Consider the following 113464-nt stretch of genomic DNA (forward strand, 5'->3'; position numbering starts at 1 on the left):
GAGCGCGACACGATCGTGAAGCGCTTCCGGGACGCCCTGGACCGCACGGGGCTCGCGGTGCCGATGGCCACCACGAACCTCTTCGCGCACCCCGTCTTCAAGGACGGCGCCTTCACCGCCAACGACCGGGACGTGCGCCGCTTCGCCCTGCGCAAGACCCTCCGCAACATCGACCTCGCCGTCGAACTCGGCGCGACGGTCTACGTGGCGTGGGGCGGCCGGGAGGGCGCGGAGTCCGGCGCGGCCAAGGACGTGCGGGTCGCGCTCGACCGGATGAAGGAGGCCTTCGACCTGCTCGGCCAGTACGTGACCGAGCAGGGCTACGACCTGCGCTTCGCGATCGAGCCCAAGCCGAACGAGCCGCGCGGCGACATCCTGCTGCCCACGATCGGGCACGCGCTCGCCTTCATCGAGCGCCTGGAGCGCCCGGACCTGGTCGGCGTGAACCCGGAGACCGGGCACGAGCAGATGGCGGGGCTCAACTTCCCGCACGGCATCGCGCAGGCGCTGTGGGCGGGCAAGCTGTTCCACATCGACCTCAACGGCCAGTCGGGCATCAAGTACGACCAGGACTTCCGCTTCGGCGCGGGCGATCTGCGCCAGGCGTTCTGGCTGGTGGACCTCCTGGAGACGGCCGGGTACGAAGGCCCGCGCCACTTCGACTTCAAGCCGGTGCGCACGGACGGCGCCGACGGGGTCTGGGAGTCCGCGAAGAACTGTATGCGCAACTACCTGATCCTGAAGGAGCGCACGGCCGCCTTCCGCGCCGATCCGGACGTCACGGCCGCGCTCGACGCCTCCCGGCTGCCCGAACTCGCCGTGCCCACGGCCGCCGACGGCCTCGCCGGGCTGCTCGCCGACCCCACGGCGTACGAGACGTTCGACGCGGACGCGGCGGCGGCGCGCTCGATGGCCTTCGAGCGCCTGGACCAGCTGGCCCTGGAGCACCTGCTGAACGTGCGCTGAGGACGGACGGGGGACGAACGGACGGGCGCGTCCCCTGCGAGACTACGGACCGTGCCGGTCCCGTACCCGCCCGGGACGCGGCCACCGCCCGAACCGGACCGTCCCCGAGGAACCGTGATGCGCGTCGCCCTCTTCGTCACCTGCGTCAACGACGCCGTCTTCCCCTCGACGGGCGTGGCCACGGTCCGGCTCCTCGAACGGCTCGGCGTGGAGGTCGACTTCCCGGCCGCGCAGACCTGCTGCGGGCAGCCGCAGTTCAACACCGGCTACCGCGCGGAGACCGCGCCCCTCGTACGGCGCACGGTGCGGGCCTTCGCGGGGTACGACCACGTCGTCACCCCGTCCGGCTCGTGCGCGGCCATGGTCCGGCACCACTACGGCGCGTTCGGCGCGGAGGTGCCGGGAGCGGCGGACCTGGCGCCGCGCGTGTACGAGCTGACGGAGTTCCTGGTGGACGTGCTCGGCGTGACGGACGTCGGCGCGTACTTCCCGCACCGGGTCACGTACCACCCCTCCTGCCACGGACTGCGCCTGCTCGGTCTGGGGGACCGGCCGCGCCGGCTGCTCGACGCCGTCGAGGGGCTGGACCTCGTGGAGCTGCCGGGTGCGGAGGAGTGCTGCGGTTTCGGCGGCACCTTCGCGGTGAAGAACCCCGACGTCTCGGCGGCCATGGGCGCCGACAAGATCGCGAACGCCCTGTCCACGGGCGCGGGGGTGTTGTGCGGCGCGGACAACTCCTGTCTGCTGCACCTGGGCGGGATGCTGAGCAGACGGGAGGCGCCGCTGCGCGCGCTGCACCTGGCGGAGATCCTGGCGAGCACGGAAGAGGAGCCCTGGCGATGAGCGGTGACGAGAGGACGTCCGCACCGACGCCGGCCTTCGTGGGGATGCCGGCCTTCCCGGAGGCGGCGCGGAAGGCGGTCGGCGACGCGACCCTGCGGGCCAACCTCCGGCACGCCACCCGCACGATCCGGGACAAGCGGGCGCGGGCGGTGGCCGAACTCGACGACTGGGCCGCCCTGCGCGAGGCCGGGAAGCGGATCAAGGACGAGACGCTCCGTCACCTCGACACGCACCTCCTGCGGTTGGAGGAGGCGGTGACGGCGGCGGGCGGCACCGTGCACTGGGCGGAGGACGCGGCCGAGGCGAACCGGATCGTCACCGACCTCGTACGGGCCACCGGCGAGCGCGAGGTCGTCAAGGTCAAGTCGATGGCCACGCAGGAGATCGGCCTCAACGAGCACCTGGAGGCCGAGGGGATCGCCGCGTACGAGACGGACCTCGCGGAGCTGATCGTGCAGCTCGGTGAGGACCGGCCCTCCCACATCCTGGTCCCGGCCATCCACCGCAACCGGGGCGAGATCCGCGACATCTTCCGCGACCGGATGGCGCGTTGGGGCCGCCCGGCGCCGGAGGGGCTGAGCGACGCCCCGGCCGAGCTCGCGGAGGCGGCCCGGCTGCACCTGCGGGAGAAGTTCCTGCGGGCCAGGGTCGGGATCTCGGGGGCGAACTTCATGGTCGCCGAGACCGGCACCCTGGTCGTGGTGGAGTCCGAGGGCAACGGCCGCATGTGCCTCACCCTGCCCGAGACCCTGATCTCGGTCGTCGGGATCGAGAAGGTGGTGCCGACCTGGCGGGACCTGGAGGTCTTCCTCCAGACCCTGCCCCGCTCCTCGACGGCCGAGCGGATGAACCCGTACACGTCGACGTGGACCGGCACCACCGACGGCGACGGACCGGACGCCTTCCACCTCGTCCTGCTCGACAACGGCCGCACCGCCGCCCTCGCCGACGAGGTGGGACGCCAGGCCCTGCGCTGCATCCGCTGCTCGGCCTGCCTGAACGTCTGCCCGGTGTACGAGCGGGCCGGCGGGCACGCGTACGGCTCGGTCTACCCCGGACCCATCGGCGCGATCCTCACCCCGCAGCTCCGGGGCACGGCGAGCGGGATCGACGCCTCCCTGCCGTACGCCTCCTCGCTCTGCGGCGCCTGCTACGAGGTGTGCCCGGTCGCCATCGACATCCCCGAGGTCCTGGTCCACCTGCGGGGAAAGGTCGCGGACCAAGGCGGCCACCGCCTGGAGAAGGCCGCGGTCAAGGCCTCCGCCTGGGTCCTCGACCACCCGGGTGTGCTGGCCGCCGGGGAGCGCCTCGCCTCCCGCACCCGTGCGCTGCACCCCCGGCGGGCGCCGGGACCGGGGGCCCGTCAGTGGAGCGAGAGCCGGGACCTGCCGGAGATGCCCGCCGAACCGTTCCGCGACTGGTGGAGGAAGAACCGCACATGACCGACTCACGCGCGCGCGTGCTCGCCCGGATCCGCGCCGCCGTCGCGGACGCGCCCGAGCCGCCCGCCGTCGCCCGCGACTACCGGACGAGCCACACCGCCGAGGACCCGGCGGGCCTCCTGGACCTGCTCCACGAGAACCTCGCCGATTACCGGGCCCACGTCCACCGCACCGGACCGGACGGCCTGGCGGAGCTGATCGCCCGGATCCTGGCGGAGCGCGGCGCCGGCAGCGTCGTCGTTCCGCCCGGACTGCCCGCCGGGTGGCTCGCCGCCACGGAGGCCGTCCGGCGGACCGACGAGCCCCGGCTGACCCCGTACGAGCTGGACGGCGTCGACGCCGTGGTGACGGGGTGCGCGGTGGCGGTCGCCGAGACCGGCACGCTCGTCCTCGACGGCGGTCCCGGGCAGGGCCGCCGCGCCCTCACCCTCGTCCCCGACCTGCACCTGTGCGTGGTCCGGGCCCCGGAGCAGGTCGTCGCCTCGGTCCCCCTGGCGCTCCCCCGGCTCGACCCGGCACGGCCGCTGACCTGGATCTCGGGCCCGTCCGCGACGAGCGACATCGAGCTCGACCGGGTCGAGGGCGTGCACGGGCCCCGCACCCTGGAGGTGATCCTGGTGACGGACGCCTGACGGGCCCGCTCGGCCCGCGTTTTCCCCCTCCTCACCAAGTCGCCGTGTCAGCACGGAACTTCGGGGTACCCGGGTGGAGGGCCGGTCCACCTCCGGATCAGCTCTCCAGGTGATCGTCCCGAAGGAGTGGAACATGACGACGCAGTACGACAACCGTCCGACCGGTCAGCAGACCCGCGGGACGACCGGCAACGTGATGAGCATCATCGCGATCGTGCTGGGCGTGATCTCGCTGGTCTTCTTCCCCATCGTGTTCGGCGTGATCGGCGTGATCCTCGCCGTCGTCGCCAAGTTCGTCCGCCACGAGCGGCTCGCCACCGTCGCCCTCGTGGTCAGCACCGCAGGCCTGGTCGGCGGCCTGATCCTCGGTGCCGTCGTCGCGAGCGCGTGACGCTCGTGGCCTCGTGACGCTCGTGGCCTCGTGACCCGACGGTCCGAGGACCCGTGCCGAAACCGTCCCGGCCGGTGGTCGCACCCCACATGTACAAGGGGTACGACCACCGGCCGGGACGGTTTCGCGTCCGTACGGCCCGGTGGCCGGGCGCGCCGGGTCAGCCGAGCAGGTCGGGCGCGCGCAGCACCTCGGGCGGGACGCCCCAGGCGTCGACCAGGTCGACGGCGAGGGGGCGGACCTTGCGGCAGAGGTCGTTCACCTCGCGGGTGAGGGCCTTGGAGCGCTGGACGGTGAGCCGGCCGTGCTCCATGAACCAGGCCCGGTCCGCCTCGATCGTCGAGAGGGCGAACAGGTCGCAGAGCAGGCCGAGCGCGTCCTTGTTGCCTCCCTCCGGCATCGCCCGCACCCTGTCGACGAACGCTTCGAGCACCAGCCGTTCGACGTGTGCGCGGGCGAGCGCGATGACGTGGTCCTGGACGGAAGAGAAGACGGCGCCGGGGTCGCGCTTCTGGTCGATGCCGCGCTTGAGCCGCCGGGCCACCCCGGCGAGCATGTGCTCCTCGCGGTAGCGGACCATGGCGAGCTGGTACTCCGGGTCGAGCAGCCCGGCCTCCCGGTCCCACTCGTCACCGCCGGGCAGCAGGTCCCGCACTCGTTCGAGCAGCTTGTGGGCCGAGGTCCGCTCCATGACCGTCTCGACGGCGAGACCGGTGACGTAGCGGACCATGCCGAGCTGGTCGAGGTCCTCGAACTCGCTCGCGTGGTCGGTGAGCAGGCCCTTGGCCACGAGCTGGAGCAGGACGTGGTTGTCGCCCTCGAAGGTGGTGAAGACGTCGCTGTCGGCCTTGAGGGCGGCGAACCGGTTGACGGCGAGGTAGCCCGCGCCGCCGCACGCCTCGCGGCACTCCTGGACGGTCCGGGTGGCGTGCCAGGTGCCGAGCGCCTTGGTTCCGGCGGCCCGCGACTCCAGGCGCCGCCGGGCCTGCGGGTCGTCCTCGGCGCCGGAGAAGACCTCGTGCAGCTGGGTCCGTACGACGTCCTGCGCGAAGTGCAGCGCGTAGGTGCGCGCGACGAGGGGCAGCAGCCGGCGCTGGTGGAGGCCGTAGTCGAGGAGGAGCTGCTCCTCCTCGCCCGGGGACGCGTCGAACTGCCTGCGGCGTACGGCGTACTTCACGGCGATCGTCAGGGCGACCTTGGCGACGTTGACCCCGGCGCCGCCGACGCTGACCCGGCCCTGCACCAGGGTGCCGAGCATGGTGAAGAAGCGGCGGTTGGGGTTCTCGATCGGGCTCGTGTAAACGCCCTCGGGGCTGACGTCGGCGAACCGGTTGAGCAGCGCCTCGCGCGGCACCCGTACGCCGTCGAACCGGATGCGGCCGTTGTCGACGCCGTTGAGGCCCATCTTGCGCCCGTCGTCCTCGATGTGGACGCCGGGCGCGACCTCGCCGCCGGCCCGGACGGGCACGAGGAACGCGTGCACGCCCTCGGAGGCGCCGCCCACCTCCAGCTGGGCGAAGACGACGGCGAGTTCGGCGTGGCGGGCCGCGTTGCCGATGTAGTCCTTGCGCGCCCCGTCGTCGGGGGTGGTGATGACGAACTCCCGGGTCTCGGCGTCGTACCTGGCGACGGTGGCGAGCGCCTGGACGTTGGAGCCGTGACCGGTCTCGGTCATCGCGAAGGACCCCATCAGGCGGCCGGTGATCAGGTCCGGGAGATGGGCCGCGTGGTGGCGCTCGGTGCCCAGGTGCAGGATCGCGCCGCCGAAGAGCCCGAACTGCACGCCGGTCTTCACGAGGACCGACAGGTCGCCGAAGGCCAGCGTCTCGAACGCGGCGATCGAGGCCCCGACGTCACCGCCCCCGCCGTATTCGCCGGGGAAGCCCATGCCGGTCTGTCCCGTCGCGGCCATGCCGACCACGATCTCGCGCACCCGCTCGCGGAACGCGTCGATGCCGAGTTCCTCGGCCTCTTCGAGGACGGAGGCGTACGTGACCAGGTTGGTCCGGACGAGGTCGCGGATCGCGGCGTACTCGCCGTCGAGCAGCCCGGCCAGTGCCGGGACGTCGATCTCGGGCTGCGCGTAGCCGCTCTCGGAGGGGGATGCGTTGTCGGTGGCCATGCCCCTTCGCTACCCCGGCCCGGGACGATCAAGCGGTGCGACCGGGTGCCCGGCCCGCTCAGGCCTCCTCGGCCGCCGCGTCCCGGGGGGCCTTCGCGGTGCGGCGCCTGCGGTGGAGCACCACGCCGCCGACCACGAGGAGCAGGGCGGCGACCGCGGCGACCCCGAGGGCCGTCCGCTCGGCGAACAGCCTCCCCAGGACTTCGAGCGCCCCGATCCCGACGGTCGCGTAGAGCAGCGCCCAGGCCGCTCCCCCCACGAAGAGGGCGGGGAGGTAGCGCGGCAGGGGCATCCGCATACTGCCGGCGAGGAAGTTGGCGGCGGTCTGGAAGCCGACGGTCAGGAAGGAGACGGCCACCACGGGCGCGCCCCAGCGCTGGATCGCGCGCTCCGCGCGCAGGAACTTGGCCGAGGAGATCCGTCCGCCGAACCTGCTGCGCCGGGCACCGGCACCGGCGAGCCAGCCGACGGCGAACGTCCCTCCGGCCCGGAGGAGGACGATGGCGTACAGGGCGGCGGCCGTGAGCGCGATCTTATCCACGGCGCCCCGTCCCGGACGCCGGGCCGGGGCGCCCGGCCTCCGTCACCCGTTCCGGGAGGCCCGCACCAGCGGGTCCGCGACGGGCGCACGCCCGGTCTCCGTCTCTCACCTGAGATCCGCCTATGCCCGTTCCGTCCTCTGCGTTCCCGCCATGACGGCCCGGGATCCGGGTCTGGCGCGAGCCGGGCTCGCCCGGCACAGCTCAGGTTAACCGAACGCTCGTACGCCGGGTACACGTCCCGGTCCCGGAGGGGGACCCGTGATCGGCGGGCGAGCGGGGCGGGGGGCATGGTTCGCGTCCGGCCGGGCAGCCGCACGGACACACCGGGCCGCCGCCGCGCAGGCGGGGCCCGCGCAGAGGATGACCAGTCGACCACAGGGAGTCGCCGTGACCGTTCGGATCGGGGTCGAGGAAGAGTTTCACGTGATCGACGCCGAAAGCGGAGAGCTCGTGCCACGGGCGGACTCCGTGCTCCGCAGGCTGGCCCGGCACGGTGACGTCTTCACCGGGGAGCTGTCCCAGTCCGTCGTGGAGTCCAACAGCGAGGTGCACTCCTCCCTCGACACCCTCTTCGCGGACCTGTCCGCGTCCCGCCGGCTGCTCGACGGGGCCGCCTCCTCCCAGGGCCTGGCGATCGCCGCGGCGGGCACCGCGCCGCTGGCCCGGCTCGGCACCGTCCCGCCGGGGTCCGATCCGCGCTACCTGCGCATGACCGGGGAGTACCGGCGGCTCGCGGACGAGCAGCTGATCTGCGGGGCGCACGTCCACGTGGACGTCCCCGACCGGGACACCGCCGTGCGCGCGATGTGCGCCGTCGCCCCCTGGCTGCCGCCGCTGCTCGCGCTCTCGGCGAGCTCGCCGTACTGGCTCGGCGCCGACACCGGCTACGCGAGCTGGCGCACCATGGTCTGGCAGCGCTGGCCCACCTCCGGCCCGCCCGGGTGCTTCCCCAGCGCGGCGGAATACGACCGGGCGGTGGACGGGCTGGTCGGCTCGGGGGTCATCAGCGATCCCGGGATGATCTACTACGACGTCCGTCCCTCGGCGCACCTGCGGACGCTGGAGCTGCGCGTCGGCGACGCCTCGCCGCGCGTCGAGACGGTGGTGCTGATCGCGGCGCTCTTCCGCGCCCTCGTGGTGGACGCGTGCGGACGGATCGCCTCCACCGGGGACCCCGGGTGCGACGGCCGGCACGAATGGCTGCGGGCCGCGACCTGGCGGGCGGCCCGGTCGGGCCTGGAGGGCGACCTGGTCGACCCCGTCACCCGGCTCGCCGCACCGGCCGCCGCGGTCGTGCACGGCATGATCCGGCGGCTGCGCCCGACGCTGGAGGAGTACGGGGACTGGGACACCGTGCGGACCCTCGCGGAGGAGGCCCTGGCCCAGGGCAGCGCCGCGCACCGCCTGCGCCGGAGGGTGGCGGAGGAGGACCTCCTCGCGGGGGTGGACCTCGTCCTGGCGGAGACCCGGGGCGAGCACCCGGCGGTGCCGGAGGGCCGCGCCGTACGCCCGGGTCCCCGGACGGGCCGTACGGCGGCGGGCGCCGCGTGAGCCGCCGTCCCGGTGGCGTGCGTCCCCCCGCACGCCACCGGGACGGGCGTCACGTCAGGGCAGGACCCACTTCTGGTTGGTTCCGGTGTGGCAGGTCCACAGGTGGACCGCCGTCCCGTCGTTCCACACGCCTCCCGAGGCGTCCAGGCACTTGCCCGACTGCGGATTGCGCACCGTGCCGTCGGCCTGGGCCGCCCACTTCTGCGCACCCGTGCCGTTGCACGTCCACAGCTGCACCTTCGTGCCGTCGGCCGAGCCGCCGCCCGACACGTCCAGGCACTTGCCGAGCGCCTTCACCGTGCCGTCGCCGGCGACCGTCCACTTCTGCGCGCCGGTGCCGTTGCAGGTCCACAGCTGGATCTTCGTGCCGTCCGCGGTCTGGGAGTTGTCGACGTCCAGGCACTTGCCGTTGACGCCCTTGACCTCGCCGGTGCGCGGTCCGGGCTGGCTTCCGCTCTGCTTGATCCGGATGTTGCGGAAGGAGACGTCGTCCCCGTCGCCGTGGTTCTGGAGGCCGATGTGTCCCTGGCGCAGACTGCGGACCGGGTCGGTGTTGGTGAAGTCGTTGATCTTGCGGCCGTTGAGGAAGATCTCCAGGCGCTCGCCGGTGACGCGGAGTTCGTACGTGTTCCACTCCCCCGGCGGGTTGAGCGCCGCGTCGCGCGCGGCGATGTCGGCGGACCGGTAGCCGTAGACGGCGCCGGTGGTGCGGTCGGCCGCGTCGGTGGCGTCGATCTGGATCTCGTAGCCGTTGTTCACCGCGGTCCACGGGTCGTCGGAGGCCGGGAAGCCGATGAACACGCCGGAGTTGTCGTCGCCCGCGGCCTTCCAGTCGAGCTTCAGGGAGTAGTCGCCGGTGAACTCCTTGCCCGCGTACCACAGCAGGCCCATGCCGCCCTGGGAGGTGAGGGTGCCGTCCGCGAGGGTGAACCCGCCCGGCCCGGCCTGGCGCCAGCCGGTGGTGGACGAGCCGTCGAACAGGGAGGTGTAGCCGGTCTCCGGGCGGCAGTCGGCCTCGGTCATGCCGGCGGCCCAGCGGATTCCGCCCAGGAGGTGCCGGCGGAAGGCGGGTTCGGCGTACGACTCGTCGGTGTGGCCGCCTCCGGTGTAGAAGGCCCGGCCGCCCTCGTAGCCCTTGCACCAGGCGATCGGGTGGTCGCCGGACATGTTCCCGCCCGAGTAGCTGGACTCGTCCAGCGCGGCGAGGACGCGGGCGGTGGCGCGCGGGTTGGTGCGGTAGTTGTACCACTCGTCGGTGCGCTGCCAGGTGCCGCCCAGGTGGGCGGTGGCGTCGTGCGCCCGGTCCTCCACCTTGACGGTGGCGGACTGAATGGCCGGGTGCGAGTGGAAGAGGGCTCCGGCGAGTCCTTCGTAGAAGGGCCAGTCGTACTCGGTGTCGGCGGCTGCGTGGACGCCGACGTATCCGCCGCCGCCGCGGACGTACTGCTCGAAGGCGGTCTGCTGGCCGGCGTTCAGCACGTCGCCGGTGGTCGACAGGAAGACGACGGCCTTGTACTGGCCGAGGTTGCCGGTCGTGAAGGCCTGGGCGTCCTCGGTGGCGTCGACGGTGAAGTTGTTCGCCGTGCCGAGGCCGCGCAGGGCCTCGATGCCGTCGTCGATCGAGGAGTGCCGGAAGCCGGCCGTCTTGGAGAAGACGAGGACCTTGTAGGCCGGGTCCGCCGCGGCGCGCGCCGCGGCGGTGGCGCCGGTCGTGGTGGCCGGGACGGCGGAGTGGCCCGGGGGCGCGGCCTGGGCCGCCGCCTGGGGGGTCAGGCAGAGCGCGGCGCCGGCCAGCAGGCCGAGAACCGCTTTCAGGGGGGTGCGCACGGAACGGTCGCCTCCTTGGTCTGTGGGTCTACGGAACTGCGGGGCTACGGCAGGGTCCACTTCTGGTTGGTTCCGGTGTGGCAGGTCCACAGGTGGACCGCCGTCCCGTCGTTCCACACGCCTCCCGAGGCGTCCAGGCACTTGCCCGACTGCGGATTGCGCACCGTGCCGTCGGCCTGGGCCGCCCACTTCTGCGCACCCGTGCCGTTGCACGTCCACAGCTGCACCTTCGTGCCGTCGGCCGAGCCGCCGCCCGACACGTCCAGGCACTTGCCGAGCGCCCTCAGCGTGCCGTCGCCGGGGAGCGTCCAGTTCTGGGCGGTGCTGCCGTTGCAGGTCCAGAGCTGGATCTTCGTACCGTCGGCGGTGCCGGCGTTGTCGACGTCCAGGCACGTGGTGTTCACGCCCTTCACCGAGCCCGAACGGGCCGCGCCGGAGGTCGTGAAGGAGAACTCGTCCACGTCGAACAGCGATCCGGCGCCGCCCTTGAAGACGAGGTACAGGGTGGTGGACCCGGCCGGACGGCCGGTGAGCGCGGTGCTCACGTCCCGGAAGGTCTCCCAGCCGCCGGTGACGGGCACGGCGACCGTGCCGAGCACGGTGCCGGTCGGGGAGCCCGCGCGCACCTCGATGGTGCCGCCCGTGCCGCCCGAGGAGATCCGGGCCGTGAACCGGTCCGCGTTCGCCAGGGCGTAGGGCCGGAAGGCGATCCAGTCGCCGTTCTCGATGTAGCCGACGGTCTTGCCGCCATGCGCGGGGGCGTGGGTGGTGATCTGGACCCCCGAGGCCTCGCTGTAGTGCTCGGCCTGGCGGTGGCTGGGCTGGGTGACGTGCTGGTCGTGCGCGGTCAGCGCGGGCTGGCCGTTCGCGCCCTTGTCGGTGTACTCGGCGTCGACGACGCCGAAGATGTTGGCGTTGGGGTCGTGCTCCCCGTCGGCCAGGGTCCGCAGGGTGCCCGTGCAGCCGGTGGCCGAGGTCTGCGGGTGTCCGTGGCTGTCGTGCCCGACGATGAAGGTGACCTTCACCCTGGAGCAGTCGATCGTGCCGTCCTCGGGGTCGGTCACCGTGACCTTGAAGGGGATCGCCGCGCCGAAGTCGTAGACGCTCCCGTCGGCGGGCAGGTCGAGGCGGACCGTGGGCGCCGTGTTCCCGACGGTGATCCGCACCGAGGCGGTCGCCGACTTCCCGGTGCTGTCGGTGACCTTGAGGGTGGCGGTGTACTGGCCGTTGGCGGCGTACGTGTGGGAGGGGTCGGCGGCGGTGGAGGTGGCGCCGTCGCCGAAGGCCCAGGCGTACGTGAGGGCGTCGCCGTCGGGGTCGGAGCTGCCCGCCGAGGAGAACGGGACGGCCAGCGGCGCCTTGCCGGAGGTGACGTCCGCCCGGGCCTGGGCGACCGGGGCGCGGCCGCCCGTGACGTGCTCGATCCGGTAGAGGGCGGAGTTCTCGTCGCCGTTGAAGTAGCCGGTGCCGTAGTCGAGGACGTAGAGGGCGCCGTCGGGCCCGAAGGCCGTGTCCATCACCTGGGTGCCGCTCCAGGGGAAGGCGTTGACCGACTGTACGGTGCCGTCTCCGGCGGCCTCGATCCGCTTGATCCACCGGCGGCCGAACTCGCCGGCGAAGAAGTCGCCGTCGTACTCCTGGGGGAACTTCACCTCGGAGGTCGAGGCGGCGTCGTAGCGGTAGACGGGGCCGCCCATGGGCGACTCGGAGCCGCCGCCGAACTCGGGGACGGAGGAGCCGTTGTACGGGATCCAGGCGGGCTGGGCGGGCGGGAGGTCGGTGAGGCCGGTGTTGCGCGGGGAGGTGTTCTTCGGGGTGGCGCAGCTGAACGCGGCGCCCGAGGTGCCGGTGGCGAAGTCGTAGTCGGTGTAGGGGTCGTTCCTGCCGGTGCAGTAGGGCCAGCCGAAGTTGCCCGCCTTGGTGATCCGGTTGAACTCGACCTGGCCCTCCGGTCCCCGGGCGGGGGACGCGGTGCCGGAGTCGGGGCCGTAGTCGCCCAGGTAGACGGTGCCGGTGGCCTTGTCGACGCTCATCCGGAAGGGGTTGCGGAAGCCCATCGCGTAGATCTCGGGGCGGGTCTTCGCGGTGCCGGGCGGGAAGAGGTTGCCGCTGGGGATCGTGTAGGAGCCGTCGGCGTTCACCTTGATCCGCAGGACCTTGCCGCGCAGGTCGTTGGTGTTGCCGGACGAACGCTGGGCGTCATAGGCGGGGTTGCGGTTCGCCCGCTCGTCGATCGGGGTGAAGCCGTCCGAGGCGAAGGGGTTGCTGTCGTCGCCGGTGGACAGGTAGAGGTTTCCGGCCGCGTCGAAGTCGATGTCGCCGCCGACGTGGCAGCACAGGCCGCGGGAGGCGGGCACGTCGAGGATCTTCTTCTCGCTGCCCGGGTCCAGGGTGCCGTCGGTCCTCAGGACGAACCGGGACAGCCGGTTGACCCCGTCGTACGGGGCGAAGTCGGCGGCCGTGCCGTCGGCGGGGGCGTCCCCGCCGGGGGTGGTGAGCCTGGGCGCGTAGTAGAGGTAGACGTGCCGGTTGGAGGAGAAACCGGGGTCCGCCGCGACGCCCTGGAGGCCCTCCTCGTCGTGGCTGTAGACCTCCACCTTGCCCGCCACGGTGGTGGTGCCCGCGGCGTCGGTCAGCCGGAGGGTGCCGTCGCGCGAGGTGTGCAGGACCGAGCGGTCCGGGAGCACGGCCAGGGTCATGGGCTCGCCCGTCTCGGCCACGCCCTTGGCGAGCGTGACCTGCTGGAACTCGGGGGCGGCCGCGGCCTTGGTCCCGGTTCCGGCCGTGCTTACGGTCCCGGCCGTGGTTCCGGTTCCGGCGTCGTGGTTCCGGTGTCCGGGCGCGGAGTTGGCCGCGGACACCGGCAGGAGACAGCCGAGGGCGCAGGCCACGGCGGTCAGCAAGAAGCGGGCGCGTCCGCGCCCGGGCGTTCTCATGCGCACAGAGGTCTCCCGACAGGGGTGTGGGGTGGTGGCAGCCTCAGCGTGCTGCCGAGGGACTACGGGCGTGCGCCGTCACGCCGTAGGGACCGGCCCGCAGCTCATGACCGGTTCATTTCAAGGAAGTTAGCGGGCTTTGTCGAAGTCCGTAACCCGCTGCGCGCGAGTTTCCGGCACTTCTTCCCTGCACGGGACAAAGTCCTCGTCATCAGGGAGCGGGAGTCGGCGGCCGTGACCGTCCGCCCGGCGAGAAGGGCGGTGATCGCTGCGGTCCGATCACTTTATGTGGGTCGAGGACAAAGTATGGACGGTGTCGGGAGAAGTCCCTACTGTGTCCGACGCGACGGTGCGGCCCCGTTCGAATCCGCCCGCAGCGCTTCCGAGTCCGGGGCGACGGCGCGTCCCGGCAGCGATGGATCCCCCACTTGCCCGATCGAGCCCTTCACGTCCCGAAGGGCCGTCAGGAGGTCACGTGCATCCACGGCTGTACTCCCCACGATCGGCCGGCCGCCTGGCCGGAACGCTCCTCGCCTCGTTGTTGACCGCCGCCCTGTCGGTCTCCCCGGCCTCACCGGCCTCCCCGACCGCTCCCCCCTCCCCCACCTCACCGGCCGCGCCGGACACCCGGGCCCCCGCGGACGACCCCTACGGCGCGAACCGGCCCGCCCGCGTGAAGGGCTCGGCCGTCCCGGCCGGTTCCACGCTCAAGGGCCGGTCCGCCGCCGAACTCCCGCCGCAGACGCCCGGGGTGACGCTCCGCGTCTTCGACGTACAGGTCCCGCTGAACAACCTCTGCGTGCTGAAGCCGGGGCAGACCCCCAACATCGACAAGCTGATGCCGGTGGTCGACTGGTCCACGCCGGCCGACTTCGGCCTGGAGACCCACTTCGTCACCCATGTCGTCGGCAACCTCGTCGTCCCGCAGACGGGCACCTACACCCTCCGCCTCGCCAGCGACGACGGCTCCCGCCTGCTGATCGACGACCAGGTGGTGATCAACCACGACGGCCTGCACGGCCCCGATCCCAAAGACGCGACCGTGAACCTGACGGCGGGCTCCCACGCCCTGCGCATCGAGCACTTCGAGCGCGACGGCGGCCAGCAGATCACGCTGTCCTGGAAGCCGCCGGGCGCCGCCGGCTTCGCCGTCGTGCCGAACTCGGCCCTGAGCACGGACGCCGACGTCGTCCGCGTGACCGCGCCGGGCCGCAAGGAGTGCGAGGGCATCGCGGACACGCCCGGCGACGGCCTGCCGCTGACCGGCGTGCACCCGAACTACACCCTCACCGACCTCCGCCCCAAGGGCTTCGAGCCGCAGGTCTCCGCGATGGACTGGCTGCCGGACGGCCGTCTGGCCGTGACCACCTGGGGCGGCAGCGACAAGACCACGGGCGAGGTCTACCTGCTCGGCAACGTCACGGGGAACACCGGCCCCGACAAGGTGACGGTGAAGAAGGTGGCCTCGGGCCTGAAGGAGCCGATGGGCCTCAAACACGTCGACGGCAAGCTCTACGTCTCCCAGAAGCACGAGCTGACCGAGCTGAACGACACCAACGGCGACGAGGTCACCGACCAGTACCGGCGGGTCGCCACCTGGCCCTTCGGCGGCAACTTCCACGAGTTCGCCTTCGGCCTCCTCTACAAGGACGGGTTCTTCTACCTGAACCTGTCGGTCTCCATCAACTACGGCGGGGCGACCACGAACCCGCAGCCGGCGCCGAACCGCGGGACCACCGTCAAGGTGAACCGGCAGACCGGCGAGATCGCGTACGTGGCCGGCGGCCTGCGCACCCCGAACGGCATCGGCTGGGGCCCCGAGGGCGGCATCTTCGTCACCGACAACCAGGGCGGCTGGCTGCCCTCGTCGAAGCTGGTGCACATCAAGCAGGACCGTTTCTTCAACCACTACATGAACCCGGCCGGCCCGTTCGACTCCCGGCCGGTGACCAAACCGGTGCTCTGGCTGCCGCAGAACGAGATCGCCAACTCCCCCAGCACCCCGCTCCAGTTGACCGAGGGACCGTTCGCCGGGCAGATGCTGTTCGGCGACGTGACGTACGGCGGCGTACAGCGCGGCTTCCTGGAGAAGGTCGGCGGCGAGTACCAGGGCGCGGTCTTCCGCCTCACCCAGGGCCTGGAGGCGGGCGTGACCCGGATCAGCGTCGGCCCGGACGGCGCGCTGTACGCGGGCGGGCTCGGCGCGGGCGGCAACTGGGGCCAGGAGGGCAAGCTCGCCTTCGGCCTGCAGAAGCTGTCCCCGAACGGCGCCAACACCTTCGACATCCGCGCGATGCGGGCCGTAGCGGGCGGCTTCGCCCTGGAGTACACCCAGCCGCTGTCGACGCAGACGGCGACCGATCTGGCCAAGCGCTACACGATCAAGCAGTGGCGTTACGCGCCGACCGCCGACTACGGCGGCCCGAAGATCGGCGAGGAGACGCTTACCGCGCAGTCGGCCACCCTCTCCGCCGACCGGAAGACGGTCACCCTGGCCATCCCCGGGCTCAAGGCCGACCGGGTGGTGCACGTCCGCTCGCCGCGCCCCTTCAGCTCGGCCACCGGGGAGACCCTGTGGAGCACCGAGGCCTGGTACACCCTCAACCGGCTGGCCGGCGGGGCGCCCACGGGGGAGATACGGGGGCTCGGCAACAAGTGCCTGGACGTCGACGACTCCCAGACCGCGGACGGCACGAAGATCCAGACGTGGGGCTGCAACGACACCGGGGCCCAGCGCTGGACGGTGTCCGGGGACGGCGCGCTGAAGGTCCTCGGCAAGTGCCTGGACGTCTCCAACGGCGGCTCGGCGGACGGCACGAAGGTCCAGTTGTGGACCTGCAACGGATCGGGCGCCCAGACCTGGCAGGCCCAGGCCGACGGCAGTCTGCGCAATCCGCAGTCCGCCAAGTGCCTGGACGTCGCGGGCGGGGCCACGGCGGACGGGACGAAGGTCCAGCTGTGGACCTGCAACGGGACGAGCGCCCAGAAGTGGGCCCTTCCCTAGCGGGCCCTTCCCTGAGGTGACAAGGGGGTGTGTGCGGGCCGTACGCCATGGCGTACGGCCCGCACACACTCCTTCTTTGTCCTGTGCGTGGGAAAAGTCGAAGCGGAACTGTGCGCAAGTTCTTCCCCTTCCGGTGGAGCACTGCTACGTTCCCCTCGAAAGCGAAGCGAGAACGAGGAGAGGAGGGGGACATGAGGCGCATGACGGCCCGGCCCGCGAACGCGCATCAGGCCCGCCTGCTCCGGCTGCTGCGCGACGGCGGCCCCAACTCGCGTGCCCAGCTCGGCGATCAGGTCGACCTCTCCCGCTCCAAGCTCGCGGTCGAGGTGGACCGGCTCCTGGAGACGGGCCTCGTCGTCGCGGACGGACTCGCCGCCTCCCGGGGCGGACGCCGCTCGCACAACATCCGGCTCGCTCCCGAACTCCGCTTCCTGGGCGTCGACATCGGCGCGACGTCGATCGACGTCGCGGTGACCAACGCCGAACTGGAGGTCCTGGGACACCTCAACCACTCCATGGACGTGCGCGAGGGCCCCGTCGCGGTCTTCGAGCAGGTCCTGTCGATGGTCGGCAAGCTCAAGGCGTCGGGCCTGACGGACGGGCTCGACGGCGCGGGCATCGGCGTGCCGGGCCCCGTCCGCTTCCCCGAGGGCGTCCCGGTGGCCCCGCCGATCATGCCCGGATGGGACGGGTTCCCCGTCCGGGAGGCGCTCAGCCAGGACCTGGGATGCCCCGTGATGGTCGACAACGACGCCAACCTGATGGCCATGGGAGAGCAGCACGCGGGCGTCGCCCGGTCCGTGGGCGACTTCCTGTACGTCAAGATCGGCACCGGCATCGGCTGCGGGATCGTCGTCGGCGGGGAGGTCCACCGCGGTACGACGGGAAGCGCCGGCGACATCGGGCACATCCAGGTCGATCCGGAGGGCCGGGCCTGCGGGTGCGGCAACCGGGGGTGCCTGGAGGCCCACTTCGGCGGCGCCGCGCTCGCCCGTGACGCCGAGGACGCGGCGCGCGAGGGACGTTCGGTCGCCCTCGCCGCCCGGCTCGAGGCCGCGGGCGCGCTGACCGCGGCGGACGTCTCCGCGGCCGCCGCGGCGGGGGACGCCGCGGCCCTGGACCTGATCCGGGCGGGCGGTGACCGGGTCGGCCAGGTCATCGCCGGTCTGGTGAGCTTCTTCAACCCGGGGATGGTCGTGATCGGAGGCGGGGTGACGGGACTCGGGCACACGCTCCTCGCGAGCGTGCGGACCCAGGTGTACCGGCGCTCCCTCCCGCTCGCGACCAGGAACCTGCCCATCGTCCTGGGCGAGCTCGGCTCGACCGCCGGCGTGACCGGCGCGGCCCGGCTCATCAGCGACCACCTGTTCTCGCCGGCCTGATCCGGACCGGCGGGCACCGCGAGGTGCCGAGCACGACGACACCGCGAGGTGTCCGGCACAGCGGCGCCGGGAGGCGCCGAGCACGACGGCACCGGGAGGTGCCGAGCACGTGAGCACCGCCCGGTGCCGCGCGGGCACCCCCGTACGACCCGCCGCACGCGCGCCCCGTACCGCTCCGTACCACCCGTACGCCCCGCACCGTTCGTAGCACCCGTACGCTCCGCACCGCTCGTACGCCCGCACCGTTCGTAGCCCCCGTACGCCCGCACCCGTTCGTACCGCCCGTACGTCCCGCACCACCCGTACGACCCCATCGCCGCGGCCCCGTAGCGCCGTCGGAACATCCGGTCACGCCCCCGCCCTCGCGTCCGCCCTGCCCGCTCACGGCCCGCAACAGCCGAGGAATCGTCATGGCACCAGAACCGCCCCTGCTCACCATGTCCGGCATCACCAAGTCGTTTCCCGGAGTCCGCGCCCTCGACGGCGTCGACCTGGAGGTCCGGGCCGGAGAGGTCCACTGCGTCCTCGGCCAGAACGGCGCCGGCAAGTCCACCCTGATCAAGGTCCTCGCCGGCGCCCACCAGCCGGACGGCGGCACGATCACCTGGTGCGGACGCGACGTGACGCCGGGCTCCCCGATCGCGGCCATGCGCCTCGGCATCGCCACCATCTACCAGGAACTCGACCTGGTCGAGGGGCTGTCCGTCGCCGAGAACGTCTTCCTCGGCCACGAGCCCACCTCCGCGGGCTTCGTCGTCCGCGCACGGACCGCCCGCGCCGCCACCGCACGGCTCCTGCGACGCCTCGGCCACGGCGAGATCGACCCCGCGCGCCGGGCCGGCGAACTCTCCGCCGCCCAGAGGCAGATCGTCTCCATGGCCCGCGCCCTCTCGCACGACGTGCGCCTCATCGTCATGGACGAGCCGTCCGCCGCCCTCGACCCGGAAGAGGTCGACAACCTGTTCCGGACCGTCGGCGACCTGACCGCCGACGGGGTCGCCGTCGTCTACATCTCCCACCGCCTGGAGGAGATCCGCCGGATCGGCGACCGGGTCACCGTCATCAAGGACGGCCGGACCGTCGCGGGCGGGCTGCCCGCGAAGACCACCTCGACCGACGAGGTCGTCACGCTGATGACCGGCCGCAGTGTCGAGTACGTCTTCCCCGAGCGCCCCGCGCCGACGGCCGCCGCCAGGCCCGAACCCGTCCTGTGCGTCGAAGGCCTGTGCCGCGAGGGCGAGTTCACCTCGCTGGACCTGGAGCTGCGCCCCGGCGAGATCATCGGTCTCGCCGGGCTCGTCGGATCGGGGCGCTCCGAGATCCTGGAGACGGTCTACGGCGCGCGCAGGCCGACCGGCGGGCGCGTCCTCGTCGACGGGGTGCCCCTGCGGCCGGGCAGCGTCCGCGCGGCCGTCCGCGCCGGCATCGGCCTCGCCCCCGAGGAGCGCAAGGCGCAGGGCCTGCTGCCGATGGAGTCCGTCACCCGCAACGTCTCCGTCTCCTCCCTCGGCCGCTTCTCGCGCGGCGGCTGGCTCGACCGGCGGCGGGAGCGGGAGGACGCCCGGCGGGCGACCCGCGAGCTGTCCCTGCGGCCCGACGACCCCGACGCCCGGATCCGGACCCTGTCCGGCGGCAACCAGCAGAAGGCGGTGCTCGCCCGCTGGCTGCTGCGCGGCTGCAAGGTGCTGCTCCTCGACGAACCGACCCGCGGGGTCGACGTCGGCGCCCGCGCCGAGCTGTACGCGGTCGTCCGGCGGCTCGCGGACGAGGGCCTCGCCGTCCTCCTCGTGTCCAGCGAGGTGCCCGAGGTGCTGGGCCTCGCCGACCGCGTGCTCGTGCTGCGCGAGGGGACCGTCGTCCACACCGCCGACGCCCGGGAACTCGACGAGCACCGCGTGCTCGACCTCGTGATGGAAGGAAGCCCGACGGCATGACACAGTCGACCACTCCGGCGGGGCAGGACGCGCCGGTCACCCCCTTCTCTCCCCCGCCGGGCGGGAAGACCGCGGCGCGCCGGCCCCTGGGCCTCCGCCCGGACGTCCGCAACCTGTCCCTGCTCGGCGTCCTGGCCGCCCTGCTGGTCGTCGGGGGCGTCACCAGGCCCGACGAGTTCCTGGCCGCGAGCAATCTGCAGCTCGTCCTGACCCAGGCGTCGGTCATCGGCGTCGTCACCGTCGGCATGACCTTCGTCATCACCAGCGGCGGCATCGACCTGTCGGTCGGGGCCATCGTGGCGCTGGCGTCCGTCTGGGCCACCACGGTGGCGACCCAGGAGTACGGTTTCGCCGGCATCCTCTTCACGGCGGTGGTCGTGGGCCTGGGCTGCGGCCTCGTGAACGGCCTCCTCGTCGCGTACGGCGGGATGGTCCCCTTCATCGCGACCCTCGCGATGTTCGCCTCCGCGCGCGGCCTCGCCCTCCAGATCACCGAGGGCAGGACCCAGATCGTCACCGTCGAATCCGTCCTGGACCTGGGCCTCCCCGACGCCTACGTCCTCGGGATCCCGCCGCTCGTCCTCGTCTTCGCCGCCGTCACCGTCGTGGGCTGGCTCCTCTTCAACCGCACCACGTTCGGCCGCCGGACGGTGGCCGTGGGCGGCAACGCGGAGGCCGCCCGGCTCGCCGGCATCGACGTGCGCCGCCAGCGCCTCTACCTGTACCTGCTCTCCGGGCTGTGCTGCGGCATCGCCGCCTTCCTGCTGATCGTGCTCGCCGGCTCCGGCCAGAACACCAACGGCAACCTGTACGAGCTCGACGCCATCGCCGCCGCGATCATCGGCGGCACCCTCCTCAGCGGCGGCCGGGGCACCATCGTCGGCTCGGTCCTCGGCGTCCTCGTCTTCACCACAATCACCAACATCTTCGCCCTGAACAACCTGGAGAGCGCCGTCCAGCAGATCGCCAAGGGCGCGATCATCGTCGCCGCCGTCCTCGTGCAGCACCGCGCCGCCCGCGACGCCTGACACCCCGACCCCTCCCCCGCCTCCCGACTCCTCCCCCGACACCCGCTCGAAGGGATCCACCGCCATGCCGGAAACCAGCCGCAGACACCTCCTCCTCGGCGGCGCCGCCGTCTCCGCCGGGGCCCTCCTCACCGCCTGCACCAGCAACGAGCCCAAGAATGCGGCGCCCGCCGGGAGCGCCGCGCCCGCCGCCGAGGACAAGCCCGGCACCCCCGTCACCATCGGGTTCGCCGGCCCGCAGGCCGACCACGGCTGGCTCAACGCCATCAACGAGAACGCGAAGCGGCGCGCCGCGAAGTACTCCGACGTCACCCTGGAGATCACCGAGGGCTCCAACGACACCGCCGCCCAGATCGGCCAGGTCCAGACCCTCATCAACAAGAAGGTCGACGTCCTGGTCGTCCTGCCGGCCGACGGCAAGGCCCTCACCCAGGTCGGCCTCCAGGCCATGAAGGCGGGCATCCCCGTCGTCAACCTCGACCGGATCTTCGCCTCCCCGCAGGCCTACCGCTGCTGGATCGGCGGCGACAACTACGGCATGGGCCTCAACGCCGGCCGCTTCATCGGCGAGCGGCTCAAGGACAAGCCGAACGCCACCGTCGTCGAACTCGCCGGCATGGACAGCCTGGAGCTCACCAAGCAGCGCACCCAGGGCTTCGACGACGCCCTGAAGAACTATCCGAACATCCGCAAGGTCGCCCGCCAGGCCGCCGACTTCACCGTCGAGTCCGGGCAGGCCAAGATGGCCCAACTCCTGCAGGCCCAGCAGAAGTTCGACGCCCTGTGGAACCACGACGACGACCAGGGCGTGGGCGCGCTGCGCGCCATCGCCCAGGCCGGCCGCAAGGACTTCCTGATGGTCGGCGGCGCCGGGGCCAAGTCCGCCATGGACGCCATCAAGGCCGACTCCGGCGTCCTCAAGGCCACCGTCCTCTACCCGCCGACCATGGCCGCCTCCGCGATCGACCTCGCCCGCGCCCTCGGCCAGAAGAAGGGGATCGGCGGCATGTCCGAGCTGGAGATCCCCGCCTCGATCACCCTCTACTCCGCCGTCGTCACCAAGGACAACGTCGACGACTACCTGCCCACCGGCTTCAACTGACCGGCACGAGCGCCGTCCGGCGGACCACCGGCGGTCCGCCGGTCCTTCGGCCCCGTCCGGGCGGGGCCCGCTTCCGGCGCGCCACGGAACCGACGTCTCCACCGGCCGTGGCCGGTGCCTGCGAGAGGACACCAATGGAACAGAGGGACAGCGAGAGGGTCCCGCCGACGCTCGGCATCGGCCTGATCGGTTACGCGTTCATGGGCGCGGCCCACTCCCAGGGCTGGCGCACGGTCGGCCGCGCCTTCGACCTGCCGCTGCGGCCGGTGCTCGCCGCGGTGGCCGGCCGTGACGCCGGCGCCGTCCGGGCCGCCGCCCGCCGGCACGGCTGGGCCGCCGCCGAGACCGACTGGCGCGCCCTGATCGCCCGCGACGACGTCCACCTCGTCGACGTCTGCACGCCGGGCGACAGCCACGCGGAGATCGCCGTCGCCGCCCTGGAGGCCGGCAAGCACGTGCTGTGCGAGAAGCCGCTCGCGAACTCGGTGGCCGAGGCCGAGGCGATGGCGGCGGCCGCCGCGCGGGCCGGGGAGCGCGGCCAGGTGGCCATGGTCGGCTTCAACTACCGCCGGGTGCCGGCCCTGGCGCACGCCCGCCGGCTGGTCGCGGAGGGCCGGCTCGGCGCGCTGCGGCACATGCGGCTCAGCTATCTCCAGGACTGGCTCGTCGACCCCGACTTCCCGCTGACCTGGCGCCTGGAGCGCGAGCACGCCGGGTCGGGTGCCCTCGGCGACCTGGGGGCGCACATCGTGGACCTCGCCCAGTACCTGGCGGGGGAGCCGCTGGTCGGGGTGTCGGCGCAGCTGGAGACGTTCGTCCGGGAGCGGCCCCTCCTCGCCGGGGTGTCGGCCGGTCTGCACGCCTCCGGCGGTACGGGCCACGGTCCCGTCACGGTCGACGACGCGGCCGTCTTCACCGGGCGGCTCGCCTCCGGGGCGCTCGCGACCTTCGAGGCGAGCCGGATGGCGCCCGGCCGCAAGAACGCGCTGCGCCTGGAGGTCGACGGCGAGCGGGGCTCCCTCGCCTTCGACCTGGAGCGGCTCAACGAACTGTCCTTCCACGACCACACCGAGCCCGCCGTCACGGCCGGCTTCCGCCGCATCCTCGTCACCGAGCCCGGCCACCCCTATCTGGAGGGCTGGTGGCCGCCCGGCCACACGCTCGGCTACGAGCACACCTTCGCCCACCAGGCCCGCGACCTGGTGACGGCGATCGCCGCGGGGACGGCTCCCGCGCCGTCGTTCGCGGACGGCCTCCAGGTCCAGCGGGTGCTGGCCGCCGTGGAGGAGAGCGCGGCGAAGAACGCCGTCTACACCCCCGTGTCCGCCTAGTCCCGTGTCCGCCCAGCCCCCGCATCCCGCCAGCCCCGTATCCCGCCCGCCTCGTATCCCATCAGCCCCCTATCCCCTCAGCCTCGCATCCCGCCAGGAGGACCGGACCGTGCCACGACCCTTCACGCTCTTCACCGGCCAGTGGGCCGACCTGCCCCTGGAGGAGGTCTGCCGGCTCGCCCGCGACTTCGGCTACGACGGACTCGAACTCGCCTGCTGGGGAGACCACTTCGAGGTGGACAGGGCGCTCGCCGACCCGGCGTACGTCAAGGGCAGGCGGGAACTTCTCGACGCGTACGGCCTGAAGTGCTGGGCGGTCTCCAACCACCTGGTGGGACAGGCCGTCTGCGACGACCCGATCGACGAGCGCCACCGGGCGATCGTGCCCGGCCGGATCTGGGGCGACGGCGACGCCGAGGGGGTGCGGCGGCGGGCGGCCCGCGAGCTGGCGGACACCGCGCGGGCCGCGGCGGCGCTCGGCGTCGACACCGTCGTCGGCTTCACCGGCTCCTCCATCTGGCACCTGGTCGCGATGTTCCCGCCGGTCCCCGAGCGCATGGTGGAGCGCGGCTTCGAGGACTTCGCGGAGCGCTGGAACCCGATCCTCGACGTCTTCGACGCCGAGGGCGTGCGCTTCGCCCACGAGGTGCACCCCAGCGAGATCGCCTACGACTACTGGACCACCCAGCGCGCCCTGGAGGCGATCGGCCGGCGCCCCGCCTTCGGCCTGAACTTCGACCCGAGCCACTTCGTGTGGCAGGACCTCGACCCGGTCGGCTTCCTGTGGGACTTCCGCGACCGGATCTACCACGTGGACTGCAAGGAGGCCCGCAAGCGGCTCGACGGCCGCAACGGGCGCCTCGGCTCCCACCTGCCCTGGGGCGATCCCCGGCGCGGCTGGGACTTCGTCTCCGCGGGCCACGGCGACGTGCCCTGGGAGGACGTCTTCCGGATGCTCCGCTCGATCGGCTACACCGGGCCCGTCTCCGTGGAGTGGGAGGACGCGGGCATGGACCGGCTCATCGGCGCCCCCGAGGCCCTCTCCTTCCTCAAGCGGTACGACTTCGACCCCCCGGCCGCCTCCTTCGACGCGGCCTTCTCCGGCCCGTGAACCGCGAGCGCCGCCGGGAGCCGGAGGGCGGGCCCGCACGGAGGGGCCGTCCATGAGCCGGCGGCGGGCGGGGAGGCGTCGTACCCCCCGCCCGCCGTCTTCCCCGCCCACGACGAGACCCGTACGGGGGCCCGGACCGACACCTACACCGACACCTACACCGACACGGCAGGGAGGCGGACAGTGCAGCACGGGAACACGACGGGGAGACCGGTCCACGACCGGCGGACACGCACCGGAGTCTGGTTCGTGGGGGCGCGCGGATCGGTGGCGACCACCGCCGTCACCGGGTGCGCGGCCGTCACCACGGGACTGTACCCACCGACCGGCATGGTCACCGAGACGCCACCGTTCGTGGGGGCGGGGCTGCCCCCGCTGGGCTCGCTCGTCTTCGGCGGTCACGATACCGCCGACTGCCCCCTGCCGAAACGCGCCGAGGACCTCACCGGGGCCGGTGTGCTCCCCGCCGGTCTCGCCCGGGCCGTCCACGCCGAACTGGCCTCGGCCGACGGGGAGATACGGCCGGGCGGACCACTCCCCGGGGACACCCGCACCGACGAGGAGCTGATCACCGGCTTCGCCGGCGACCTGGCCGCCTTCCGTACGCGTCACGCGCTGGCGCGGGTCGTCGTCGTCAACGTCTCCTCCACCGAGCCGCTGCCGGAGCCGGACGCCACGCGTCTGCCGCCCAGCTCCCTGTACGCCGCCGCCGCGCTGCGCGCCGGCTGCCCGTACGTCAACTTCACGCCCTCGACCGGGCTGCGGACCCCCGCGCTCACGGCCGCCGCCGAGGCGAGCGGCCTCCCCCACGCGGGCCGTGACGGCAAGACGGGCCAGACGCTCCTGCGGTCCGTCCTCGCCCCGATGTTCGTCCAGCGGGCCCTGACCGTACGGGCGTGGTCCGGGACCAACCTGCTGGGCGGCGGGGACGGGGCGGCCCTGGCCGATCCGGCGGCCGCCGCCGCCAAGAACGCAGGGAAGGAACGCGTCCTCACCGAGACGCTCGGCGCGGGCGTCGAGGGCGACGTCCACATCGACGACGTCCCCGCGCTCGGCGAGTGGAAGACGGCCTGGGACCACATCGCCTTCGACGGCTTCCTCGGCTCCCGGACGATCCTCCAGACGATCTGGCAGGGGTGCGACTCGGCCCTCGCCGCCCCGCTGGTCCTGGACCTGGCGCGGCTCGTCGCCCGGGCCCACGAGGCGGGCCTCACCGGGCCCCGCCCCGAACTCGGCTTCTACTTCAAGGATCCCGACGGCGGCCCGGCCGGGCTGTCCGAACAGTTCGGCGCGCTCCTCTCCTTCGCCGACCGGCTCCGGGAGGCCGGATGATCCGCTCCCCGTTCCCCCGGCCCGCCGGGGGGAGGCTGAGGGCCTGGAGCGAGCTCCTGCGCGTCTCGGCCCTGCTCAGCGTCCCGGGCGACGCCCTCGCCGGGGCCGCCGCCGTGGGGGTGCGGCCCGGCAGGGGCACCGCCTGGGCCGTCGGCTCCTCGCTGTGCCTCTACGAGGCGGGCATGGCGCTCAACGACTGGGCGGACCGGCACGAGGACGCCGTCGAGCGCCCCCACCGCCCCGTCCCCTCCGGCCGGGTGAGCCCCGGGGCGGCCCTGGGCGCGGCCGGGGTGCTCACCGCCGCCGGACTCGCCCTCGCGGCCCGCGCCGGCCGTCCCCCGCTGGCGGTCGCCACGGCCCTGGCCGCGACGGTCTGGGCGTACGACCTCCGCCTCAAGCACACGCCCGCCGGCCCGGCCGCCATGGCCACGGCCCGGGGCCTGGACCTCATCCTCGGCGCCACGGCGACGGCGTCGGTGCCCCGGAGGGGGGTGCCGGGCGCGCCCGGCGCGGGCGGGGCGGGAGGTGCCTCTCACCGTACGGCTGCCCCTCCCCCGGCCGCCTCGCCGCTCGCCGCCCTCCCCTCCGCCGTGGTGCTCGCGGCGCACACCTACGCCGTCACCGCCGTGTCCCGGCACGAGGTCCAGGGCGGTTCCACGGGCGCGCCCCTGGGCGCGCTCGCCGCCGCCACGGTCCTCGGCGCTTTCACCGCCTCGACCCGCCCGGACCCGTACCACCAGGGTCCGGCCCACCCGGCCCCGTACAGTCCCGGCGCGGGAAGGAGACCAGCGTCCGTGCCTCGCCGTTCCACGGCGCAGCGCGTCACCCCGCTCCTCGCCGCCGTCTACGTCCGCACCGCCGCCCGTCCCCTCCTCCACGCGGCCCTGAACCCGTCCCCGCTCCTCACCGGGCGTGCCGTCGGCGGTGGCATCCGGGCGATGATCCCCCTCCAGGCCGCCCTCATGTCCCGCTCCAGAGCGACCGCCGGGGGACTCGCCCTCCTGGGTCTCGTCCCCCTGACCCGCCGTCTCGCACGAAAGGTCAGCCCCACGTGAACGGACTCCCCACGACCCCCGCCCCGGTCCCCCTGCGTTACGGCTACGGGACCAACGGACTGGCCGACCTCCGGCTGGACGACGCCCTCGGGCTCCTGGCCGACCTCGGCTACGACGGCGTCGGCCTCACCCTCGACCACATGCACCTCGACCCCCTCGCCCCCGGCCTGGCCGCCCGCACCGCGCGCGTGGCGCACCGGCTGGGCGGGCTCGGCCTCTCCGTGACCGTCGAGACCGGCGCCCGCTACGTCCTGGACCCCCGCCGCAAACACGGGCCCTCCCTCCTCGACCCCGACCCGGACGACCGCGCCGCCCGCGTCGGGCTGCTCGTCACCGCCGTGCGGGTCGCCGCGGACCTCGGTGCCCACGCCGTGCACTGCTTCAGCGGCACCGCGCCGCCCGGCACCGACCCGGACACCGCGTGGAAGCGCCTCGCGGAAGCGCTCGGGCCGGTCGTCGAGGCCGCCGGCACCGCGGGCGTCCCGCTCGCGATCGAGCCCGAGCCGGGTCACCTCCTGGCCACGCTGGACGACTTCCACCGGCTGCGGGCCGCCCTGGGAGACCCCGCGCCCCTCGGCCTCACCCTCGACATCGGCCACTGCCAGTGCCTGGAGCCGCTGCCGCCCGCCGACTGCGTCCGCGCCGCCGCTCCCTGGCTGCGCCACGTCCAGATCGAGGACATGCGGCGCGGCGTCCACGAGCACCTGCCGTTCGGCGACGGCGAGATCGACTTCCCGCCGGTGCTCGACGCCCTGGCCTCCACCGGGTACGGGGGGCTCGCCGTGGTCGAACTGCCGCGCCATTCGCACGCGGGTCCCGAACTCGCCCGCGACTCCCTCGCCTTCATCCGCTCACTGACCCCGGAAGGAGGCCCGGCCGCGTGACCGTCGTCCCCTCCCCCGACATCCCCTCCCCCGCCGCCCCTTCCCCCGACGCCCCGGCCGTCTCGCGCGCCGCCCTCGACGCGCGACTCACCGACACCGCCCGCGCGTGGCTGGCCGAAGCGCTGGCGGAAGCCGCCGGTACGGACCCGTCCGGGGCCCCGGACGCCGTCCCCGCCTGGGAGCTGCGCTTCGCCGCCGCCGGACGTCACTGCGGGCACGAGCACGCCGACGCCGTCCGCGTCCTCCTCCTCACCGGGGCCCGCCCGGGCCAGGAGGCCCTCGACCGCCTCTACCACCGGGGCAGCGCCGCCGAACGCCGCGCCGTGCTCCACGCCCTGCCGCACCTCGTGGACGGCCCCGAGGCGCTGCCCCTCGTCGCCGACGCGCTGCGCACCCACGACACCCGGCTCGTCGCCGCGGCCGTCGGCCCCTACGCGGCCGCCCACCTCGACCAGCACTCCTGGCGGCACGCCGTCCTCAAGTGCCTCTTCGTCCACGTCCCCGTCGACACGGTCGCGGGGCTGCGGCGCCGGGCCCGCGGCGACGCCACGCTCGCCCTCATGCTCACCGACCACGCCGCCGAGCGCACCGCCGCCGGCCGCGACGTCCCCCACGACCTGGAGCGCGTGCTCGCCCTGACGGTCCAGGCACGTCCGTAGCCCGAGGAGTCCCGATGCGCATCTTCGACCCCCACGTCCACATGACCTCGCGCACCACCGACGACTACGAGGCCATGTACGCCGCCGGTGTCCGCGCCCTGGTCGAGCCGTCCTTCTGGCTCGGCCAGCCGCGCACCTCCCCGGCCAGTTTCCTCGACTACTTCGACGCCCTCCTGGGCTGGGAGCCCTACCGGGCCGCCCAGTACGGCATCGCCCACCACTGCGCCCTGGCGCTCAACCCCAAGGAGGCCAACGACCCCCGCTGCGCCCCCGTCCTGGACGTCCTGCCCCGCTACCTCGTCAAGGACTCCGTCGTCGCCGTCGGCGAGATCGGCTACGACTCCATGACGCCCGCCGAGGACACCGCCCTGGCCGCGCAGCTTCAGCTCGCCGCCGACCACGGCCTGCCGGCGCTGGTCCACACGCCCCACCGGGACAAGCTCGCCGGGCTGCGCCGCACCGTCGACGTGGTCCGCGAGTCCGCCCTCCCTCCCGAGCGGGTCCTCCTCGACCACCTCAACGAGACGACGGTCCGGGAGGCCGCGGAGAGCGGCTGCTGGCTCGGTTTCTCCGTGTACCCGGACACCAAGATGGACGAGGACCGGACGGTGGCGGTCCTGAAGGACCACGGCACCGAGAGGGTCCTGGTCAACTCGGCGGCGGACTGGGGGAAGAGCGATCCGCTGAAGACCCGCCGGGTCGGCGAGGCGATGCTCGCCGCCGGGTTCGACGAGGACGACGTCGACCGGGTGCTGTGGCGCAACCCGGTCGCCTTCTACGGGCTCAGCGGCCGCCTCCGGCTCGACGTCCCGCCGCCGCGGGGGCTGCACGAGGGCAACTCCGTTCTGCGCGGCGGGGAATGAGGGGGTACGGCGATGCGCTTCCGGCACCCCGACGGGTCCGTCGTCCACCTGTCGTACTGCACCAACGTCCATCCGGCCGAGACCCTCGACGGCGTCCTCGCCCAGCTCCGCGACCACTGCGAGCCCGTCCGCCGGCGGCTGGGGCGCGACCGGCTCGGCATCGGCCTGTGGCTGGCGAGGCCGGTGTCCCGCTCCCTGACGGACGACCCGGCGGCGCTGCGCGCCCTGCGGGCCGAGCTGGACCGCCGGGGCCTGGAGGTCGTCACCCTGAACGGCTTCCCGTACGAGGGCTTCGGCCTGGACGAGGTCAAGTACCGGGTGTACCGGCCGGACTGGACCGAGCCCGAGCGCCTGGCGTACACGACCGATCTGGCCCGTCTCCTCGCCGCCCTCCTGCCCGCCGACGTCACCGAGGGGACGATCTCCACGCTGCCGCTCGCGTGGCGCCGGGGGTTCGGCCCGGCCGGGCGGGCGGCCGCGCGGGACGCCCTGGCCGTCCTCGCCGAACGCCTCGACTTGTTGGAGGAGTTGACGGGCAAGTCGGTCCGGGTGGCCCTCGAACCCGAACCCGGCTGCGCCGTGGAGACCACCGCCGACGCCATCGGCCCCCTCACGGCGGTCGGCGCGCCGCACCGCGTCGGCGTCTGCGTGGACACCTGCCACCTGGCCACCTCCTTCGAGGACCCGGCCGGCGCGCTGTCCGCCCTGGACGCGGCGGGCGTCACCGTCCCCAAGGCCCAGCTGTCCGCCGCCCTGCACGCCGAACACCCGCACCTGCCCGCCGTGCGCGAGGCGCTGGCGGCCTTCGCCGAGCCCCGGTTCCTCCACCAGACCCGTACCGTCGCCGCCGGCGGGCTGCGCGGCACCGACGACCTCGGCGAGGCCCTCGCGGGAGAGTCCCTCCCCCGTACGGGCCCCTGGCGCTCCCACTTCCACGTCCCCCTGCACGCGCGGCCCGCGCCGCCGCTGGCCTCCACGCTCCCGGTGGTCGCGGACGCCCTGGCCCTGCTCGTGGGCGGTCCCGTCCCCCGGACGCGCCACCTGGAGGTCGAGACCTACACCTGGCAGGCGCTCCCGCCCGAGCTGCGGCCCCTCACCCGGGCCCGGCTCGCCGACGGCATCGCCGCCGAACTCTCCCTGGCGCGCGACCTCCTGACCGACCTCGGCCTCAAGGAACTGCCATGACCGACGCCTCCCCAACGCCCGCCTCCCCGCGCCCCACCCCGCTCCTCGTCCTGGACGTCGTCGGTCTCACCCCCCGGCTCCTGGAGCACATGCCGAACCTGAGGGCGCTCGCCGCCGCCGGTTCCCGGGCGCCCCTCGCCACCGTCCTGCCGGCCGTCACCTGCGCCGCCCAGACCACCTTCCTGACCGGCACCCTCCCGTCGGAGCACGGCGTCGTAGGCAACGGCTGGTACTTCCGGGACCTCGGCGACGTGCTGCTGTGGCGCCAGCACAACGGACTGGTCTCCGGCGACCGGCTCTGGGACGCCGCCCGCCGCGCCCACCCCGGCTACACCGTCGCCAACATCTGCTGGTGGTACGCCATGGGCGCCGACACCGACGTCACCGTCACCCCCCGCCCGGTCTACTACGCGGACGGCCGCAAGGAACCCGACTGCTACACCCGCCCGCCGGCCCTCCACGACGAACTCACCGAGAGGTTCGGCACCTTCCCGCTCTTCCACTTCTGGGGCCCGGGGGCCGACATCGTCTCCAGCCGGTGGATCGCCGAGGCCACCCGGCACGTCATGCGCACCCGCGACCCCGACCTCACCCTCTGCTACCTCCCGCACCTCGACTACGACCTCCAGCGCTACGGCCCCGACGACCCGCGCTCCCACCGGGCCGCCGCCGAGCTCGACGCCGTCGTCGGCCCGCTCCTGGCGGACGCCCGGGCCGGGGGCCGCACGGTCGTGGCCCTCTCCGAGTACGGCATCACGCGGGTGGAACGACCCGTCGACATCAACCGCGCGCTGCGCCGGGCAGGCCTCCTGGAGGTGCACGTCCAGGACGGCATGGAGTACCTGGACCCCATGACGTCCCGGGCCTTCGCGGTGGCCGACCACCAGGTGGCCCACGTCTACGTCCGGCGTCCCGCCGACCTCCCGGCGGTCCGGGAGGCGCTCGCGGACCTCCCGGGGCTCGCGCGGCTCCTCGACGACGAGGGCAAGAAGGAGCACGGGCTCGACCACCCGCGCTCGGGGGAGCTGGTCGCCCTCGCCGAACCCGACGCCTGGTTCACGTACTACTACTGGCTGGACGACGCCCGCGCCCCCGACTTCGCCCAGCTGGTCGAGATCCACCGCAAGCCCGGCTACGACCCCGCCGAACTCCTCATGGACCCGGCCGACCCGTACGTGCGGATCAAGGCGGCCAGGGAGATCGCCCGGAAGAAGCTCGGGATGCGCTACCGGCTCGCGGTCGTCCCCCTCGATCCTTCCCCCCTCCGCGGCAGCCACGGTCTCCTGCCCACGAGCGAGGACGAGGGCCCGCTCCTCCTGTGCTCCCGCCCGGGCGCCGTGGACGGCCGGGTCGAGGCCACGGACGTGAAGGCCCTCCTCCTGCGCCTGGCCGGGCTGGAGACGGGCGCGGTCGCCCCGTCCTCGTCCTGAGCCGGGGCGGCGCCCCGCTTTCGTGCGGCCGGCCGGGGCGCGAAGGGCTCAGCGGGGGTGGTGGGTTCCGCGCCGCCAGACGTCGGTGACGGCGCGGGTGGAGGTGATGTCGTCGGTGCCGGCGAGGAGGGGGCCCGGCCGCGTGCAGGGTCGCGGTGACCTCTTCCGCGTGGGGCGGCAGCGTCTTCCGTCCCGCGTCGAGGACCTCGACGTGGGCGAGGGCGGTGACGCACCACCGAGGGCCTCGCCGTCGCCGCCCTGACCGGCCTCGTCGAGACCCTCGCGGACCTCTCCTCCGGCCCGACCCCGGACCAGCTCCGCCGCCTCGACGAGGCCCTGCGCGTCCTGATCGGAAGCACCGACCGGGAGGCCGGGGGCGCCGAGCGCGTGGCGGAGTGAGGGACCGGCCCTCCGGTGGTGTCCGCGTCCTCCGGAGCCCGGAGGAGGGTCCTTCCCGCGACCGGCGGACAATGGACTCTCCAAGAGGATCCGGCAGTCGGGACCGGAGCGGAGCCGTGCCGCGGGCGGACGGCCGGTACGACGACCGTGCCGCGGCCGCCGCCCGGCTCCGCCACGGGCACGGTCCGCCGGGCAGAACCCCGGGAGGGGAAGCGTGACCGAGACCAGTGACACCCGATCCGCCGCCGGTGAAGCCCGAGGAGCTTCACCGGGGCGGCTGCAGCGCCTGATGCGCTACGTCCCCCTGATCGCCCCCGTCCTGCTGTGGGCCGTGCCGTGCTGGGTGCTCCTGCACACCGGTCAGCACTGGCCGTTCCCCGTCGCGCCGGTCGGCACCGCCCTGTTCGTCCTCGGTCTGGTCGTCATGCCGCTCGCGATGACGCGCGGCCACGGCCGGCGCCAGCGGGACCGGGCGGCGATCGTCGGGGACACGCTGCTGGGCGGCGTCTGGGTCCTGTTCACCTGGTCCGTCCTGCTCGGCGTCCTGCTGCGGGCCGCCCTGGCCGTGGCCGGGGTCGGCGACGGGCAGGACCGGGCGCGCACCGTCACCTGGGCCGTCCTCGGCACGACCGCCGTCCTGCTCGCCCGGGGCTACGCCGAGGCCCGGCGCGTGCCGCGCGTGCGGCGGCTCGACGTGCCGCTCCCCCGCCTGGGGGCCGGGCTGGACGGCACCCGGGTCGTCCTGATCACCGACACCCACTACGGCCCGCTCGACCGCGCCCGCTGGTCGACACGGGTCTGCGAGACGGTGAACGCCCTGGAGGCCGACCTGGTCTGCCACACCGGCGACATCGCGGACGGCACGGCCGAGCGCCGCCGCGCCCAGGCCGAGCCGCTCGGCACCGTGCGGGCGACCCGGGCACGGGTCTACGTCACCGGCAACCACGAGTACTACAGCGAGGCGCAGGGCTGGGTCGACCTGATGGACGAGCTGGGCTGGGAGCCCCTGCGCAACCGCCACCTGCTGCTCGAACGCGGCGGCGACACCCTCGTGGTCGCCGGCGTGGACGACGTCACCGCCGAGTCCTCCGGCCTCGCGGGCCACCGCGCCCACCTCGCCGGAGCCCTGGACGGCGCCGACCCCGACCTCCCCGTCCTGCTCCTCGCCCACCAGCCGAAGTTCGTGGAACGCGCGGCGGAACACGGCATCGACCTCCAGCTCTCCGGCCACACCCACGGCGGTCAGATCTGGCCCTTCCACTACTTGGTCCGCCTCGACCAGCCGGCCGTCGCCGGTCTCAGCCGCCACGGCGCGCGCACCCTCCTCTACACCAGCCGCGGCACCGGCTTCTGGGGCCCGCCCTTCCGCGTCTTCGCCCCCAGCGAGATCACCCTGCTCGTCCTGCGCTCCCCGCAGGGGCCTGTCGCCTCCTAGCGCCGGGCGGGGTCGAGCGGCGTCCCCTCAGGCCCGGTCGCCGATCAGAGCCGTGCCGATCAGCGCCGTGCCGATCAGGGCCTCGGCCGCCCCGGGGTCACCGGCGAGCCGTCCGGCCTCGCGGATCTGCTCCTCGGTCAGGGCCCCGGTCCTCACCAGCCGGATCGCCTCGTGGGCGCCGTCCCCGTCGCCGTGGGCGAGCAGGGCGAGGAACCAGCGCACCGCCCGCACCGGGTCCGGCTCGGTGCCGAAGCCGTCGCGGTACCAGCAGGCGGCGGCGTTCATCGCGCCCGTGTGCCCGCGCTCGGCCGCCCGGACGTACCAGCCCAGCGCCTCCTCGTCCCGGTCCAGGGCGGACAGCCGGTCGGCGAGTACGGCACCGGCGGCGGCGACCCCCTCGTGCGCGGCGGCCTCCAGCAGCCGCAGGGACTCGTCGGGGTCGTCGACCAGGTGGGCGAGGTTGAACATGCCGTAGGCGTCCCCGCCCCCGGCGGCCGCCCGGAACAGTTCGACGGCGCGCGCCCGGTCCTCCTCGACGCCCAGGCCCGCCACCAGCATGTGCCCGTAGGTGCGCTGCCCGGCCGGGAGCCCGGCCTCGGCCGCCGCGCGGGCGTAACGCACGGCCATGGGCAGGGCCGACTCGTCGAAGTACTCCAGGTAGATCCCGGCGAGCAGGGCGGCGGCCTCCGCCGACCCGCCGTCCGCCATCGGTACGAGTTCGACGGTCACCCCGGCCGCCAGCTCGGCGCCCTCGGCGCTGCCCTCCATGGCGGCCCGGACGAAGGCGTGTCCCGCGGCCACCCAGTCCCCGGCCCCGGCCGCCCTCCGGCCCTCGTCCAGCTCCCTCTTCATGCGGGGAACCCTATGCCGGAGCCCGGCGGGCCGTGCGCGGGGCCGTGACCGGATCGCCGCGGCACCCGGCACCCGGGCCTTCCTCCATGAGCGGGGCCCGGCGCCGGGACCCGGTGTCCGGCCGGCCGAGCTCTCGGGTCTCCGGTCCGGCGACGAGGAAGCACAGATGGCCGCCTCGTGTCACGCCGTCCCGAGGGCCACGGGGGCGGCGGCCGCGCGGGGCGCGTCGGTCTCGGCCCGGGCCATCCACGCGTCGAGCTGCTCGCGGGTGGTGCGGGGATCGGCGACCAGGGCGCCCAGGTCGTCGCCCTCGACGACGGTGGTCGCCAGGGCCGGGCAGCGGCGGCAGCCGTCCACGCCGACCTGCGCCCACCACTTGCAGTGGGCGCGCAGATGACACCGCGGCACGTTCCGGTTCTCGTCCGTCGGCGTGACCGCCACCCGCTCCACCAAGGTGCAGTCGTTGCCCCTGCGGTGCAGACAGTCGCTGACGCAGTGCGACGCGAAGCGCAGCACCCGGGTCGGCGCGACGTCCTTCGGGACGACCGGCAGGACGTCCCTCGCCGGCACCGGGTCGGCGAGGTACACGACCTCCCCGTCCTGCCCGGAGCGGACGCCCAGCACGACCGCCTCCGGCGCTTCCGGGCTGCCGCTCGGGCACCAGGTCCTGCTCGTCCCGGAACGTTCCGCGGTGCTCATCTCGGTCTCCTCGCCGGTCCGGCCGCTACACGATCTGTCCGGCGCAGGCCGGAAGGCAGGCGGCGGCGAGGCGCTCCTGCGCGACGGCCTCGGTGAGGTGCGCCTGCAGCTGCGCCGAGCCGATCTGCTGGGGCTTGGGCGACGACGGCTGCGCGGACGCGGTGCCCCCGCCGCCGAGGAGAAGCGCGGCCGCGGCGGCGGCCGCCGCGGCACCGCCGACGGCGGAACGACCCGAGTACGTCATGACGAAACCTCCTGGTTTTGCCCTGTGGAAAGAGGGTGTACGGGGACACTAGGGCGCTCCCGCGGCCGCCGGCGGCAGTTCCGGCGGCGGCCCCGGCGGCGGCTTCGGGCGCGTGCGGGGCTCGCCCGGGCCGGGGCGTACGCGAAGGTCCGGTCACCGGCGTGCGCCTTCCGGCGGCATCCGGCGGGGTCTCCGGTCGCGGGATGCGGGAGGAGCGCTTTTGCTGGACGGGCGGCGGGTGCTTCGTCGCGCGCGAGTTCCCCGACGACGCCGGTGCGGTGGACCGGAGCGGCCGTCAGGAGGCCGGGAAGGAGCCGAGGCCCTCATGAATCCGCTGCCGGGACGTGACGGGAGCCGGCCCGCGGGTCCGCGCCGCGCGCGTTCGTTCCTGCCGTTGCTGCGGTCGACGGTCGTGTCGGCGGCGGCCACCGTCGGCTACTACCTGCTCCCCTTCGACAAGGACCTCGACCGGCACACCGTCGTGGTGCTCGTCCTGGGCCTGTCGGCGCTCGGCGTGCTGCTGGCCCTCCAGACGGTCGGCATCGTCCGTTCGCCCCACCCCCGGCTGCGCGCGGTCGAGGCCCTGACCACCGCGATCCCCCTCTTCCTGCTGCTGTTCGCGGCCACCTACTTCCTGTACGCGCGACAACAGGGAGGGCAGCCCTTCTCCGAACCGCTCAGCAGGAACGACGCCCTGTACTTCACGGTGACCGTCTTCGCCACCGTCGGCTTCGGCGACATCGCGCCCGTGTCGGAGGCGGCCCGCGTGCTGACCACGTGCCAGATGGTGGCCGACCTCGTCCTGGTGGGCCTGGTCGCGAAGGTCCTGGTCGGGGCGGTCCGCATGGGGGTGGAGCGGCAGCGGTCCGCCACGGCACCGGAGCGGCCCGAGCCGTGACGCCCGTACAGCTCCTACAGCTCCTACAGCTCCTACAGCCCGTACCGACCGCCTCGCCCGCCCCGCCCGCCCCGCCCGCCCCGGAAGGACGGAATCCATGACCGCGCCGCACACGCCTCCGGCCTCCTCGCCGGAGCCCGAGGAGTGCTCGGAGGCCGACCGGCTGCGGGACCTCCTGCGGACCCCCGCGTACCTCAAGGCCCTCGTCTTCAGCGCTCTGGTCGGCGTCCCCGTCTCGCTGGCCGCCTTCTGGTTCCTCGTCGGGCTCCACCAGCTGGAGCACGTGCTGTGGGCTGACCTGCCGAAGGCGCTCGGCCTCGGGGCCCCTCCGGCCTGGTGGCCGCTGCCGCTGCTCGCCGTCGCCGGGGTCGTCGTGGGCCTCGTGGTGACCCGGCTGCCCGGCGCGGGCGGTCACGTCCCCGCCGGCGGCCTGCACGCGGGAGGTTCCTCGGCGGCCGCCCTGCCGGGGGTGGTCGTCGCCGCGGTCGCGAGCCTGCCGTTCGGTGCCGTCCTCGGCCCCGAGGCGCCCCTGATCGCGCTCGGCGGCGGTCTGGCCCTGCTCTTCCGGCACCTCGTCCGCGCCCCGGCCACCCCGCAGAGCACCGCGCTCCTGGGCGCGGCCGGTGCGGCGGCGGCCATCGCCGCGATCTTCGGCAACCCCCTCGTCGCCGCCGTGCTCCTGATCGAAGTGGCGGGCGTGGGCGGGCCGCGGCTGTTCGTCGTCATGCTTCCCGCGCTGCTGTCCAGCGGCGTCGGGGCCGTGGTGTTCACGGGCTTCGGACGCTGGACCGGTCTCGAGACGGGCGGTCTCACGGCTCGTTTCCCCACCGCTCCCCCGCGGCTGGACGCCGGGGACGTGGTGTGGTCGGTCGTGCTGGCGGCGGGGATCGGCGCGCTGGTGCACCTGGTGCTCATCGGCGGTCGGCTGACCGCCGCTTTCGTGGCGGCCTCCCCCTTCGTACGGACGGTGGTCTGCGCCGTCGGCGCCGGGGGCTGCGCCGCCCTCTACGCGGTCGCGACGGGGCGCAGCCCCGCCGAGGTCGCCTCGTCCGGTCAGGCCACGCTGGTCGGGCTCGCCGCCGACCCGCACGCCTGGAGCGTGGGCGCGCTGCTCGCCGTCCTGCTGTTCAAGGGCGCCGCGTACGCGCTCTGTCTGGGGAGCCTGCGCGGCGGCCTTGTGTTCCCCGTGCTCTTCCTGGGGGCGGCCGTGGGCGTGCTGCTCGCGCCGCTGCCCGGCCTCGGGGTGATCCCCGGCGCGGCCGCGGGCATGGCCGCGGCGACGGCCGCCGCCCTGCGGCTCCCGGTCAGCAGCGTGGTCCTGATCGTCCTGGTCCTCGGCAACTCCGAGACGATCCCGGTGGTGATCCTGGCGGCCGTCACGTCCTTCGTCGTCGCGGAGCTGCTCCCCGCGGGCCCGTCGCCGCAGAAGGCCACCGGCGGTCCCGCGCGGGTGCCGGGGCCGTAGGGGCCGGTTCCCGACCGTCGTCGGCCCGGTCGCCCGGCCGGAGACCCCGGCCCGTACGGGCCGCACTCAGCGCGGCGTGGTCTCGTCGCCCCTGAACGGCCCTCCGTGGCCCGGCACGATCAGGTCGGCGGCGGCCAGCACCCGGAGCCGGGAGGCGCGCAGCAGTGCGCGGTCGGGGGCCACCGGGTCGTCCGCCGGGCCGTTCGCGTGCCACCACAGGTCACCGGCGAAGGCGACCACGCCCGACTCCGTGCCCGCCAGCAGGGTGATGTCCTCGGCGCTGTGGCCCGGGGTGCGGATCAGCCGGAGCGACGGGGTGAGTTCGTACCCCTCCGCGTCCCGGTTCCGCCAGCCGTCGCCGGAGTACTCCACCTTGTGGTCGTGCACCCGGGCCCGCCCGAACAGGCCCGCGTTCATGGTGTTGTCCGGGTGGTGGTGGCTGAGCACCACGTCGGTGATGTCGTCGGGGCCGAGCCCCAGCTCCGCGAGCGGGGCGAGGATCAGGTCGCGGCTCGCCACCATGCCCGGGTCGAAGACCACGTGCCGGCCGGCGTCGGCGACGTAGGAGACGGTGGCGGCGACCCCGGGGCCGGTGGAGCCGACGTATCCGGTGGTCAGGATCGTGTACACGGCGCTGCGGCCGAGCGGTGCGTCTGTCATGCCCTCAATGTTCTTCGCCCGGAGGGGCGTTCACGAGTGGCACGTCTGCCGCCGATCGCAGGATTGGTGCCACACTGCGCGCATGGCTCCCTTCACGACCGTCGCCGCGTACGCCCCGCCCGGCGTCGGGATGCTCGCCGTCGGCATCGTCGCCGAGGTCTTCGGCCCGCACGGCGAGGCGCTGCCCGGCTTCGACTTCGCCCTGTGCGCCGAGCGGCCCGGTCCCGTCCCCACCGACCTCGGGGTGCCGCTCGCCGTCACGCACGGCCTGGACCGGCTCGCCTCGGCCGATCTGGTGATCGCCCTGCCGTGGGCCGGCTTCCGCACGCCGCCCGCTCCCGCCGTGCTCGACGCGCTGTCGGCCGCGCACGGGCGCGGCGCGCTGGTCGTGGCCCACTGCGTCGGGACCTTCGCGCTCGCCGCCGCCGGGCTGCTCGACGGCCGGCGGGCCACCACCCACTGGCGGTTCGCCGACCTGCTCGCCCGCCGCCACCCCGACGTCACCGTCGAACCCGACGCCCTCTACGTCGACGAAGGACGCGTCGTCACCGGCGCGGGGGCCGCCGCCGGCTTCGACCTCTGCCTGCACCTGCTGCGGCGGGAGCACGGGGCCGCGATGGCCAACGCGGTCGCCCGGGACATGGTGCTGCCCTCCCACCGGGACGGCGGGCAGGCGCAGTACCTGGCCGCCCCCGTCCCCGAGGGCTGCCGCGACGAGCGCCTCTCCGAGGTCCTCGCGTGGGCCCGCGAGAACCTCGACCGGCCGCTTCCCGTCGCGGAACTGGCCCGGCGCGCCCTGATGAGCAAACGCTCCTTCGCCCGCCGCTTCGCCGCCGCGACCGGCACCACTCCCCACGCCTGGTTGCGGAGCCTGCGGCTGAGCGGCGCCGAGGAGCTCCTGGAGACCACGGATCTGTCGGTCGAGGAGATCGCCCGCCGCGTCGGCTACGGAAGCGCGACCGTCCTGCGCGAACAGTTCGTGCGCCGCCGGGGAGTGCCGCCCCGCGCCTACCGCCGCGCCTTCACCAACACGCCGTAACGGGGCGGGGTCAAGGGGGCCGGTTCGGAGCCCCGCCCGTGCTTCGTGGCGCGCCCGGCTACCCCGTACACCCTTTGAGCAAAATCCATAGACGGTAAACATCTGCTTGCGAGCGCGCCGGACCGCCGCCCGGGACCCACTTCGGCCATGGCGCGTCCCCCTCTCTTGCGCGGTCTCCGACCACGTACCGGAACGGGTGGCCGAGACTGTCGCCGCGCGACGGAACCTCCTTAGTACACCTGGGGTTTTCCGTCGCACGGGCCGAGTCTCCGCACCACGGCACCCCGCCACGGCCGCACTCGACGAGAACCGTCACGGCTTTCCTGAAGGGAACCTTCTGGTCGTTTTCCGGTCCGAATCGATCAACAAACCTGTCCAGAAAGGAACTTGGTGACACCTCTCACAAGCCGGGACACCCGTGTTTACCGCCGTAGGCGTGAGGTAGGCGACCCTTCGCAGTCACCGACCGGTCATTACGGGATCAGGTCGATCATTTTCCTGAATGGGGAGAACATGCCGAACGGGATACTCCGGGTGGCCGGTCACGTGCCGTCCCGCGTGGTGGACAACAGCAGGATCAGCGACTGGGCGGGGACCGACGAGGACTGGATCGAGGAGCGCACCGGCATCCGCGAACGCCGTTACGCGGACGGGGAGTCGGCGACGTCCGATCTCGCGGCGGCCGCGGCCTCCCGGTTATTGGGTGCGCCGTACGGGCCCCACGACATCGACGCCCTGATCGTCGCGACCACGACCCCCGACCAGCCGCAGCCGGCCACCGCCGTCTTCGTCCTGGAGCGGCTCGGCCTCGGCGCCCTGCCCGCCTTCGACCTGAACGCCGTCTGCTCCGGCTTCCTCTACGCCCTGGACGTGGCGGACTCCCTGCTGTGCGCCCACGCCGACTGGCGCAACGTCCTGGTGATCGGGGCCGACACCTACTCGACGATCATGGACCGGACGGACCGCAGGACCGTCAGCCTCTTCGGCGACGGTGCGGGGGCCGTGCTGGTGGGACGCGTTCCCGACGGCTACGGCATCCACGCCAGCTCCCTGCTCGCGGACGGGACGACCACCGACCACGTACGGGTCGAGGGCGGTGGCTCGCGGCGGCCGGCCGCCACCCTCCGGGACCCCGGCGCCCACCACTTCCGCATGAACGGACGGGCCGTCAAGGACTGGGCCGTCCAGCACGTACCCAAGGCCGTGCACCAGGCGCTGGACGAGTCCGGCGTCGGCCTCGGCGACATCGACCGCGCCGTCTTCCACCAGGGCAACCTGCGGCTGGTGGAGACCCTCGCCGACACGCTGGGCATCGACTCCCGCAAGGTCGCGGTCACCGCCGACCGCTACGGCAACACCGCCGCCGCCTCCATCCCGCTCACCCTCAGCGAGAGCCACCGCGCCGCGCCCCTGCACCGGGGCGAGCGCGTCCTGATGGCCTCCGTCGGCGGCGGCATGACGGCCGCCGCGTCCGTCATGACCTGGTACTGAGCCGCGTCACCACCCGGTGCCGAGCCCCGTCCGGCCGTACCGCCGCACGGCGGCCCCACCGCCCCACCCGTCCATCCCGCACACCACACCCCGCGACACACCACCAGGAGACACCCATGCTTCCCACCGTCAGCCACGGGGCCGGCGTCCACGTCTACGACACCGAGGGCCGGGAGTACCTCGACGGCTGCTCCGGAGCGATCAACACCAACCTCGGCCACGGACTCCCCGAGATCACCTCCCGGATGCACCGGCAGCTCGACGCCATCGCCTTCGCCTACCGGACCCAGTTCACCTCCGAGCCGCTGGAACGGCTCTCCGCGCTGCTGACCGAACTCGCCCCCGGCACCCTCGGCAACCCGGTGTACGGCAACTCGGGCTCCGAGGCCATCGAGGCCGCCCTGCGCCTGACGACCCTGTTCCACTCCGAGGCCCACCGGCCCTTCAAGTGCACGGTGCTGACCGAGGAGCCCAGCTACCACGGGATGACCGCCGGCGCGCTCGGCGCCTCCGGCCACCCGGCCCGCAGGCACGGCCTCACCCCGCTCCTCGCGAACCAGGCCACCGTCGCCAAGGTGCGCCCCCGGCAGGGCGACATGCGCGCGGACGTCGAGCAGTGGGAGCGGGCGATCGAGGAGGTGCAGCCGCAGAACCTGGCCGCGGTGATCGTCGAGCCCGTCGGCGGCGCGTCCTCCGGAGCCGTACCGTGCGACCCGGCCGTCCTCAGGAGGCTGCGGGAACTCGCCGACGAGCACGGCTTCCTGCTGATCGCCGACGAGGTCATGACCGGCCTCGGCAGGACCGGCACGTGGTTCGGCTGCGACCACGCCGGGATCGTCCCCGACGTGCTGGTGCTCGGGAAGGGCGTGACGGCCGGATACGCGCCGCTGTCCGCCGTCCTGGTCCGCGACGAGATCGCCGCCGCCTTCGACCGACCGCTGGGATCGGTGGTGTTCGGGCACACGATGGCCGGCGCGCCGCTCGCCGCCGCCGCGGGCCTGGCGACCGTGGAGTACCTGAAGGAGCACGACGTCCCCGCGCTCGCCGCCCGCTCCGGCCGTCGTCTGCGCACCCTCCTGGAGGGCCTCGTCGACCGCCACCCCGTGGTGCGCGACGTCCGCGGCCGCGGCCTGCAGCTCGCCCTCGGCCTGCACGCCGGGACCGCCCACGACCTGGTCCTGGCCGCGCGCGAACACGGCCTGCTGCTGTACCCCGCCGGGGTGAACGCCCTGACGGAGTCCGTACTGGTGGCGCCGCCGCTGAACAGCACGGAGGCCGAGCTGGAGGAGCTGGCCGTCCGTCTGGACCACAGCCTCACCGCCCTCACCCCGGCCCCCGCCGCCCAGGCCGACGAACTCGTCGCCGCCCGCTGACCCGCCCCCTCGCACCGAAAGGCAGACCATGCTCCAGCACTTCACCGACCCGGCCCTGCGCACGCGCTACGCGGACCTGGCCGCCTCCACCGTCGCCAAGCGCGCCGACGGCTGCAGGGCCGAGGGCGTCCTGGACCGGGAGTCCTGGCAGGAGGTGAGCGACGCCGGCGTGTGGCGGCTGGCCGTGGACCGGGAGTGGGGCGGCGACGGCGGCACCTGGTGGGACTTCACCGCGGCCTTCGAGGGCGTCGCGGCGGGCGGCCGCGACCTCGGCTTCTCCCTGTCCATGGTGGCCCAGGCGGGCCTGATCCGTTCCCTGCTCACGTACGGCAGCGACGACCAGAAGGGCTACTGGCTGCCCCGGCTGCTGTCCGGGGAGGTCGGGGCCACCGCGCTGACGGAGACCACCGGCGGCTCCGACGTCACCCGGATCAGGACGGCCGCCGCCCGCGACGGCGACGTCTACCGGCTGAACGGGCACAAGGACCACATCACCAACGGCCCCGTCGCCGACATGGCCCTGGTCCTGGGCCGCGTGCCCGAGCAGGGCGCCCGGGACATCACCCTCTTCATGGTCGACCTCCACGACGAGGGCGTCAGCCAGGGGCCCGTGGAGCGGATGATCGGCAACCAGACCAGCCCGACCGGGCCCATCGGCTTCGACAACGTGCGGGTCGACGCCCGGAACCTCGTCGGCGAGATCGGCGGGGGCATCGAGGCGATCTACAACACCATCGCCCTCGACCGGCTGCTGTACGGGGTCCTCGCCGCGGCCTACCTCGATCCGCACCTGGACGAGGTGCTCGCGTACGCGCGCCGCCGCCAGGCCTTCAAGCAGCCGATCGCGGACCACCAGTACGTGCAGGGCCGGATCACCGACGCCAAGTTCGCCATCGAGGCGACCCGTTACGTCTCCTACGGCGCCCTGGACGCCCTGCTCAACGGCGACCCGCAGGCCTCCCTGCTGTGCTCCACCGCCAAGTACCACGCCGGCGAGACGCTCCGGATCGGCACCGAGACCGCGCTGCGCGTCTACGGCCACCTCGGCTACATGGACGGCCCCGCCGCACGCGCCCTCCAGGACGCCCTGGGCACCCTCATCGCCGGCGGCACCGCGGAGATGCAGCGCAAGAACGTCTTCAACCAGATGCGGGCCCTCGCACAGGCCTCCTGACCGCTCCGCCGCCCGCCCGAAAGTCCACCACCCGACCGAAACTCCGCCGCCCGACCGAAAGGCAGTCATGTCCGACACCACCACGACACCGCGTCCCGTGCTCGACTCCCTCGTCGGCTCCTCGGCCACCCGCCACCACGTGGTCGGGCCCCGCGACTCCGCGACCGCGTGGGAGAACGACGTGGACGTCCTCGCGACCCCCGTGCTGCTGTGGCTCGGCGAGGTCACCGCGATGGACGTCCTGCGGGAGGAGATCGCCGCGCCCTGGATGACCCTGGGCCTGAACCACGACTCCGCGCACGTGGCGCCGACGCCCGTCGGCGAGGAGATCACCGTCACCGCCACGCTGACCGGGGTCGACGGCAAGATCCTCACCTTCTCCGTGGAGGCGCGGGACAGCCGCGCCGTCATCCTGCGCGGCGTGCACGGACGGGCCGTCGTCAACCGCGACGCGTTCGTGCGGAAGCTCGCCGAACGCGCCTGACCCCGCCGTCCCCGGGGGCCGCGCCCGGCGCGGCCCCCTCCCCCGTGCGCGGGAACGCGCGCGTCGGAACTCGTACGAAAGGACCTTCCGTGCCCCAGCTCGTCCTCGGCAACGTCACGAGCGAGTACATGTTCGCCAGCCCGCTCACCTCGTTCGGGCCCAAGGAGGCCCACAAGCAGCACGCCGTGTCCACCCGTACGGCCTGGCTGCTGGAGGACGGCGACGCGATGCTCGCGCACCGGCGGCCGACGCCCGACTTCCTGGACTACCTCGTCCCGTCGCTCGGCCTCGACCGCTCCGCGCTGACCTTCCTCACCCCCGACGGGCCGGATGAGGGCGTGTTCCTCGACGCGCGCACCGCCCTGGCCGAACCGCTGGTGGAGCGGCTGCGGGAGACCGTACGACCGGACTGGACGCTGACGCCCTACCTGTACGACCGGACCGTGGCCGACCTGGCGGGCCGGCTCGGTCTGCGCGGGACGGGTCCCGCGTTCTTCGCGCAGGGCGGCAGCGACTTCTTCAACAGCAAGTCCTTCTTCCGGGCCTGGGCGACCGGCACGGGCGTCCCGGTCGCCCTGGGGGAGGTCTGCCGCAGCCGGGGGGCCACCGCGCGGGCCGTGCGCGACCTGCTGCACCACACCGGCAGCGTGATCGTCAAACAGGACTTCAGCGCCAGCGGATACGGCAACGTCCTGTTCACCGTCGACGCCGGGGTCCCCGCCATCGGGGCCTCCGCGAAGCACGTCGTCGGCCCGCTCTCCGGCCTCCGCGAGATCGAGGCGGCGCTCGCCGACTCCTTCCCCGTGGTGGCGGAGGTCCGCGACTTCCCCACGGGCCTGCGTCCGAGCGAGGCCGTCGTCGAGGTCTACCACCCGCACAGCCGCACCCTCTACAGCGAGCTGTTCCTCCCCGACCCGCCCGGCGAGCCCGTCCTCCTCGACCACGGCGACATGCGCATGGAGCCGGTCTGGAACGGCTTCGCCATCCCTCCGGTGGCCCTGGATCCCGTGGCGGAACGGCTGATGCTGGAGGCGTCGCTGGCCATGGCGCGGACGATCCGGCAGCTCGGCTACCGCGGCCATCTGAACTGCGACTCCATCGTCACTCCCGAGGGGGAGGTCCTGTTCAGCGAGGTGAACGCGCGCATCGGCGGCTGCACCCACGTGCACGCGGCGGCCCGGCGGCTCCTCGGCGACGACTACCTGGACGCGTACACGGTGCTCACCCGCAACGACCTGCCGGTCCGGGACTTCGCCAAGCTCGCCCTGGCGATCGAGCGCGACCCCCGGCTGGCCCCGGACGGGGAGAGCGGGGCCGTCGTCCTCGTCGACGACAGCCCGTACACCCGTACGGTGGAGTATCTGGTCTACGACCGGGGCCCCGGGGCGGCCGAGGAGACGGAGCGGCTGCTGCGGCAGGTCGCCTCGACCCTCTGACCGGCCTTCCCGGTCCTACGGGGTGGGGGCGCCGGCCGGGCCGGTGTCCTCACCCCGCCTCCACGGCGGCCGTCCGCCGCTTCTGGGTCTCGCGCATCCGCTTGACCTTGGCGATGCTGCCGCAGGCCCGGCCGCTCTCGCCCGCGTACATGCTGCACCAGGTGCGCGTGTTGTTCCGCGACTGGTCGTAGAAGACCCACCGGCAGTCGGGGCAGGCCCTGAGCCGGCGCCAGCGCTCGGTGAGCACCAGTCCGGCCGCCTGGCGCAGGACGACGTCGACGGGGGCGGCGGGTCCTTCGAGCCGCAGTTCGCCCTCGCCGATGCGGACCGTCTGCGGTCGCCGGGCGAGCCATGCGTCGAGGCGCCGCGTGCCGCGCTCGTCCACGTCCTCCCTCAGGTCGTCGCGGAGCCGGAGCAGGTCCGCCAGTTCGTCGGCGCGCGGGCGCGGCAGGTGCGGCAGCGTCCGCGCCCAGTCGTCCGGGGACGCGGCGAGGTCCGGGAGGTTCTCCGTCTCCTGTCGCGTGTCGTTGGGGATCACCCAGGTGTTGAGGAAGGACCTCATGTCCTCCACCTGCGGTCCGGCCACCGTCGTTCCCGTCCGATTTCCCATGCGTAAATCATAGCCGGTAAACAAGGTTTGACACCCGGGCGAACGGTTACCGGTAAAAACTATGAGTGGTAACACAGCGCCGGTCACGCGACCCACCCCGACCTACCGCGACGTGCTGTGCCGCGAGGGCGGCACCGCCTGGTACGTCGCCATGGGGCTGATCCGGGCACCCGTCGCCATGGCCCCCCTGGCCCTGGTCTTCCTGGGCCACAGCACGGGATCGTTCTCCGCGGGCGGCGTCCTCGCCGCCTCGCACGCGCTCGGCGAGGCCGTCGGGGCCCCCTTCATGGGACGCGGCTTCGACCGACGGCCCTTCCTGGGACAGCTCCGCTTCGCCCTGCTCGCCGAGGCGCTCGTCTTCGCCGCCATCGCCGTCCTGGCGGGCCACACGTCCATGGTCCTCCTGGTGGCCCTGGCCTTCGCCGCCGGAGCGGTGGCCGCGGGCGTCCCCGGCGGGATGCGCGCGCAGCTGTCCGGCACCACCCCGGAACACCTCCGGCACACCGCGCTCGGCCTGGAGAGCGCGCTGAACCAGGCCGTCTGGGCCGCCGGCCCCGTGCTGGCCTCGCTGGTGTCCACCCAGGCGTCGCCGCGGACCGCGCTCCTCCTCATGGCCGTCGTCTCGGCGGCCCCCCTGGCCTTCGCCGGACGCATCCGGCACGCCCCTCCGGAGGTGCGGGAGAACGCGCCCGAGCCGGCGGGGACGCTGAGCGTCGTCAGGATGGCCTGGCCCACCGTGCTGCTCGCCGCGGCCATCATGTTCCTGGTCGGCGCCATGGACGTGGCCCTGCCGGCCCGCCTGGAGTCGACTGGCCAGGAGCTGGCGCTGACAGGCGTCATCACGGGGGCGTTCGCCGTGGCGAGCATCGCAGCCGGGCTGGTCTACGGGCGGCGCACCTGGCCGGGCTCCCCCGGGACGCAGACCCTCTTCCTGCTGCCGGCCATGACGGCGGCGCTGACGCTGTGCGCCGTCACCGGCCGGCTCTGGGCGTTCTTCGCCGCGTTCCTGCTCGGCGGCCTCTTCTACAGCCCGCTCATGATCATCCGGAACCTGGCGCTGCAGAACCGCCTCCCGCAGAACGTGTGGGCCACGGGCTTCTCGCTCCTGTACGCGGCGGGCGGCCTCGGCTACGGCGCGGCCGCCCTCCTGACGGCCGGCCTCGTCAAGGCCACCACCCCGGTCGTCACCATCGTCGTCTGCACGGCGCTGACCACGGTGATCGGCCTGATCGCGGGCATCGGGGAACGCCGGGGAACCGCACCGGCCGAGCGGCCCGGGGCGCGGACCCCGGCCGCGCCGACGTCTTCCTGAGCGGCGGACCGGACGCCCCGGCTCCCGACCGGGGCGCGACGGCGGCGACGTACGCTGGGACGTGCGGCCCGCCCGGAGTCACCCGACGTCCGGTCCCGGGGCGGCGGGGCGAGAGCTCCGGCCAGTACGGCCGACACGATCGAGGAGACTGTGAGGCGAGTCGAGGGAGCGACCGGTACGGACCCTGAGACCTGGTCCGCCGGCCTGCACCGCATGTGGCAAGCCGCGCAGGACGCCCAGGACGTCACGGACATGGCCCGGCACGTCTACGCGCTGATGCTGGCGGAGCGGGCCGTGGTCGCCGTCGCGGGAAGCAGGTGGGACGGCCCCGGGCTGCGGTACGTACGGCGGCTGACGGTCGACGGCGGCGACTCGGCGACCACCACCACCCCCCGCCCCGGCACCGTGCGGACCGTGCCCTCCCGGGTGCCCGCCGGGGGCGGAGAGGACGCCGGGAACCGCGCGCCGGTCCACCTGTACGAGCACGACCTCACGGCCGACGACGAGGAGTTCGCGCCCGAGGCCGGCCTGCTGGCCGGGGCGGGGGCGCGCTGGGCCCTGGAGGCCCGCTTCTCGCTCGGCGGCGACGACTGGGCGTCCTTCTCGCTCGGCCTGAGCCGGCGGGAGGACGCCGACCCCTTCCTGCCGACGCGGCTGCTCCAGCTGGGCGAGGTCCTGGTGGCCGGGAACCGGCGGGTCCTGGAGCGCAGGGCCGCGGAGCGCCGCCGGGTGGAGGAGGCGTTCCTGGCCGAGGCGTCCCTGCAGATGGACGCCAGCCTCGACGCGCGGGAGACGCTGGAGCGGGTCGCCCGGCTCGCCGTCCCGGCGGTGGCGGAGGCCTGTGTGGTGCACCTGTGCCGGCCGGGCGACCGGCTGTCCCCGGTGGCCGCCGTGCACGTGGCGGCGGCCGTACAGCCCTGGCTGCGCGGCGTGGCCTCGGACGACCCGTGGCTGGACGGGGCCCTGCGGACCGCTGCGGGCCTGCCGCACGGCACCCTGATCACCGGCGAGGCCCTGGGGACGTCCGCGTTCGGCCCGCACGGCGAGGGGCCGGGCCGTGCGGTGCGGGCGGTGAGCATCAGTCCGCTGCGGGCCCGGGGGAAGCTGCTCGGCACGCTGACGTTCGTCTATCACCGCCCCGAGCGCGAGATCGTCGACCTGCGGGTGCTGGACGACCTGGCCCGCAGGGCCGCCCTCGCCATCGACACCACCACCGCCTACGAGCAGCGCCGCCGCAACACCGAGCAGCTCCAGCGGCACCTGCTGCCGGGCAGGCTGCCCGACTGGCCGGGCGTCGGGCTGACCGCGGCGTACGAGGTGGCCGACGACTCCCTGGAGGTCGGCGGCGACTTCTACGACGCCGTGGTGCGCCGGGACGGGGCGCTGGCCCTCTTCGTCGGGGACGTGTGCGGCCGGGGCGCCGAGGCCGCGGCCCTCGCCGGCCTGGCCCGGCACACCCTGCGCGTCCTGCTGGAGGACAAGGCCCCGCCGGGCGAGGCGCTGAACCGGCTCAACAGCGTGCTGACCGGCCAGCAGGCCGCCCGGTTCGTCACCGCGTTCGTCGGCGTGCTCACCCCGGCCGGCGACGGATACACCGTCGAGGTGGCCTCGGCCGGGCATCCGCGCCCGCTGATCCGCCGCGCGGACGGGCGGGTCGAGGAGGTCCGGGCGTCCGGGCTGCTGCTGGGGGTCGTGCCGGACGCCCTGTACGAGCCGGGGAGGACCGTGCTGGATCCCGGCGACGCGCTGGTGATGTTCACCGACGGCCTCTCGGAGGCGCGCTCGGCGGACGGGACGATGTTCGAGGACGTACTGCCCGAGGCGGTCGGGGAATGCTGCCGCGACGGGAGCGACGCCGCCGGGCTGATCGCCCGCGTGGGCGCCTTCCGCGCCCTGGGCGACGACGACACCGCCGTACTGGTCGCCCGGGTGGCGGAGCAACGCGTGGAGGACGCACCATGAGCCGGATGCCGGAGACGACGGACGCGCGACGCCTGGCCCCCGACCGGATCCTGATCGTGGAGGACAGTCCGGAGGACGCCGAGGCGATCGAGCGCGCGCTGCGCCGCACCCACCCCGACCTGGAGCTGGAGTTCACGGACCGGGGAGAGGGCCTGGTGGACGCACTGCTCGCGCGCGAGGACCTGCCCGGCCTGGTCCTGCTGGACCTCAACATGCCGGGGATCGGCGGGCACGCGGTGCTTGAGCGGATCCGCTCCCGGCCGGAGCTGAGCGCGGTGACGGTGGTGGTCTTCACCTCCTCCACCGCCCCCGCCGAGGTCGACGCCTGCTACGCGGCGGGGGCGGACAGCTACGTCTACAAGCCGGTCAACTTCGCGCTCTTCCAGACCGTGCTGAAGGGCGCCGTCGACTACTGGCGTCAGGCCGGGTCCGGCTCGGGCGACCCGAGCGTGAAGTAGAACGCCGTCCCCCCGCCGGGGACGGCCTCCAGCCAGATGCGGCCCCCGTGCCGTTCGACGATCCGCTTGACCAGGGCGAGGCCCACCCCCGTACCGCCGCCGTGCTCGTTCGGCCCGTGGAGGCGGCGGAACAGGTCGAAGACCTCGTCCCGCCGGTCCGCGGGGATGCCGATGCCGTTGTCCCGGACGACGACGACCGGCTGGGGTCCGGCGGGGGTGCCGGGGTCTTCCCCGGTGGGCGTCCCGGAAGCGTCCCCGTCTGCGCCGCGCGCCTGCGAGCCGTCCCCGGCGAGTGTCCCCGTGTCGCCCCCGGCAAGCGTCCCCGGACCGTTCCCGGCGGGCGGGACGGGGCGGCGCTCCACGGTGACCTCGACCCGGCGCTCCCCGTCCCGCCGGGCGTACTTGGCGGCGTTGACCAGCAGGTTGACCAGGATCTCGTCCAGCCGGTCGGGGTCGGCCCACACCCGGGGCAGCGTTCCCCGGACCACGGCCACCCCCTGCTCGGCCAGCCGGGGCCCGGCCACCTCCAGGGCCGCGTCGAGGGCGGCGGCCAGCTCCACTTCGCGCACCCGCAGTCCGGCGCGGCCGAGCCGGGCGTAGTGCAGCAGCGAGTTGAGCAGCTCGTCCATGCGTCCGGCGAGCCGCTGCATGGTCCGCAGCCGGCGCAGCGTGACCTCGTCGAGTTCCTCCCCGGCGTCCTCCATGGCGAACGTCGCCGCGTTGGAGATGCCGCGCAGCGGCTCCTTGAGGTCGTGGGCGGCGGCGTGGGCGAAGGAGTCGAGGTCGACGTTGCGCATCCGCAGCTCGTCGTTGATCGCGTCCAGGACCTCGGCGTGCCGCAGGACCAGGCCGGTGAGGAGCCGCCACAGCTCCTTGGCCACCGCCCGGTCGCGGACGGTCCAGGGCAGGCTCCGGCCGCGTACGGTGGCCCGGAAGACGGCGCCGGAGCCGCGCGGCGTCAGCCGCTCGCCGTGCGGCCCGACCCGTACCGGCAGCGAGGGGTCGGCGGCCCACTGCCGGGGCATCGGCCGCTCCGGGCGGCGCCAGGCGAGGTACTCCCCCGCTCCGGACAGCGGCACCATCAACACCCCGGCCGGCCCTCCGTCCGGTCCTGTGTCCGCCACCTCCGCGCCGCCTTCCGGTCCGTCCTCCTCGGCCAGCCGGTCGGTGCACCACGGCTCGCCCGGCGTGAGCCCGCGCGCCCGCGTCTCCAGCGCCCGGAGCAGGCCGGGCGCGAACGCCTCGCCCGCGCCCAGGGTGCGCTCGGCCCGCCGGAGCACCACCCCGTCCGCGTCGAGCAGCTCCATGAGCGGGCCGCCGGCACCGCCGAAGCCCTCTTCGAGGCGTTCCCGTTCGAGCGCCTCGGCCACCGCGGCGGACCGTGCGGTGGACTCCACGTGCGCGTCCGCGCGCTCGCGTTCCTCGATCGCGGACAGCTGCAGCGAGAACGCGGCGCCGAACATCTCGCACGCCGAGCGGACTTCGGGGGTGATCCGCGCGGGCTCCGCCCCGTGGCAGGCGATCAGCCCCCACAGCCGGCCCTCGCGCAGCACCGACACCGACATGGAGGAGCGCACGCCGATGTTGCGCAGGTACTCCAGGTGGAATCCGGAGACGGTGCGCAGGGCGGCCTGCGACAGGTCCAGGGGCGCGCCGGTGGCCTCCCGCACGGGCGGGTGCAGTCCGACGGCGACGTCGTCCACGTCCCCGATGACCCGGATCCAGTTCTCCCGGTACAGCCGCCGGGCCTGCGGCGGGATGTCGGTCGCCGGGAACCACAGCCCCAGCCAGGGCTCCCAGTCCTCCCGTACGTCCTCGGCGACCACCTCGCCCGGGCCGTCCTCGCCGTCGAAGCGGTAGGCGACCACCCGGTCGAACCCGGTCAGCGCCCGCACCTCGCGCACCGCCACCCGGCAGCAGTCCTCCACGTCCTCCGCCGACCGCAGCCGGGCCAGCGCCCGGCGCACCCCCTGGTAGAACCCGCGCGCTTCGGCGCCGCCGGCGCCGCGCGGCTCGAACTCCAGGATCAGCAGTCCGTCCCGGCGGTGGGCGGACACGTCGAAGCTCCGGCCCGGGGCCGTCACGTCGTCCGACAGGGCGAGCGCGGCCGGCACCCCTCCCTCGTCACCGGCCGCCTCCACCGCCTCCTCGAAGACGGCGGCGGACACCAGGCGCGTCACCGGCCCGCCGACGAGGTCCTCCGCCTCCACGCCGAGCAGGGATCCCGTGTTGCGCGCGGCGACCTCGACCACGCCGGTCTCCGGATCGACCGCCACCAGCGAACCGCAGGACTGCACGCTCCCGAGCAGATGGATCGGCTCGCGCACGCACCGCGTGAGGTCGAAGCCCCCTCCCGAGGCCCCTTCGGCCTCCCGCGCACGCCGCGACAGCCATGGCTGCTCCACTGGTCCACCACTCTCCCCGGGCCCGGCCGGCACCTCCGGCCCGTTCCCGCCCCCATCCTCTCCCGTCGGCCGGTGGCGGGGGCGGGAGGACACCGGCGAGCACGTCGTGGCGTCCGCCGCCCCGGTCAGGAGGCCCGGGACGGTCACGGCGTCGAGCCCCGGCTCCCGGGCGGCGATGTCGGCGGCCAGGGTCGGGTCGCCGACGGAGAGGACGCCGTGCCGGGCCACCGGAGAACCCGGCCCGGAGCACTTCGGTCGCCGTGGTGACGACACGGCCCGGGACCGCCGCCCTTGCCGCTGCCGCGCGAACCGGTCGGCCACGGCGGAGCGACCCGCGCCGGTCCCGGGCGGGTGATCGAGGAGGGTGCGCAGCGCGGTACCGCGTCCCGCGAAGTACCGGCCGGGCGCGGCGTCGTCGACCACACCGCGGGAGACCGTGCCCCGACCGGGGGCGGCAGGGCGGCTCGGGCGGCATGTACCGGGGGTTGGGAAGCGCCCGGCAGCGGGGGTCACCGTGACCGGCCACGATCCGCGCAGACCGGGGGTTCCCTCAGGGCCGTCCGCACGGGTTCCGTCACCCGCGTCAGGTCCGGTGGGGTCGGTCGGTGGAGGGGACGGCGTCGTCGCGCAGCGCGGCGGTGAGGGCTCCGGAGAAGACTGCTCGACGCGATCACGGCAGGCGGAAACCCACCCTCACCCCTTCCTCGAACAGCTCTGCTCCTTGAGGGGAAGACCCCACCGGGGTCGTAGCGGGCGAGGGCCCGCCCGGTCGCGGCCAGCGGTGTGGGCCGCGTACGCGCGCGTACCGGTACTCGCACCGGTCCGGTGGCTCACATCTCCCGTCGTGCCGTCACCAGGCCCGTCTCGTAGGCGGCGATGACCGCCTGGGCCCGGTCGCGGACCCGCAGCTTGGCGAAGAGGGCGGTGATGTGGTTCTTCACGGTGGAGGCGCTCAGACCGAGCCGGTCGGCTATCTCCGTGTTGTCCGAGCCGTCGGCGATCAGCCGCCATACCTCCCGCTCCCGCGGCGTGAGCCCTTCGGCGCCGGGGGGTGCCGGGGGCACCGCCCGGCGGTCCGGGGCCGTGACGTGCCTGGAGATGAGCCGGGTCAGGAGTCTCGGGGCGAGGATCGCCTCGCCGTCGCGGACCACGCGCAGGGCGGCGACGAGGTCCTCGGGCGAGATGTCCTTGGGCAGGAAGCCGCACGCCCCGGCCCTCAGGGCACCCACGACGTGTTCGTCCATGTCGAAGGTGCTCAGGGCCAGGACCCGGCAGTCCGGCAGCTCGGCGGTGAGCCGCTCGGTGGCGGCGATGCCGTCCAGGACCGGCATGCGGATGTCCATGACGATCACGTCGGGCCGGTGCTCGTGGGCGAGACGGACCGCCTCGGCGCCGTCCGCGGCCTCGGCCACGACCTGGAAACCCGGTTCGGGGGCGAGCATCAGCGCGAGGCCGCGGCGGACGAGCGGCTGGTCGTCGGCGATGAGGACCTTCACGGTCGCACTCACGCGTACACCTCCTGGCGGTCGGTGGGCAGGGGCAGCCGGGCCCGGACGGCGAATCCCGCGCCCTCCGGCCCGGCCCGCAAGGTGCCGCCGTGGAGGGCGACGCGTTCGCGCATCCCCATGAGTCCGTGACCCGAGCCGCGTGCGACGGGGTGGCCGGAACGCGGACCGTCGTCGGTGACGTCGACCCGCACCTCGTGGACGGCGAAGGTGAGCCGCACGTCGACGTGCGCGCCGTCGCCCGCGTGCCTGCGGGCGTTGGTGAGGGCCTCCTGGACGATGCGGAAGACGGTGAGTGCGACACCGGGCGGAAGCGACCGCGGGTCGCCGTCCGTGGTGAGGGTGGTGGGAAGGCCCGCGCGGCGGCTGTCCCCGACGATGCGGTCGAGGTCGCCGATGCCGGGCTGCGGCGCCGTCGCCTCGCCCTCGTCGTTCTCGTCGCCGGCCCGTAGCACGTCGAGGAGGTGGCGCATCTCGCGCAGGGCGGTGCGACCGGAACCCTCCAGGGTGACGAGCGCCTCGCGGGCTGCCTCCGGCGAGCGGTCCAGATTGGCCCGGGCGCCTCCGGCGAGCAACTGCATCGTGGTCAGGTGGTGGGCGACGATGTCGTGCAGTTCCCGGGCGATGCGGCGTCGTTCGGCGGAGACGGCCCGCTCGGCGAGCAGCCGCCGCTGGGCCTCGGCGTTGCGCTGCCAGCGACCGACCACGGCGGCGGCACCGGCCACGAACAGCGCGGACACGACGTTGGGGACGAACTCCATCAGGGAGGGCGCGGGCAGTCCCGGGTGGACGAACTGGAGCACCGCGACGCAGCCGGCGACGGCCGCCGCGCCGACCGCGGCGCGGTGGTGACGCACGGCGGTGTAGAGGGCGACGACGGTGGCCGCCCCGTAGTGCTGGCCCACGGAACTGAACCAGTTGAGCGACAGGTTCGCCGCGAGGACGCACGTGAGGACGCACAGGGGCACGCGTCGGCGCGCCAGCAGGAACAGCGAGGCGGCGACCACGACCAGGCACCCGGTCACCGGCACGTGGCCCCGGTCCGTCTGGCTGGTGAAGGTGAAGCCCACGAGGTCGAGGGCCGCGGCACCGGCGGCGACGAGTCCGTCGTGCCGACTCCACGATCCCGGCCTTCCGCGCCGGCTTCCCGTCCCGGCTCCGCCGGAGACCGTCCCGGTCATGCCGTCCGGAAGCCCGGCGCCGGACGTGCTCACCCGGCCCCGCTCCCGACCGGGGCGCGTTCCGTTCGCGCGCCGCCCCATCCCCGCCTCCCCTGCGCGTCCGTGCTTTCCCGGAGCCGCCGCAGCGGCCCATGACCTGCGGTTCGTCCCCCGAGTCTCCCATGGTGCCGATGCACCGGGGCCGTGGCGTCGGGACCGGGAGGGAGCCGCGGCCGGGAGCAGGCTCCCAGTGGCAGGACGGTGCGGGCCCGTGCTCCCAGGGGGTTTCTCGTCCGTGGCTCGGAGGTGCGGGCCGCACACCGCTGATGTGCTGGACACGTGCCGGAACGACCCGGCACGTGGCGCCGCGCCGGACGTCCACGGTCCCGCGGCGTCCTCGCACCCCGACCCTTCCCGGAGGACTCCCGTGATCCGTGCCCTGACCTGTTTCTCGACCCGCAGACCGTGGCGGGTCATCGCCGTGTGGGCGGTGGTCGGCGTCTTCCTGACGCTCATGGGCCAGGCGCTCGTCTTCCGCGTGACGCACACCGACAGCGCCGGTTTCCTGCCTCGGGAGTACGACGCGGCCGCGGCGCTGCGGATCGCCCGGGAGGAGTTCGGCGCGGAGCCCGACGCCGACGTGGTGACGGTGTTGGTGGCACGACGCGACGGCAGGCCGCTGGAGGACGCGGACAGGAGGCGCGTGGAGGGCGTGGCGCGCGAACTGAGCGCCACGCGCGTGGAGATGCCGTGGACGGACGAACAGATACGGGGGATCTCCGAGGACTACTCCCAGGTCCCCCGCGTGGCGCTGGTGACGACCGCCCCGGACGGGTCGTTCGCGCTGCTCGGCGCACGGCTGCGGGGCAACTCCACCGACCCCGGCATGCAGTCCGTGTACCGGGTACTCCACGACCGGGCCGAACGGGAGTTCGGTGAGGCCGGGCTGCGCACGGGGTTCACCGGAGGACTAGCGGACGTGGTGGACCGCGCGGACGCGGAGAAGACCACGCAGACGGTGGTCGGTCTGGTGATGGTCGGGCTGATCGTGCTGATCAACGTGCTGGTGTTCCGCAGCGTCCTGGCCGCGTTCGTCCCCCTGTTCGCGGTGTCCGTGGTGGGCGGCGCCGCCACCGGCACGGTCGTGGGGGTCGCCCTCCTGACCGGCCTCGAACTGGACCCGGGAACCCCGAGCATGATCGGCACCGTGTTGATCGGCATCGGCGTGGACTACTTCCTCTTCCTGCTGTTCCGCTTCCGTGAGGAGCTGCGACGACGCCCGGAGGAACACCATCGCCTGGTGGCCGCGGACGTGGCCGGACGGGTGGGCACGGCGGTGACCTCGGCGGCACTGACGATCGTGGCGGCCTTCGCGACGCTCGGCGTGGCGACGTTCGGGCAGTTCCGCGTGCTCGGTCCCTCGGTGGCGGTGTCGGTGCTGGTGATGCTGGTGGCGAGCCTGACCCTGATGCCGGCGCTGCTGGCGGTGACCGGCCGGAAGATGTTCTGGCCCTCGCGGATCCTCTCGAAGGCCGAGCGGACCGGCCCGGCCGCCCGTACCGGCGAACTGGTGGCGCGCCGTCCACTGCTGGTGCTCGTGGCATCGGTCGCCCTCCTCGGCGCGCTCGCGGTCGGCATGGCGGGCGTCCGCATGGACTTCGGAACCGGCGGCACCCCGCGCGACACGGCGGCCGCCGCGACGGCGCGGGAGATCGCCGTCGCCCTGCCACCGGGGGTGTCCGATCCGACGACGGTGTACGTCACCGCCGACGACGGTCGGACCCTAGACCCCGCCGGGCTGGACTTCCTGCGCCGGGCCCTGTCCGGGGTGCCAGGAGTGGGCGAGGTGGCCGCTCCCGTACTCGACACCGACCGCAACGCCGCCCGGCTGGACGCCTATCTGACGGCGGACACCCACTCCCAGCAGGCCAGGGATCTCGTGGCGGGGCCCGTGCGCCAGGCCGTACGGGAAGCGACGCCGGCCGGTACCAGCGCACACGTGGGAGGCACCGCGGCCGTGTTCGCCGATGTGGCGACCGCGGTCGACCGGGACCTCCGGACGGTGTTCCCGGTGGCCGCGGCACTGATCGCACTGATCCTGGTGGTGCTGCTGCGCAGCCTGGCGGCCCCGGTGGTGCTGATGCTCTCGGTCGGGCTGTGCTTCGCGGCGACGTTCGGTGCCTCCGCACTGGTCTTCCAGCACATCGGCGGTGAGCCGGGGGTGAACTTCGTCCTGCCGTTGGTGCTGTTCCTGTTCGTCGTGGCGCTGGGCACCGACTACAACATCCTCGTCAGCGACCGCCTGCGTGAGGAGATGGCCCACGGAGGTCCCGCCCGCGCCGCCGTGGCCCGCGCGGTACGGCACACGGCCCCGGCCGTCGCCACGGCCGGTGTGGTCCTGGCGGCCTCCTTCGGCAGCCTCGCGGTGAACGCGGACGCCTCCACCCGCCAGCTGGGCTTCGCCACGGCCCTGGGCATCCTCCTGTCCTCCTTCGTCCTGTCGCTCCTGCTCGTCCCGGCGGCCGCGGCACTGCTGGGCCGGGGGATGTGGTGGCCGGTGCACGGGGCGCGAAGCCAGGATGACGGGACCCGCCCCGCGGACGGATGGGACGCCGAGCCCCTCACTCCGCACGACGGGGAAGAACGCTTGCGGTCGCGACCGCTTGCGGACTATCCGAGGAAGCTCAACCGCACCTGACGGTGGGGATTGTCGACGTTCGTGTCCACCAGACACACCGACTGCCACGTCCCGAGGGCCAGTTCGCCGTCGATCACGGGAAGGGTCGCGTGGGGCGGAACGAGGGCCGGGAGGACGTGGTCGCGGCCGTGGCCGGGGCTTCCGTGGCGGTGTTGCCAGCGTTCGTCGGCGGGGAGGAGGTGGTGGAGGGCCGAGAGGAGGTCGTCGTCGCTGCCCGCGCCCGTTTCGATCAGGGCGATGCCCGTGGTGGCGTGGGGGGCGAAGACGTTGAGGAGGCCGTCCCGGCCCCGGGCCACTTCCGCGAGGAAAGCGGCGCACTCCCGGGTCAGGTCGTGGACCGTCTCCGAGGATCCGGTGGTGACGGCCAGGGTGCGGGTTTCGAATCCGTGGTTCATGGCTCCATGGTGGCCGACCCGGCGGTTCCCCCACGTTCCCCACGCGGGCCGCCCGGGATCGGTCTCCCCGTCACCCGAAGCCGCCCCGGAGCGTGGTCCGGCCGCCGTCCGGGGCCGTCAGGGTGACGCCGTACGTGTCGGACGAGGCGTCCCGTACCCCTTCGGGGTGGTTGTACTGGGCCGCGAAGACGTGCGGGCCCGGCGGCAGGGCGCGGCCCTCCTTCAGGGTCCAGCGGTAGACCAGGGCGCCGGGTTCCTCGGTCACCGTCACCGTGAAGTCCCCGGCGGGGCGGGTGCGCCAGTGGCCGGTGCTCACGACGCCGGCGGTACGGGCGATCCGCAGTTCGACGACGAGGCCCGTGACGGGCGACCCGGTCGTCACGCCGAGGTCGCTCTGCGCCCACCAGCGGTTGCCGCCGGAGTTGATCGTGGCGGTCGCCCGGGCCGCCGGGCCGGGGGCGGGCAGGGTGGCGGTGGCCGGGGTCGCCGGGCGGTCGGGCGGGGCCGTCGCCGTCATGGTTCCGGCCAGGCCCACCACCCCCGCGACCGCCACGGTCACCGCCGCCACCGCCACCCGGCGACGGCCGGACCAGCGGGCCCGGGGGCGCGACCGGGCCTCCGGGGCGGGCGCGGCGAGGCCGCGTTCCACCCGGGCCAGGATCCGGGCGCGGTCGGGCCGGTGGGCGAGGGCCGCCTCGCGCAGCTCGTGGCGGAGCCGGGTGTCGTCCATCAGCGCCTTCCCGCGGTGAGTTCGGTCGCGGCCCGGTCGCCGAGCAGCCGCTGGAGTTGCGCCATGCCCTTGGCGGTCTGGCTCTTGACCGTACCGACCGAGACGCCGAGCGCCAGGGCCGTGTCGCGCTCGGAGAGGTCGAAGGCGTGCCGGAGGACGACGCAGGCACGCTTGCGGAACGGCAGGGCGCGCAGCGCGGTCCGGACGTCGAGGACGGCCGGCACGTCCGGGCCCTCGGTGTGTTCGGGGCGCCGGTCCCGGAAGGCGGTGATCCTGCGCCGCTCACGCACGGCGCTCCGGATCCGGGTGCGGACGAGGTTGGCGACGACGCCCCGGGCGTAGGCCGCGGGGTGGTCGGCGGCGCGGACCCGGTCCCAGCGGTGCCACAGGGCGAGCATCGCGTCGGCCGCCAGGTCGTCGGCGGCGTCGGTCTCGCCGGTCAACAGGTGCGCCAGGCGGGCGAGTTCGGCGTAGTGGCGCTCGAAGAAGGCCCGGAACTCGGCCTCGGCGGCGCCGCCCCCGCCGTCCGTCACGGCCACGGGCGTTCCCGGGGGGCGTGGAGGGGGGTGACCACGTACGCGCTCCTGGACGGTTCCCGGTGTCACGGGCGTCCGCCCGACGGTTCGGGCCCCGACCCTGGGCGGCGGCGCGACGGGCTGTCCAGGCGGGTCGGAGGCGCGCTCGTTCTCTCGGTTCGCGGTGGGGAGTTCGGCACGGTGTCGGTTCTCCTCGCGGCTTGGAGGGGGAGGGCCGGGGCGGAGGGCGGGACGTGCTTCGGTACGGGACCTGAACCAGTGGGAGCGCTCCCACTGTGCAGTCGGGACGCGACCGCGTCAAGACGCGCGAAGAGTCGGAGGCGGTCGGCGAGGAATTTTCCCGACCCCTCTTCTCCTCGGCCGCCGTTGGCGCTACGGTCTGCCCGACCCAGTGGGAGCGATTCCATCCAGTCGGCACACCGTCAGGCGTGTGCCCTTGCTGCGAGGACTCGCTCATGCGACAGCCCGTACGTCTCGCACGTCTCTTACGTGCTCCACGTGCTCTACGTGTTCCACGCGTCCTGCGTTCGCCGCGTCCGTCCGCTCTGCTCGCCGGAGCGGCGCTCACGACGGCGAGCACCGCTCTCACCCTCATGGGTACGGCCTCCGGAGCCGCGGCCGCACCCGTCTGCACGGTGGAGTACACCGTTGTCGGCCAGTGGGCCGGCGGCTACCAGGGCGCCGTCACCGTCACCAACGGCGGCGCCGCACTGAACGGTTGGCGCCTCGACTTCTCCTTCCCGGCCGGTCAGGTCGTCGGCCAGGGCTGGGGCGGTACGTGGTCCCAGTCCGGCGCCGGCGTGACCGTGGCGAACGAGAGCTGGAACGGCTCGCTCCCCACGGGAGCGAAGGTGACGGCCGGCTTCATCGCCTCCTGGTCGGGGACGAACACGGCCCCCACCGCGTTCACCCTCGACGGCGTCCCCTGCGACACGGGCGCGCCGCCGACCCCGCCACCGACCCCGACACCCACCCCCGGCGCGCCCGAACTCCACGTCGTGGGCAACAAGTTCGTCGACCAGAACGGCGCGGTCCGCCGGCTCCTCGGCGTCAACCGCTCCGGCGGCGAGTTCATGTGCGTCCAGGGCCACGGCTTCTTCGACGGTCCCGTCGACGACGCCTCCCTCCGGGCCATCGCCGACTGGGAGGCCAACACCGTCCGCATCCCCCTCAACGAGGAGTGCTGGCTCGGCCTCGACAACATCAAGCCCGAGTACCGGGGCGCGCCCTACGTCACCGCCGTCAAGGAGCTGGTGGCCCGGGTCCTCGCCCACGGCATGACCCCGGTCGTCGAACTGCACTGGACCCACGGCCGGTACACGGGCAACTCGGCGGGCTGCTCCGACGTGCACGCCTCCTGCCAGAAGCCGATGCCCGGCGCCCGGTACACCCCGGCCTTCTGGACCTCGGTCGCGGACGCCTTCAAGCACGACCGGCGGATCGTCTTCGACCTGTTCAACGAGCCCTATCCGGACCGGGCGACCCCCACCGCGGCGCAGGCCTGGGCCTGCTGGCGCGACGGCGGGACCTGCCCCGGCATCGACTACGAGGTCGCCGGAATGCAGGACCTGGTGGACGCCGTCCGCGCCACGGGGGCGAGGAACCTCGTCCTCGTGCCGGGCATCGCGTACTCCAACGACCTGAGCCAGTGGCTCGCGCACGCCCCCACGGACCCGGCGGGCAATCTGGCCGCCGCCTGGCACGTCTACAACTTCAACAGCTGCTCCACCGAGACGTGCTGGAACGACACCCTCGCCCCCGTGGCCTCCCGAGTGCCCCTGCTCGCGGGCGAGATCGGTGAGAACACCTGTGGACACGCGTTCGTCGACCGCGTCATGAAGTGGTTCGACGACCGCGACCTGTCGTACCTGGGCTGGACCTGGAACACCTGGGACTGCGGTTCCGGACCCGCCCTGATCAGTTCGTACGACGGCACCCCCACCGCGTTCGGCATCGGGTTGCGCGACCGTCTGCGCGCCCTCGCCTCCTGATCACCCCTTCCCGGTGATCGTCGCCTCTCCTCCGAAAGGAAACCCCACCCGCATGAGCCGCACCCGTCGCACCGCCCTCCTGGCGGCGCTCGGCCTCGTCACGGCCACCGGCGCCACCGCCACCGTCCTCGGCGCCGCCACCGCCGGCGCCGCCGCGCCCGGCTGCAAGGTCGACTACCGGATCACCAACCAGTGGAACACCGGCTTCGGCGCCGACGTGACCGTCACCAACACCGGCGACCCGGTGGCCTCCTGGACCGTCGAGTGGTCCTACGCCGGGAACCAGCAGGTCACCCAGGGCTGGAACGCCACGATCACCCAGTCCGGCACCGCCGTCACCGCCAGGAGCCTCTCCTACAACGGCTCCCTGGCCACGGGAGGTTCGGCCTCCTTCGGCTTCAACGGCTCCTACGGCGGTACGAACGCGGTGCCCGCGACCTTCAAGCTCAACGGGGTCACCTGCAACACGACCACCACCCCTCCCACGGACCCGCCCACCACTCCCCCGACGACGCCGCCCACCACCCCGCCCGCCGGTTCCAAGGCCGACAACCCCTACGCCGGCGCCAAGGTGTACGTGAACCCCGAGTGGTCCGCGAAGGCCGCCGCCGAGCCGGGCGGCGCCAAGGTGGCGAACCAGCCCACCGGCGTCTGGCTCGACCGGATCGCCGCCGTCAACGGCTCCGCGACCTCCATGGGCCTGCGCGCCCACCTGGACGAGGCGCTGAAGCAGAAGGGCTCCGGCGAGCTCGTCGTCCAGCTGGTGGTCTACAACCTGCCCGGCCGCGACTGCGCGGCGCTCGCCTCCAACGGCGAGCTGGGCCCGACCGAGATCGGCCGCTACAAGACCCAGTACATCGACCCGATCGCCGCGATCCTCGCCGACCCGAAGTACGCGGGCCTGCGGATCGTCACCACCGTCGAGATCGACTCCCTGCCCAACCTGGTCACCAATGTCAGCGGGCGCCCGACCGCCACGCCCAACTGCGACGTCATGAAGGCCAACGGCAACTACGTCACCGGCGTCGGCTACGCCCTGAACAAGCTGGGCGCGATCGCCAACGTCTACAACTACGTGGACGCCGGCCACCACGGCTGGCTGGGCTGGGACGACAACTTCGGCGCCTCCGCCGAGCTGTTCAAGCAGGCCGCCACCGCCGAGGGCTCCACGGTCGCCAACGTGCACGGCTTCATCGTCAACACCGCCAACTACAGCGCCCTGAAGGAGGACCACTTCCGGATCGACGACAGCGTGAACGGCGTCTCCGTGCGCCAGTCGAAGTGGGTCGACTGGAACCGGTACACGGACGAACTGTCGTACGCCCAGGCCATGCGCGCCAAGCTGGTCTCGCTCGGCTTCGACCCCGGCCTCGGCATGTTGATCGACACCTCCCGCAACGGCTGGGGCGGCACCGCCCGGCCCACCGCGCCGGGCGCGACGACGAGCGTCGACACGTATGTGAACGGCGGGCGCTACGACCGGCGCATCCACCTCGGCAACTGGTGCAACCAGTCCGGCGCGGGTCTCGGCGAGCGGCCGCAGGCGGCGCCCGCCGCGGGCATCGACGCGTACGTCTGGATGAAGCCCCCGGGCGAGTCCGACGGCGCCAGCAAGGAGATCCCGAACGACGAGGGCAAGGGCTTCGACCGGATGTGCGACCCGACGTACACGGGCAACGCCCGCAACGGGAACAGCATGTCGGGCGCGCTGCCGGACGCCCCGGTGTCGGGCCACTGGTTCTCGGCCCAGTTCCAGGAGCTCCTGAAGAACGCCCACCCGGCGCTGTAGCGCGCCACGCACGAGGCCCGTGGTCCGGAACGCCCGGGCCACGGGCCCCCGGCCCCTCAGGAGGACGCGCGTACCACCAGCTCCGTCGGCAGTACGTGCCGGCGGGGCCCGGCCGGTTCCTCCGACTCCTCAGCAATCCCCCGGATCAGCATCCGCGCCATCGTGCGGCCCATCTCCTCGATCGGCTGGCGCACGCTGGTCAGCGGCGGGTCCATCAGCCGTGCCACCGGCGAGTCGTCGACCCCGACGAGGGCCACGTCCTCGGGCACCCGGCGACCCGCCTCCCGCAGGACCCCGCGCGCCCCGGCCGCCATCACGTCGGAGGCGGCGAAGACCGCGTCCAGGTCCGGCCTGCGGTCGAGCAGCAGCCGCATCGCCCGCCGGCCGCCCTCCTCGGTGAAGTCGCCCGCCGAGACCAGTTCCTCGTCGGGCTCGAGACCGGCCTCCGTGAGCCCGGCCCGGTAGCCGCCCAGCCGGGCACGCGCCACGTACATGTCGAGCGGCCCGGTGACGGTCGCGATCCGGCTCCGGCCGCGCCCCACCAGGTGGGCGACGGCCGCCCGCCCCGCCCCGATGTTGTCGGAGTCCACGTACGGCACGGGTTCGGCCTCGGTGCGGCGCCCGTTCATGACGACCGGCAGGCCCAGCTCCCCGATCCGGTCGGGCAGGGGGTCGTCGCCGTGGACGGAGGCGAGCAGCACCCCGTCGACGCGCTGGGCCGCGAGGTACTGCTCGAAGCGCTGCCGCTCCTGCTCGGTGCGGACCAGGGTGAGCAGCAACTGCTTGTCACAGTGGGCCAGTTCGGCACTGACGCCCCGGATGAGGTCGAGGAAGTAGGGCTCCGCGAAGAGCCGGGCCTCGGCCTCGGGGATGACGAGCGCGATGGCGTCGGTGCGGCTGCCGGCCAGGGCGCGGGCGGCCTGGTTGGGCACGTAGCCGAGCTCCGCGACGGCCCTGGCGACGGCCGTCCTGGTCCGTTCACTGACCCGAGGCGAGCCGTTGATGACCCGGGAGACCGTGCCCCGGCCGACCCCGGCCCTGGCCGCGACCTGCTCCAGGGTGGGTCTGCCGCTCTGGCGTCCGTTCACGACCCCACCGACTCCCCTCGTAGGCAGAAGTGCTGTTCACACGACCCCCGCACGAATGGGAGCGCTCCCACATTAGATCATCCACACCCCTCCGCGCCACGAGGCGCACCCCGGAGATCGTTCGGGAAGTGACGGCACCGGGACGCCGGGAGGGCGCGAAATCCCCGGAAAACCTTCCGGTAACGAATCCGCCTTCATCTCTTGACACTTGAGCCCGGCAGGCAGCAACCTTCCGACAACGACGTGGGAGCGCTCCCATATAAGAGGCGTACACCCCGCGACGGGTCCCGGCCGACCGCCGCCGAGCCGCGTTCAGCCGGCCGGACCCTTGGCGCACAACGAGCACCACCTTTGGACGAGGAGAGTGGAATGCGCACTTCCAGCAGCAGACGCGGGCGCCGCACGGCGATCGCGGCGGTCGCCGTCGCCGTGACCGGCACGACCCTGCTCACCGGCTGCGGCAGCGACGATGACGACGCCAAGAGCGGCGGCACGATCACGCTGCGGGTCGGGACCTTCGGTTCCTTCGGCTACGACGACAAGACCGGCGCCAAGCTCTACGCCGAGTACGAGAAGACCCACCCCGGCATCAAGATCGAGGAGTCGAACGTCGCCGACGGGCAGAAGTACTGGGACACGCTGAAGCTGCGTCTCTCCCGCAACAGCGGTCTCGCGGACGTCCAGGCGATCGAGGTCGGCTACATCGCCGAGGCGACCGGCTCCACCATGGCGGACAAGTGGGTGGACCTGGGCAAGGAGGGCGGCGCGAAGCTCGACGCCTTCCTCGACTGGAAGGTGAAGCAGGCGACCACCGCCGACGGCAGCGTGATCGGCCTCGGCACCGACATCGGCCCCATGGCCGTCTGCTACAACAAGGACCTCTTCGCCAAGGCCGGGCTGCCCACCGACCGCGACGCCGTCGGCAAGCTGTGGGCGGGCGACTGGTCCAAGTTCCTGGAGGCCGGGAAGACCTACCAGAAGAAGGCGCCCGCCGGGACCGCCTTCCACGACTCGGCGAGCGGCCTCTTCAACGCGGTCGTCTCCAGCGACCCGGTGCAGTACGCCGACGCGAGCGGCAAGCTCGACTGGGAGAACAGCCCCGGCGTGAAGAAGGCCTGGGACACCGCCGTCGCGGCGGCGCGGGGCGGACTCACCGCCAAGCTGCGCCAGTTCGACGAGAAGGGCACCTGGAACGCGGCCTTCAAGAACTCGAAGTTCGCCACCGTCGCCTGCCCGAGCTGGATGACCGGCATCATCAAGGACCAGGCCGGACCGGCCAACCAGGGCAAGTGGGACATCGCCGCGCCGCCGGTGGCCGGCAACTGGGGCGGCGCCTTCCTCGCCGTGCCGAAGTCCGGGAAGCACGTCAAGGAGGCGGCCGAGCTCGCCGCCTGGCTGACCGCCCCGGAGCAGCACGCCAAGGTCTTCGCGGTGAACGGCAACATCCCCTCGTCCAAGGACACGCTCACCTCGGTCGCCGTCCAGGAGGCGAAGCTGCCGTACTTCGGCGACGCCCCGGTCGGCAAGATCTTCTCCGGTGCCGCCGTCAAGATCACGCCCGCCGGCATCAGCCGCTGGGACGGCCAGGTGAAGACCTTCCTCACCGACAACGGCATCCTCGACATCGAGCAGCGCGGCACCGACCCGGCCAAGGCCTGGGAGAACGTCAAGAAGCTGGTCGACGACAAGATCGACCAGTAGCGGGGGCCGCGTGCCGGTCCGCCGCCGCCTGCCGGGCGGCGGACCGGCACCGTCCGCACCGGCGCACGCATCGACCTGGAAGGACGCCCCCGTGGCCACCTCCGTCCGGACGCGGTCCGACGGCTCCCCGCCGCCCGCCGCCCCGACCTCCTCCCCCGGCCCGCGCGGCCGCCGCCCCGCCCCCGGCGGTTGGCGCAGCACCCTCTACCGCTGGGACCTGAAGGCGGTCCCGTACGTCTTCGTCGCCCCCTTCTTCCTCACCTTCGCCGCCTTCGGCCTCTTCCCGCTGATCTACACGGGCTGGCTCTCCCTCCACCGGGTGGAGCTCGGCGGCGGCGCCGAGTGGAAGGGCCTGGAGAACTACAACGACCTGGCGACCAGCGAGTTCTTCTGGAACGCGCTCTTCAACACCTTCACCATAGGGGTCATCTCGACCGTCCCGCAGCTGCTCATGGCCCTGGGTCTGGCGCACCTGCTGAACTACAGGCTGCGGGGCCGCGGCTTCTTCCGGGTCGCGATCCTCGCCCCGTACGCGACCTCGATCGCGGCGGCGACCCTGGTCTTCGCCCAGCTCTTCAACACCGACTACGGGATGATCAACAGCCTCCTGGAGTGGACCGGCGTCGGCCCGGTCGACTGGGAGGCGTCCAAGTGGCCCGCGCAGATCGCCATCTCGACGATCGTGACCTGGCGCTGGACCGGCTACAACGCGCTGATCTACCTGGCCGCCATGCAGGCCGTGCCGCAGGACCTGTACGAGGCGGCGTCCCTGGACGGGGCCTCGCGCTGGCGCCAGTTCCTCAGCGTCACCATCCCCTCCATCCGGCCCACCATCCTCTTCACGATCATCGTCTCCACCATCGGCGCCACCCAGCTCTTCGGCGAGCCGATGCTCTACGGCGGCAGCGTCGGCATCAGCGGCGGCAGCGGCAACCAGTTCCAGACGCTGAGCCTGCTGATGTACGAGAAGGGGTGGGTCACCGGCGCCCTCGGGCAGGCCTCGGCCATCGCCTGGGTGATGCTGCTGCTCCTGCTGATCGTCGGCGGCGTCCAGGCGCTCGTCGCCCGCCACAACCGCAAGAAGCTGGGGGGCTGACCCATGGCGCGCACACTCGACACGCCCCGCCCGAAGGACCCGGCCTCCGGAAGGCCCGCGCCCGGCCGGCGCTTCCGGCAGACGGCCGGGAAGCAGCACCACGCCGGACCGCTGACGTACGTCCTGCTCGCCCTCGCCGCGGTGGTCTCCCTCTTCCCGCTGTACTGGAACGTGGTCGCCGCCTCGCACACCGGCGAGCGGGTCGTGGAGGCCCCGGCGCCGCTGCTGCCCGGCCCCCGCCTCTTCGACAACCTCACCTTCGCCTGGAACCAGGTCGACATGGGCGAGGCCCTGGTCAACACGACGATCGTGGCGAGCCTGGTGGCCGTGTCCACCGTCCTCTTCTCCACGCTCGCCGGCTTCGCCTTCGCCAAACTCCCCTTCCGGGGACGGACGATGCTGCTCTCGCTGGTGGTCGCCACGATGACGATCCCGCCGCAGCTCAGCGTCATCCCGCTCTACCAGATCGTCACGGACCTCGGCTGGGTCGACCAGCTCCAGTCGGTCGTCCTGCCCTCTCTCGTCGCCGCCTTCGGCGTCTTCTTCATGCGCCAGTTCCTCGTCGAGGCGCTGCCCGTGGAGCTGGTGGAGGCGGCCCGGATGGACGGCGCGCACAGCCTCCGGGTGATCTGGCACGTGGTCTTCCCGGTGGCCCGGCCCGCGATGGCGGTGCTCGGCATGCTGGTCTTCGTCCAGTCGTGGAACGACTTCTTCTGGCCGTTCATCGCGCTCACCCCGGACGGCAACCCCACCCTCCAGGTGGCGCTCGCCGGGCTCGGCGCGGGCAACCACAGCGTGGACCACGCCATCGTGCTGACCGGCGCCCTGATCTCCACGGTGCCGCTGCTGCTCGTCTTCGCCTTCCTCGGCAAGCACATCGTGGGCGGCATCACGGCCGGCGCCGTCAAGAGCTGACCGGCCCCTCCCCCACTACCACGTACCGATCCCGCACCAGCGTTGGGAGCCCCCTCCTATGACCGCGTCCGACACCCGGCCGCTCGCCGCCGTCCGCTCGTTCCCGCCCGGCTTCCTCTGGGGCGCGGCCACCGCCGCGTACCAGATCGAGGGAGCGGCGGCGGAGGACGGCCGCACCCCGTCCATCTGGGACACCTTCTCGCACACTCCGGGCAGGGTCTTCGAGGGCCACACCGGCGACGTGGCCGTGGACCACTACCACCGGTTCCGCGAGGACGTCGCCCTGATGTCCGAACTCGGCCTGAACGCCTACCGGTTCTCCGTCTCCTGGTCCCGGGTGCAGCCCACCGGGCGCGGTCCCGCCGTGCAGAAGGGCCTGGACTTCTACCGGGCGCTCGTGGACGAGCTGCTGGCCGCCGGGATCGAGCCGGCCCTGACGCTCTACCACTGGGACCTGCCGCAGGAGCTGGAGGACGCGGGCGGCTGGCCGGAGCGGTCGACCGCCGAGCGGTTCGCCGAGTACGCGGGGATCGTCGCGGACGCCGTCGGCGACAGGGTCTCCCGCTGGACCACGCTCAACGAGCCCTGGTGCAGCGCCTTCCTGGGGTACGGCTCCGGGGTGCACGCGCCGGGCCGCACCGAGCCGGTGGCCGCCCTGCGCGCGGCCCACCACCTCAACCTGGGGCACGGGCTCGCGGTCCAGGCGCTGCGGGCCGCACTCCCGGCGGGCCGCCCGCACCAGCTGTCCGTCTCGCTCAACCTGCACGAGGTGCGGCCGCTGACCGGTTCCGCCGGGGACCTGGACGCGGTCCGCCGCATCGACGCCGTCGGCAACCGGACCTGGCTGGGTCCGATGCTGGAGGGCGCCTACCCCGCGGACCTGCTCGCCGACACCGCGCACCTCACCGACTGGTCCTTCGTACGGGACGGGGACGCGGCGACGGCGAAGCAGCCGCTGGACCTGCTCGCGATCAACTACTACGCGCCGACGCTGGTGTCGGAGGTCGCGGAGGGCGCCGAGAAGCCGCAGGACGACGGGCACGGCGACAGCCCGCACTCCCCGTGGCCGGGGGCGGACCGGGTCGCCTTCCACCGGGCGCCGGGCGAGCGGACGGCGATGGGCTGGCCGGTCGACGCGGGCGCGCTGTACGACCTGCTGAAGCGGGTGTCCGCCGCGTACCCCGGCCTGCCGCTGGTGATCAGCGAGAACGGGGCGGCGTACGAGGACGTGGTCGGCCCGGACGGCTCGGTGCACGACCCGGAGCGGGCCGCCTACGTGCACGCGCACCTGGAGGCGGTGCACCGGGCGCTCGCGGACGGCGTGGACGTGCGCGGCTACTTCCTCTGGTCACTGCTCGACAACTTCGAGTGGGCGTACGGCTACGCGAAGCGGTTCGGGGCGGTCCGGGTCGACTACGACACCCTGGAGCGGACGCCGAAGTCGAGCGCCCGCTGGTACGCGCGGGTGGCGCGGTCGGGCGAGCTGTCGGCCCCGGACGCGGGCTGAGACGGGGACGGGGGCGGAGGGTCGTGCCGGGGTTCCGGCACGACCCTCCGGGCGTTCCGGCCGGGTGTCAGATGTCGATCACCCGGTAGCCGATGACGTACACGCCGCCGGAGCCCTCGACCGTGCGCCACTGGGTCTCGGCGCCGACCTCGGTGCCGGTGACCAGGGTGGCGCCGAGCTTGTCGTCCCCGCCGAAGGAGTCGTAGTCCCACAGGGTCAGGGTGCGGGCCTGCTGCTTGCCCAGGATGAGGGCCGCGCTGCCGTTGCCGTCGGCCATGGAGCGGACGTAACCGGTGCCCATGGTCTGGTACTTGAGGCCGCCGCCGGGCCAGACCTTGACGGCGTTGCCGTTGGCGTCGGTGACCTTGAGGTAGGCCTCGTCGTGGTCGCCCTCGCTGTTCTTCTGGCAGTGCAGCTCGACGAGCTCGATCTTCACGTAGTCGATCGGCTCGGCGTGCGCGGTGCCGGCGAAGGCCCCGAGGGTGCCGAGTCCGAGCAGGGCGGTGGCGGCCAGTCGGGCGGCTCGGTTCTTGCGCATGTGGTTGTCCCCCCACACATCGGGTCACGGGTGTGACGTGGTGTCCGGTCCGCCGTTCCCGGCGGTCCCGGTGTGCCGTTTCCCCCCGGCACGACATCCACTGTGCCCGGCGCCCCCGGCCCGGTTCTACGCGCGTTCCACTGGACGGAACGGGGCCGCCCTACGGCCTTCTCACGGTACGAGGGCGGCCGGCGGGAGCGGTCTTCGCCGGCCGCCACCGGCACCGCCCCCGGCGAGCGCGCGGGTGATCGCGGCGCCGGCCCCGGCGACGGCGTGGGCGAGCCCGTCGAGCCGGCGGCCCGCCGGGACCAGGGCGGCGAGGGCCGCGACCGTACGCCCGTCCGGGGCGCGGACCGGCAGCGAGACGCAGCACACCCCTTCCATCACGTCCTCCCGGTCGAGGACGGCGCCGCTCCTCCGGGGTCCGCGCAGGGCCTTTCCGGCGGCCGTGTCGAGCCGGAACGCGAGCCCGTTCCGTACGGGCAGGAGGGGCTCCAGGTCCCCCGGCACCGAGCCGACCGTGAGCGCCGCCTCCTCGCGCAGGACGACGAGGACCACGCTCGCGCCGGTGGCGGCCCGGAGCCGCTGGAGCGGCAGCCGGGCGGCGGGCCGGAGGCCGGGGTGCGGCTCCCAGGCCTGGCCGAGGCGGTAGAGCTGCGGGCCGACCCGGTAGCGGTTGCCGGTCCGCTCGACGGCGCCGACGCCGACCAGTTGGTCGAGCAGCCGGTGGACGCTGCCCTTGGGCACCCCGCAGGCGAGGGCCAGCTCGGTCACCCCGGCCTCGTCGCCGTTCCGGCGGAGGGCGTCGAGCAGGGCGAAGGCCCCTTCGAGCACGCCGCGGCCGCGCGGGGTTTCCTTTCGGCCGTCTGGCGTCACGGCCCCAGCGCCTTCCGTCCTTCGTCCCGTACTCGTGTCCATGAGTCCCCCTCACTTCGCACGCCCGGCCGTGGCCCCCCGGCCGCACGGCTCCCGGCACGCCTCCCACCATGCCGCAGACCGGACGTTCCGGCGAAGGGGATCGGACCGCGCGTCGTGGCTCGAACAGGCTGTTGTCCGACACATCCCCTCTAGGGTGTGCGCTCATGAAAGACGCTCTTCCGCCCGTTTTCCGATCGGGCCGCCGTCGGGCCGCCGGCTTCACCGCCGGGGCCGTCGCCGTGGCGGCGCTCGCGACCGCGTTCGTCACCGCTCCGTCCCCGCCGCTCCCGCCGCCCGGGGCGTCCGGCCCCCGCCCCGTGGAGCGGGACGCGAAGGCCCCGGGGAACTCCTGGGTCCGCCCCGCCGGGGCGCCGTTGACCGTGATCGCCCACCGGGGGGCTTCCTCCGCCGCGCCCGAGAACACGCTGGTCTCCGACGAGGTCGCCCGGCGCGGCGGGGCGAAGTGGATCGAGAACGACGTCCAGCCGAGCAAGGACGGCGTGCCGTACGTCCTGCACGACGCGACCGTCGACCGGACGACGGACGGGACGGGCCCGGTCCGGTCGCTGACCTCCGACCAGTTGGACGCCCTGGACGCGGGTTCCTGGTTCGCCCCTGCCTACGCGGGCGCCCGCGTCCCGACCCTGGCCGCCCAGTTGGCGGACCTGCGGGAGCGCGGCGGGAACCTGCTCCTGGAGATCAAGGGCCGGCACAGCCGCGCCGAGGTGGCGCGGATCGTGGCGGAGATCCGGGAGCAGGCCATAACGCGCCGGGTCTTCGTCCAGAGCTTCGACGTCCCCTCCCTGCGGTACGCACACGAGTTGGCGCCCGAGCTCCCGATCGGCCTCCTGCGCGACGCCGTGGACGCCGATCCGGTCGCGCTCGCGAAGGAGCTGCACATCGCCGCGTACAACGTCTCGCACGTCGCCCTGGAACGGCGGCCCGAGGTGGTCGGGGCGCTGCACGCGGCGGGCGTGGCGGTGAACGTCTGGACGGTCGACACCCCCGCCCGCTGGAAGGCCATGGACGACCTCGGCGTGGACGGGATCATCACCAACAGGCCTGCGGAGCTGGGCGGCTGGGCCGCGGGCCGGAGCGCGGGTTAGGACCCTGCCGGGCAGCGCCGCACGTCTCGACGTGGACGTACCGGCCCGCGCGGCGGCCGCCCGGTAGCGGTGGTTGCCCCGGCAGTGGTCGCGGGCCACGTCGGTGGCGACGCCGAGCAGCCGGGGCGGAGCGATCCGCCGCCGGGGTCGACCTCGTCGCGGAGTCGCCACGCCTCCGGGAAGGTCGCCGCCACGTCGTCCTCGGCGACCGACCGGTCGCCGGTCAGCAGGAAGGCGTGCCGGTGTCCGGGGAGGGGCCGTCGAGTTCGGTCAGGAGGTCCGGGTTGACGACGCGCAGGATCGTGGCGATCCGGTCGGGGTCCGCGGCGGGCCAGAGGACGGCGCGGGCCGCGCGGTACTTGGCGGCGAGCCGTTCCCGCTGGTCGGGCGGGAGCGCGGCGGACCGGTCGGTGCGGCTGTTGTGCGCGTTGTCGGCGATCTTGACGAGGGTGGCGTCGGGGTCGGCCGTGATCCGCCGGATCTTCTCCTCGTAGGTGAGGTCCGGCCGGTTGGTGACGGCTTCGACGAGGTCGACGACCCGGTCGGGGATTCCGGCGGCGCGGAGCCCTTCCGCCGTCCATTCGGTGTCCTCGACGACGTCGTGCAGCAGTCCGGCCATGGCCAGGTGGGTGCCGAGGGGCGCCAGGCCGGCCGCGACGGCGCGGACGTGTGCGACGTAGGGGACGCCGGTCTTGTCGACCTGTCCGGCGTGCGCGCGGTCGGCCAGTGCGTCCACCTCGGCGAGAGTCTTCATGCCCCCATCATGGCGGGGCCCGGTGGCCGGTGCCGCGACGGGTCCCGGGCTCCTGACACATGTTTGTCACACGGGAACGGGAATGCCGGTCGGGGAAGGGCCTGTTGGCGGGTGCATGACTCTCGGCGTAACGCTCAGCTCGACCTCCCGTCAGCTTCCGATCGACGACACGGTGCGGCTCGCGCGGGAGGCGCGCGACGCCGGCCTGCACTCCGCGTGGTTCGGCCAGTCCTTCGCGTACGACTCGCCCTCGCTCGCCGCGATCGTCGGGCGGGAGGTGCCGGGCCTCCAGGTGGGGACGGCCGCGATCCCGGTCTTCGGCCGGCATCCGCTGGTGGTCTCGGCGCAGGCGCAGACGGCGCAGGCCGCCACCGGCGGCCGCTACCACCTCGGGCTCGCCCTCGGCACCCGCCATCTGACCGAGACCGGTTTCGGCATCCCGTACGAGCGGCCCATCAAGCTGCTCAGGGAGTTCCTGACCGCCCTGCGTCCGCTCCTGGAGACGGGCGGCGCCGACTTCCACGGGGAGCTCCTGACGGCCACGACCCCGTACTCGGCGGCGGTGCCGGGCGCCGAGCCGCCGGTGCCGGTCCTGGTCGCCGCGATGGGGCCGCAGGCGCTGCGGGTGAGCGGTGAACTCGCGGACGGCGTCCTGCCGTTCCTGGCGGGCCCCCGGGCGCTCGCCGAGCACGTCGTGCCCGCGGTGAACGCCGCGGCCGAGGCGGCGGGCCGTCCCGCGCCCCGGGTCGTGGCCCTGGTGCCGGGCGTGGTCACCTCCGACGCGGACGCCGTGCGGGAGGCCTCGGCCGAGGCCCTCGCGCTCTACGAGCGGATCCCCTCCTACCAGCGGGTGATCGAGCTCTCGGGGGCGGAACGGGCCGCCGACCTGGCCCTGATCGGCGACGAGGAGACCGTGGCCGCGGGGATACGGCGCTACCGCGAGGCGGGGGCGACGGAGGTGGTGTTCACCGCGACGGACGTGAACGGCGAGGACGACCGGCGCCGCACCTGGAAGCTGCTCGGGGAGCTGTCCGGCTCCTAGGGGGTGCTCTTCGGGGTCGCCCGTTCCGGTTCGCCCTCGCCCTCGGTGTCCAGGTGGGGCAGGATCCGGTCGAGCCGGTCGGGGATCCACCAGGCGTGTCTGCCCAGGAGGGTCATCACGGCGGGGACGAGGAGCAGCCGGACCACGGTCGCGTCGATGAGGACGCTGGCGGCGAGGCCGAGGCCGAGCATCTTGACGACGATGTTGTCGGAGACGACGAAGGCCGCGAAGACGCTGACCATGATGAGCGCGGCGCAGGTGATGACCCGGGCGGTGATCTCCAGGGCGTGGGCGACCGCCGCCTTGGGGTCGCCGGTGCGCAGCCAGGCCTCGCGGACGCGGGACAGCAGGAAGATCTCGTAGTCCATGCTGAGGCCGAAGACGATGGCGAACATCATCATCGGGACGTAGCTCTCGATGGGCACCTTGCCGGAGACGCCGAGGGCGGGCCCGCCCCAGCCCCATTGGAAGACGGCGACGACCACGCCGTACGAGGCGGCGATGGAGAGGACGTTGAGGACGGCGGCCTTGAGTGCGACGAGGAGGCCTCTGAAGACGATCAGGATGACGAGGAAGGCGAGGCCGACGACGACGGCGATGATCAGCGGGAGCCGGCTGGAGACGATGTCGAGGAAGTCGACCTGGGCGGCCGTGGTGCCGGTGACGTAGGTCTTCGCGTCCGTTCCGGCGACCGCCTGCGGCAGGACGTCGTCGACGAGGTGGTCGGTGAGTTCGGTGGTCCGCTCGTCCTGCGGGGAGGCCACCGAGTAGGCGGTTCCGACGAGGACCTGGCCGTCGGAGGTGGGCTGGAGGGGGGTGATGGAGGCGGCGTTCGGGACGTCGGTGAGGGACTGCTGGAGTTTGCCGGCGAGGGCCGAGCGGTCGTCGGCGGGGACGGCCGACTGGTCGACGACGAGGGTCAGGGGGCCGTTGGCGCCGGGGCCGAAGGCCGTGGCGACGAGGTCGTAGGCGCGCCGGTCCGTGAAGGACTCGGGGTCGGCTCCGTCGCCGATGTGGCCGAGCTGGATGAAGAGCAGGGGGAAGGCCAGGACGAGGAGGGCCAGGACGCCGCCGGTCAGGAACCACCAGGGGCGCCTCTCCACCCGCTGGGCGTAGCGGTGCCAGGTTCCGTGGGCGGGTGCTCCGGGTTCGGCGTCGGTCTCCGCGACGGGCTTGCGGACGTGGTACCGGTCGATGCGGTGGCCGACGAGTCCGAGGAGGGCGGGGACGAGGGTGAGCGCGGAGAGCACGGCGGTGACGACGGTGAAGGCGGCGGCGAGGCCGAGTTTTCCGATGAAGGTGACGCCGGAGACCCACAGTCCGGACAGCGCGATGATGACGGTGCAGCCGGAGACCAGGACGGCGCGGCCGCTGGTGGTGGTCGCGAGGCCCGCCGCGTCGGCGGGATCATGGCCGTTCATGAGGTTCTGGCGGTGCCGGGTGATGAGGAAGAGCGCGTAGTCGATGCCGACGCCGAGGCCGATCATCGTGGCGAGGGTGGGCGAGACGGTGCCGAAGGTGAAGGCGGCGGCCATGAGGCCGAGGAGGGCGAGGCCGCAGACGGCCCCGAGGAGCGCCGTGACGAGGGGCAGGACGGCGGCGATCAGGCTGCCGAAGCCGATGACGAGGACCACGATCGCGACGGCGAAGCCGATGGCCTCGCTGGTGCGGTCGTCGGGCTCGGGGCGGGCCAGTTCGCCGAGGGTGCCGCCGTACTCGACGGTGACGCCGGCGTCCCGGAGCGGCTGGACGGCCGCGTCGACGCCGTTCAGGTAGTCGGTGCCGAGGGTGGAGGGCTGCACGCCGAAGCGGACGGTGATGTAGGCGGTCCTGCCGTCGGCGGAGAGCGGTCCCGTGTCGGGGGTTCCGGCGGGGGCGGCGGGCGGGGTGGTGCCCGGCGGCGGCAGCGGGTTCTGTGCGCTGAGGACGTCGGGCAGCTTCTCCAGGGCGGCGACGGTCGAGTCGACGGCGGACGCCTCGTCGGTGAGGGGGCCCGAGGACCGGTACAGGACGATCTGGGCGCCGTAGCCGCCGGCCGCGGGGTCGTGCGCCTTGAGGACGTCGAGGCCTTGTGACGACTGGACTCCGGGGAGGTCGAAGTCGTCGGAGTACTGGCCGCCGACGGCCCGGTCGAGGAGCTGGAGGCCCACCACGGCGGCCAGCCACAGCGCGATGACGACGACGAAGTGGCGGGCGCACCAGTGACCGGTCCGGTACAGGGCGCCCTTCGGCGGTGACGGTCGGCCCTTGGCCGGGGTTCCTGCGTTCATGGCGTGGCCGTGTCCCTGTAGGGGTCCCCGAGCGGTTCCGGCGCCGACGACGTACGGGCCGACTCGTCCATTCTTCGTCCGCGGCCGCGCTTCGGCATCTCGGCGGGGTGCGGGGCCCGGGCCGGGGCCGTTCAGGTCAGCAGGCGGTTGGGGTGGGAGGAGCGGCGGGCGGCGGCGAGCAGGGCGTGGATGCGGGGGCCGGCCTCGTCGATGTCGGTGACGGGGGTGGGGAAGGGCAGCCGGGCGTCCTGGTGGCCGGTGGGGTGTTCGAGGCGCAGGGTGATGCCGTAGCGGTCCAGGGCGACGGGGAGGGCGCGGATCATGTCCCGCTCGGGGCGCGGCCGGACGAGGCGGAGCAGCAGGGGGACGAGCTCGGCGTGGTCGTCGACCAGGTGGGTGAGCATGGCCGCCTCGCAGGTGGCCATCGGGTCGGGCTCGGTCGCCTGGAGTTCGTCGAGCGCGACGAAGGTGCGGCCGTCGGCGTCCTCCAGGAGGGCCTGGCCGAACTCCATGCAGGTGCTCCGGGTCGCCTCGGACTCGTAGGGGGCGTCGAGGAGGCCGGTGAGGGTGACGCGGGCGCGGAGGCGGTCGCGGACCGGGGTGGGGGCGATGTCGGTGAGTTCGAGGCGCACGGGGAGGCGTGCGGTCCGTCCGGTGGGGCAGTCCTCGGAGGGGTCGTGCAGGTGGATGTGGCCCATCGGGCCCGTGCCGTCCAGCCGGTGCACCTCCTGCTCGCCCCCGTCGGTGACGACGGTCATGGAGTGGGCCGCGGTCAGGATCGAGCGCACGCGTTCGGCGGGGGTGGGACGGGTGGCGTGGGTGCTGAAGGGGCGCATGGTGGTTCTCCCGGGGCAGGGGGACGGAAAGGCCGGAACTCACTACTTAGGCAAGCCTAACCTAACCCATCGTGGCGAAGAGAAGAAGGTCACAGTCGTGCGCTCTCCTGATCCTTTAGACATCTCCCCTAGCATCCGAACATGACGGTCCTGCCTGACGACGGGCTCTCCCTGGCGTCCGAATTCCCAGACGCGCCACATGAGCAGTGGCGCAACCTCGTGGCGGGCGTCCTGCGCAAATCGGGCAAGGAGGTCTCCGGCCCCGAAGCCGAGGACGCCCTGTCCACCCTGCTGGAGGACGGCCTCGACACGCGCCCGCTGTACACCGCGCGCGACGCCGCACCCGACCCCGGCCTGCCCGGTTTCGCGCCCTTCGTGCGCGGCGGCCGGGCCGAGGGCAACACCGCCGGCGGCTGGGACGTGCGCCAGCGCCACCTGGCCGCCGACAACGGCGCGGTCCTCTCCGACCTGGAGAACGGCGTCACCTCCCTCTGGCTGGGCGTCGGCGGCACGGGCATCCCGGTCGACGCCCTCGACCGGACCCTCGACGGCGTCTACCTCGACCTCGCGCCCGTCGTCCTCGACGCGGGCGACGAGACGGCGGCCGCCGCCGAGCACCTCTTCCGGCTGTACGAGGAGCGGGGCGTCGCCCCGGACGCGGCCCGGGGCAACCTGGGCGCGGACCCGCTGGGCCACGAGGCCCGCACCGGCCGGCAGGCGTACGACCTGGCGTCCGTCGCCGGACTCGCGCGCCGCTGCGCCGACGGGTACCCGGGCCTGCGGGCCCTGACCGTGGACGCCCTGCCGTACCACGAGGCCGGCGGCTCGGCCGCGCAGGAGCTGGGCTGCTCCCTCGCGACGGGCGTGGCCTACCTGCGCGGACTCACCGGGGCCGGGCTGAGCGTCACGGAGGCGCTCGGGCAGCTCGAATTCCGCTACGCGGCCACCGCCGACCAGTTCCTGACGATCGCCAAGCTCCGCGCGGCGCGCCGGCTCTGGGCCCGGGTGGCCGAGGTCTCCGGCGCCCCGGAGGCGGGCGCGCAGCGCCAGCACGCGGTGACCTCGCCGGTGATGATGACCCGCCGCGACCCGTGGGTGAACATGCTGCGGACCACGATCGCCACCCTCGCCGCCGGGGTCGGCGGCGCGGAGAGCGTCACCGTGCTCTCCTTCGACGACGCGCTCGGCCTGCCGGACGCGTTCGCCCGCCGCATCGCCCGCAACACCTCCACCGTCCTCATCGAGGAGTCCCACCTCGCCCGGGTCATCGACCCGGCCGGCGGCTCCTGGTACGTGGAGCGGCTCACCGACGAACTGGCCCACGCCGCCTGGGAGTTCTTCCGCACGATCGAGCGGGAGGGCGGCCAGGAGGCGGCCCTGCGCTCCGGCTTCACCGGCGAGCGCCTGGCCGAGACCTGGGCCGCCCGGAGCAAGAAGCTCGCCACCCGCCGCGAACCGATCACCGGCGTCAGCGAGTTCCCGCACCTCGCCGAGAAGCCCGTCGAGCGCGCCCCCGCGCCCGAGCCGCCCTCCGGCGGACTGCCCCGCGTCCGGCGCGACGAGGCGTACGAGGCGCTGCGCGCCCGCTCCGACGCCCACCTCGCGGCGACCGGCGCCCGGCCGAAGGTCTACCTGGCCGCGCTCGGCCCGGCGGCCGCGCACTCGGCCCGGCTGACGTTCGCCGCCAACCTCTTCCAGGCGGGCGGCATCGAGCCGGTCACCGAGGGCACGTTCGAGGAGAGCGGCGCCCGCGAGGCCTGCCTCTGCTCCAGCGACGCGCTGTACGAGGAGCGGGCGGAGGCCACCGCGGCCGAGCTGCGTGCGGCGGGGGCCGCGCACGTGTTCCTCGCCGGCCGCCCGAAGCAGTACTCCGGCGTCGACTCGTACCTCTTCGCGGGCTGTGACGCCGTCGCCCTGCTCTCCACCGCCCTCGACCGCATGGGAGTGTCCCGATGACCATCCCCGACTTCTCCGGGATCGAACTCGGGGACCCCACCGCCGGCGGCGGCCCCGACGAGTGGCGCACCAACGTCAAGAAGGCGGCGGGCGGCGACGACCTGCTCTGGGAGACCCCGGAGGGCATCGGCGTCAAGCCGCTGTACACCGGGCAGGACCTGGAGGGCCTCGACTTCCTCGACACCCGCCCGGGCATGGCGCCGTACCTGCGCGGCCCGTACCCGACGATGTACGTCAACCAGCCCTGGACGATCCGCCAGTACGCGGGCTTCTCCACCGCCGAGGAGTCCAACGCCTTCTACCGGCGCAACCTGGCGGCCGGGCAGAAGGGCCTGTCGGTCGCCTTCGACCTGCCGACCCACCGCGGCTACGACAGCGACCACCCGCGCGTCACCGGCGACGTCGGCATGGCGGGCGTCGCCATCGACTCGATCTACGACATGCGGCAGCTGTTCGACGGCATCCCGCTGGACAAGATGACCGTGTCGATGACGATGAACGGCGCGGTCCTTCCGGTCCTCGCGCTCTACATCGTGGCCGCCGAGGAGCAGGGCGTACCGCCCGAGAAGCTGGCCGGGACCATCCAGAACGACATCCTCAAGGAGTTCATGGTCCGCAACACGTACATCTACCCGCCCGGCCCTTCGATGCGGATCATCTCCGACATCTTCGCGTACACCTCGCAGCGGATGCCGCGCTACAACTCGATCTCCATCTCGGGCTACCACATCCAGGAGGCCGGAGCGACGGCCGACCTGGAGCTGGCGTACACGCTCGCGGACGGCGTCGAGTACATCCGCGCGGGCCGCGAGGCCGGGCTCGACGTGGACGCGTTCGCACCGCGCCTGTCGTTCTTCTGGGCGATCGGCATGAACTTCTTCATGGAGGTCGCCAAGCTGCGCGCGGCCCGCCTGCTGTGGGCCAAGCTGGTCAAGCAGTTCGACCCCAAGAACACCAAGTCCCTCTCGCTGCGCACCCATTCGCAGACCTCGGGCTGGTCGCTGACCGCGCAGGACGTGTTCAACAACGTCACCCGCACCTGTGTGGAGGCGATGGCCGCGACCCAGGGCCACACCCAGTCGCTGCACACCAACGCGCTCGACGAGGCCCTCGCCCTGCCGACCGACTTCTCGGCGCGCATCGCCCGCAACACCCAGCTCCTCCTCCAGCAGGAGTCGGGCACCTGCCGGGTCATCGACCCGTGGGGCGGCAGCGCGTACGTCGAGCGGCTGACCTACGACCTCGCGCGCCGCGCCTGGCAGCACATCCAGGAGGTCGAGGGCGCCGGCGGCATGGCGAAGGCCATCGACGCGGGCATCCCCAAGCTGCGCGTGGAGGAGGCCGCGGCCCGCACCCAGGCCCGGATCGACTCCGGCCGGCAGCCGGTGATCGGCGTCAACAAGTACCGGGTGGAGACCGACGAGCAGATCGACGTGCTCAAGGTCGACAACTCCTCCGTGCGCGCCCAGCAGATCGCCAAGCTGCGCCGGCTGCGCGAGGAGCGCGACGAGACCGCCTGCCGGGACGCGCTCGACGCGCTCACCCGCGCGGCGGGCGGCGAGGGCAACCTCCTCGAACTGGCCGTGAACGCGGCCCGCGCGAAGGCCACCGTCGGCGAGATCTCGGACGCCCTGGAGAAGGTGTACGGGCGCCACGCGGGCCAGATCCGTACCATCTCCGGTGTGTACCGCAACGAAGCAGGGGAGTCCCCCTCCGTGGAGCGCACCCGGACCCTGGTCGACGCCTTCGGCGAGGCCGAGGGACGGCGGCCGCGCATCCTGGTCGCCAAGATGGGCCAGGACGGCCACGACCGCGGCCAGAAGGTGATCGCCACGGCCTTCGCCGACCTGGGCTTCGACGTGGACGTCGGCCCGCTGTTCCAGACCCCGGCCGAGGTCGCCCGCCAGGCCGTCGAGGCGGACGTGCACATCGTCGGGGTCTCCTCGCTCGCCGCCGGTCACCTCACCCTCGTGCCGGCGCTCCGGGAGGAGCTGGCGGCGGAGGGCCGCGAGGACATCATGATCGTGGTCGGCGGGGTGATTCCCCCGCAGGACGTGGCGACGCTCCTGGAGATGGGCGCGGCGGCGGTCTTCCCGCCCGGCACCGTCATCCCGGACGCGGCCCACGACCTGGTGACGCGCCTGGCGGCCGGACTCGGGCACGACCTGTGATCGGACTCGACACGTACGTGAAGGGGGTGCTCGACGGGAAGCGCGCGCTGATCGCCCGGGCGATCACCCTCGTCGAGTCCACCCGGCCCCAGCACCGGGCCCTCGCCCAGGAACTGCTCACCGAGCTGCTGCCGCACAGCGGCCGGGCGGTGCGGATCGGGATCAGCGGGGTGCCCGGGGTCGGCAAGTCGACCTTCATCGACGCGTTCGGGACGATGCTGACCGGGCTCGGCCACCGGGTGGCGGTCCTCGCCGTCGACCCGTCGTCGAGCCGCACGGGCGGCTCCATCCTCGGCGACAAGACGCGGATGGAGCGGCTCGCCGTCGACCCGGCGGCGTTCGTCCGCCCCTCCCCCACCGCCGGCACGCTCGGCGGGGTCGCGAAGGCGACCCGGGAGTCGATCGTCGTCATGGAGGCGGCCGGGTACGACGTGGTCCTGGTGGAGACGGTGGGCGTCGGGCAGTCGGAGACGGCCGTCGCCAACATGGTCGACTCCTTCCTGCTGCTCACCCTGGCCCGCACCGGCGACCAGCTCCAGGGCATCAAGAAGGGCGTCCTGGAACTGGCCGACGTGGTCGCCGTCAACAAGGCGGACGGCCCGCACGAGCGCGACGCGCGGGCCGCCGCGCGCGAACTGGCGGGCGCGCTGCGGCTGATGCACGGCGCCGACGCGTTCTGGACGCCGCCGGTGCTCAGTTGCAGCGCCCGGGAGTCCTCGGGCCTCGACGAGGTGTGGGGCCGTCTGGAGCGGCACCGCGCCCTGCTCGACTCGACCGGCCGCCTCACGGCCAAGCGGCAGGACCAGCAGGTCGACTGGACCTGGACCATGGTCCGCGACGAACTCCTCGACCGGCTGCGCACGAACCCGGCGGTCCAGGAGCTCGCGCCCCTGCTCGAACGGCAGGTCAGGGAGGGCGAGCTGACGGCGACGCTGGCCGCCGAGCGCGTCCTGAAGGCGTTCGGGGAGGAACCCCGGGCCTGACGCCCCGGACCAGGCCCGTGCCCGCCGGGCGGGCACGGGCCTGGTCCGGGGCGGGTGCCGCGCCCATACTCCTGGCATGGATCTGGAGGCGCGGCACCTTCGGTGCCTGGAGGCGGTGGCGGCGGCCGGCAGCCTCAACAGGGCGGCGCACCTCATGGGGCTGTCCCAGCCGGCGCTCAGCGCGCAACTGCGCCGCATCGAGGCCGTGGTGGGCGGCGCCGTCTTCGAACGGGGCCCTTCCGGCACGCGCGCCACGCCCCTGGGCGAACTCCTGCTGCCGTACGCGCGGGAGGTGCTGCGCGGCCTGGACGAGCTGGCCCGCGCGGTCGAGGGACACCGGGCCTCGGCCCGCGGGCGCCCGCTGCGGCTGGGGGTGCGGACGACGCCGCTCGCCCTCCTGATGTACGAGGTGGCGTCCCGCCTCTTCCCCGGCGACGTCGCCGAGCTGGCGGTCCTCGACCGCTCGGCCGAGGCGGTCGCCGCGCTGGTCCGGGGAGATGTGGACGTGGTGCTGCACACGGACTTCCCCGGCCGTCCGATCGTCCCGCCCGCCGGGGTGCGGATGACCGTGCTGGGGACCGAACCCCTCTTCGTCGGGCTGCCCGAGGGCCATCCGCTCGTCGGGCGCGCCGAGATCGACCTGGCGGAACTGGCCGGGACCACCTGGCTGGTCGCGGTCAACGGCGACGACGAGTTCGACCGGCACCTGATGGAGCAGTGCCGCCTCGCCGGCCACCCGACCATGGTGACCCGTACCGTCGAGCCCCTGCTCCTGGTGCAGCTCATGCGGCGCGGGGGGCCGGTGGTCACGGCCATGAACGCGCTGGGCAGCGGACTCGCGGTCCCCGGGGTGGTCAGGGAGCTGCGGGGCAGCCCGGTCCGCACCCGGCACGTGCTGCTGTGGCGCCGGGACGAAGGACCGGTCGACGAGGAGTTCGCCGGCCGGCTGCGCACGGGGCTGCTGGACGCCTACCGCGAGGCCCTGCCGCACGCCGGGCGGGTACCGGGGTGGTGGGAGCGCAACCCGGGCTGGCTCGGTTCGGCCGCGCCCGACGGCTGAGCTTTGGGTCGGCGTACGTACCTCGGCGGCGTACGTACCCCGTCCGTACCAGGGCGGTGTCCCTACCCCGGCAGCGTCCGTCCCTCGGCGGCGCCCGTACCTGGGGTGAGTGCCGCCCCTCACCCGCACGGCCGGTGGAAGGCCGCCGGACCGGGGGGCGTGGTGCGCCAGTGCGGACGGTCGGCCAGCCAGGCGCGGTACGCGGGCGCCGCCTCGATGATGTCCCGCTGGGCCCGCGCCAGGTGCTCCCACAGGCTCCGTATCCACTCCTCGGACAGCGGCCCGCCCGAGCGCCAGTAGAGCACCGTCGCCATGGTGAGGGGTTCGCCGCGCAGCGGCAGCAGCACGAGGCCGGGGCCGGTCCGGCTGCCCGGCATCATCGGGAGGACCGCACGGCCCTCCCGTACGAGCGCCAGGGCCGTCGCGTACGCGGTGGCGCGCACCGCCGCCGGGTGACCGGCCCGCCGGCAGGCCTCCGCGAGGCGGGCGCCCAGGCCGTCGTCGGCCCCGGGCGGCAGGCACCACCGCTCGCCGGCCAGCTCGGCGAGGTCGACCTCCGGGCGCGCGGCGAGACGGTGCCGGGCGGAGACGCCCACGAACAGCGGCTCCACGGCGACGACCGCCCCGCGCAGCGCCCCCTCCCCGTGGGCCTCCGCCACCGGCCGCTCCGCCGTCCCGGGCGCGGGGAAGTGGGTGACCAGGGCGGCCTCGGTGCGCCCGGCGGCCAGCGCCGCGACGTGCCCGGCGGCACCGGTGGCGGTGGTGATCTGCACGTCGCTGCCGGCCACCAGGGGCACGGCCACCGACAGATGGGCCACCAGCAGTCCCGGCGCGCAGCCGATCCGCACCGCCGCCGGCCAGTGGTCCTCCCGGTGCCGGGCCGCCGCCGCGGTCATCCGCTCCACGGCGTCCAGCACGGTGCGCGCGTGCCCGACGACCACCTCGCCCAGCGGGGTGGCCACCGCCCCTCCCGCACCGCGCAGGAACAGCGCTCCTCCCACGGCCCGTTCGGCCCGGGCCAGGGCCTGGGAGACCGACGGCTGGGCCATGCCCAGCCGTCGCGCCGCGGCCGTCAGACCGCCCTCGTCGGCGATGGCCTTGACCACCCGCAGCTGCCGCAACTCCAGGCCCATAGGCGGACCTTAGAACGGGATGGGATTACCGGGGAAGCCACCGGATTTCCATAGTGGGTTCATCCGACGGGGCTGGCACCGAGCATCGGGGCCGGCCCCTCCCCCACTCCCCCCGGAGGAACCCCGTGTCTCCTCGCGCCCTCATACGCGGTCTGCTCACGACTCTGCTGCTCGGCAGCGCCGGTCTGACCGCCCCCGCCACCCTCGCGCACGCCGCGCCCGCTCCCGAACCCGCCGCCGTGTCCGCTCCCACCGGCGTACCCGCCTCGACCGGTGTCCGGCCGATCGTCGGCGGCGGCCAGGCGAGCGAGACCTACTCGTTCATGGTCTCCCTCCAGCAGCAGGGCCGGCACGGCTGCGGCGGCTCCCTGATCGCCCCGCAGTGGGTCGTCACCGCCGCCCACTGCGTCACCGCCCGGCAGGGCGGCCAGACCCCGGCCCAGCAGATCCAGCTGCGCATCGGCTCGACCGACCACACCCAGGGCACCTCCGCGGCGGTCCAGCGGGTCATCCGCCACCCCCGCTACACCGGTGACGTCTCCGGCGGCAACGACATCGCCCTGCTGCAGCTGCGCACCCCGGTGCAGAACCAGCCGGTCTCCCTCGCCTCCGCCTCCCCGTCCGAGGGCACCTCGACGCGCCTGCTCGGCTGGGGCCAGACCTGTCCCCAGCAGGGATGCCCGCAGCAGCCGCCCCGCTACCTGAAGCAGCTGGACACCCGGATCAACCCCGACCGGATGTGCGCGGCGGGCTTCAACGGCGCCAACGAACTGTGCGTGTACGGCACCCCGCAGGCCACCGCCTGCTACGGGGACTCCGGCGGCCCCGCCCTGATCGGCGGCTCCGGCCGCTGGCAACTGGTCGGCGCCACCAGCCGCGCCGGTCAGAACGGCAGCACCTGCGGCACCGGCAACGCCACCATCTACACCGACGTGACCGCCCACCGGCAGTGGATCGGCCAGAACACCGGCGGAGCCCTGAACCGGTCCTGAACCGGTCCTGAACCGGTCCTGAACCGGTACCGAGACCCGCCGGGCACGACCTGCCCGGCCGACGTCCGTGGGACCGGTGCGGGGCCACGAGCCCCGTGCCGGTCCCACGGGCCGTTCGACGGGCCGCCGGGGGCGACGGGACCGTAGGAGGTCGGTCCCGTCGCCCCCGGCGGGTTCTTGCGCGCCGGTCCGGTTCAGACCCGGTCGGCCGCGATCAGGACGTACTGGAAGGAGCCGTCCTTGTACGACTCGATGAACGCCTCCTCGATGCCGGTGACCAGGGACGACGTGGCCCGCAGCTCCCAGTAGGGCAGGGTCGCCGGGGTCAGGTCGACGACGGCCTGCGGGACGAGCCGGTTGTCGGCCATCGCGCGCAGGTACTCGCGGCGGGAGTGGATGTTGCACTCGAAGTGCGCGTTGATCTGCGAGACCCACTTCGACGGCTGGCCGTACTTCGGGTTCCAGCAGCCGGTGACGGTGACGTACCGGCCGCCGACCTTCAGGAACCGGGAGTGCTCGGCGAAGAGGTCGTCCAGGTCGACGTACATGCTCGACTCGTTGTTCCACGAGGCGGTGACGGAGCCCTTCTCGAAGGGGGTGTCGAGCATGTTGCAGACGCGGGCGCGGACGTGGTCCTCGATGCCCAGTTCCCTGGCGCGCCGGTTGCCGAACTCGGCCTGCGCGGAGGAGAGGGTGACGCCCTCGACCTTGCAGCCGAAGCGCTGGTGGGCCATGACGCTCGAACCGCCCCGGCCGCAGCCGGCGTCGACGAGCGTGTCCCCGGGCCCGACGTCCCCGAGGTGGTCGAGGAGGACGTCGGTCTGCGCCGACTCCAGGCGGTGCAGCTCGGCGATGAGCCTCTTCTCGTACGCGGCGTCCTGCGGGTCCCCGAGGGCGGCGTGGTCGACGTCGCCGACGCCGTAGTGGTGGTGGTAGAGCCCGTCGACGTCGCCGAGGCGCAGGTTCACGGGCCGGGCCTCGGCGTTCCAGTAGCGCGCGATGTCGCCCTGGTAGGGGGTCGCGGGGCCGGGGACGAACGCGGCGGTGGTGGTCGTGTCGGTGCTGGTCACTGAGGTTTCCGTTTCTTACCAGAAGTCGGGCAGGCTGTAGCGGTAGGTGTTGGTCCGGTGCCAGTGGTGGTTGCCGTCGACCCACACGGCCACGCCGCGCAGGAAGCGCAGCACGCTCGGGACGGGACAGGCGGCGGCCAGGGCGGCCGCCTCGGCCTCGAAGTCGCGCATGAGGTCGTTGTGGACCTCGATCGCCTTCAGGTAGGCGTCCTTCTCGGAGAGGGACTCGCGCTCGGCGAGCACCACGGGCAGGTTCAGGTGGCGGCCGGGACTCGCGAGTTCCTTGGTGTACGAGTACAGGTCGTTGACGATGGTGCTGGCGTTGCCGGCGAGCGCCAGGACCCGTTGCATGTCCGGCCGGGCGTGCAGGTCGGCGGGAAGTTCGTAGCCGCCGACGGTGTCGGTGATGGTGGGGCAGGGGCGGAAGTTGTTGAACTGCCGCATCGCGAGGTACTCCCACACCTCCGGCAGGTGGTCCGTCTCGGTCCAGGCGGCCTCGGCGAGGTAGCCGAGGTGGAGCCGGGCCATGTCGTGCCGGTAGCGGTCGGCCTGGGAGGGGGTGGCCTGCCGGACGAAGTACTCCATGGCGGAGCGGTACGCGCGCCGGGGGGCGTCCGCGTGGAGCGACTCCGCCCACTGCGGCTGGTAGGCCGCCGTCGTGTGCAGCGGGTCGAGGGCGGTGTGGGCGAGCAGGAGACGGCCGCCGAGGCCGACGGGGGAACCGCCGTGGTCCTCGCAGTAGCAGTCGTCGACCGCGTTCTCGGCGACCATCAGCCGGGTGGCGACCATCAGGTGGTCGACGGTCGGGGCGTCGGGGTGGCAGGCGACCATGTAGCGGCCGACGAGGAAGCCGTCGAACTGCCCTTCCCAGTCGTCGGGGAACAGGTCGACCTCGTCCACCGCCCACTCCTTGATCCGGCGGCTGACCTCCGCCACGCGCGCGGGGTCGGGCTCCGGCACCGGGTGGAAGTAGAGGCCGGGGATCGGACGGCCCTCCGGCTGCTCCTCCGCCCGCTCCTCCGGCGGTCCTTCGGCGGCGGGGGGTGCGGGGGGCTCCGCGCGCGGGACCAGGGAGAGGCCCGCCGTGCCCAGGCCGCTGGGTCCGCGCAGGATCCGTTCGAGGTCGGGCCGGGGCGGGGCGGCCGGAGCGGCCTCGGGAGCGGCGGGGACGGTGGGGGCGGTCGGCAGGGTGAGGGCGTGGGAGGCGGCGGTGGGCAGGCCCGACCGCAGGGGTGAAGGCCCGGGTTCGGGCATCCGTGACTCCTTGGAGGGGTGGGCGGGCCGCCCGTTTCCGGGCGCGCCCGCCCGGCCCGGGGACTCCGGGCCGTGCTGAACGGGATGTGCTGAGGGGGCTGCTGAGCGGGAGAGGCGTCCGGGCGCTAGCGCCTGCGGGCGATCTGTACGTTCTCCAGGACGCCGAGCGCGTTGGGCACCAGGACGGCGGCGGAGTAGTAGGTGGTGACCAGGTAGGAGGCGATCGCCTTCTCGTCGAGGCCCGTGAAGCGGACCGAGAGGCCCGGTTCGTACTCCTCCGGCAGGCCGGTCTGGCGCAGGCCGACGACGCCCTGGTTGTCCTCGCCGAGGCGCATGGCGAGGATCGAGCTGGTGTTCTCCGCGCTGACGGGGATCTTGTCGCAGGGCAGGATCGGGACCCCGCGCCAGGCCTGGACCCGCTCTCCTTCGAGGTCGACGTGGTCCGGGTAGATGCCCCGGGCGTTGAGTTCGCGTCCGATCGCCGCGATCGTCCGGGGGTGGGCGAGGAAGAGCTTGGTGCCCCGGCGGCGGCAGAGCAGTTCGTCGAGGTCGTCCGGGGTGGGCGGGCCGGAGTGCGGCTGGATCCGCTGCTTGAAGTCGGCGTTGTGGAGCAGGCCGAACTCGCGGTGGTTGATCAGCTCGTGCTCCTGGCGCTCGCGCAGCGCCTCGACGGTGAGCCTGAGCTGTTCCTCGGTCTGGTGCATCGGGCCGTTGTAGAGGTCGGCGACGCGGGTGTGGACCTTGAGGACGGTCTGGGCGACGGAGAGTTCGTACTCGCGCGGCGCGGGTTCGTAGTCGACGAAGGCGCCCGGCAGCGCGACCTCGCCCGTGTGCCCGGACGACATCGGGATCGCGGCCTCGCCGTACTTGTTCCGCGGCCGGTCCGCCCGGGAGTCGAACTCCCGTACGTGCTCCTGGAGTCCGGGCGCCGAGGCGAGGACGGCGGCGAAGTCGGCGCGGGCGAGGGTGAGCAGGGTGCCGGAGGTCTCGGCTGTGGCGGTGCGGTCCCAGCCGGCGTCGGCGTCGAGGAGGGCGCTCTCGCCGAAGTGGTCGCCGTCGGCGAGGACGGCGACGGGGTCCTCGCCGCCGTACTTGCCGGCGGAGGTCTGGGTGATCCGGCCGTGGGCGATCAGGTGGATCCCCTCGGCGGGCTCGCCGCGCCGGACCAGCACCTCTCCGGCGCGGAAGTCGCGTTGGACGCAGCGGGCGGCGAGCGCGGTCAGGACCTGCTCGTCGTCGAAGCCGCGCAGCAGGGCCAGTTCGCCGAGCTCGCGCGGGATGACCCGGACGCGGGCGCCGTCCTGGACGAATTCGACGCGACCGTCGCCGACGGTGTGGCTGAGGCGGCGGTTCACCCGGTAGGCGCCGCCCTTGACGTCCACCCAGGGGAGCATCCGCAGCAGCCAGCGGGAGGTGATCTCCTGCATCTGCGGGGCGGACTTGGCCGTGTGGGCGAGCCTGCGGGCGGCCGAGGTGCTCAGACTGGACTGCCTGGGCGGCTCGGGCCGCACGTCCGGGCGGTCGTCAACGGTCATCGGGCGAGCTCTCTTCCACGAAGGCGGTGACCGGCGCCGGGGCGCGGCACACCACCGAAAGGAGAAACGGGGTGCGAAGACCCGGCTGTTCGCCCGGATCCGGGGGAACAGTAACGGCCGTCGCACCCGCCTCGCCCCATGAGAACGGGGCCTTTACCTCCATGCAGTGATCTTGATCCGAACGGGGTTTACCGACCCGAACACAGGTTTTCGCGCCATCTGTTCGCGTGTCGGCCAACGGTCGGGGTCAGCGTCCCAGCCGGGCGTCCAGCCACTGGAGGACCTCGGGGGTGACCGGGTCGGCGAGGTCGGCGAACTCTTCGTGCTTCTTCAGGAACTTCGCCACGTACGGGCAGACGGGAACGAAGCGCAGGCCGGAGGCGCGCACGTCGTCGAGGGCCCGTTCGACGAGGATCCCGGCCAGGCCCTGCCCGGCGTAGGCGTCGTCGACCTCGGTGTGGAAGAAGACCCGCCGGTCGTCGTGGTCGCGGTAGGCGGTCAGGCCGGCGCGCTCGCCGTCGACGAGGATCTCGTAGCGGTGCCGGGCGTCCACCCGGCGCACGTCGGGGGAGGATGCCTGCTGGGTCATGGGGATGCCTTTCGGGTGACGGGGGAGCGCGGGGCGGCGGCCGGGTTCGGACGTCCGCGCCTCGCGGGGCCGACGATATCCGCGCGGCGCCGGGTCGGTGCCGGCCGGGGTGAGGCGGACGGCGTTCTCGCGGCGGCCGTGCGGGGAAGGGCCGCCGCGCGGGGAGGAGCCGCCGCCCGCAAGGGCGCGCTCACCCGCAGCGGTACGTGAAGGTCCCCTCGGCCGTGCGGGCGGCGGGCGACGTGATCACCAGGCGCGCGACCGCCCGGTGGGTGCCGGGCCCGTGGAAGGTCCAGAGGAGGTGGAGCCGGGCCTCCTCCTGTCCCCGGGCCAGGGTCTCGTGCAGGGGTGCCGACCGGGTCCCGTCGCTGCGCTCCCAGTGGTACGTCAGGGTGCCGGGCCGGCCGTCGGTGCGCACGACGCCCACGACGTCCGCCGTGCCGTCGCAGCCGAGCGGCCCGGGGGCGGTGACCGCGACGTCCCGCACCGCCGCCCGGGGGCCGTACTCCCGCCACGCGAGGAAGGCCAGGACGGCGACGAGGACCAGCGCGGCGAGCGCGTAGCGGCGTGGCCGCCGGGGGCGGGCCGGGCGCGGCGGCGGGGTGCCGGGGAGGGTGCCGTGCCAGATCTCGACCGCCGTGGGGGTGTTCCCGGCGCGGCGGGCGGCGGCCGCGGTCACCCCCGGCCCGAAGCGCAGGACTTCGCCCTCCCGCCGGTCGGGCTCCGGGTCGGGGCCCTGGAACCAGTGGCTGCCGAGTTCGGTGGCGCTGTAGTCGTCGTCGTTCACGTGATCACGCACCTCCGGACGAAGACCTGCTGGAGGGAACCGCCGTTCCCGGCGGCCGGGTCGGTGGTGACGCGCGCTCCCCAGTAGCACCCGGAGCCCTGGAAGGCGTGCGGGAGCGTGAGGACGTAGCGGGTGTCTCCCTCGCGCCGGAAGGTCTCGGAGCCGTCCGGCGCGCCGGGCGACCCCTTCTCGTCGCCGGTGGACCACTCGACGAGGAGCGTCACCGGTCCCGTGCCGTCGGTCGTGATCTCGACGGTGGCCTCGGCGGTCACGGGCCCGGTCTGCCGCAGGCTCGTGACGGAGACGGCCGTCACGGAGACGGGCGGCGTCGTCGGGGGCGTGGTCGGCGGGGTGGTGGGAGGCGTGGACGGCGGCGTCGACGGAGGTTCCGTGGCCGGAGGGGTCGGGTCGGTCGGGTCGGTGGGCGTGGCCGGAACCGTGGAGGTGGCCGTCGCGGTCGGTGTGCCGTCCGTCGGCGAGGGCGTGTCCGGCGTGCCGGAGGGTTCGGGGTCCGTCGGCGTGGGTGCGGAGGAGAGGGAGGGAGAGGGGGACGCACCCGGATCCGGCGGGGGCGCGCTCGACGCGGTGTCCGTCGTCGCGAAGGCCTGCGCGGCCCGGTCCCCGCCCGGCTCCCCTCCCCCGGCCCGCGCGGCGAGGGCGAGCAGCAGGGCCAGGACGAGCGCGGCCGCCCCGGCGGGCAGCCCCCGGGGGAAGCGGCGGCGGGGCCGCGGCGCGGGCGGCCGGGGCAGGGTGGTCGTGGCGAGCGCGGTCGCGCCCTGGGCCGTACCGCCGGAGGAGGGGAAGAACAGCGGCAGGAGTGCGGCGAGGGCCGCGAGGCGGCCCCGGCCCCGCTCCTCCCAGTCCGGGCCGTACGCGGCCGTGGCGGCCGACTCCAGTTCGCCCACGAACGCGTCCGCGTTCTCCGGCCGTTCGTGCGGGGCCTTGGCGAGGCCCCGGCGGATGAGCGGGCGCAGCGGCTCCGGCGCCTCCGCGTCGGGGACGGGTGCCTCCAGGTGCTGGAGGGCGAGTTCGGCGAAGTTGTCGCCGGTGAAGGGCTTGCGCCCGGTCAGGCACTCGAAGAAGGTCGCGGTCGCCGCGTAGACGTCGGCCGCCGGGGAGGCGGGGGCGCCGTTCCACTGCTCGGGCGCCATGTAGGCGGGCGTCCCGGCGACACCGGGGCTGCCGTCGCGGCCGGTCGCGATGCCGAAGTCGACCAGCTTGGACGAGCCGTCGGCGGCGACCAGGACGTTCTCGGGCTTGTAGTCGCGGTGCACGACGCCCGCCCGGTGGGCGGCGGCCAGGCCCAGGAGGGAGCCCTTGAGCACCACGAGGGCGGCCTCGGGGCCGGTCGAGCCCTCCCGGGCGAGGAGGGCGCGCAGCGCGACGCCGTCCACCAGCTCCATCACGATGGCCGCGCCCTCCGGCGCCTCGACGTACTCGTAGAACCCCACGACGTACGGGGTGTCCAGGGCGCCGAGCAGCCGGGCCTCGGACCGGAAGGCGCGGACGAACGCCCGGTCCGAGCGCAGCCGCTCCCCCAGGTACTTCACGGCCACCGGCGTTCCGGTCGCGTCGTGCGCGGCCAGCACCACGCGACCGCCGGCACCCGCCCCCAGTTCCCGGGTCTCCGTGTACCCCGGGACCACCCATGCGCTCATCCCCGTCCCCTCCCCCGCGCCGCGGCGCCCCTCCTCCACAGGGACAGTTTCTCGCCACGGCCGGTTCCGGGGACGGGGAAACGAGGAAAGGAGCGGTGGTTCCGGAGGGGGTCAGCCCGTCAGGGCGAACCTCTGGGCGGCCGAACCGTCGCAGTTCCGCTGGGACAGCCGGGCCCCGTCGGCGGTCGAGGCGTCGTCGACGGCGAGGCACTTGGCGCTGTGGCGGGCGATGAAGCGGTACTGGCCGGCGGTGCCGGTGGCCTCGGGGCGCCACTGCTGGTTGGTGCCGCCCACGTAGCTCCACAGGTGGACCCTGACGCCGGCGGCGGTGGCGCCGGGGCCGCCGTCGACGTCCCAGGAGCGGGAGTTGAACTGGTTGACGACCTGGTAGTAGCCGTCGCTCGTGGGGCGGAACTGCCACTTCTGGTTGGCGCCCGTGCCGCAGCTCCACTGCTGGAGGGCGGTGCCGTCGGCGGTGCCCCAGTCGGCGGCGTCCAGGCAGGCGCCGCTGTGGGCGTTCGCGACGCGGTACCAGGCGGCCGGGTCGACCGGGCCGCCGGGGGTGCTGCCGCCGCCGGTCCAGACGACGGTCGCCACGGCCCCGGCCGGGAGGGTGTACGCGAGGGTCTTGCCGCCCTCGGTCAGGGAGAAGCGCTGTGCGCTCCCGGAGGTGTTGACGACGTAGGCGGCGAAGGAGCCGTCGGGGTTCTGGAAGGCGACGTTCCGCACGCCTCCGGCGCCCTGACTGGTGGAGCCGATCCGGGTGGCGCCGGGCTTGACGAACTTGCTGACGTGGCCGAGGACGTAGTACTCGGCGTTGCGGGTGACGGTGCCGTTCGCGATCTCGACGACGCCGTTGCAGCGGGTGGTGCAGTGGCCCTGGTGGGGGCCGCCGTTGCGGTCGAGGGCGAGGTTCCAGTTGACGACGGTCTCGCCGCCGTTGCGCATGTTCTGCACGACGAGGTTCTCGGCGTGCCAGCGCAGGGTGTCGCCGAAGGTGGCGGCCGGGTCGGCGCTGTCGGTGCCGGAGCACTCGGTGAAGAAGACGCGCTTCCCGGCGTCGACGACCTGCTGCTGGGCGGCGGGGGCTCCGCCGTAGCAGTGGAAGGCCGCTCCGATGACGCGCTGGATCCCCTGCGTGGCGCCGAAGACCTCCAGCGGGTAGTTCGGGTGGTCCCAGTTGTGGTCGTAGGCGAGGACGTTGGTCGGCAGCCCGTCGGCGGTGAGGGTCCGGTCGAGGACCTTGAGGAACGCGGCCTGTTCGGCCGAGGTCATCGCCATGGAGGGGTAACTGGTCGCGAACTCGGGCTCGTTCTGGACCGTGAGGTCGGTGAGCACGATGCCCTGCTGCCCGTACGCCTTGATCGCCTTGACCAGGTAGTCGGCGTACGCCTGGTACTGGTCGGCCCTCAGGCTGCCGCCGTTGAGCGAGTTGCCGGTCTTCATCCAGGCGGGCGGCGACCAGGGCGAACCCATGAAGCGGATCGAGGGGTTGAGGGCGGTCGCCTGCTTGACGACCGGGATGATCTTCTCCTGGTCGCGGGCGATCGAGAAGGAGCCCTTGGTGTCCTCGTACGTGTAGAAGCCGCCGGAGTTGAAGTCGGTGCTGCCCAGCGGCTGGCGGAGGTAGTTCAGCCCGATGCCCTCGCCCGGGGAGAAGAGCGACTTCATCAGGTCGGCCCGCTTGTCGGCGGGCAGGCTCTGGACGAGGTGGGCGGAGGCCTCGGTGACGGAGGCGCCGGCGCCGGTGAACCTCTGTCCCCTGCTGCCGGGGTCGACGCGGATGTCGGCGGGCTGGACCGTGCCGGTGAAGGGGACGGTCTCGGCGGCGAGCTTCCTGGCTCCGTCCGGGGTGGTGACCCAGACCTGGGCGGTGGGGTCGGCGGCCTGGGCGCTGCCGGTGCCGGCGGCGCCGAGACAGGCGACGGCGAGGACGAGTGCGGCGCCCGCTGCGCGGGCCCGTGCGGTCGTTCGGTGGGACACGGTGCGGCTCTCCTTCGGTGGGGGTGACCTGACACGAGGGGGTGGTGCGTCCGTGCGGAACGTGGCCCGCCGCGACCGGCGAACGGCGGGGCGGGGAGCGTCAGCCGAGGTCGAGGGCGGGGGCGAGATCGGAGTCGGCGTCGAGGGCGGGGTCGAGGTCGAGCGTCAGCCGCAGGTCGCGGCTGGAGCGGCCGACGCGCAGGCGGCGGCGTCCGGCGGGCGTGCGCCAGGTGCGGTGCCGCTCGTCCCAGGTCTGGAAGACCCGCCGGGGCAGGGTCAGGACGACCGTCGCGGTGCCGCCCGCCGGGACCTCGGCGACGGCGAACCCCGCCAGGACGCGGACGGGTTCGCCGGGCGCGCCGTCGGGGGCCTCCAGGTACGCCTGGACGACCTCCCGTCCGGTCCGGGGACCGGTGTTCGTGAGGGTCACCGCGATCCGGGGCCCGTCCCCGCCCGCGAGGACGGGGGAACCGGCGGGGGCGGAGGGTCCGAGGGCCTCGGCGCGGTCGTAGGACCAGGTGGTCCAGCCGAGCCCGTGGCCGAAGGGGAAGGCGGGCTCGGTGCCGGCGCGGTCGTAGCCGCGGTGGCCGATGTGGAGCCCTTCGCGGTAGTCGAGGACGCCGTCGGCGGGGACGGCGTCGGGGACCGGGACGTCCCCGGCGCGGGCGGGCAGGGTCCACGGCAGGCGGCCGGAGGGTTCGGCCCGGCCGAACAGGACGTCGGCCAGGGCGTGTCCCGCCTCCTGGCCGGGCAGCCACGCCCAGAGCAGGGCGGGGACCTCGTCGGCCCAGGGCAGCAGGACCGGCGCTCCGGCGTTGACGACCACCACGGTACGGGGGTTGGCCGCGGCGACCGCGCGCACGAGCCGGTGCTGCTGCGGGGTCAGCTCCAGGTCGGGGCGGTCCCAGCCCTCGGACTCGACCTCCTCGTTCGTACCGACGACCACCACGGCGACGTCGGCCGCGCGGGCCGCCGCGACGGCCTCGGCGATCTCGTCCTCGACGCCCGGGCCGGGCGGCCGGTGGCGCACGTGGGCGGTGACGAAGCGGCCGTAGCCGTCGGCGTCGACGACCCGGAGGTCGATCCTCAGGTCCAGGCGGACCGGGTCGGCATCCACGCGGACGGTGTGGCGGTGGGTCGCCGGGTGGTGGTGGCTCGACTCCAGGATCAGTTCGACGCCCCGGTCGTCCTCGCCGGTGTGGACCGGCGTGCCGTCGAGGGCGACCGTGAAGCGTCCGGCGCAGCCGAACTCCAGGAGGTGGTCGCCCGGTTCGGCGAGGGTGACGCGGCCGGTGAGGACCACGTCGGCGGTTCCGTCCGGTACGCCGAAGGCCCCCCAGTCGCCGGTGCGGCGGACCTCCTCGCCCAGCGGCGTGCCGTTCCCGTCCAGGTACACGGCGCGCATCCCGGTGAGGAGGGCGGGGTCGACGAAGGGGGCGTGCCGCCGGGACGAGCCGCCTCGGTGCACGGTCAGGCCGACCCCGTCCGGCAGGGCGGCCCGCAGCCCCTCGGCGTATCCGACCGTGCGGACGGCGGGGACGTAGGCGCTGCCGCCGCCCTGGAGGTACGGCTCGACGGCGTTCGGCCCGATCAGCGCCACGCTGCCCAGCCGGTGCGCGTCCAGGGGCAGCAGGGCCCGCTCGTCGCGCAGCAGGACGGTGCCCCGGGTGAGGACCTCGCGCAGTACGGCGAAGTCCGCCTCGCCGACCGGTGCGGGCGCGGGCGCGGCCGGGAGCGGCGGGGGCTGCCCGCCGGGCGTCCAGGGCTCGGTGAGCTTGCCGACGCGGGCGGCGAGCCGCATCAGCCGCAGGACCTTGTCGTCCACGAGCGCCTCGTCCACCTCGCCCCGGCGGACGGCCTCGACGAGGGCGTCGCCCCAGGGGCCGTCGGGTCCGGGCATCACCAGGTCGAGGCCGGCGAGGGCGGTGGCGGCGGTCGTCCGGGTGGCGGCCCAGTCGCTGATCACGGCCCCGTCGTAGCCCCACTCGTCCTTCAGCACGCCCCGCAGGATCCGCCGGTGTTCGAGGACCGGCGCGGACTCGGTGCCGTCGTCCAGGCCCGAGTACGCGCCCATCACGCTCCACGGTCCGGTCTCGGCGAGGATCCGCTCGAACGGGGCGAGGTAGACCTCGCGGAGGGTACGGGGGTCGATCCTGGCGCGGTAGCGGGTCCGGTCCGTCTCGGAGTCGTTCGCGACGAAGTGCTTCAGGCAGGCGGCGACGCCCTCGTCCTGGAGGCCCCGCACGAGCGCGGCGCCGAGCGCGCCGGACAGGAGGGGGTCCTCCGCGAGGCATTCGAAGTGGCGGCCGGCGACCGGGGTGCGCTGGAGGTTGACCAGCGGGGCCAGGACGACGTCCACGTTCTTCCGGCGGGCCTCGGCGGCGAAGACGCGTCCGAGGCGCTCGGCGAGCTCCGTGTCCCAGGTGGCGCCGGTGGCGCTCGGGGCGGGGGCGAGGAGGCCCGTCTCGCCGGGCACGCCGCCGGTCCCCCGGACGCCCTGCGGTCCGTCGGACGTGGTCACGGGGTGGAGTCCGAGGCGCGGCTCCCCGTGCAGCGTCCACAGGGACGCCCCGGTCAGCAGCCGCACCTTGGCTGTCAGGTCGAGGTCCCCGATCAGCGCGGCCCAGCGGCTCTCGTCCGCCGCCTCCGGCCGGGCCGGGGAGGCGGGACGTACGGGCGACGGGGCAGACATGGGATTCCCTCCGGCCGTGACGACGGCAGGTCGTCGTGACGACGGCGTGTGGCGGCGACGGCGTGTGGCGGCGTGCGGTGGCGACGACGGCGCGTCGTCGTGATGACGGCCACATGAAAGCACACCCGCTAAGTACTTAGTAAGTGATGTGGCCCACACACCTCCGGGGACACCTATGCTGGCGCGCGTGAGCAACCACCCGGTAGGCAAGACGAAGCGTCCGCCCCGCACGCCCCGCAGCCCGGAGGCCAAGCAGCGCCGGCAGGACATCCTGCACATCGCGATGGACACGTTCGCCGCCCGCGGCTACCACAACGCGCCGCTCCAGGCGATCGCCGACCGCGCCGGACTCACCCAGGCCGGGGTCCTGCACTACTTCCGGACCAAGGCCCAGCTGCTCACCAGCGTCCTGGAACTCCGCGACCAGTCCGACATCGAGCAGCTCGGGCCCGACCGGCCGCGCGGGACGGAGTTCCTGCGCCACCTCGTCGACACCGCCGCCCGCAACGCCGAGCGCGAGGGCATCGTGCGCCTGTACGCGGTGCTCTCGGCCGAGTCGGTCACCGACGACCATCCCGCGCAGTCCTACTTCCGCGACCGCTACACCGGGCTGCGCGCCTTCGTGGCCGACGCGCTGCGCGAGGCGGGCGGCCTCGCCGACGACGACGCCCGCGTCGAGCCGGCCGCGAGCGCGATCATCGCCGTCATGGACGGCCTCCAGGTCCAGTGGCTGCTCGACCCCGACTCGGTCGACATGGCCGTGTCGACCGAACTCGCCCTGGACTCCCTGCTCACCACGCTCGCGCCGGACCGCTTCCCCGCCGGGGGGTGAGCGGGTCCGGCCGCGACGGGCGTCAGCGGCTCGCGTACGGCAGGAGGGCCATCTCGCGGGCGTTCTTGATCGCGGCGGCGAGGGCCCGCTGCTGCTGGGCGGTCACGCGGGTGACGCGCCGGCTGCGGATCTTGCCCCGGTCGGAGAGGAACCTGCGGAGCAGGTCGGTGTCCTTGTAGTCGATGTACGTGATCCCGGCCGCGTCCAGCGGGTTGGGGCGGGACTTGGCGGGCTTGCGGGGCTCGGAGCGTCGGGCCACGGGGGTTTCTCCTTCGGTGGACGTGTCGTGCGACGGGGTCAGGCGGCGTCGAGAAGAGGGGCGAAGGCCGCGGGCAGGCGCTTCCAGGCCTCCGGCCCCGACGCGTACTCCGCGTCGGTGAGCAGGCAGGAGTCGAGGAGCCGTTCGAGACCGTCCCGGTCCAGGCCGGGCGAGGTGAAGACGAGGTGCTGGCAGCAGTCGCCGTGCTCGGCGTGCCAGTCGAGCGCGGCGGCCGCCCGGCGCACGGGCGGGACCATCTCCCAGGCCGCGTCCGGCAGCGAGGCGAGCCAGGGCCCGGCGCTCTCCACGCACAGCGCCCCGCCGGCCGCGTCCCAGGCGAGCAGCGTGTCCGGGCGGTCGGCGAGCCAGAACCGGCCCCGGCTGCGGGCCGCCGCGCAGCACAGGTCCTCCAGGGCCTCGTAGAGCCGTCCGGGGTGGAACGGCCGCCGCCGGTGCCAGACGAAGGTGGTCACGCCGGCCTCGTCGGCCTCCTGGGGCAGGAGCGCGCACGCGGGGTGCTGGGCGGCGGCCGCGGCCTCGACGTCGAAGCCCGCGAACGCGGCCCGGGCGAGGTCGGCCGAGGCGGCCGGTACGCGGCGGGCGGTGGGGTGCAGCTGGGCGAGGAGGGCGTGGTCCTCGTCGTCCGCCTCCGCGCTGTCGACCACGGCGAGGACGGGGGCGTACTCCAGCTGGCGGGCCCAGGTGTCGCCGACGGTCCGCTGATCGGTGGGGGCGGCGGCGAGCCCCGCCTCCGCGAGGTCGTCGCCGTTGGCGAGGTAGGGCAGGACGAGCGCCGGGTCCACGGCGGTGATCACGCCCGTCACGGCCAGGCGGTCCCCGCCGTGTGCGGCGATGACCTCGGCCATGGCCTTGGGCTCGACCGAGTCCCACAGCTCGACCACCGCGAGACGGGTGAGGCCGTCGTCCGCCAGGCGTTCCAGCTCGGGGACGAGGTCCTCGCGCAGCGCGCAGCACGCGCAGTCGTTGACCAGCGGCGTCTCGCCGTGCGAGACGGGTCCCGAGGCGTCCCGGACGAGCCGGAGCACGGTGCCGTCGGGGGCCGAGGCGAGGTCGTGGTGGAGCGCCACGCTCCCCGGGACGGCCCGCAGGAGGCGGTCGACGACCTCCTTGCGGGCCTCCGCGTGGAGCCCGGCGACGATCACGACGGGGAGTTCGCACACGTGCTCCATCAGCGGGCTCCGTAGCGGCGCTCGAAGCGCTCGACGCGGCCGGCGGTGTCGAGGACGCGGGCGGTGCCGGTGTAGAAGGGGTGGCTCGCCGAGGAGATCTCGACGTCGACGAGCGGATAGGTGTGGCCGTCCTCCCAGTCGATCGTCTTGTCGCTGGTCATGGTGGACCGGGTGAGGAAAGCGGTGCCGGAGGCGGAGTCGCGGAAGACGACGGGGCCGTAGGCGGGGTGGATGCCGGGCTTCATGGCGGGGCCTTTCAGTGCTGGGGGGACGGGGCGGGCTCAGCGCTCTTCGCGGAAGTCGACGTGCCGGCGGGCGACGGGGTCGTACTTGCGCAGCACCATGCGGTCGGGGTCGTTGCGGCGGTTCTTGCGGGTCACATAGGTGAACCCGGTGCCCGCGGTGGAGCGGAGCTTGATGACGGGGCGGATCTCGTTGCGTGCCATGGGGCTAGTATATGACAACGGTTTTCATTATCGAAAACCGTCCAGCCACACCCCCACCCCCCGAGAGGTGACCCACCGATGCCCGCCCACTGCCAACTGACCGGCGCCAAGCCGGGATTCGGCAACGCCGTCTCCCACTCGCACCGGCGCACCTCGCGCCGCTTCGACCCGAACATCCAGCGCAAGCGCTACTGGCTGCCCAGCGAGGGGCGCCACGTCCGCCTCACCCTGAGCGCCAGGGCGATCAAGACGGTGGACGCGATCGGCGTCGAGGCCGCCGTGGCCCGGATCCGGGCGCAGGGAGGGAAGGTCTGATGGCGAAGAAGAGCAAGATCGCGCGGAACGAGCGGCGCAAGGAGGTCGTCGAGCGGTACGCCGCCCGGCGGGCCGAGCTGAAGGAGATCATCCGCCGCCCGTCCACCACCCCGGCGGAACGGGAGGCCGCCCAGGCCGAGTTGCGCCGCCAGCCGCGCGACGCCAGCGCCACCCGGGTGCGGAACCGCGACAGCGTGGACGGACGCCCCCGGGGTTATCTGCGCACGTTCGGACTCTCCCGCGTACGGACCCGGCAGCAGGCGCACGCGGGCTTCCTGCCCGGGGTGACCAAGTCGTCCTGGTAACCGTCGACGCCGGCCCGGCCGCGCCGTTCCGCGCGGCCGGGCCGGCCAGGGGGCATCGTTTTGAAAATGGCACCCATTTCTATATAGCCTCTCCCCACCACCTTCCCGCCTCATTCCAGGAGCCGACCATGGCCGTTCCCAAGCGCAAGACCTCCCGCAGCAACACCCGGCACCGCCGGGCCCAGTGGAAGGCGACCACCTCGCAGCTCGTGCCGGTCACGATCGACGGGGTCGTCCACCGGGTCCCGCAGCGGCTGGTGAAGGCGTACGAGCGCGGTCTCCTCCGCCCCGAGGGCTGAGCGCGGGGTCGCTCGCGGGGGCTCTTGTGGGCGGCTTCCCGCCGGTGGAACGATGCCACGGCACCGGATCGTCCGACTGGAGGGACCCCCGTGACCGACGAGCAGCAACGCCCGCCCGCCGCAGTCGTGTTCGACGCGCTGGGAGCGTCGTACGAGAAGGCGTTCGCCGGTTCCGAGGCGCACCGGCGCTCGCTGGAGTGGCTGCTCGGGCGGCTCGCGCCGGGCAGCCGCGTGCTGGACGTGGGCAGCGGCACGGGCCGGCCCACCGCCGAGGCGCTCGCGGGCGCCGGGCACGAGGTGCTGGGCGTCGACGTCTCCCCCGTCATGGTCGAGCTGGCGGCCCGGCAGGTGCCGGCCGCCTCCTTCCGGTGCGCCGACGTCCGCGAACTGCCGCTCGACGACGCCTCGTTCGACGCGGTCTGCGTGTACTTCTCCCTGCTCCAGCTGGACCGGCGCGAGCAGGCGGACACGGTGCGGCGGCTGGTCCGGGCGCTGAGGCCGGGCGGTCATCTGGTCCTGGCCACCGTGCCGCTGGACGTGGAGGGCGTGGACGCCGTCTTCATGGGCCAGCCCGTGCGCGTGACCAGCTTCACCGCGGCGGACCTCGCCGCCGTGGCCGAGGAGGCCGGTCTCGACGTGCTGGAGCGCGAGGAGACGCTGTTCACCCCGGCCCACCCGGACGCCGGACCGGAACCCCACGTCTTCCTGCACTGCCGCCGGGCCGCCGCCTAGGGACCCGTGGAGCCGTACGCGGTCAGGCGTCCCGGCCCGCGTCGGGGCCGTCGTGGGTGGCGGCGCCGGAGTCGTCGAGCACGTCCCGCTTGTGGTCCTTGCCCTGGTCCAGGCCCGCCATGACCGGGTGGTTGAGGTCGAAGGCCGGGGACTCGGAGCGGATGCGCGGGAGGGTGACGAAGTTGTGCCGGGGCGGCGGGCAGGAGGTGACCCACTCCAGGGAGCGGCCGAAGCCCCACGGGTCGTCGACGGTGACCCGTGGGGCGGTCTTGGCGGTCACCCAGACGTTGTAGAAGAACGGCAGGGTCGATGCCCCCAGCAGGAACGCGCTGATGGAGGAGACCGTGTTCAGGGCGGTGAACCCGTCGGCCGACAGGTAGTCGGCGTAACGCCTCGGCATTCCTTCGGCGCCGAGCCAGTGCTGGACGAGGAAAGTGCCGTGGAAACCGACGAACAGGGTCCAGAAATGGACCTTGCCCAGGCGCTCGTCGAGCATCTTTCCGGTCATCTTGGGCCACCAGAAGTAGAAGCCGGCGAACATCGCGAAGACGACCGTGCCGAAGACCACGTAATGGAAGTGGGCGACGACGAAATAGCTGTCCGTGACGTGGAAGTCCATCGGCGGCGAGGCGAGGATGATGCCGGTCAGACCGCCGAACAGGAAGGTGACCAGGAAGCCGATCGACCACAGCATGGGCGTCTCGAAGGAGAGCGACCCGTTCCACATCGTGCCGATCCAGTTGAAGAACTTCACTCCGGTCGGGACCGCGATGAGGAAGGTCATGAAGGAGAAGAACGGCAGCAGCACCGCTCCGGTGGCGAACATGTGGTGTGCCCACACCATCACCGAGAGGCCGGCGATCGCGATGGTGGCGCCGACGAGCCCCACGTAACCGAAGATCGGTTTCCGGGAGAAGACGGGGAAGATCTCGGTGACGATGCCGAAGAACGGCAGCGCGATGATGTAGACCTCGGGGTGCCCGAAGAACCAGAAGAGGTGCTGCCACAGGAGTGCCCCGCCGTTGGCCGGGTCGAAGACGTGGGACCCGAACCGGCGGTCCGCCTCCAGGGCGAACAGGGCGGCGGCCAGGACGGGGAAGGCGAAGAGGACGAGCACCGAGGTCAGCAGGACGTTCCAGGTGAAGATCGGCATCCGGAACATCGTCATGCCGGGTGCGCGCATCCCGATGATCGTGGTGATGAAGTTGACCGCGCCGAGGATCGTGCCGAAGCCGGCGAGCGCGAGCCCCATGATCCACAGGTCGCCACCCACGTAGGGCGTGTGCTCCGCGCCGCTGAGGGGCGTGTAGGCGGTCCAGCCGAAGTCCGCCGTGCCTTGCGGGGTGAGGATTCCCGCGAAGACGATGACGCCGCCGAAGAGGAAGAGCCAGTACGAGAACATGTTGAGGCGGGGGAAGGCCACGTCGGGCGAGCCGATCTGCAGGGGCATGATCGCGTTGGCGAAACCGGCGAAGGTGGGGGTGGCGAACAGCAGCAGCATCACCGTCCCGTGCAGGGTGAAGATCTGGTTGTACTGCTCGGGCGAGACGATCTGCAGCCCCGGCCGCGCCAGCTCGGCCCGGAGCACGAGGGCCAGCAGGCCTCCCAGCAGGAAGAAGACGAACGACGTGATCAGGTAGAGGTGCCCGATCTTCTTGTGGTCGGTCGTCGTCAGCCAGTCCACGACGGCCTTCCCCCGGCTCTTCCCCTTCACGGGGGCGAGGGCGGGCGGCTCCGTGGAGACGGTCATGGGAACTCCTGCGGGGGCTCGGGCGAAGGCACGCGGCAGGGCGACCGTAGACCAGCTTTTTCCGCAAACCGATCACATGCGGACGTGTGGGCGAAATCGTTTCATCGCACGAGCCATGACCTGCGGCGTTCGTCCCCCCGGGAGAAAAAGCACCCGCACGGCGGGCACGGAACCGTCGTGCGTGCCGAACGGTTTCCGACGCGCGGTTCGGGGCACACGCGCGGAACGGAACGTGTGTTCCCCGTACGGAACTTCAGAACCACAGAACTTCAGAACTTCAGGACATCAGGGCTTCAGGGCTTCGGAACGAGGAGACGGTCGATGCGGATGGCGCACCCCCTGGTGCTGGAGGGCCTCGTCGAGCAGTACGGGATGCTGCGGGGCCTGTACGCCGAGAGCCGCTCGGCCGAGGCCCGCCGGCAGATCGAGGACCTCACCCACACCCTGTGCGCGTCCACCGGCGCCCGCGACATCGACGCCGCCCTCGCCGCCGCGCGTCGCCAACTGGCCCGCGCCCGCTCCGAGAGCGACTTCGCGCTCGTCGGCTGAGCGCGCGGCCGGATCCGGGGCACCCGGCCGGACGGTTCCCGTTCAGGTCTTGCGGGCCAGCAGGTGGATCCCCTGGAACTGCCGCCGGTCGGTCGGCTCCGGCTCGCGGACCGTCCGGGCCGTCTCGGCGAGTCCGTGCGCGCGCAGCAGCGCGGAGAGGTGGTCGGGCCACCACCGGTAGGCCGGGGCGACCGCGTGGTCGAAGACCTGCGTCGGGTGCTCCGGACCCTCGCTCCCCGAGAAGGCGATCAGGAGGTGGCCGCCGGGTGCCAGTACCCGGTGGAACTCCGCCAGGACGGGCGGGAGTCGGTCCGGCGGGAGGTGGATGACGGACCACCGGGAGAGCACGCCGTCCAGCGTGCCGTCGGCGATGTCGAGGGCGTCCATCGAGCCCACGTCGAACCGCAGGTGCGGATGGGCCCGCCGGGCCAGTCCGATCATCGCGGGAGAGGCGTCGACGCCGTACGCCGACAGTCCCAGGCCGTCCAGGTGGGCGGTGATGTGCCCGGGCCCGCAGCCCAGGTCCGCGACCCGGCCGCCCCCGTCCGCGCGTACGACCTCGGCGAAGACGTCCAGGGCCGCGCGGTCCAGGGGGCGGTCCCGCAGGGTGTCGCGGAACATCTCCTCGTACGTGGAGGCGACGGCGTCGTAGGCCTCGCGGGTGGCGCCGGAAGCATCGTGTTCGACCATGCCCGCGACAGTAGCCCGGGAGGCGGGACGGTGGCGCGCGAGGGCCTCCCGGCTCCGGCGCGGGCGTCCTGCGCCGCGCCGGGCCGGGAGGCCCTCCCTCGTCCGCCGTCGCGCCTCAGAGGGCGCCGACGATGTCCTCGACCCGGGCCTTCGCGTCGCCGAAGAGCATCGAGGTGTTCTCCTTGAAGAAGAGCGGGTTCTGCACGCCCGCGTACCCGGAGGCCATCGAGCGCTTGAACACGATGACCTTGCCGGCCTCCCAGACGGTGAGGACCGGCATTCCCGCGAGCGGGCTGCCCGGGTCCTCGGCCCCGGCCGGGTTGACCGTGTCGTTGGCGCCGATCACGAGGACGACGTCGGTCGCGGCGAAGTCGTCGTTGATCTCGTCCATTTCGAGGACGATGTCGTACGGCACCTTGGCCTCGGCGAGGAGCACGTTCATGTGGCCGGGCAGGCGGCCGGCGACCGGATGGATGCCGAACCGCACGTCGACGCCCTTGGCGCGCAGCTTCGAGGTGAGCTCCGCGACCGGGTACTGGGCCTGGGCGACGGCCATGCCGTAGCCGGGCGTGATGACCACGGACCGGGCCGAGCCGAGCAGTTCGGCGGCGCTCTCGGCGGTGATCTCGGTGTGCTCGCCGTAGTCGACGTCCGAGCCCGACGGCGCCTCGATGCCGAAGCCTCCGGCGATGACCGAGAAGAAGGAGCGGTTCATCGCCTTGCACATGATGTAGCTGAGGTAGGCGCCGGACGAGCCGACGAGGGCGCCGGTGATGATCAGCAGGTCGTTGCCGAGCAGGAAGCCGGAGGCGGCCGCGGCCCAGCCGGAGTAGCTGTTGAGCATCGAGACCACGACCGGCATGTCGCCGCCGCCGATCGAGGCCACCAGGTGCCAGCCGAGGGCGAGCGCCAGAGCCGTCACGACGACGAGCAGCCACAGCTCCGGGGTGATCACGAACCACACCGTCAGGGCGACGAACAGGGCGAGGGAGCCGAGGTTCAGGGCGTTCTTGCCCGGCAGCACCAGCGGCTTGGAGTCGATCTTCGCGGAGAGCTTCAGGTACGCCACGATCGAGCCGGTGAAGGTCACCGCGCCGATGAACAGGCCGATGAACACCTCGGCGTGGTGGATGCCGAGGGTGCCGAGCGCGTCCAGGGCCTTGGCCTCGTGGCCGTCCGGGTCGTGCTCGACGTTCAGGAAGCCGTTCCAGCTGACCAGGACGGCGGCCAGACCGACGAAGGAGTGCAGCAGCGCGATCAGCTCGGGCATCCCGGTCATCTCGACGCCCCGGGCCCGCTGGAGGCCGATCAGGGCGCCGATCAGCATCGCGACGCCCATCAGGCCGAGGCCCGCGGTGCTGACGTCGCCGTCCACGGCGAGCACGACCGTCGCGACGAGCGCGACGCCCATGCCGAGCATCCCGAACGCGTTGCCGAGCCGTGCCGTCTCGTGCTTGGAGAGTCCTGCAAGCGCCAGGATGAACAGCAGCGCGGCAACGAGGTACGCCGCCTGTGCGGCAATGGTCGCAGACATGTCAGCTCCGGTTGAACATGGCGAGCATACGACGCGTCACCGCGAAGCCGCCGAAGACGTTGATACTGGCCAGGAGGATCGCCACGGACGACAGCACCGTGACCGCCGTGCTGGTGTGGCCGATCTGCAGGAGCGCGCCGACGACGATGATCCCGGAGATCGCGTTCGTCACCGACATCAGCGGGGTGTGCAGGGCGTGGTGCACGTGGCCGATCACGTAATAGCCGATCACGATCGCGAGCACGAAGACCGTCACGTGGGGCAGGAGCGCCGCCGGCGCGAACGCGGCGGCGAGGAAGAGGGCGAGGGCGCCGAGGGCGACGCCGCCGAACTTCTGCCCCGCCGTCATCGGCGGCTTCTTCGGCGCGGGTTCCACCGGGGCGGCGGGCGCGGGGGCCGGGGCGGCCGAGACCTGGACCGGCGGGGGCGGCCAGGCCGACTCGCCCTCGCGCACGACGGTGATCGAGCGCTGTACCGGGTCGTCCCAGTCGAGGACGAGGCGGGCGTCCTTGTCCGGGGTCATCAGCTTCAGCAGGTTCACCAGGTTGGTGCCGTACAACTGCGAGGCCTGCGCGGGCAGTCGGCCCGCGAGGTCGGTGTAGCCGATGATCGTCACGCCGTTCTCCGTGACGGTCCTCTCGCCCTTCACGGTGCCCTCGACGTTGCCGCCGTTGGCGGCCGCCATGTCGACGATCACCGAACCCGGCTTCATGGCCGCCACCATCTCGGCGGTGATCAGCGTCGGCGCGGGGCGGCCGGGGATCAGCGCGGTGGTGATGACGATGTCGACCTCGCGGCACTGGGCGGCGTAGAGCTCGGCCTCGCGCGCCTTGTAGTCGTCGCCCATCTCCTTGGCGTAGCCGGTCTTCGAGACCTCGGTCTCGGGGGACTCGATCGACAGGTACTCGCCGCCGAGGGAGCGGACCTGGTCGGCCACCTCCGGCCGGGGGTCGGTGGCGCGGACGATCGCGCCGAGCGAGCCCGAGGCGCCGATCGCCGCCAGTCCCGCGACGCCGGCGCCCGCGATCAGCACCTTCGCCGGAGGCACCTTGCCGGCCGCGGTCACCTGGCCGGTGAAGAACCGGCCGAACTCGTGCGCCGCCTCGATGACGGCCCGGTAGCCGGCGATGTTCGCCATCGAGGACAGCACGTCCATGGACTGCGCGCGGCTGATGCGCGGCACGGCGTCCATCGACAGGGCGGTGAAGGGGCGGCGGCCCAGGTCCTCGACCATCGCCGGGTCGAAGGCGGGGGCGAACAGGGCGATCACCGTGGCCTCGGGCCGGACCCGGTCGAGCTGGTCCGGGGCCGGGGCGTTGACCCCCAGCACCACGTCCGCCGCCACCGCGTCGCCGACGGTCGCACCGGCGGCCTCGTAGGCGCCGTCGGTGAAACCGGCCGCGACGCCCGCGCCGGGGTCGACGACCACGCCGTACCCCAGTTTGCGGATCTGTTCGACCGTGGCCGGCGTGGCCGAAACGCGACTTTCACCTGCCCGCGCTTCCTTGAGGACTCCGACAATCACGAGTGTTCTCCGTTCGCTGCTCTGGCCGTCAACGGCGTGTTCCGACTCGATCAGAAGTGCGCCCTCGATGCTCCGGAGCACGCCGCTCAGCTTGGCCGCCCGGAGCTCTCCTTGAACAGCGTCCACGGGTGAGGCACACGCAACACTTGACGGACCGGCTCCCGTGCCCCACGGGACGGCGTGCGTACGGGAACGGCGACCGCCGGGTGCCGCGCGGCGGTCGCCTTCGGCGCCTCAGCCGATGCGGGCTCCCTCGCCGCCGACCCGGACGCGCGGGTCGCCCGCGCGCAGCGTCACCGTGAGCTCGCCGGGGCGGCCCATGTCCTCGCCCTGGCGCAGGGTGAGGACGGCGTCCTGGGGGACCAGGCCGAGGTCACGGGCGTAGGCGCCGAACGCGGCGGCCGCGGCGCCGGTCGCGGGGTCCTCGACGACGCCGCCGACGGGGAACGGGTCGCGGACGTGGAAGACGGTGGCCGACTCCCGCCACACCAGCTGGACCGTGGTCAGGTCCAGGCGCCGCATCAGGGCTTCGAGGCGCGCGAAGTCGTAGGCGAGGTCCGCGAGGCGGGCGCGTGTGGCGGCCCCGAGGACGAGGTGGCGGGCGCCGGCGAAGGCGATGCGGGGCGGGAAGGCCGGGTCGAGGTCGGCGGCCGGCCAGCCGAGCGCGGCGAGCGCCTCCGCGAGGTCGGCGCCGGCGATCTCCTCGACGTGCGGCTCGACGCTGGTGAGCGTGGCCCGGAGCGTCCCGCCCTCCCGGACGACCTCCACGGGCACGGTGCCGGCGGGCGTCGCGAAGACCAGCTTCCCGGGGCCCGTGCGCTCGGCGAGCGCGACGGCGGTCGCGACGGTGGCGTGCCCGCAGAACGGCACCTCGGCCCTGGGGCTGAAGTAACGGATGGCGTACGCCCGTTCCTCCCGGCCGCCGAGGCCCTCCGGGGGCGCGGTCAGGAAGGCGGTCTCCGAGTATCCGAGGTCGGCGGCGACGGCCAGCATGGCGTCGTCGTCCAGTCCGGTGGCGTCCAGGACGACACCGGCGGGGTTCCCGCCGTCGGGGGCGCTGGAGAAGGCGGTGTAGCGCAGCACCTCGGGCCGCGGCGTATCGGTCGTCATGGCCGTGGCAACCGCGGTGGGAACCGGGGCTATTCCTGGAGGCGGTCGGTGCCGTAGTCGCCGGCCGGGTTGCGGTAGGCCACCACGGCTCCGGGGCCGGTCGCGGACGGCACCCGGAACACCGGCCACCGGCACGACCCCTTCTTGCCCTCCAGTCACCACTGGTGTCACCATTGGTTCAAAATGCTGGAGCGAGAGTGGAGGACGGCATGGTGTTCAACGCGCGAGGGCTCGGCGGCGCGGCGGTCGCCGGGGTGGGCCTGGCGGCAGGGGCCGGTCTGGTCGCGGGGGCGGTGTGGCTGTGGCGCAACCAGGGGGCGGTGGCCACCGGGCGGCCGGTCAACGAGTGGACGTTCACGCACATGTCGGCCCTGATGCCCACGGACACCGTGCCCCGTTCCCCGCGGCCGAGGCCGTTCGTCCGGCGCCTACGGACCCTGGAGTGCTCCTACGAGTTCGGCGGGCGGCGGCACACCCTGGAGGACCTCCACCGCCGCACCCACACGACCGGGTTCGCCGTGGTCCACCGGGGCGTCCTGGTCCACGAGAGCCATCCCGGCCGCTTCGCCTCGCCCGGAACGCGGTTCCAGCTGTTCTCCCTGACGAAGTCGGTGACGTCGATGCTGGTGGGCATCGCCCTGGAGGAGGGCGCCCTCTCCCTGGACGACCAGGCGGTCTCCCACCTGCCCGAGCTGGCCGGCTCCGCCTACGACGGGGTGACGGTCGGGCACCTGCTCGACATGTGCAGCGGCGTCGGCGGCGTCGAGGACTACACAGACCCCGACGCGCCGATCGGCCGCTTCGAACGGGCGGTGACCGGGGGCGGATCGGTCCTGGACGTCCTGCGCTCGCTGCCGCGCGCCGCCGAGCCCGGGACCGCGTTCAACTACTCCACGCTGGACACCCAGGTGCTGGGCCGGGTCCTGGAGGCGGCGACGGGCACGCCGCTGGCCCGCTACGCGGCCCGGCGCCTGTGGGATCCGGTCGGGGCGGAGAGCGACGCGTACTACTTCCTGACCCGGGGGCGGCCGCGCACCGCGCTCGGCGGCGGTTCGTTCAACGCGACGGTCCGGGACCTGGCACGGCTCGGGGTGCTGATGGCGCACGGCGGGCTCTGGGACGGACGGCGGGTCGTACCGGCGGCGTGGGCCGAGCGCAGCCGGGGGGCGGGGCTGCCGCACCTGGAGGTCGGCGCCCTCGGCGGCGGCCTGCCCGCCCACTACGGGTACGCGAACCAGTGGTGGACGCTGGGCGGGGAGCACCGGGCCTTCACCGGCTTGGGCATCCACGGCCAGTTCCTCTGGGTCGATCCCGTCGCGGACGTGGTGGTGGTGAAGACCAGCGCCTGGCCGACGGCGGACGATCCGGAGCGGGACGCCGAGACGGTGGCCGCGCTCACCGCGCTCACCGCCCGGCTGGCCCGGGACGACGGTTGAGCGGACCGGAGAAGCCCTGGTGGCGGCCGGTAGGATGGCGGCCATGACGGAATCCGCAGGGCGGGACGCGCCCCCGGGGAGAGCCCGCCGTGGCCGTCCGCCCACCACCGCCCTGAACCAGGAGCGGATCCTGGACACCGCCCTCGCCCTGGTGGAGCGCGAGGGCCCCGACGCGTTGACGCTCCGCCGTCTCGGCGCCGAGCTGGGCGCGAACCACACCGCGGTGCTCCGGCACTTCTCGGGCAAGGACGAGATCCTGCTCGGCCTCGCGGACCGGCTGGTCGAAGAGGCCCTCGACGGCTTCGCGCCGGCGGACGACTGGCGGCGGACGCTGGAGACGCTGGCGCGGCGGATGCGCGCGGCCTGTCTGGCCCACCCCCAGGTCGCCCTCCTCTCCACCACCCGGGTATCCCGGCGCGCAGCGGAGTTCCGCGGCGCGGACGTGGTCGTCGGCGCGCTCCGCGCGGCGGGCTTCGGCGAGCGGGACGCGGCCCGCTACTACCGTTCCCTGGTCGACACGGCCCTCGCGCTCTCCTCGTACGAGGCGGCCGCCGCCGCGCTCGACGGCCGTTCCCGGGAGGGCGACAGGATGGCCTGGCGCCGGGAGTACCTCGCCGTGCCGCCCGCGCTCCACCCCCATCTGGCCGCCGTCGCCCCCTACTTGGCCGAGGCCGACGACGACGACCAGTTCGAGACGACCCTCGGGCTGCTCCTCGACGCGATCGCCGCGCGCGCGGACGCGGCCTGACCGGACCGCCGGGAGCGCCGGGATCACTCCTGCGGCGTGACCGGCGGCGTCTCGTCGACGGCGTCCCCCTCCAGCAGGTCGTACAGCTTGTCGGCCGACGGCAGAGGGGCGGTGCGGCTGGCCAGTTCCGGAGGCGCGGTCATGGCCGTGCCCGCGGCGAAGGCGCCGGTGAACAGTGCGGTTGCGATGAGCTTCTTCACGGTTTCTGTATCTGTAGCGACGGTGGCGGAACGCCACGCCGAGGTGCGGAACCCGCCCGGTGAGCCACCCCGAAGCGGAGTCGCAGATACGTTCCTGCGAAGAGGTTCGCGGTGGCTCGGGCGGGCATCGGTCGGTTGTGATCGGTTGCGGAATTCCAGACTCCCCAACGACCTCGCCCGCGAAAGGGAACGCCCCGTTCGGGTGATCTCACCGGATCCGCCACCGCGACGCGGTTGGACGACGGGCCGGGGGTACGGCTCCCCCCGGGACCTCAGGTCGTCTGCGGGCCCATCAGCCGTACCAGCAGGTCGTCGAGGCTGACCAGCCCGGTGAGGGTCCCCTCCTCGTCGCGCACGACGGCGAGGGAGGAGCGGCGGCGGCGCAGTCGCTCGACGGCCTCGGAGACCGTGGTGGCGGTGGTCAGTTCGGGTACGGGGCGGGCGAGGTCGCGGGCGGTGAGGTCCCGGCCGCGGGTGCGGGCGACCAGGGCGTCGCGGGCGTGGACCGAGCCGAGGAACCGGTCGCCGTCGCGGACCAGGAGGCGCGAGCGGCCCGCTTCGGAGGCCCGGGCCAGAAGGGCGTCGAGGTCGGCGCCGGCCGGGACCGTGACGATGTCGGCGGTCGGGGTCTGCAGGCTCGCCACCGGCGTCTGGGGCTCGGTCAGCGAGCGGGTGATGAGCTGGGAGTCGGTCTTGTTGATCAGTCCCAGCCGTTCGGACTCCACGACGAGGTGGGTGAGCTGTTCGCGGTTGTGGACGGCGGTCAGTTCGTCGCGGGGCTGGACGTGGCACAGGCGCACGAGCGCGTTGCTGACCTTGTTCAGGAGCCAGATCAGCGGGCGCACGGTCTTGACCAGGGCCCTGAAGAGCGGGGTGAGGAGCATGGCCGAGCGCTCCGGGCGGGCGATGGCCCAGGACTTGGGGGCCATCTCGCCGACGACCATGTGGAGGAAGACCACGACGACCATGGCCACGGCGAAGGAGATCCCGTAGCTGAGGCCCGCGGGCAGGCCCAGCCCGACCAGCAGCGGGTCGAGCTCGTGGGAGACGGCCGGCTTGGAGATCGCGCCGAGGCCGAGGGTGCACAGGGTGATGCCGAGCTGGGCTCCGGCGAGCATCAGGGACAGTTCGCGCATACCGGCGAGCGCCGCCTTGGCGCCGCGCCGCCCCTCGGCGACGGCCTTCTCGATGCGGTGGCGCTTGGCCGCGACGAGGGCGAACTCGGCGGCGACGAAGAATCCGCTGCCGATCAGCAGCAGGACGGTGACGAAGAGTGCCATGGGGAAGCTCATGCCCGGGCCTCCTCGGCCTGCTCGGCGCGGACCTTCTCGATGCGGACGCGCTCGGGGACGTGGCGGTCGAGGCCGAGGACCTCGATCCGCACGCCGTCCACGGTGAGCCGGTCCCCGATGGTCGGGAAGCGGCCGAGACGGTCGATGATCAGGCCGGCCACGGTGTCGTAGTCGTCCTCCTCGGGCAGGGCGATGCCGGTGGCCTGCTCGACCTCGTCGAGGCGCCGGCCCGCGTCCACCCGCCACCCCTCGCCGTCCCGGGCGGCGACGGCGACGATCCTGTCGTTCTCGTCGGCGATGTCCCCGACGAGTTCTTCGGCGATGTCCTCGTAGGTCACGACGCCGGCGACGCCGCCGTGTTCGTCGAGGACGACGGCGAACTCGTCGTCGCGCTCGCGCATCTGCGCCACCGCCCTCGGCAGCGGCAGGGTGTCGGGCAGCAGGAGCGGGCGGCGGGCGGCCTCGCCCGCGGTGGTGGTGCCGAAGGCGGTCCCGGGCAGGCGCATCAGCTCGTTCACACCCAGGACGCCGGTGACGTCGTCGGGGTGGTCGCCGAGGACCGGGTAGTTGGAGTGGCCGTGCCGGGCGATCAGCTCCACGGCTTCGGCGAGGGTGGCGTCCTTGCGCACGAAGACGGCGTCGGCGCGCGGCACCATGACCTCGGCCATGGTGCGCTCGGAGAACTCCAGGGCGTGGTCGAGCAGCTCGGCGGTGGCCGGTGGCAGCTCGCCCTGTTCGTGGGACTCGCCGATCAGATGGCTCAGCTCCTCCAGCGTCGCGCCGTGGTGCAGTTCCTCGACCGGCTCGATGCCGACCTTGCGCAGCAGCTTGTTGGCGGCGCCGTCGAAGACGCGGACGACCGGGCCGACGACCTTCAGGTAGAGGAGGGTGGAGGGGGCCAGCGACTTGGCCAGCCGCTCGGGCACCGCCAGTGCCAGGTTCTTGGGCGCGAGTTCGCCCAGGACCATCTGCAGGACGGTGGCCAGGGCGAAGGCGAGGACGACGGAGATCGCGGAGACCGCGCCGGCGGACAGGCCCGTGCCCTCCAGAAGGGGCCGGAGGAGGGCGGAGACGGACGGTTCGGCGAGAAAGCCGACGACCAGGCCGGTGACGGTGATGCCGAGCTGCGCGCCCGACAGCATGAACGAGAGGCGTGCGAGGACCTTCAGCGCGCGGGCCGCCCGCTTGTCCCCCGCTTCGGCCTCCCGGGCGAGCGCGAGGCGGTCGGCGGCGACGTAGGCGAACTCCTGAGCGACGAAGTAGCCGGTACCGGCCGTCAGCACGAGGACGGCCAGCAGGCCGAGAGCGGCGTTCATCGGCCACCGCCCCCGGGAACGTGGGGGCGGGTCGTTCTGGCGGACAAGAAGGCGCTCCTTCTGGGGACGGTGATCGGAACCCGAGTATCTGCGGGTACGTGACGAGGGCGCGGGATCACACGGCGACGGGGCCGACGAGTTCCCCCGGGACGCCCTCCGTCGTCACGCGGGCCGGGACGACGCCGCCCGGCGCGACTCGTCCGGGCGGGCGGGGGCACTGCGCGTACCAGGAGGCTCACCCATCGCGGGTCGCTCGCTCCTTCTCGCTCCGGGGAAAACGATCGTGGAAGCACACAGGCCTCTACTCAACTGTAGAGGAAAGGCGAACGGGCATCGAGGGCCGGGGGGCCGGAAGCGGCACGCCCTTCGTCACCGCGTGATCATTTTCGGACTTTCTGGCCGGAGGCCCACGAGGAGCACCCCCGTCGAGGCATCCACCCCCTAAGCTTCTACAACACTGTAGAGAGTGCGGGGCGAGGCGTCCGCGAGTCGGCGGGCGGGTCCTTCGCCGTGCTCGTTCGTTCCCCTCGGGAGGGTGTCATGGCTTCGA

The 113464-nt window shown here is 73.6% G+C and carries 97 protein-coding genes (2 of these 97 cut by a window edge); 55 read left to right on the plus strand and 42 right to left on the minus strand.

What is annotated here, in order from left to right; genetic code table 11:
* From xylA to ACIQD7_RS00930, 5 genes are all read left to right on the plus strand, one after another.
* Positions 1–966, plus strand: partial view of a xylose isomerase gene (gene xylA, locus ACIQD7_RS00910; RefSeq protein WP_402438185.1) — the 3' portion only. It extends 204 nt beyond the left edge of the window; only the last 966 of its 1170 coding nucleotides appear in the window; the start codon falls outside the window, past its left edge; its stop codon occupies positions 964–966.
* 117 nt (positions 967–1083) lie between these two features.
* A complete protein-coding gene (locus tag ACIQD7_RS00915; RefSeq protein ID WP_402438188.1) occupies positions 1084–1809 on the plus strand; it encodes a (Fe-S)-binding protein in 726 nt (241 codons plus the stop codon).
* Positions 1806–3251: a lactate utilization protein B gene (locus ACIQD7_RS00920; protein WP_402438190.1), complete on the plus strand. Its 1446-nt coding sequence runs from the start codon at positions 1806–1808 to the stop codon at positions 3249–3251. The genes ACIQD7_RS00915 and ACIQD7_RS00920 overlap by 4 nt, the downstream gene beginning before the upstream one ends.
* The gene (locus ACIQD7_RS00925; RefSeq protein ID WP_399760363.1) at positions 3248–3883 is read left to right on the plus strand and encodes a lactate utilization protein C; all 636 of its coding nucleotides are present in this window, start codon (positions 3248–3250) and stop codon (positions 3881–3883) included. The genes ACIQD7_RS00920 and ACIQD7_RS00925 overlap by 4 nt, the downstream gene beginning before the upstream one ends.
* 133 nt (positions 3884–4016) lie before the next feature.
* Positions 4017–4274: a hypothetical protein gene (locus tag ACIQD7_RS00930; RefSeq protein ID WP_121827913.1), complete on the plus strand. Its 258-nt coding sequence runs from the start codon at positions 4017–4019 to the stop codon at positions 4272–4274.
* Positions 4275–4434: 160 nt separating this feature from the next.
* Here the strand turns inward: ACIQD7_RS00930 and ACIQD7_RS00935 are convergent, their stop codons facing one another.
* Entirely contained in the window at positions 4435–6396 is a 1962-nt protein-coding gene (locus tag ACIQD7_RS00935; protein ID WP_402438194.1) for an acyl-CoA dehydrogenase, read from the minus strand.
* Positions 6397–6454: 58 nt separating this feature from the next.
* A complete protein-coding gene (locus ACIQD7_RS00940) occupies positions 6455–6937 on the minus strand; it encodes a DedA family protein (protein WP_402438197.1) in 483 nt (160 codons plus the stop codon).
* Positions 6938–7361: 424 nt separating this feature from the next.
* Between ACIQD7_RS00940 and ACIQD7_RS00945 the strand changes: the two genes are divergently transcribed.
* Positions 7362–8489, plus strand: coding sequence for a glutamate--cysteine ligase (locus ACIQD7_RS00945; protein WP_402438200.1), 1128 nt, complete (start codon positions 7362–7364; stop codon positions 8487–8489).
* Between the two features lie 54 nt (positions 8490–8543).
* Here the strand turns inward: ACIQD7_RS00945 and ACIQD7_RS00950 are convergent, their stop codons facing one another.
* Together ACIQD7_RS00950 and ACIQD7_RS00955 are read right to left on the minus strand one after the other, a co-directional pair.
* The gene (locus tag ACIQD7_RS00950) at positions 8544–10316 is read right to left on the minus strand and encodes a ThuA domain-containing protein (RefSeq protein WP_402438203.1); all 1773 of its coding nucleotides are present in this window, start codon (positions 10314–10316) and stop codon (positions 8544–8546) included.
* Between the two features lie 44 nt (positions 10317–10360).
* A complete protein-coding gene (locus tag ACIQD7_RS00955) occupies positions 10361–13252 on the minus strand; it encodes a carbohydrate-binding protein (protein ID WP_402438206.1) in 2892 nt (963 codons plus the stop codon).
* Positions 13253–13925: 673 nt separating this feature from the next.
* On the opposite strand from ACIQD7_RS00955, the gene ACIQD7_RS00960 reads away from it, so the two are divergent.
* From ACIQD7_RS00960 to ACIQD7_RS01030, 15 genes are all read left to right on the plus strand, one after another.
* Entirely contained in the window at positions 13926–16256 is a 2331-nt protein-coding gene (locus tag ACIQD7_RS00960; RefSeq protein WP_402439660.1) for a ricin-type beta-trefoil lectin domain protein, read from the plus strand.
* A gap of 200 nt (positions 16257–16456) precedes the next feature.
* Complete coding sequence (locus tag ACIQD7_RS00965) at positions 16457–17638, plus strand: ROK family transcriptional regulator (RefSeq protein WP_053647808.1); 1182 nt, start codon at positions 16457–16459, stop codon at positions 17636–17638.
* Positions 17639–18048: 410 nt separating this feature from the next.
* Positions 18049–19572 (plus strand): sugar ABC transporter ATP-binding protein, encoded by a 1524-nt coding sequence (locus ACIQD7_RS00970; RefSeq protein WP_402438209.1) that lies wholly within the window; start codon positions 18049–18051, stop codon positions 19570–19572.
* Positions 19569–20600 carry an ABC transporter permease gene (locus ACIQD7_RS00975; protein WP_161374406.1) on the plus strand — a complete coding sequence of 344 codons (1032 nt, stop codon included), beginning with the start codon at positions 19569–19571 and terminating at the stop codon, positions 20598–20600. The genes ACIQD7_RS00970 and ACIQD7_RS00975 overlap by 4 nt, the downstream gene beginning before the upstream one ends.
* Positions 20601–20664: 64 nt before the next feature.
* Positions 20665–21702, plus strand: a complete 1038-nt coding sequence (locus tag ACIQD7_RS00980; RefSeq protein WP_402438212.1) for a substrate-binding domain-containing protein — start codon at positions 20665–20667, stop codon at positions 21700–21702.
* A 134-nt stretch (positions 21703–21836) separates the two neighbouring features.
* Entirely contained in the window at positions 21837–23033 is a 1197-nt protein-coding gene (locus tag ACIQD7_RS00985) for a Gfo/Idh/MocA family protein (protein WP_402438215.1), read from the plus strand.
* Positions 23034–23142: 109 nt separating this feature from the next.
* Complete coding sequence (locus tag ACIQD7_RS00990) at positions 23143–24144, plus strand: sugar phosphate isomerase/epimerase family protein (protein WP_402438218.1); 1002 nt, start codon at positions 23143–23145, stop codon at positions 24142–24144.
* A gap of 183 nt (positions 24145–24327) precedes the next feature.
* Complete coding sequence (locus tag ACIQD7_RS00995) at positions 24328–25476, plus strand: inositol-3-phosphate synthase (RefSeq protein WP_402438221.1); 1149 nt, start codon at positions 24328–24330, stop codon at positions 25474–25476.
* Positions 25473–26531, plus strand: coding sequence for an SCO3242 family prenyltransferase (locus ACIQD7_RS01000; protein WP_402438224.1), 1059 nt, complete (start codon positions 25473–25475; stop codon positions 26529–26531). Before ACIQD7_RS00995 ends, ACIQD7_RS01000 begins: the two co-directional genes overlap by 4 nt.
* Positions 26528–27415 carry a sugar phosphate isomerase/epimerase family protein gene (locus tag ACIQD7_RS01005; protein WP_402438227.1) on the plus strand — a complete coding sequence of 296 codons (888 nt, stop codon included), beginning with the start codon at positions 26528–26530 and terminating at the stop codon, positions 27413–27415. Before ACIQD7_RS01000 ends, ACIQD7_RS01005 begins: the two co-directional genes overlap by 4 nt.
* Positions 27412–28074 (plus strand): EboA domain-containing protein, encoded by a 663-nt coding sequence (locus tag ACIQD7_RS01010; protein WP_402438230.1) that lies wholly within the window; start codon positions 27412–27414, stop codon positions 28072–28074. Before ACIQD7_RS01005 ends, ACIQD7_RS01010 begins: the two co-directional genes overlap by 4 nt.
* A 14-nt stretch (positions 28075–28088) precedes the next feature.
* Positions 28089–28937, plus strand: a complete 849-nt coding sequence (locus ACIQD7_RS01015) for a TatD family hydrolase (protein WP_121829934.1) — start codon at positions 28089–28091, stop codon at positions 28935–28937.
* Positions 28938–28949: 12 nt separating this feature from the next.
* Positions 28950–30122, plus strand: a complete 1173-nt coding sequence (gene eboE, locus ACIQD7_RS01020; protein ID WP_402438235.1) for a metabolite traffic protein EboE — start codon at positions 28950–28952, stop codon at positions 30120–30122.
* The gene (locus ACIQD7_RS01025; RefSeq protein ID WP_402438238.1) at positions 30119–31552 is read left to right on the plus strand and encodes an alkaline phosphatase family protein; all 1434 of its coding nucleotides are present in this window, start codon (positions 30119–30121) and stop codon (positions 31550–31552) included. Before eboE ends, ACIQD7_RS01025 begins: the two co-directional genes overlap by 4 nt.
* A 613-nt stretch (positions 31553–32165) precedes the next feature.
* Positions 32166–33386: a metallophosphoesterase gene (locus ACIQD7_RS01030; RefSeq protein WP_402438241.1), complete on the plus strand. Its 1221-nt coding sequence runs from the start codon at positions 32166–32168 to the stop codon at positions 33384–33386.
* A gap of 27 nt (positions 33387–33413) precedes the next feature.
* Here ACIQD7_RS01030 and ACIQD7_RS01035 read toward each other — a convergent pair whose 3' ends face one another.
* The 3 genes from ACIQD7_RS01035 to ACIQD7_RS01045 form a co-directional block, all read right to left on the minus strand.
* Positions 33414–34238, minus strand: a complete 825-nt coding sequence (locus ACIQD7_RS01035) for a tetratricopeptide repeat protein (protein ID WP_402438244.1) — start codon at positions 34236–34238, stop codon at positions 33414–33416.
* A gap of 180 nt (positions 34239–34418) precedes the next feature.
* Complete coding sequence (locus ACIQD7_RS01040) at positions 34419–34937, minus strand: hypothetical protein (protein WP_402438247.1); 519 nt, start codon at positions 34935–34937, stop codon at positions 34419–34421.
* 25 nt (positions 34938–34962) lie between these two features.
* The gene (locus tag ACIQD7_RS01045) at positions 34963–35181 is read right to left on the minus strand and encodes a hypothetical protein (RefSeq protein WP_402438250.1); all 219 of its coding nucleotides are present in this window, start codon (positions 35179–35181) and stop codon (positions 34963–34965) included.
* 325 nt (positions 35182–35506) lie between these two features.
* On the opposite strand from ACIQD7_RS01045, the gene ACIQD7_RS01050 reads away from it, so the two are divergent.
* Entirely contained in the window at positions 35507–36079 is a 573-nt protein-coding gene (locus tag ACIQD7_RS01050; protein ID WP_402438254.1) for a potassium channel family protein, read from the plus strand.
* Between the two features lie 97 nt (positions 36080–36176).
* Complete coding sequence (locus ACIQD7_RS01055; RefSeq protein WP_402438257.1) at positions 36177–37544, plus strand: chloride channel protein; 1368 nt, start codon at positions 36177–36179, stop codon at positions 37542–37544.
* A 66-nt stretch (positions 37545–37610) separates the two neighbouring features.
* On the opposite strand, the gene ACIQD7_RS01060 is transcribed toward ACIQD7_RS01055, so the two are convergent.
* Positions 37611–38204, minus strand: coding sequence for an MBL fold metallo-hydrolase (locus ACIQD7_RS01060; RefSeq protein ID WP_121829912.1), 594 nt, complete (start codon positions 38202–38204; stop codon positions 37611–37613).
* 82 nt (positions 38205–38286) lie between these two features.
* On the opposite strand from ACIQD7_RS01060, the gene ACIQD7_RS01065 reads away from it, so the two are divergent.
* The 6 genes from ACIQD7_RS01065 to ACIQD7_RS01090 all read left to right on the plus strand — a co-directional run bounded on the left by ACIQD7_RS01065 (position 38287) and on the right by ACIQD7_RS01090 (position 45201).
* Entirely contained in the window at positions 38287–39243 is a 957-nt protein-coding gene (locus ACIQD7_RS01065) for a GlxA family transcriptional regulator (protein ID WP_402438260.1), read from the plus strand.
* Positions 39244–39756: 513 nt separating this feature from the next.
* Positions 39757–40734 (plus strand): 3-oxoacyl-ACP synthase III family protein, encoded by a 978-nt coding sequence (locus ACIQD7_RS01070; RefSeq protein ID WP_402438263.1) that lies wholly within the window; start codon positions 39757–39759, stop codon positions 40732–40734.
* The gene (locus ACIQD7_RS01075) at positions 40731–42107 is read left to right on the plus strand and encodes an aminotransferase class III-fold pyridoxal phosphate-dependent enzyme (RefSeq protein WP_402439663.1); all 1377 of its coding nucleotides are present in this window, start codon (positions 40731–40733) and stop codon (positions 42105–42107) included. Before ACIQD7_RS01070 ends, ACIQD7_RS01075 begins: the two co-directional genes overlap by 4 nt.
* A gap of 28 nt (positions 42108–42135) precedes the next feature.
* A complete protein-coding gene (locus tag ACIQD7_RS01080; RefSeq protein WP_402438266.1) occupies positions 42136–43281 on the plus strand; it encodes an acyl-CoA dehydrogenase family protein in 1146 nt (381 codons plus the stop codon).
* 67 nt (positions 43282–43348) lie between these two features.
* On the plus strand, positions 43349–43765 hold the full coding sequence (locus ACIQD7_RS01085) for a thioesterase family protein (RefSeq protein WP_402438269.1): 417 nt from the start codon (positions 43349–43351) through the stop codon (positions 43763–43765).
* 89 nt (positions 43766–43854) lie between these two features.
* Complete coding sequence (locus ACIQD7_RS01090; protein WP_402438272.1) at positions 43855–45201, plus strand: hypothetical protein; 1347 nt, start codon at positions 43855–43857, stop codon at positions 45199–45201.
* Between the two features lie 49 nt (positions 45202–45250).
* Here ACIQD7_RS01090 and ACIQD7_RS01095 read toward each other — a convergent pair whose 3' ends face one another.
* Positions 45251–45811 (minus strand): CGNR zinc finger domain-containing protein, encoded by a 561-nt coding sequence (locus ACIQD7_RS01095; protein WP_402438275.1) that lies wholly within the window; start codon positions 45809–45811, stop codon positions 45251–45253.
* Positions 45812–45872: 61 nt separating this feature from the next.
* Here ACIQD7_RS01095 and ACIQD7_RS01100 point away from each other — a divergent pair, with 61 nt between their 5' ends.
* The 3 genes from ACIQD7_RS01100 to ACIQD7_RS01110 all read left to right on the plus strand — a co-directional run bounded on the left by ACIQD7_RS01100 (position 45873) and on the right by ACIQD7_RS01110 (position 49543).
* Complete coding sequence (locus ACIQD7_RS01100; protein ID WP_402438278.1) at positions 45873–47123, plus strand: MFS transporter; 1251 nt, start codon at positions 45873–45875, stop codon at positions 47121–47123.
* A 150-nt stretch (positions 47124–47273) separates the two neighbouring features.
* Positions 47274–49085 carry a PP2C family protein-serine/threonine phosphatase gene (locus ACIQD7_RS01105; RefSeq protein WP_402438282.1) on the plus strand — a complete coding sequence of 604 codons (1812 nt, stop codon included), beginning with the start codon at positions 47274–47276 and terminating at the stop codon, positions 49083–49085.
* A 5-nt stretch (positions 49086–49090) separates the two neighbouring features.
* On the plus strand, positions 49091–49543 hold the full coding sequence (locus tag ACIQD7_RS01110) for a response regulator (protein WP_402439665.1): 453 nt from the start codon (positions 49091–49093) through the stop codon (positions 49541–49543).
* Here the strand turns inward: ACIQD7_RS01110 and ACIQD7_RS01115 are convergent.
* The 3 genes from ACIQD7_RS01115 to ACIQD7_RS01125 all read right to left on the minus strand — a co-directional run bounded on the left by ACIQD7_RS01115 (position 49504) and on the right by ACIQD7_RS01125 (position 54667).
* Positions 49504–51981 carry an ATP-binding protein gene (locus ACIQD7_RS01115; RefSeq protein ID WP_402439667.1) on the minus strand — a complete coding sequence of 826 codons (2478 nt, stop codon included), beginning with the start codon at positions 51979–51981 and terminating at the stop codon, positions 49504–49506. The genes ACIQD7_RS01110 and ACIQD7_RS01115 overlap by 40 nt on opposite strands.
* Positions 51982–52778: 797 nt before the next feature.
* The gene (locus ACIQD7_RS01120; protein ID WP_402438285.1) at positions 52779–53456 is read right to left on the minus strand and encodes a response regulator; all 678 of its coding nucleotides are present in this window, start codon (positions 53454–53456) and stop codon (positions 52779–52781) included.
* Positions 53453–54667 (minus strand): sensor histidine kinase, encoded by a 1215-nt coding sequence (locus ACIQD7_RS01125; RefSeq protein ID WP_402438288.1) that lies wholly within the window; start codon positions 54665–54667, stop codon positions 53453–53455. Before ACIQD7_RS01125 ends, ACIQD7_RS01120 begins: the two co-directional genes overlap by 4 nt.
* A 373-nt stretch (positions 54668–55040) precedes the next feature.
* Here ACIQD7_RS01125 and ACIQD7_RS01130 point away from each other — a divergent pair, with 373 nt between their 5' ends.
* Positions 55041–57311: an MMPL family transporter gene (locus ACIQD7_RS01130; protein WP_402438292.1), complete on the plus strand. Its 2271-nt coding sequence runs from the start codon at positions 55041–55043 to the stop codon at positions 57309–57311.
* On the opposite strand, the gene ACIQD7_RS01135 is transcribed toward ACIQD7_RS01130, so the two are convergent.
* The 3 genes from ACIQD7_RS01135 to ACIQD7_RS01145 all read right to left on the minus strand — a co-directional run bounded on the left by ACIQD7_RS01135 (position 57284) and on the right by ACIQD7_RS01145 (position 58969).
* Complete coding sequence (locus ACIQD7_RS01135; RefSeq protein ID WP_402438295.1) at positions 57284–57706, minus strand: secondary thiamine-phosphate synthase enzyme YjbQ; 423 nt, start codon at positions 57704–57706, stop codon at positions 57284–57286. The genes ACIQD7_RS01130 and ACIQD7_RS01135 overlap by 28 nt on opposite strands.
* Positions 57707–57776: 70 nt before the next feature.
* Positions 57777–58436, minus strand: coding sequence for a hypothetical protein (locus ACIQD7_RS01140; RefSeq protein ID WP_402438298.1), 660 nt, complete (start codon positions 58434–58436; stop codon positions 57777–57779).
* Complete coding sequence (locus tag ACIQD7_RS01145) at positions 58436–58969, minus strand: SigE family RNA polymerase sigma factor (protein WP_402439669.1); 534 nt, start codon at positions 58967–58969, stop codon at positions 58436–58438. The genes ACIQD7_RS01140 and ACIQD7_RS01145 overlap by 1 nt, the downstream gene beginning before the upstream one ends.
* Positions 58970–59565: 596 nt before the next feature.
* On the opposite strand from ACIQD7_RS01145, the gene ACIQD7_RS01150 reads away from it, so the two are divergent.
* The gene (locus ACIQD7_RS01150; protein WP_402438301.1) at positions 59566–60963 is read left to right on the plus strand and encodes a cellulase family glycosylhydrolase; all 1398 of its coding nucleotides are present in this window, start codon (positions 59566–59568) and stop codon (positions 60961–60963) included.
* 52 nt (positions 60964–61015) lie between these two features.
* A complete protein-coding gene (locus ACIQD7_RS01155; RefSeq protein ID WP_402438304.1) occupies positions 61016–62752 on the plus strand; it encodes a glycoside hydrolase family 6 protein in 1737 nt (578 codons plus the stop codon).
* A gap of 56 nt (positions 62753–62808) precedes the next feature.
* On the opposite strand, the gene ACIQD7_RS01160 is transcribed toward ACIQD7_RS01155, so the two are convergent.
* The gene (locus ACIQD7_RS01160) at positions 62809–63840 is read right to left on the minus strand and encodes a LacI family DNA-binding transcriptional regulator (protein ID WP_402438307.1); all 1032 of its coding nucleotides are present in this window, start codon (positions 63838–63840) and stop codon (positions 62809–62811) included.
* A gap of 369 nt (positions 63841–64209) precedes the next feature.
* On the opposite strand from ACIQD7_RS01160, the gene ACIQD7_RS01165 reads away from it, so the two are divergent.
* The 4 genes from ACIQD7_RS01165 (at position 64210) to ACIQD7_RS01180 (ending at position 69059) form a co-directional block, all read left to right on the plus strand.
* Positions 64210–65541, plus strand: a complete 1332-nt coding sequence (locus ACIQD7_RS01165; protein WP_402438311.1) for an ABC transporter substrate-binding protein — start codon at positions 64210–64212, stop codon at positions 65539–65541.
* A 91-nt stretch (positions 65542–65632) separates the two neighbouring features.
* Positions 65633–66637: a carbohydrate ABC transporter permease gene (locus tag ACIQD7_RS01170; protein WP_402438314.1), complete on the plus strand. Its 1005-nt coding sequence runs from the start codon at positions 65633–65635 to the stop codon at positions 66635–66637.
* 3 nt (positions 66638–66640) lie between these two features.
* On the plus strand, positions 66641–67552 hold the full coding sequence (locus tag ACIQD7_RS01175) for a carbohydrate ABC transporter permease (protein ID WP_402438317.1): 912 nt from the start codon (positions 66641–66643) through the stop codon (positions 67550–67552).
* Between the two features lie 58 nt (positions 67553–67610).
* A complete protein-coding gene (locus ACIQD7_RS01180) occupies positions 67611–69059 on the plus strand; it encodes a GH1 family beta-glucosidase (RefSeq protein ID WP_402438320.1) in 1449 nt (482 codons plus the stop codon).
* A gap of 67 nt (positions 69060–69126) precedes the next feature.
* On the opposite strand, the gene ACIQD7_RS01185 is transcribed toward ACIQD7_RS01180, so the two are convergent.
* Both ACIQD7_RS01185 and ACIQD7_RS01190 read right to left on the minus strand, forming a co-directional pair.
* On the minus strand, positions 69127–69597 hold the full coding sequence (locus ACIQD7_RS01185; protein WP_402438323.1) for a hypothetical protein: 471 nt from the start codon (positions 69595–69597) through the stop codon (positions 69127–69129).
* A gap of 171 nt (positions 69598–69768) precedes the next feature.
* Positions 69769–70473 (minus strand): IclR family transcriptional regulator, encoded by a 705-nt coding sequence (locus ACIQD7_RS01190; RefSeq protein ID WP_402438326.1) that lies wholly within the window; start codon positions 70471–70473, stop codon positions 69769–69771.
* A gap of 206 nt (positions 70474–70679) precedes the next feature.
* On the opposite strand from ACIQD7_RS01190, the gene ACIQD7_RS01195 reads away from it, so the two are divergent.
* Positions 70680–71621, plus strand: a complete 942-nt coding sequence (locus ACIQD7_RS01195; protein ID WP_402438330.1) for a glycerophosphodiester phosphodiesterase — start codon at positions 70680–70682, stop codon at positions 71619–71621.
* Positions 71622–71844: 223 nt separating this feature from the next.
* Here ACIQD7_RS01195 and ACIQD7_RS01200 read toward each other — a convergent pair whose 3' ends face one another.
* Positions 71845–72375: an HD domain-containing protein gene (locus tag ACIQD7_RS01200; protein ID WP_402438333.1), complete on the minus strand. Its 531-nt coding sequence runs from the start codon at positions 72373–72375 to the stop codon at positions 71845–71847.
* 115 nt (positions 72376–72490) lie between these two features.
* Here ACIQD7_RS01200 and ACIQD7_RS01205 point away from each other — a divergent pair, with 115 nt between their 5' ends.
* The gene (locus ACIQD7_RS01205) at positions 72491–73417 is read left to right on the plus strand and encodes a TIGR03564 family F420-dependent LLM class oxidoreductase (RefSeq protein WP_402438336.1); all 927 of its coding nucleotides are present in this window, start codon (positions 72491–72493) and stop codon (positions 73415–73417) included.
* On the opposite strand, the gene ACIQD7_RS01210 is transcribed toward ACIQD7_RS01205, so the two are convergent.
* Together ACIQD7_RS01210 and ACIQD7_RS01215 are read right to left on the minus strand one after the other, a co-directional pair.
* On the minus strand, positions 73414–75687 hold the full coding sequence (locus ACIQD7_RS01210; RefSeq protein ID WP_402438339.1) for an MMPL family transporter: 2274 nt from the start codon (positions 75685–75687) through the stop codon (positions 73414–73416). The genes ACIQD7_RS01205 and ACIQD7_RS01210 overlap by 4 nt on opposite strands.
* 131 nt (positions 75688–75818) lie before the next feature.
* Entirely contained in the window at positions 75819–76523 is a 705-nt protein-coding gene (locus ACIQD7_RS01215) for a DUF2470 domain-containing protein (RefSeq protein WP_402438342.1), read from the minus strand.
* Positions 76524–76664: 141 nt separating this feature from the next.
* On the opposite strand from ACIQD7_RS01215, the gene ACIQD7_RS01220 reads away from it, so the two are divergent.
* The 4 genes from ACIQD7_RS01220 to ACIQD7_RS01235 all read left to right on the plus strand — a co-directional run bounded on the left by ACIQD7_RS01220 (position 76665) and on the right by ACIQD7_RS01235 (position 82693).
* The gene (locus ACIQD7_RS01220; RefSeq protein ID WP_402438345.1) at positions 76665–78479 is read left to right on the plus strand and encodes a methylmalonyl-CoA mutase family protein; all 1815 of its coding nucleotides are present in this window, start codon (positions 76665–76667) and stop codon (positions 78477–78479) included.
* Positions 78476–80650: a methylmalonyl-CoA mutase gene (scpA, locus tag ACIQD7_RS01225; protein ID WP_402438347.1), complete on the plus strand. Its 2175-nt coding sequence runs from the start codon at positions 78476–78478 to the stop codon at positions 80648–80650. The genes ACIQD7_RS01220 and scpA overlap by 4 nt, the downstream gene beginning before the upstream one ends.
* Positions 80647–81633 (plus strand): methylmalonyl Co-A mutase-associated GTPase MeaB, encoded by a 987-nt coding sequence (gene meaB / locus ACIQD7_RS01230; protein WP_121832423.1) that lies wholly within the window; start codon positions 80647–80649, stop codon positions 81631–81633. Before scpA ends, meaB begins: the two co-directional genes overlap by 4 nt.
* A gap of 76 nt (positions 81634–81709) precedes the next feature.
* Positions 81710–82693: a LysR family transcriptional regulator gene (locus ACIQD7_RS01235; protein WP_402438351.1), complete on the plus strand. Its 984-nt coding sequence runs from the start codon at positions 81710–81712 to the stop codon at positions 82691–82693.
* Between the two features lie 119 nt (positions 82694–82812).
* On the opposite strand, the gene ACIQD7_RS01240 is transcribed toward ACIQD7_RS01235, so the two are convergent.
* Positions 82813–83826 (minus strand): LysR family transcriptional regulator, encoded by a 1014-nt coding sequence (locus ACIQD7_RS01240; protein ID WP_402438354.1) that lies wholly within the window; start codon positions 83824–83826, stop codon positions 82813–82815.
* 125 nt (positions 83827–83951) lie between these two features.
* Between ACIQD7_RS01240 and ACIQD7_RS01245 the strand changes: the two genes are divergently transcribed.
* Positions 83952–84818 (plus strand): S1 family peptidase, encoded by an 867-nt coding sequence (locus ACIQD7_RS01245; RefSeq protein ID WP_402438357.1) that lies wholly within the window; start codon positions 83952–83954, stop codon positions 84816–84818.
* A 194-nt stretch (positions 84819–85012) separates the two neighbouring features.
* On the opposite strand, the gene ACIQD7_RS01250 is transcribed toward ACIQD7_RS01245, so the two are convergent.
* The 8 genes from ACIQD7_RS01250 to ACIQD7_RS01285 form a co-directional block, all read right to left on the minus strand.
* Positions 85013–85888, minus strand: coding sequence for a geranyl diphosphate 2-C-methyltransferase (locus ACIQD7_RS01250; RefSeq protein WP_402438360.1), 876 nt, complete (start codon positions 85886–85888; stop codon positions 85013–85015).
* A gap of 15 nt (positions 85889–85903) precedes the next feature.
* Positions 85904–87142, minus strand: coding sequence for a family 2 encapsulin nanocompartment cargo protein terpene cyclase (locus tag ACIQD7_RS01255; protein ID WP_402438363.1), 1239 nt, complete (start codon positions 87140–87142; stop codon positions 85904–85906).
* A gap of 125 nt (positions 87143–87267) precedes the next feature.
* A complete protein-coding gene (locus tag ACIQD7_RS01260) occupies positions 87268–88677 on the minus strand; it encodes a family 2B encapsulin nanocompartment shell protein (protein ID WP_402438366.1) in 1410 nt (469 codons plus the stop codon).
* A gap of 247 nt (positions 88678–88924) precedes the next feature.
* Entirely contained in the window at positions 88925–89266 is a 342-nt protein-coding gene (locus tag ACIQD7_RS01265; protein WP_402438369.1) for a GNAT family N-acetyltransferase, read from the minus strand.
* A gap of 190 nt (positions 89267–89456) precedes the next feature.
* The gene (locus ACIQD7_RS01270) at positions 89457–90053 is read right to left on the minus strand and encodes a hypothetical protein (RefSeq protein WP_402438372.1); all 597 of its coding nucleotides are present in this window, start codon (positions 90051–90053) and stop codon (positions 89457–89459) included.
* Entirely contained in the window at positions 90050–91711 is a 1662-nt protein-coding gene (locus ACIQD7_RS01275; protein ID WP_402438375.1) for a serine/threonine-protein kinase, read from the minus strand. The genes ACIQD7_RS01270 and ACIQD7_RS01275 overlap by 4 nt, the downstream gene beginning before the upstream one ends.
* Before the next feature lie 111 nt (positions 91712–91822).
* Positions 91823–93694: an RICIN domain-containing protein gene (locus ACIQD7_RS01280; RefSeq protein ID WP_402438378.1), complete on the minus strand. Its 1872-nt coding sequence runs from the start codon at positions 93692–93694 to the stop codon at positions 91823–91825.
* A gap of 100 nt (positions 93695–93794) precedes the next feature.
* Positions 93795–96386 (minus strand): beta-glucosidase, encoded by a 2592-nt coding sequence (locus ACIQD7_RS01285; protein WP_402438381.1) that lies wholly within the window; start codon positions 96384–96386, stop codon positions 93795–93797.
* Between the two features lie 268 nt (positions 96387–96654).
* Here ACIQD7_RS01285 and ACIQD7_RS01290 point away from each other — a divergent pair, with 268 nt between their 5' ends.
* On the plus strand, positions 96655–97218 hold the full coding sequence (locus ACIQD7_RS01290) for a TetR/AcrR family transcriptional regulator (protein ID WP_343308442.1): 564 nt from the start codon (positions 96655–96657) through the stop codon (positions 97216–97218).
* A 22-nt stretch (positions 97219–97240) separates the two neighbouring features.
* On the opposite strand, the gene rpsR is transcribed toward ACIQD7_RS01290, so the two are convergent.
* The 4 genes from rpsR to rpmG are packed head-to-tail and all read right to left on the minus strand — an operon-like array spanning position 97241 to position 99113.
* Complete coding sequence (gene rpsR / locus ACIQD7_RS01295; RefSeq protein WP_161374151.1) at positions 97241–97477, minus strand: 30S ribosomal protein S18; 237 nt, start codon at positions 97475–97477, stop codon at positions 97241–97243.
* Positions 97478–97515: 38 nt separating this feature from the next.
* On the minus strand, positions 97516–98667 hold the full coding sequence (locus tag ACIQD7_RS01300) for a CobW family GTP-binding protein (protein ID WP_402438384.1): 1152 nt from the start codon (positions 98665–98667) through the stop codon (positions 97516–97518).
* Entirely contained in the window at positions 98667–98912 is a 246-nt protein-coding gene (locus ACIQD7_RS01305; RefSeq protein WP_121830053.1) for a type B 50S ribosomal protein L31, read from the minus strand. The genes ACIQD7_RS01300 and ACIQD7_RS01305 overlap by 1 nt, the downstream gene beginning before the upstream one ends.
* Before the next feature lie 36 nt (positions 98913–98948).
* Complete coding sequence (rpmG, locus tag ACIQD7_RS01310) at positions 98949–99113, minus strand: 50S ribosomal protein L33 (protein ID WP_030493469.1); 165 nt, start codon at positions 99111–99113, stop codon at positions 98949–98951.
* A gap of 78 nt (positions 99114–99191) precedes the next feature.
* On the opposite strand from rpmG, the gene rpmB reads away from it, so the two are divergent.
* The 4 genes from rpmB to ACIQD7_RS01330 all read left to right on the plus strand — a co-directional run bounded on the left by rpmB (position 99192) and on the right by ACIQD7_RS01330 (position 100764).
* Positions 99192–99428: a 50S ribosomal protein L28 gene (gene rpmB, locus ACIQD7_RS01315; RefSeq protein WP_402438389.1), complete on the plus strand. Its 237-nt coding sequence runs from the start codon at positions 99192–99194 to the stop codon at positions 99426–99428.
* Positions 99428–99733, plus strand: coding sequence for a 30S ribosomal protein S14 (gene rpsN / locus ACIQD7_RS01320; protein WP_402438391.1), 306 nt, complete (start codon positions 99428–99430; stop codon positions 99731–99733). The genes rpmB and rpsN overlap by 1 nt, the downstream gene beginning before the upstream one ends.
* Positions 99734–99861: 128 nt before the next feature.
* Complete coding sequence (rpmF, locus tag ACIQD7_RS01325; RefSeq protein ID WP_402438394.1) at positions 99862–100032, plus strand: 50S ribosomal protein L32; 171 nt, start codon at positions 99862–99864, stop codon at positions 100030–100032.
* A gap of 90 nt (positions 100033–100122) precedes the next feature.
* Positions 100123–100764: a class I SAM-dependent methyltransferase gene (locus ACIQD7_RS01330; RefSeq protein ID WP_402438396.1), complete on the plus strand. Its 642-nt coding sequence runs from the start codon at positions 100123–100125 to the stop codon at positions 100762–100764.
* A gap of 22 nt (positions 100765–100786) precedes the next feature.
* On the opposite strand, the gene ctaD is transcribed toward ACIQD7_RS01330, so the two are convergent.
* Positions 100787–102514, minus strand: a complete 1728-nt coding sequence (gene ctaD / locus ACIQD7_RS01335; RefSeq protein ID WP_121830058.1) for a cytochrome c oxidase subunit I — start codon at positions 102512–102514, stop codon at positions 100787–100789.
* A 321-nt stretch (positions 102515–102835) separates the two neighbouring features.
* On the opposite strand from ctaD, the gene ACIQD7_RS01340 reads away from it, so the two are divergent.
* Positions 102836–103063 carry a DUF5133 domain-containing protein gene (locus ACIQD7_RS01340; RefSeq protein ID WP_402438399.1) on the plus strand — a complete coding sequence of 76 codons (228 nt, stop codon included), beginning with the start codon at positions 102836–102838 and terminating at the stop codon, positions 103061–103063.
* Positions 103064–103105: 42 nt separating this feature from the next.
* On the opposite strand, the gene ACIQD7_RS01345 is transcribed toward ACIQD7_RS01340, so the two are convergent.
* The 4 genes from ACIQD7_RS01345 to ACIQD7_RS01360 form a co-directional block, all read right to left on the minus strand.
* Positions 103106–103753, minus strand: coding sequence for a class I SAM-dependent methyltransferase (locus ACIQD7_RS01345; RefSeq protein ID WP_402438402.1), 648 nt, complete (start codon positions 103751–103753; stop codon positions 103106–103108).
* A 115-nt stretch (positions 103754–103868) separates the two neighbouring features.
* Entirely contained in the window at positions 103869–105287 is a 1419-nt protein-coding gene (pntB, locus tag ACIQD7_RS01350; protein ID WP_402438405.1) for a Re/Si-specific NAD(P)(+) transhydrogenase subunit beta, read from the minus strand.
* A 1-nt stretch (position 105288) separates the two neighbouring features.
* Complete coding sequence (locus ACIQD7_RS01355; protein ID WP_121830088.1) at positions 105289–106812, minus strand: Re/Si-specific NAD(P)(+) transhydrogenase subunit alpha; 1524 nt, start codon at positions 106810–106812, stop codon at positions 105289–105291.
* 234 nt (positions 106813–107046) lie between these two features.
* The gene (locus tag ACIQD7_RS01360) at positions 107047–107922 is read right to left on the minus strand and encodes a PhzF family phenazine biosynthesis protein (protein WP_402438410.1); all 876 of its coding nucleotides are present in this window, start codon (positions 107920–107922) and stop codon (positions 107047–107049) included.
* A 209-nt stretch (positions 107923–108131) separates the two neighbouring features.
* Here ACIQD7_RS01360 and ACIQD7_RS01365 point away from each other — a divergent pair, with 209 nt between their 5' ends.
* On the plus strand, positions 108132–109358 hold the full coding sequence (locus tag ACIQD7_RS01365; protein WP_402438413.1) for a serine hydrolase domain-containing protein: 1227 nt from the start codon (positions 108132–108134) through the stop codon (positions 109356–109358).
* Between the two features lie 43 nt (positions 109359–109401).
* Positions 109402–110106, plus strand: a complete 705-nt coding sequence (locus ACIQD7_RS01370; protein ID WP_402438416.1) for a TetR/AcrR family transcriptional regulator — start codon at positions 109402–109404, stop codon at positions 110104–110106.
* Between the two features lie 23 nt (positions 110107–110129).
* Here the strand turns inward: ACIQD7_RS01370 and ACIQD7_RS01375 are convergent, their stop codons facing one another.
* From ACIQD7_RS01375 to ACIQD7_RS01385, 3 genes are all read right to left on the minus strand, one after another.
* Positions 110130–110306: a hypothetical protein gene (locus ACIQD7_RS01375; RefSeq protein ID WP_161374144.1), complete on the minus strand. Its 177-nt coding sequence runs from the start codon at positions 110304–110306 to the stop codon at positions 110130–110132.
* A 272-nt stretch (positions 110307–110578) separates the two neighbouring features.
* Entirely contained in the window at positions 110579–111598 is a 1020-nt protein-coding gene (locus ACIQD7_RS01380; RefSeq protein WP_402438420.1) for a hemolysin family protein, read from the minus strand.
* Positions 111595–112914: a hemolysin family protein gene (locus tag ACIQD7_RS01385; protein WP_402438423.1), complete on the minus strand. Its 1320-nt coding sequence runs from the start codon at positions 112912–112914 to the stop codon at positions 111595–111597. The genes ACIQD7_RS01380 and ACIQD7_RS01385 overlap by 4 nt, the downstream gene beginning before the upstream one ends.
* Before the next feature lie 540 nt (positions 112915–113454).
* On the opposite strand from ACIQD7_RS01385, the gene ACIQD7_RS01390 reads away from it, so the two are divergent.
* A protein-coding gene (locus ACIQD7_RS01390; protein WP_121830067.1) for a hypothetical protein crosses the window boundary here: on the plus strand, positions 113455–113464 show its beginning. The gene runs 209 nt beyond the window's last position; only the first 10 of its 219 coding nucleotides appear in the window; its start codon is at positions 113455–113457; its stop codon lies beyond the right edge, outside the window.

Source organism: Streptomyces sp. NPDC093071, assembly GCF_044754545.1.
In the GTDB taxonomy this organism is placed as follows: domain Bacteria; phylum Actinomycetota; class Actinomycetes; order Streptomycetales; family Streptomycetaceae; genus Streptomyces.

Bases quoted from the DNA above. Each gene is read 5' to 3' on its own strand.
- ACIQD7_RS00915 (WP_402438188.1), top strand. From the start codon at position 1,084: ATGCGCGTCGCCCTCTTCGTCACCTGCGTCAACGACGCCGTCTTCCCC.
- ACIQD7_RS00920 (WP_402438190.1), top strand. From the start codon at position 1,806: ATGAGCGGTGACGAGAGGACGTCCGCACCGACGCCGGCCTTCGTGGGG.
- ACIQD7_RS00925 (WP_399760363.1), top strand. From the start codon at position 3,248: ATGACCGACTCACGCGCGCGCGTGCTCGCCCGGATCCGCGCCGCCGTC.
- ACIQD7_RS00930 (WP_121827913.1), top strand. From the start codon at position 4,017: ATGACGACGCAGTACGACAACCGTCCGACCGGTCAGCAGACCCGCGGG.
- ACIQD7_RS00935 (WP_402438194.1), bottom strand. From the start codon at position 6,396: ATGGCCACCGACAACGCATCCCCCTCCGAGAGCGGCTACGCGCAGCCC.
- ACIQD7_RS00955 (WP_402438206.1), bottom strand. From the start codon at position 13,252: ATGAGAACGCCCGGGCGCGGACGCGCCCGCTTCTTGCTGACCGCCGTG.
- ACIQD7_RS00965 (WP_053647808.1), top strand. From the start codon at position 16,457: ATGACGGCCCGGCCCGCGAACGCGCATCAGGCCCGCCTGCTCCGGCTG.
- ACIQD7_RS00970 (WP_402438209.1), top strand. From the start codon at position 18,049: ATGGCACCAGAACCGCCCCTGCTCACCATGTCCGGCATCACCAAGTCG.
- ACIQD7_RS00975 (WP_161374406.1), top strand. From the start codon at position 19,569: ATGACACAGTCGACCACTCCGGCGGGGCAGGACGCGCCGGTCACCCCC.
- ACIQD7_RS00980 (WP_402438212.1), top strand. From the start codon at position 20,665: ATGCCGGAAACCAGCCGCAGACACCTCCTCCTCGGCGGCGCCGCCGTC.
- ACIQD7_RS00985 (WP_402438215.1), top strand. From the start codon at position 21,837: ATGGAACAGAGGGACAGCGAGAGGGTCCCGCCGACGCTCGGCATCGGC.
- ACIQD7_RS01000 (WP_402438224.1), top strand. From the start codon at position 25,473: ATGATCCGCTCCCCGTTCCCCCGGCCCGCCGGGGGGAGGCTGAGGGCC.
- ACIQD7_RS01015 (WP_121829934.1), top strand. From the start codon at position 28,089: ATGCGCATCTTCGACCCCCACGTCCACATGACCTCGCGCACCACCGAC.
- eboE (WP_402438235.1), top strand. From the start codon at position 28,950: ATGCGCTTCCGGCACCCCGACGGGTCCGTCGTCCACCTGTCGTACTGC.
- ACIQD7_RS01025 (WP_402438238.1), top strand. From the start codon at position 30,119: ATGACCGACGCCTCCCCAACGCCCGCCTCCCCGCGCCCCACCCCGCTC.
- ACIQD7_RS01035 (WP_402438244.1), bottom strand. From the start codon at position 34,238: ATGAAGAGGGAGCTGGACGAGGGCCGGAGGGCGGCCGGGGCCGGGGAC.
- ACIQD7_RS01040 (WP_402438247.1), bottom strand. From the start codon at position 34,937: ATGAGCACCGCGGAACGTTCCGGGACGAGCAGGACCTGGTGCCCGAGC.
- ACIQD7_RS01045 (WP_402438250.1), bottom strand. From the start codon at position 35,181: ATGACGTACTCGGGTCGTTCCGCCGTCGGCGGTGCCGCGGCGGCCGCC.
- ACIQD7_RS01050 (WP_402438254.1), top strand. From the start codon at position 35,507: ATGAATCCGCTGCCGGGACGTGACGGGAGCCGGCCCGCGGGTCCGCGC.
- ACIQD7_RS01055 (WP_402438257.1), top strand. From the start codon at position 36,177: ATGACCGCGCCGCACACGCCTCCGGCCTCCTCGCCGGAGCCCGAGGAG.
- ACIQD7_RS01060 (WP_121829912.1), bottom strand. From the start codon at position 38,204: ATGACAGACGCACCGCTCGGCCGCAGCGCCGTGTACACGATCCTGACC.
- ACIQD7_RS01065 (WP_402438260.1), top strand. From the start codon at position 38,287: ATGGCTCCCTTCACGACCGTCGCCGCGTACGCCCCGCCCGGCGTCGGG.
- ACIQD7_RS01070 (WP_402438263.1), top strand. From the start codon at position 39,757: ATGCCGAACGGGATACTCCGGGTGGCCGGTCACGTGCCGTCCCGCGTG.
- ACIQD7_RS01080 (WP_402438266.1), top strand. From the start codon at position 42,136: ATGCTCCAGCACTTCACCGACCCGGCCCTGCGCACGCGCTACGCGGAC.
- ACIQD7_RS01085 (WP_402438269.1), top strand. From the start codon at position 43,349: ATGTCCGACACCACCACGACACCGCGTCCCGTGCTCGACTCCCTCGTC.
- ACIQD7_RS01095 (WP_402438275.1), bottom strand. From the start codon at position 45,811: ATGGGAAATCGGACGGGAACGACGGTGGCCGGACCGCAGGTGGAGGAC.
- ACIQD7_RS01100 (WP_402438278.1), top strand. From the start codon at position 45,873: ATGAGTGGTAACACAGCGCCGGTCACGCGACCCACCCCGACCTACCGC.
- ACIQD7_RS01110 (WP_402439665.1), top strand. From the start codon at position 49,091: ATGCCGGAGACGACGGACGCGCGACGCCTGGCCCCCGACCGGATCCTG.
- ACIQD7_RS01135 (WP_402438295.1), bottom strand. From the start codon at position 57,706: ATGAACCACGGATTCGAAACCCGCACCCTGGCCGTCACCACCGGATCC.
- ACIQD7_RS01140 (WP_402438298.1), bottom strand. From the start codon at position 58,436: ATGGACGACACCCGGCTCCGCCACGAGCTGCGCGAGGCGGCCCTCGCC.
- ACIQD7_RS01150 (WP_402438301.1), top strand. From the start codon at position 59,566: ATGGGTACGGCCTCCGGAGCCGCGGCCGCACCCGTCTGCACGGTGGAG.
- ACIQD7_RS01155 (WP_402438304.1), top strand. From the start codon at position 61,016: ATGAGCCGCACCCGTCGCACCGCCCTCCTGGCGGCGCTCGGCCTCGTC.
- ACIQD7_RS01165 (WP_402438311.1), top strand. From the start codon at position 64,210: ATGCGCACTTCCAGCAGCAGACGCGGGCGCCGCACGGCGATCGCGGCG.
- ACIQD7_RS01175 (WP_402438317.1), top strand. From the start codon at position 66,641: ATGGCGCGCACACTCGACACGCCCCGCCCGAAGGACCCGGCCTCCGGA.
- ACIQD7_RS01180 (WP_402438320.1), top strand. From the start codon at position 67,611: ATGACCGCGTCCGACACCCGGCCGCTCGCCGCCGTCCGCTCGTTCCCG.
- ACIQD7_RS01185 (WP_402438323.1), bottom strand. From the start codon at position 69,597: ATGCGCAAGAACCGAGCCGCCCGACTGGCCGCCACCGCCCTGCTCGGA.
- ACIQD7_RS01195 (WP_402438330.1), top strand. From the start codon at position 70,680: ATGAAAGACGCTCTTCCGCCCGTTTTCCGATCGGGCCGCCGTCGGGCC.
- ACIQD7_RS01200 (WP_402438333.1), bottom strand. From the start codon at position 72,375: ATGAAGACTCTCGCCGAGGTGGACGCACTGGCCGACCGCGCGCACGCC.
- ACIQD7_RS01205 (WP_402438336.1), top strand. From the start codon at position 72,491: ATGACTCTCGGCGTAACGCTCAGCTCGACCTCCCGTCAGCTTCCGATC.
- ACIQD7_RS01210 (WP_402438339.1), bottom strand. From the start codon at position 75,687: ATGAACGCAGGAACCCCGGCCAAGGGCCGACCGTCACCGCCGAAGGGC.
- ACIQD7_RS01215 (WP_402438342.1), bottom strand. From the start codon at position 76,523: ATGCGCCCCTTCAGCACCCACGCCACCCGTCCCACCCCCGCCGAACGC.
- ACIQD7_RS01220 (WP_402438345.1), top strand. From the start codon at position 76,665: ATGACGGTCCTGCCTGACGACGGGCTCTCCCTGGCGTCCGAATTCCCA.
- scpA (WP_402438347.1), top strand. From the start codon at position 78,476: ATGACCATCCCCGACTTCTCCGGGATCGAACTCGGGGACCCCACCGCC.
- ACIQD7_RS01235 (WP_402438351.1), top strand. From the start codon at position 81,710: ATGGATCTGGAGGCGCGGCACCTTCGGTGCCTGGAGGCGGTGGCGGCG.
- ACIQD7_RS01240 (WP_402438354.1), bottom strand. From the start codon at position 83,826: ATGGGCCTGGAGTTGCGGCAGCTGCGGGTGGTCAAGGCCATCGCCGAC.
- ACIQD7_RS01255 (WP_402438363.1), bottom strand. From the start codon at position 87,142: ATGCCCGAACCCGGGCCTTCACCCCTGCGGTCGGGCCTGCCCACCGCC.
- ACIQD7_RS01260 (WP_402438366.1), bottom strand. From the start codon at position 88,677: ATGACCGTTGACGACCGCCCGGACGTGCGGCCCGAGCCGCCCAGGCAG.
- ACIQD7_RS01265 (WP_402438369.1), bottom strand. From the start codon at position 89,266: ATGACCCAGCAGGCATCCTCCCCCGACGTGCGCCGGGTGGACGCCCGG.
- ACIQD7_RS01275 (WP_402438375.1), bottom strand. From the start codon at position 91,711: ATGAGCGCATGGGTGGTCCCGGGGTACACGGAGACCCGGGAACTGGGG.
- ACIQD7_RS01285 (WP_402438381.1), bottom strand. From the start codon at position 96,386: ATGTCTGCCCCGTCGCCCGTACGTCCCGCCTCCCCGGCCCGGCCGGAG.
- ACIQD7_RS01300 (WP_402438384.1), bottom strand. From the start codon at position 98,667: ATGGAGCACGTGTGCGAACTCCCCGTCGTGATCGTCGCCGGGCTCCAC.
- ACIQD7_RS01305 (WP_121830053.1), bottom strand. From the start codon at position 98,912: ATGAAGCCCGGCATCCACCCCGCCTACGGCCCCGTCGTCTTCCGCGAC.
- rpmG (WP_030493469.1), bottom strand. From the start codon at position 99,113: ATGGCACGCAACGAGATCCGCCCCGTCATCAAGCTCCGCTCCACCGCG.
- rpmB (WP_402438389.1), top strand. From the start codon at position 99,192: ATGCCCGCCCACTGCCAACTGACCGGCGCCAAGCCGGGATTCGGCAAC.
- rpsN (WP_402438391.1), top strand. From the start codon at position 99,428: ATGGCGAAGAAGAGCAAGATCGCGCGGAACGAGCGGCGCAAGGAGGTC.
- rpmF (WP_402438394.1), top strand. From the start codon at position 99,862: ATGGCCGTTCCCAAGCGCAAGACCTCCCGCAGCAACACCCGGCACCGC.
- ctaD (WP_121830058.1), bottom strand. From the start codon at position 102,514: ATGACCGTCTCCACGGAGCCGCCCGCCCTCGCCCCCGTGAAGGGGAAG.
- ACIQD7_RS01340 (WP_402438399.1), top strand. From the start codon at position 102,836: ATGCGGATGGCGCACCCCCTGGTGCTGGAGGGCCTCGTCGAGCAGTAC.
- ACIQD7_RS01345 (WP_402438402.1), bottom strand. From the start codon at position 103,753: ATGGTCGAACACGATGCTTCCGGCGCCACCCGCGAGGCCTACGACGCC.
- pntB (WP_402438405.1), bottom strand. From the start codon at position 105,287: ATGTCTGCGACCATTGCCGCACAGGCGGCGTACCTCGTTGCCGCGCTG.
- ACIQD7_RS01360 (WP_402438410.1), bottom strand. From the start codon at position 107,922: ATGACGACCGATACGCCGCGGCCCGAGGTGCTGCGCTACACCGCCTTC.
- ACIQD7_RS01365 (WP_402438413.1), top strand. From the start codon at position 108,132: ATGGTGTTCAACGCGCGAGGGCTCGGCGGCGCGGCGGTCGCCGGGGTG.
- ACIQD7_RS01370 (WP_402438416.1), top strand. From the start codon at position 109,402: ATGACGGAATCCGCAGGGCGGGACGCGCCCCCGGGGAGAGCCCGCCGT.
- ACIQD7_RS01380 (WP_402438420.1), bottom strand. From the start codon at position 111,598: ATGAGCTTCCCCATGGCACTCTTCGTCACCGTCCTGCTGCTGATCGGC.
- ACIQD7_RS01385 (WP_402438423.1), bottom strand. From the start codon at position 112,914: ATGAACGCCGCTCTCGGCCTGCTGGCCGTCCTCGTGCTGACGGCCGGT.